113 protein-coding genes and 1 pseudogene (2 of these 114 only partly in view) are annotated in these 113035 nt (G+C 70.2%); 38 read left to right on the top strand and 76 right to left on the bottom strand.

The features are described from left to right. Positions 1-2998, top strand: partial view of an ATP-dependent helicase gene (locus tag SD37_RS12655; RefSeq protein WP_044854210.1) — the 3' portion only. Its footprint begins 1625 nt before the window's first position; 2998 of the gene's 4623 nt are visible here — the last part of the coding sequence; its start codon lies off the left edge, out of view; its stop codon occupies positions 2996-2998. 37 nt (positions 2999-3035) lie between these two features. Beyond that, positions 3036-3536 (top strand): peptide deformylase, encoded by a 501-nt coding sequence (def, locus tag SD37_RS12650; protein WP_044854209.1) that lies wholly within the window; start codon positions 3036-3038, stop codon positions 3534-3536. A gap of 62 nt (positions 3537-3598) precedes the next feature. Here the strand turns inward: def and SD37_RS12645 are convergent, their stop codons facing one another. From SD37_RS12645 to SD37_RS12630, 4 genes are all read right to left on the bottom strand, one after another. Further along, the gene (locus tag SD37_RS12645) at positions 3599-4684 is read right to left on the bottom strand and encodes a GNAT family N-acetyltransferase (protein WP_044854208.1); all 1086 of its coding nucleotides are present in this window, start codon (positions 4682-4684) and stop codon (positions 3599-3601) included. A 95-nt stretch (positions 4685-4779) separates the two neighbouring features. Next, positions 4780-5448 (bottom strand): VOC family protein, encoded by a 669-nt coding sequence (locus tag SD37_RS12640; RefSeq protein WP_044854207.1) that lies wholly within the window; start codon positions 5446-5448, stop codon positions 4780-4782. 61 nt (positions 5449-5509) lie between these two features. Continuing rightward, positions 5510-6274 carry a maleylpyruvate isomerase family mycothiol-dependent enzyme gene (locus tag SD37_RS12635; protein WP_044854206.1) on the bottom strand — a complete coding sequence of 255 codons (765 nt, stop codon included), beginning with the start codon at positions 6272-6274 and terminating at the stop codon, positions 5510-5512. A 24-nt stretch (positions 6275-6298) separates the two neighbouring features. Further along, positions 6299-6781 (bottom strand): SAV_6107 family HEPN domain-containing protein, encoded by a 483-nt coding sequence (locus SD37_RS12630; protein ID WP_044854205.1) that lies wholly within the window; start codon positions 6779-6781, stop codon positions 6299-6301. A gap of 236 nt (positions 6782-7017) precedes the next feature. Here SD37_RS12630 and SD37_RS12625 point away from each other — a divergent pair, with 236 nt between their 5' ends. Both SD37_RS12625 and SD37_RS12620 read left to right on the top strand, forming a co-directional pair. Beyond that, a complete protein-coding gene (locus SD37_RS12625; protein ID WP_044854204.1) occupies positions 7018-7548 on the top strand; it encodes a YbaK/EbsC family protein in 531 nt (176 codons plus the stop codon). Next, positions 7545-8108 carry a GNAT family N-acetyltransferase gene (locus SD37_RS12620; protein WP_037304242.1) on the top strand — a complete coding sequence of 188 codons (564 nt, stop codon included), beginning with the start codon at positions 7545-7547 and terminating at the stop codon, positions 8106-8108. The genes SD37_RS12625 and SD37_RS12620 overlap by 4 nt, the downstream gene beginning before the upstream one ends. Here the strand turns inward: SD37_RS12620 and SD37_RS12615 are convergent. The 3 genes from SD37_RS12615 to metF all read right to left on the bottom strand — a co-directional run bounded on the left by SD37_RS12615 (position 8105) and on the right by metF (position 11893). Beyond that, positions 8105-8986 carry a DMT family transporter gene (locus SD37_RS12615; RefSeq protein WP_044854203.1) on the bottom strand — a complete coding sequence of 294 codons (882 nt, stop codon included), beginning with the start codon at positions 8984-8986 and terminating at the stop codon, positions 8105-8107. The genes SD37_RS12620 and SD37_RS12615 overlap by 4 nt on opposite strands. A 294-nt stretch (positions 8987-9280) precedes the next feature. After that, entirely contained in the window at positions 9281-10966 is a 1686-nt protein-coding gene (locus tag SD37_RS12610) for a DUF885 domain-containing protein (RefSeq protein WP_044854202.1), read from the bottom strand. Between the two features lie 42 nt (positions 10967-11008). Continuing rightward, on the bottom strand, positions 11009-11893 hold the full coding sequence (metF, locus tag SD37_RS12605; protein ID WP_037304247.1) for a methylenetetrahydrofolate reductase [NAD(P)H]: 885 nt from the start codon (positions 11891-11893) through the stop codon (positions 11009-11011). A gap of 137 nt (positions 11894-12030) precedes the next feature. Here metF and merB point away from each other — a divergent pair, with 137 nt between their 5' ends. Further along, positions 12031-12708 (top strand): organomercurial lyase, encoded by a 678-nt coding sequence (merB, locus tag SD37_RS12600; RefSeq protein WP_044854201.1) that lies wholly within the window; start codon positions 12031-12033, stop codon positions 12706-12708. Here the strand turns inward: merB and SD37_RS12595 are convergent. Then, the gene (locus tag SD37_RS12595) at positions 12705-13010 is read right to left on the bottom strand and encodes an AzlD domain-containing protein (RefSeq protein ID WP_044854200.1); all 306 of its coding nucleotides are present in this window, start codon (positions 13008-13010) and stop codon (positions 12705-12707) included. The two genes, merB and SD37_RS12595, sit on opposite strands and share 4 nt — an antisense overlap. Continuing rightward, positions 13007-13675, bottom strand: a complete 669-nt coding sequence (locus SD37_RS12590; protein ID WP_044854199.1) for an AzlC family ABC transporter permease — start codon at positions 13673-13675, stop codon at positions 13007-13009. The genes SD37_RS12595 and SD37_RS12590 overlap by 4 nt, the downstream gene beginning before the upstream one ends. A 48-nt stretch (positions 13676-13723) precedes the next feature. Between SD37_RS12590 and SD37_RS12585 the strand changes: the two genes are divergently transcribed. From SD37_RS12585 to SD37_RS12565, 5 genes are all read left to right on the top strand, one after another. Then, positions 13724-14272: a CGNR zinc finger domain-containing protein gene (locus SD37_RS12585; protein ID WP_044854198.1), complete on the top strand. Its 549-nt coding sequence runs from the start codon at positions 13724-13726 to the stop codon at positions 14270-14272. Between the two features lie 135 nt (positions 14273-14407). Continuing rightward, the gene (locus SD37_RS12580; RefSeq protein WP_044854197.1) at positions 14408-15499 is read left to right on the top strand and encodes a polyprenyl synthetase family protein; all 1092 of its coding nucleotides are present in this window, start codon (positions 14408-14410) and stop codon (positions 15497-15499) included. Continuing rightward, entirely contained in the window at positions 15499-16974 is a 1476-nt protein-coding gene (gene crtI / locus SD37_RS12575; protein WP_044854196.1) for a phytoene desaturase family protein, read from the top strand. The genes SD37_RS12580 and crtI overlap by 1 nt, the downstream gene beginning before the upstream one ends. Then, entirely contained in the window at positions 16971-17900 is a 930-nt protein-coding gene (locus SD37_RS12570; RefSeq protein WP_065912815.1) for a phytoene/squalene synthase family protein, read from the top strand. Before crtI ends, SD37_RS12570 begins: the two co-directional genes overlap by 4 nt. Next, positions 17897-18682 carry an LLM class F420-dependent oxidoreductase gene (locus SD37_RS12565; RefSeq protein WP_044854194.1) on the top strand — a complete coding sequence of 262 codons (786 nt, stop codon included), beginning with the start codon at positions 17897-17899 and terminating at the stop codon, positions 18680-18682. The genes SD37_RS12570 and SD37_RS12565 overlap by 4 nt, the downstream gene beginning before the upstream one ends. Positions 18683-18750: 68 nt before the next feature. Here SD37_RS12565 and SD37_RS12560 read toward each other — a convergent pair whose 3' ends face one another. After that, positions 18751-19302: a CGNR zinc finger domain-containing protein gene (locus SD37_RS12560; RefSeq protein WP_044854193.1), complete on the bottom strand. Its 552-nt coding sequence runs from the start codon at positions 19300-19302 to the stop codon at positions 18751-18753. Positions 19303-19324: 22 nt separating this feature from the next. On the opposite strand from SD37_RS12560, the gene SD37_RS12555 reads away from it, so the two are divergent. Next, positions 19325-20503: an MFS transporter gene (locus SD37_RS12555; RefSeq protein WP_044854192.1), complete on the top strand. Its 1179-nt coding sequence runs from the start codon at positions 19325-19327 to the stop codon at positions 20501-20503. Here the strand turns inward: SD37_RS12555 and SD37_RS12550 are convergent. Next, on the bottom strand, positions 20472-20840 hold the full coding sequence (locus tag SD37_RS12550; RefSeq protein ID WP_044854191.1) for an Rv2175c family DNA-binding protein: 369 nt from the start codon (positions 20838-20840) through the stop codon (positions 20472-20474). The two genes, SD37_RS12555 and SD37_RS12550, sit on opposite strands and share 32 nt — an antisense overlap. 184 nt (positions 20841-21024) lie before the next feature. Between SD37_RS12550 and pknB the strand changes: the two genes are divergently transcribed. Both pknB and SD37_RS12540 read left to right on the top strand, forming a co-directional pair. Beyond that, positions 21025-23097 (top strand): Stk1 family PASTA domain-containing Ser/Thr kinase, encoded by a 2073-nt coding sequence (gene pknB / locus SD37_RS12545; protein ID WP_044854190.1) that lies wholly within the window; start codon positions 21025-21027, stop codon positions 23095-23097. Positions 23098-23215: 118 nt separating this feature from the next. After that, positions 23216-24001 carry a hypothetical protein gene (locus tag SD37_RS12540; RefSeq protein WP_044854189.1) on the top strand — a complete coding sequence of 262 codons (786 nt, stop codon included), beginning with the start codon at positions 23216-23218 and terminating at the stop codon, positions 23999-24001. A gap of 15 nt (positions 24002-24016) precedes the next feature. On the opposite strand, the gene SD37_RS12535 is transcribed toward SD37_RS12540, so the two are convergent. Further along, positions 24017-24850 carry an NAD(P)H-binding protein gene (locus SD37_RS12535; protein ID WP_044854188.1) on the bottom strand — a complete coding sequence of 278 codons (834 nt, stop codon included), beginning with the start codon at positions 24848-24850 and terminating at the stop codon, positions 24017-24019. Positions 24851-24946: 96 nt separating this feature from the next. Between SD37_RS12535 and SD37_RS12530 the strand changes: the two genes are divergently transcribed. Next, complete coding sequence (locus tag SD37_RS12530) at positions 24947-25702, top strand: TetR/AcrR family transcriptional regulator (RefSeq protein WP_044854428.1); 756 nt, start codon at positions 24947-24949, stop codon at positions 25700-25702. Between the two features lie 14 nt (positions 25703-25716). Here the strand turns inward: SD37_RS12530 and SD37_RS12525 are convergent, their stop codons facing one another. From SD37_RS12525 to SD37_RS12425, 21 genes are all read right to left on the bottom strand, one after another. Then, entirely contained in the window at positions 25717-26553 is an 837-nt protein-coding gene (locus SD37_RS12525; RefSeq protein ID WP_044854187.1) for a cell division protein FtsQ/DivIB, read from the bottom strand. 178 nt (positions 26554-26731) lie between these two features. Further along, the gene (gene murC, locus SD37_RS12520) at positions 26732-28141 is read right to left on the bottom strand and encodes a UDP-N-acetylmuramate--L-alanine ligase (RefSeq protein ID WP_044854186.1); all 1410 of its coding nucleotides are present in this window, start codon (positions 28139-28141) and stop codon (positions 26732-26734) included. After that, positions 28134-29258: an undecaprenyldiphospho-muramoylpentapeptide beta-N-acetylglucosaminyltransferase gene (gene murG / locus SD37_RS12515; protein WP_037304270.1), complete on the bottom strand. Its 1125-nt coding sequence runs from the start codon at positions 29256-29258 to the stop codon at positions 28134-28136. Before murG ends, murC begins: the two co-directional genes overlap by 8 nt. Beyond that, positions 29255-30739: a putative lipid II flippase FtsW gene (gene ftsW, locus SD37_RS12510; protein WP_044854185.1), complete on the bottom strand. Its 1485-nt coding sequence runs from the start codon at positions 30737-30739 to the stop codon at positions 29255-29257. Before ftsW ends, murG begins: the two co-directional genes overlap by 4 nt. Continuing rightward, on the bottom strand, positions 30726-32129 hold the full coding sequence (murD, locus tag SD37_RS12505) for a UDP-N-acetylmuramoyl-L-alanine--D-glutamate ligase (protein WP_044854184.1): 1404 nt from the start codon (positions 32127-32129) through the stop codon (positions 30726-30728). Before murD ends, ftsW begins: the two co-directional genes overlap by 14 nt. Before the next feature lie 3 nt (positions 32130-32132). Continuing rightward, complete coding sequence (gene mraY, locus SD37_RS12500) at positions 32133-33218, bottom strand: phospho-N-acetylmuramoyl-pentapeptide-transferase (RefSeq protein ID WP_037304276.1); 1086 nt, start codon at positions 33216-33218, stop codon at positions 32133-32135. Further along, a complete protein-coding gene (locus SD37_RS12495) occupies positions 33215-34747 on the bottom strand; it encodes a UDP-N-acetylmuramoyl-tripeptide--D-alanyl-D-alanine ligase (protein ID WP_044854183.1) in 1533 nt (510 codons plus the stop codon). Before SD37_RS12495 ends, mraY begins: the two co-directional genes overlap by 4 nt. Continuing rightward, positions 34744-36249: a UDP-N-acetylmuramoyl-L-alanyl-D-glutamate--2,6-diaminopimelate ligase gene (locus SD37_RS12490; RefSeq protein ID WP_044854182.1), complete on the bottom strand. Its 1506-nt coding sequence runs from the start codon at positions 36247-36249 to the stop codon at positions 34744-34746. Before SD37_RS12490 ends, SD37_RS12495 begins: the two co-directional genes overlap by 4 nt. 334 nt (positions 36250-36583) lie before the next feature. Then, entirely contained in the window at positions 36584-38512 is a 1929-nt protein-coding gene (locus SD37_RS12485; RefSeq protein WP_044854181.1) for a peptidoglycan D,D-transpeptidase FtsI family protein, read from the bottom strand. Further along, on the bottom strand, positions 38512-39228 hold the full coding sequence (gene ftsL, locus SD37_RS12480) for a cell division protein FtsL (RefSeq protein WP_044854180.1): 717 nt from the start codon (positions 39226-39228) through the stop codon (positions 38512-38514). Before ftsL ends, SD37_RS12485 begins: the two co-directional genes overlap by 1 nt. Continuing rightward, positions 39225-40184, bottom strand: a complete 960-nt coding sequence (gene rsmH, locus SD37_RS12475) for a 16S rRNA (cytosine(1402)-N(4))-methyltransferase RsmH (RefSeq protein WP_044854179.1) — start codon at positions 40182-40184, stop codon at positions 39225-39227. Before rsmH ends, ftsL begins: the two co-directional genes overlap by 4 nt. A gap of 204 nt (positions 40185-40388) precedes the next feature. Next, positions 40389-40820, bottom strand: a complete 432-nt coding sequence (mraZ, locus tag SD37_RS12470) for a division/cell wall cluster transcriptional repressor MraZ (RefSeq protein WP_005156436.1) — start codon at positions 40818-40820, stop codon at positions 40389-40391. A gap of 441 nt (positions 40821-41261) precedes the next feature. Next, a complete protein-coding gene (locus tag SD37_RS12465; protein WP_236725353.1) occupies positions 41262-41852 on the bottom strand; it encodes a hypothetical protein in 591 nt (196 codons plus the stop codon). Beyond that, complete coding sequence (locus tag SD37_RS12460) at positions 41852-42445, bottom strand: hypothetical protein (RefSeq protein ID WP_145926621.1); 594 nt, start codon at positions 42443-42445, stop codon at positions 41852-41854. Before SD37_RS12460 ends, SD37_RS12465 begins: the two co-directional genes overlap by 1 nt. After that, complete coding sequence (locus SD37_RS12455; protein WP_044854178.1) at positions 42438-43496, bottom strand: WXG100 family type VII secretion target; 1059 nt, start codon at positions 43494-43496, stop codon at positions 42438-42440. The genes SD37_RS12460 and SD37_RS12455 overlap by 8 nt, the downstream gene beginning before the upstream one ends. Further along, a complete protein-coding gene (locus SD37_RS12450; protein ID WP_044854177.1) occupies positions 43493-43816 on the bottom strand; it encodes a type VII secretion target in 324 nt (107 codons plus the stop codon). The genes SD37_RS12455 and SD37_RS12450 overlap by 4 nt, the downstream gene beginning before the upstream one ends. Further along, positions 43813-44352 carry a YbaB/EbfC family nucleoid-associated protein gene (locus SD37_RS12445; protein ID WP_044854176.1) on the bottom strand — a complete coding sequence of 180 codons (540 nt, stop codon included), beginning with the start codon at positions 44350-44352 and terminating at the stop codon, positions 43813-43815. Before SD37_RS12445 ends, SD37_RS12450 begins: the two co-directional genes overlap by 4 nt. 35 nt (positions 44353-44387) lie before the next feature. Beyond that, complete coding sequence (locus SD37_RS12440) at positions 44388-45140, bottom strand: ESX secretion-associated protein EspG (protein ID WP_044854175.1); 753 nt, start codon at positions 45138-45140, stop codon at positions 44388-44390. Beyond that, positions 45137-45715: a PPE domain-containing protein gene (locus SD37_RS12435; RefSeq protein ID WP_083254954.1), complete on the bottom strand. Its 579-nt coding sequence runs from the start codon at positions 45713-45715 to the stop codon at positions 45137-45139. Before SD37_RS12435 ends, SD37_RS12440 begins: the two co-directional genes overlap by 4 nt. 9 nt (positions 45716-45724) lie before the next feature. Beyond that, on the bottom strand, positions 45725-46267 hold the full coding sequence (locus tag SD37_RS12430) for a DUF3558 family protein (RefSeq protein WP_083255276.1): 543 nt from the start codon (positions 46265-46267) through the stop codon (positions 45725-45727). Positions 46268-46271: 4 nt separating this feature from the next. Continuing rightward, positions 46272-46625 carry a hypothetical protein gene (locus SD37_RS12425; RefSeq protein ID WP_037304290.1) on the bottom strand — a complete coding sequence of 118 codons (354 nt, stop codon included), beginning with the start codon at positions 46623-46625 and terminating at the stop codon, positions 46272-46274. A 283-nt stretch (positions 46626-46908) separates the two neighbouring features. Here SD37_RS12425 and SD37_RS12420 point away from each other — a divergent pair, with 283 nt between their 5' ends. The 3 genes from SD37_RS12420 to SD37_RS12410 are packed head-to-tail and all read left to right on the top strand — an operon-like array spanning position 46909 to position 51807. After that, on the top strand, positions 46909-47997 hold the full coding sequence (locus tag SD37_RS12420; protein ID WP_044854173.1) for an AAA family ATPase: 1089 nt from the start codon (positions 46909-46911) through the stop codon (positions 47995-47997). A gap of 19 nt (positions 47998-48016) precedes the next feature. Next, a complete protein-coding gene (locus SD37_RS12415) occupies positions 48017-49291 on the top strand; it encodes a DUF58 domain-containing protein (protein ID WP_044854172.1) in 1275 nt (424 codons plus the stop codon). After that, the gene (locus SD37_RS12410; protein ID WP_065912814.1) at positions 49288-51807 is read left to right on the top strand and encodes a transglutaminase TgpA family protein; all 2520 of its coding nucleotides are present in this window, start codon (positions 49288-49290) and stop codon (positions 51805-51807) included. The genes SD37_RS12415 and SD37_RS12410 overlap by 4 nt, the downstream gene beginning before the upstream one ends. Before the next feature lie 196 nt (positions 51808-52003). Here SD37_RS12410 and SD37_RS12405 read toward each other — a convergent pair whose 3' ends face one another. The 3 genes from SD37_RS12405 to SD37_RS12395 form a co-directional block, all read right to left on the bottom strand. Continuing rightward, positions 52004-52420: a DUF3040 domain-containing protein gene (locus tag SD37_RS12405; protein ID WP_044854170.1), complete on the bottom strand. Its 417-nt coding sequence runs from the start codon at positions 52418-52420 to the stop codon at positions 52004-52006. 197 nt (positions 52421-52617) lie between these two features. Next, positions 52618-53835 carry a DNA polymerase IV gene (gene dinB / locus SD37_RS12400; RefSeq protein ID WP_044854169.1) on the bottom strand — a complete coding sequence of 406 codons (1218 nt, stop codon included), beginning with the start codon at positions 53833-53835 and terminating at the stop codon, positions 52618-52620. 510 nt (positions 53836-54345) lie between these two features. Next, on the bottom strand, positions 54346-55077 hold the full coding sequence (locus SD37_RS12395; RefSeq protein ID WP_037304301.1) for a methyltransferase domain-containing protein: 732 nt from the start codon (positions 55075-55077) through the stop codon (positions 54346-54348). Between the two features lie 111 nt (positions 55078-55188). On the opposite strand from SD37_RS12395, the gene SD37_RS12390 reads away from it, so the two are divergent. From SD37_RS12390 to SD37_RS12370, 5 genes are all read left to right on the top strand, one after another. Further along, positions 55189-56052, top strand: a complete 864-nt coding sequence (locus SD37_RS12390) for a ParA family protein (RefSeq protein WP_044854168.1) — start codon at positions 55189-55191, stop codon at positions 56050-56052. Between the two features lie 5 nt (positions 56053-56057). Beyond that, positions 56058-56861 (top strand): DNA-formamidopyrimidine glycosylase family protein, encoded by an 804-nt coding sequence (locus SD37_RS12385; RefSeq protein ID WP_044854167.1) that lies wholly within the window; start codon positions 56058-56060, stop codon positions 56859-56861. Between the two features lie 128 nt (positions 56862-56989). Continuing rightward, positions 56990-58039, top strand: a complete 1050-nt coding sequence (gene add, locus SD37_RS12380) for an adenosine deaminase (protein WP_044854166.1) — start codon at positions 56990-56992, stop codon at positions 58037-58039. A gap of 380 nt (positions 58040-58419) precedes the next feature. After that, complete coding sequence (locus tag SD37_RS12375) at positions 58420-58980, top strand: GNAT family N-acetyltransferase (protein WP_044854165.1); 561 nt, start codon at positions 58420-58422, stop codon at positions 58978-58980. Positions 58981-59003: 23 nt separating this feature from the next. Further along, the gene (locus tag SD37_RS12370) at positions 59004-60053 is read left to right on the top strand and encodes a quinone-dependent dihydroorotate dehydrogenase (protein ID WP_044854164.1); all 1050 of its coding nucleotides are present in this window, start codon (positions 59004-59006) and stop codon (positions 60051-60053) included. On the opposite strand, the gene SD37_RS12365 is transcribed toward SD37_RS12370, so the two are convergent. The 4 genes from SD37_RS12365 to SD37_RS12350 all read right to left on the bottom strand — a co-directional run bounded on the left by SD37_RS12365 (position 60013) and on the right by SD37_RS12350 (position 65001). Next, positions 60013-61650 carry an amidase family protein gene (locus SD37_RS12365; RefSeq protein WP_044854163.1) on the bottom strand — a complete coding sequence of 546 codons (1638 nt, stop codon included), beginning with the start codon at positions 61648-61650 and terminating at the stop codon, positions 60013-60015. The two genes, SD37_RS12370 and SD37_RS12365, sit on opposite strands and share 41 nt — an antisense overlap. 341 nt (positions 61651-61991) lie before the next feature. Continuing rightward, positions 61992-62981: a phage shock envelope stress response protein PspM gene (pspM, locus tag SD37_RS12360; protein WP_044854162.1), complete on the bottom strand. Its 990-nt coding sequence runs from the start codon at positions 62979-62981 to the stop codon at positions 61992-61994. 73 nt (positions 62982-63054) lie between these two features. Further along, entirely contained in the window at positions 63055-63900 is an 846-nt protein-coding gene (locus SD37_RS12355) for a PspA/IM30 family protein (RefSeq protein WP_065912813.1), read from the bottom strand. A gap of 219 nt (positions 63901-64119) precedes the next feature. Further along, a complete protein-coding gene (locus tag SD37_RS12350; RefSeq protein ID WP_044854160.1) occupies positions 64120-65001 on the bottom strand; it encodes an RNA polymerase sigma-70 factor in 882 nt (293 codons plus the stop codon). Between the two features lie 170 nt (positions 65002-65171). On the opposite strand from SD37_RS12350, the gene SD37_RS12345 reads away from it, so the two are divergent. Beyond that, entirely contained in the window at positions 65172-65657 is a 486-nt protein-coding gene (locus SD37_RS12345; RefSeq protein ID WP_044854159.1) for a carboxymuconolactone decarboxylase family protein, read from the top strand. 66 nt (positions 65658-65723) lie between these two features. Here the strand turns inward: SD37_RS12345 and SD37_RS12340 are convergent, their stop codons facing one another. The 4 genes from SD37_RS12340 to rimO all read right to left on the bottom strand — a co-directional run bounded on the left by SD37_RS12340 (position 65724) and on the right by rimO (position 68825). After that, positions 65724-66170, bottom strand: coding sequence for a helix-turn-helix domain-containing protein (locus tag SD37_RS12340; RefSeq protein WP_037304313.1), 447 nt, complete (start codon positions 66168-66170; stop codon positions 65724-65726). 101 nt (positions 66171-66271) lie between these two features. Beyond that, positions 66272-66736 carry a CinA family protein gene (locus SD37_RS12335; RefSeq protein WP_044854158.1) on the bottom strand — a complete coding sequence of 155 codons (465 nt, stop codon included), beginning with the start codon at positions 66734-66736 and terminating at the stop codon, positions 66272-66274. Further along, on the bottom strand, positions 66733-67380 hold the full coding sequence (gene pgsA / locus SD37_RS12330) for a CDP-diacylglycerol--glycerol-3-phosphate 3-phosphatidyltransferase (RefSeq protein WP_044854157.1): 648 nt from the start codon (positions 67378-67380) through the stop codon (positions 66733-66735). Before pgsA ends, SD37_RS12335 begins: the two co-directional genes overlap by 4 nt. Next, a complete protein-coding gene (gene rimO, locus SD37_RS12325) occupies positions 67377-68825 on the bottom strand; it encodes a 30S ribosomal protein S12 methylthiotransferase RimO (RefSeq protein WP_044854156.1) in 1449 nt (482 codons plus the stop codon). Before rimO ends, pgsA begins: the two co-directional genes overlap by 4 nt. A gap of 88 nt (positions 68826-68913) precedes the next feature. Here rimO and SD37_RS12320 point away from each other — a divergent pair, with 88 nt between their 5' ends. Further along, positions 68914-69441 carry an amino-acid N-acetyltransferase gene (locus SD37_RS12320; RefSeq protein ID WP_034312131.1) on the top strand — a complete coding sequence of 176 codons (528 nt, stop codon included), beginning with the start codon at positions 68914-68916 and terminating at the stop codon, positions 69439-69441. A 73-nt stretch (positions 69442-69514) separates the two neighbouring features. Here SD37_RS12320 and SD37_RS12315 read toward each other — a convergent pair whose 3' ends face one another. Continuing rightward, positions 69515-70048: a CGNR zinc finger domain-containing protein gene (locus SD37_RS12315; RefSeq protein ID WP_044854155.1), complete on the bottom strand. Its 534-nt coding sequence runs from the start codon at positions 70046-70048 to the stop codon at positions 69515-69517. 58 nt (positions 70049-70106) lie between these two features. Between SD37_RS12315 and SD37_RS12310 the strand changes: the two genes are divergently transcribed. Together SD37_RS12310 and SD37_RS12305 are read left to right on the top strand one after the other, a co-directional pair. Continuing rightward, the gene (locus SD37_RS12310) at positions 70107-70955 is read left to right on the top strand and encodes an alpha/beta fold hydrolase (protein ID WP_044854154.1); all 849 of its coding nucleotides are present in this window, start codon (positions 70107-70109) and stop codon (positions 70953-70955) included. A 10-nt stretch (positions 70956-70965) separates the two neighbouring features. Beyond that, positions 70966-71610, top strand: coding sequence for a nitroreductase family protein (locus SD37_RS12305; RefSeq protein WP_044854153.1), 645 nt, complete (start codon positions 70966-70968; stop codon positions 71608-71610). A gap of 427 nt (positions 71611-72037) precedes the next feature. On the opposite strand, the gene SD37_RS12300 is transcribed toward SD37_RS12305, so the two are convergent. The 4 genes from SD37_RS12300 to SD37_RS12285 all read right to left on the bottom strand — a co-directional run bounded on the left by SD37_RS12300 (position 72038) and on the right by SD37_RS12285 (position 76718). After that, positions 72038-72505: a hypothetical protein gene (locus SD37_RS12300; protein ID WP_044854152.1), complete on the bottom strand. Its 468-nt coding sequence runs from the start codon at positions 72503-72505 to the stop codon at positions 72038-72040. 44 nt (positions 72506-72549) lie between these two features. Beyond that, complete coding sequence (locus SD37_RS12295) at positions 72550-73125, bottom strand: RloB family protein (protein WP_044854151.1); 576 nt, start codon at positions 73123-73125, stop codon at positions 72550-72552. Then, positions 73122-74300, bottom strand: a complete 1179-nt coding sequence (locus tag SD37_RS12290; protein WP_044854150.1) for an AAA family ATPase — start codon at positions 74298-74300, stop codon at positions 73122-73124. The genes SD37_RS12295 and SD37_RS12290 overlap by 4 nt, the downstream gene beginning before the upstream one ends. Before the next feature lie 84 nt (positions 74301-74384). Continuing rightward, positions 74385-76718, bottom strand: coding sequence for an FtsK/SpoIIIE family DNA translocase (locus tag SD37_RS12285; RefSeq protein WP_044854149.1), 2334 nt, complete (start codon positions 76716-76718; stop codon positions 74385-74387). 298 nt (positions 76719-77016) lie between these two features. Between SD37_RS12285 and SD37_RS12280 the strand changes: the two genes are divergently transcribed. The 6 genes from SD37_RS12280 to SD37_RS12255 all read left to right on the top strand — a co-directional run bounded on the left by SD37_RS12280 (position 77017) and on the right by SD37_RS12255 (position 82247). Continuing rightward, entirely contained in the window at positions 77017-77826 is an 810-nt protein-coding gene (locus SD37_RS12280; RefSeq protein WP_044854148.1) for a lysophospholipid acyltransferase family protein, read from the top strand. Positions 77827-77874: 48 nt separating this feature from the next. Further along, positions 77875-78501, top strand: coding sequence for an NAD(P)H:quinone oxidoreductase (wrbA, locus tag SD37_RS12275; RefSeq protein WP_044854147.1), 627 nt, complete (start codon positions 77875-77877; stop codon positions 78499-78501). 58 nt (positions 78502-78559) lie between these two features. Next, on the top strand, positions 78560-78850 hold the full coding sequence (locus tag SD37_RS12270; protein WP_044854146.1) for a hypothetical protein: 291 nt from the start codon (positions 78560-78562) through the stop codon (positions 78848-78850). Continuing rightward, complete coding sequence (locus tag SD37_RS12265; protein ID WP_044854145.1) at positions 78850-80379, top strand: alpha/beta hydrolase; 1530 nt, start codon at positions 78850-78852, stop codon at positions 80377-80379. The genes SD37_RS12270 and SD37_RS12265 overlap by 1 nt, the downstream gene beginning before the upstream one ends. Before the next feature lie 65 nt (positions 80380-80444). Then, complete coding sequence (locus tag SD37_RS12260) at positions 80445-80993, top strand: hypothetical protein (RefSeq protein WP_044854424.1); 549 nt, start codon at positions 80445-80447, stop codon at positions 80991-80993. Between the two features lie 282 nt (positions 80994-81275). After that, entirely contained in the window at positions 81276-82247 is a 972-nt protein-coding gene (locus SD37_RS12255) for an EamA family transporter (RefSeq protein WP_065912812.1), read from the top strand. On the opposite strand, the gene SD37_RS12250 is transcribed toward SD37_RS12255, so the two are convergent. Continuing rightward, the gene (locus SD37_RS12250; protein ID WP_044854143.1) at positions 82224-82811 is read right to left on the bottom strand and encodes a DUF305 domain-containing protein; all 588 of its coding nucleotides are present in this window, start codon (positions 82809-82811) and stop codon (positions 82224-82226) included. The genes SD37_RS12255 and SD37_RS12250 overlap by 24 nt on opposite strands. Positions 82812-82962: 151 nt before the next feature. Between SD37_RS12250 and SD37_RS12245 the strand changes: the two genes are divergently transcribed. Next, positions 82963-84360 (top strand): amino acid permease, encoded by a 1398-nt coding sequence (locus tag SD37_RS12245; RefSeq protein ID WP_044854142.1) that lies wholly within the window; start codon positions 82963-82965, stop codon positions 84358-84360. A 26-nt stretch (positions 84361-84386) separates the two neighbouring features. Here SD37_RS12245 and SD37_RS12240 read toward each other — a convergent pair whose 3' ends face one another. The 6 genes from SD37_RS12240 to thyX all read right to left on the bottom strand — a co-directional run bounded on the left by SD37_RS12240 (position 84387) and on the right by thyX (position 90808). Continuing rightward, positions 84387-85181, bottom strand: coding sequence for a pentapeptide repeat-containing protein (locus SD37_RS12240; RefSeq protein ID WP_083255275.1), 795 nt, complete (start codon positions 85179-85181; stop codon positions 84387-84389). An 85-nt stretch (positions 85182-85266) separates the two neighbouring features. Continuing rightward, positions 85267-86955 (bottom strand): ribonuclease J, encoded by a 1689-nt coding sequence (locus SD37_RS12235; protein ID WP_418189821.1) that lies wholly within the window; start codon positions 86953-86955, stop codon positions 85267-85269. Between the two features lie 5 nt (positions 86956-86960). After that, positions 86961-87974 (bottom strand): 4-hydroxy-tetrahydrodipicolinate synthase, encoded by a 1014-nt coding sequence (gene dapA, locus SD37_RS12230; RefSeq protein WP_044854140.1) that lies wholly within the window; start codon positions 87972-87974, stop codon positions 86961-86963. Positions 87975-88075: 101 nt separating this feature from the next. Continuing rightward, positions 88076-89581, bottom strand: coding sequence for a serine/threonine-protein kinase (locus tag SD37_RS12225; RefSeq protein ID WP_044854139.1), 1506 nt, complete (start codon positions 89579-89581; stop codon positions 88076-88078). Between the two features lie 82 nt (positions 89582-89663). Further along, a complete protein-coding gene (locus SD37_RS12220) occupies positions 89664-90056 on the bottom strand; it encodes an ACT domain-containing protein (protein ID WP_037304346.1) in 393 nt (130 codons plus the stop codon). After that, positions 90056-90808 (bottom strand): FAD-dependent thymidylate synthase, encoded by a 753-nt coding sequence (gene thyX, locus SD37_RS12215; RefSeq protein WP_044854422.1) that lies wholly within the window; start codon positions 90806-90808, stop codon positions 90056-90058. Before thyX ends, SD37_RS12220 begins: the two co-directional genes overlap by 1 nt. Before the next feature lie 133 nt (positions 90809-90941). Between thyX and SD37_RS12210 the strand changes: the two genes are divergently transcribed. Next, a complete protein-coding gene (locus SD37_RS12210; RefSeq protein WP_044854138.1) occupies positions 90942-91466 on the top strand; it encodes a toxin-antitoxin system HicB family antitoxin in 525 nt (174 codons plus the stop codon). A gap of 11 nt (positions 91467-91477) precedes the next feature. Continuing rightward, a complete protein-coding gene (locus SD37_RS12205) occupies positions 91478-92386 on the top strand; it encodes a DUF4097 family beta strand repeat-containing protein (RefSeq protein WP_044854137.1) in 909 nt (302 codons plus the stop codon). Positions 92387-92572: 186 nt separating this feature from the next. Here SD37_RS12205 and SD37_RS12200 read toward each other — a convergent pair whose 3' ends face one another. After that, the gene (locus SD37_RS12200; protein WP_065913089.1) at positions 92573-93793 is read right to left on the bottom strand and encodes a winged helix-turn-helix domain-containing protein; all 1221 of its coding nucleotides are present in this window, start codon (positions 93791-93793) and stop codon (positions 92573-92575) included. A 59-nt stretch (positions 93794-93852) separates the two neighbouring features. Here SD37_RS12200 and SD37_RS41940 point away from each other — a divergent pair, with 59 nt between their 5' ends. Continuing rightward, positions 93853-94413 carry a GNAT family N-acetyltransferase gene (locus SD37_RS41940; protein ID WP_083254953.1) on the top strand — a complete coding sequence of 187 codons (561 nt, stop codon included), beginning with the start codon at positions 93853-93855 and terminating at the stop codon, positions 94411-94413. A gap of 18 nt (positions 94414-94431) precedes the next feature. On the opposite strand, the pseudogene SD37_RS12195 reads toward SD37_RS41940, so the two are convergent. Next, positions 94432-94899: pseudogene (locus SD37_RS12195) on the bottom strand (GtrA family protein); the annotation flags it as partial. 138 nt (positions 94900-95037) lie between these two features. On the opposite strand from SD37_RS12195, the gene SD37_RS12190 reads away from it, so the two are divergent. After that, entirely contained in the window at positions 95038-95559 is a 522-nt protein-coding gene (locus tag SD37_RS12190) for a YqaA family protein (protein ID WP_044854136.1), read from the top strand. A 420-nt stretch (positions 95560-95979) separates the two neighbouring features. Here the strand turns inward: SD37_RS12190 and SD37_RS12185 are convergent, their stop codons facing one another. The 13 genes from SD37_RS12185 to SD37_RS12125 form a co-directional block, all read right to left on the bottom strand. After that, the gene (locus SD37_RS12185) at positions 95980-96429 is read right to left on the bottom strand and encodes a tetratricopeptide repeat protein (protein ID WP_037304352.1); all 450 of its coding nucleotides are present in this window, start codon (positions 96427-96429) and stop codon (positions 95980-95982) included. Continuing rightward, a complete protein-coding gene (dapB, locus tag SD37_RS12180; protein WP_044854135.1) occupies positions 96426-97172 on the bottom strand; it encodes a 4-hydroxy-tetrahydrodipicolinate reductase in 747 nt (248 codons plus the stop codon). The genes SD37_RS12185 and dapB overlap by 4 nt, the downstream gene beginning before the upstream one ends. Continuing rightward, positions 97169-98536, bottom strand: coding sequence for a M16 family metallopeptidase (locus SD37_RS12175; protein ID WP_044854134.1), 1368 nt, complete (start codon positions 98534-98536; stop codon positions 97169-97171). Before SD37_RS12175 ends, dapB begins: the two co-directional genes overlap by 4 nt. Before the next feature lie 94 nt (positions 98537-98630). Beyond that, entirely contained in the window at positions 98631-100886 is a 2256-nt protein-coding gene (locus SD37_RS12170; protein ID WP_044854133.1) for a polyribonucleotide nucleotidyltransferase, read from the bottom strand. Positions 100887-101138: 252 nt separating this feature from the next. Beyond that, positions 101139-101408: a 30S ribosomal protein S15 gene (rpsO, locus tag SD37_RS12165; protein WP_003084034.1), complete on the bottom strand. Its 270-nt coding sequence runs from the start codon at positions 101406-101408 to the stop codon at positions 101139-101141. Positions 101409-101536: 128 nt separating this feature from the next. Then, positions 101537-102046 (bottom strand): RNA 2',3'-cyclic phosphodiesterase, encoded by a 510-nt coding sequence (gene thpR / locus SD37_RS12160; protein WP_044854132.1) that lies wholly within the window; start codon positions 102044-102046, stop codon positions 101537-101539. Then, a complete protein-coding gene (locus tag SD37_RS12155) occupies positions 102046-102525 on the bottom strand; it encodes a helix-turn-helix domain-containing protein (RefSeq protein ID WP_044854131.1) in 480 nt (159 codons plus the stop codon). The genes thpR and SD37_RS12155 overlap by 1 nt, the downstream gene beginning before the upstream one ends. Before the next feature lie 117 nt (positions 102526-102642). Next, positions 102643-103605 carry a bifunctional riboflavin kinase/FAD synthetase gene (locus SD37_RS12150; RefSeq protein WP_083254952.1) on the bottom strand — a complete coding sequence of 321 codons (963 nt, stop codon included), beginning with the start codon at positions 103603-103605 and terminating at the stop codon, positions 102643-102645. 39 nt (positions 103606-103644) lie between these two features. Beyond that, positions 103645-104568, bottom strand: coding sequence for a tRNA pseudouridine(55) synthase TruB (truB, locus tag SD37_RS12145; protein ID WP_083254951.1), 924 nt, complete (start codon positions 104566-104568; stop codon positions 103645-103647). A 29-nt stretch (positions 104569-104597) separates the two neighbouring features. After that, a complete protein-coding gene (locus SD37_RS12140; RefSeq protein WP_044854128.1) occupies positions 104598-105908 on the bottom strand; it encodes an MFS transporter in 1311 nt (436 codons plus the stop codon). A gap of 146 nt (positions 105909-106054) precedes the next feature. Continuing rightward, positions 106055-107383, bottom strand: coding sequence for an MATE family efflux transporter (locus tag SD37_RS12135; RefSeq protein ID WP_044854127.1), 1329 nt, complete (start codon positions 107381-107383; stop codon positions 106055-106057). Positions 107384-107438: 55 nt separating this feature from the next. Then, the gene (locus SD37_RS12130) at positions 107439-108635 is read right to left on the bottom strand and encodes a preprotein translocase subunit SecY (RefSeq protein WP_044854126.1); all 1197 of its coding nucleotides are present in this window, start codon (positions 108633-108635) and stop codon (positions 107439-107441) included. Between the two features lie 56 nt (positions 108636-108691). Next, positions 108692-109705: a DHH family phosphoesterase gene (locus tag SD37_RS12125; protein ID WP_044854125.1), complete on the bottom strand. Its 1014-nt coding sequence runs from the start codon at positions 109703-109705 to the stop codon at positions 108692-108694. Positions 109706-109730: 25 nt separating this feature from the next. On the opposite strand from SD37_RS12125, the gene SD37_RS12120 reads away from it, so the two are divergent. After that, a complete protein-coding gene (locus SD37_RS12120) occupies positions 109731-110774 on the top strand; it encodes a TRM11 family SAM-dependent methyltransferase (protein ID WP_044854124.1) in 1044 nt (347 codons plus the stop codon). An 83-nt stretch (positions 110775-110857) separates the two neighbouring features. Here the strand turns inward: SD37_RS12120 and SD37_RS12115 are convergent, their stop codons facing one another. From SD37_RS12115 to infB, 5 genes are all read right to left on the bottom strand, one after another. Next, positions 110858-111007, bottom strand: coding sequence for a hypothetical protein (locus SD37_RS12115; protein WP_236725352.1), 150 nt, complete (start codon positions 111005-111007; stop codon positions 110858-110860). 82 nt (positions 111008-111089) lie between these two features. After that, entirely contained in the window at positions 111090-111956 is an 867-nt protein-coding gene (locus SD37_RS12110) for an alpha/beta hydrolase (RefSeq protein ID WP_044854123.1), read from the bottom strand. Further along, positions 111937-112413, bottom strand: a complete 477-nt coding sequence (gene rbfA, locus SD37_RS12105; RefSeq protein WP_044854122.1) for a 30S ribosome-binding factor RbfA — start codon at positions 112411-112413, stop codon at positions 111937-111939. Before rbfA ends, SD37_RS12110 begins: the two co-directional genes overlap by 20 nt. A gap of 30 nt (positions 112414-112443) precedes the next feature. Continuing rightward, positions 112444-112737 carry a DUF503 domain-containing protein gene (locus tag SD37_RS12100; protein ID WP_037304368.1) on the bottom strand — a complete coding sequence of 98 codons (294 nt, stop codon included), beginning with the start codon at positions 112735-112737 and terminating at the stop codon, positions 112444-112446. 73 nt (positions 112738-112810) lie between these two features. Beyond that, on the bottom strand, positions 112811-113035 hold the 3' portion of the coding sequence (infB, locus tag SD37_RS12095; protein ID WP_044854121.1) for a translation initiation factor IF-2. It continues 2790 nt past the right edge of the window; the window shows 225 of its 3015 coding nt (coding positions 2791-3015); the start codon falls outside the window, past its right edge; the stop codon is at positions 112811-112813.

The following is a 113035-nucleotide window of genomic DNA, read 5'->3' as shown; positions in this document are numbered from 1 at the left end:
GCGGCTCGCGGTGACCTCCGGCGGCACGATCCCCGATCGCGGCCTGTTCACCGTGATGACGCCGGGTGCCGACGACAAACCCGGGTCGCGCGTGGGTGAACTCGACGAGGAGATGGTCTACGAATCCCGCGTCGGGGACACGATCCTGCTCGGCACCTCCTCCTGGCGGGTCACCGACATCACCCACGACCGGGTGATCGTCGTGCCCGCGCCGGGTGAGCCCGCGCGGATGCCGTTCTGGAAGGGCGACGCCCCCGGCCGCCCGCTGGAACTGGGGCGGGCGCTGGGCGCGTTCGTCCGCGAACTGTCCACTTCGGAACCGTCGGTGGCCAGGGAGCGCGCCGCCGTCGCCGGGCTGGACGAGTACGCGTGCGACAACCTGCTGGCGTATCTGGAAGAACAGAAGTCGGCGACCCGGCATGTCCCGAACGACAAGACCGTCCTGCTGGAACGGTTCCGCGACGAACTCGGGGACTGGCGGGTCATCCTGCACTCCCCCTTCGGCGCTCAGGTCAACGCGCCGTGGGCGCTCGCGATCGCGGCCCGGCTGCGGGAGAACCGCGGGGTCGACGCGCAGGTGGCGCATTCCGACGACGGCATCGTGCTGCGGCTGCCGGAGGCCTTGGACTCCGAGGGCTCGGAAATCACCATCGGCGTCGAAGACGTGCTGCTCGATCCGGAAGAGGTCGAGCAGCTGATCGTGGCCGAGGTCGGCGGTTCGGCGGTGTTCGCCGCCCGGTTCCGGGAGTGCGCGGCACGGTCGCTGCTGCTCCCCCGCCGGGATCCGCGCCGCCGCACCCCGCTGTGGCAGCAACGGCAGCGCGCGTCGCAACTGCTTTCGGTGGCGGCCAAGTACGAGCGGTTCCCCGTCGTGCTGGAAGCGATGCGGGAAGTCCTGCAGGACGTGTACGACGTCGGCGGGCTACGCGAACTGATGGCCGATGTCCGGTCGAGGAAGGTCAAGCTGGTCGAAGTCGAGACGCCGTCGGCGTCGCCGTTCGCGCGCAGCCTGCTCTTCGGCTACGTCGGGATGTTCCTGTACGAGACCGACGCCCCGCTCGCGGAACGGCGCGCGGCGGCGCTGGCGCTGGATTCGACGCTGCTGGCCGAACTGCTCGGCACCGAGGCGATCCGGGAACTGCTCGACGCCGAGGTGGTCGCCGAGGTCGAGCGGTCGCTGCAGCGGCTCGAACCCGACAGGCACGCCCGCAACGCCGAAGAAGCCGCGGATCTGTTGCGGTTCCTCGGAGATCTCTCGATCGAGGAGGCCGCCGCACGCGGTATCCGGCGGGAGTGGCTGGAGGAGCTGGAGGCCGCGCGGCGGGTGATCCGGGTCCGCATCGGCGGTGGCGAACGTTTCATCGCCATCGAGGACGCGGGCCGGGTGCGGGACGCGCTGGGCACCGCGCTGCCCGTCGGCGTGCCGGAAGCGTTCACGGAACCGGTCGAGGACCCGGTCGGCGACCTGCTGTCGCGCTACTCGCGCAGTCGTGGCCCGTTCAGTGCCCGGCAGGCCGCCGAGCGGTTCGGGCTGGGCACGGCCGTGGTCACCGGCGTGCTGGACAGGCTGACCGCGCAGGGCAGGCTGGTGCGGGGCGAGCTGAGCCCGGTCGGGCATCCGGAGACCCACGGCGTCGGGATGGAGTTCTGCGACGCGTCGGTGCTGCGCAGGCTCCGGAGGGCGTCGCTGGCGCGGCTGCGGGCCGAGGTGGAGCCGGTCGAACCGGCCGCCCTGGGCCGGTTCCTGCCGTCCTGGCACGGCATCGGCGCGCGAATGCGTTCGGCACCGACGGCGGACGACGTGCTGTCCGTGGTCGAGCAGCTGGCGGGCGCGCCGCTGCCGGCGAGCGCGGTCGAGTCGCTGATCCTGCCGAGCAGGCTGCCCGGCTACACGCCGTCGCTGCTCGACGAACTGACCACGGCGGGCGAGGTCACCTGGTGCGGCTGCGGTTCCCTGTCCGGCGGGGACGGCTGGCTGGCGCTCGCGCCCACCGACGTCGCCGATCTGCTGCTTCCCGACCTCGACGACGATCTGCCGTCGGGTCCGCTCCACGAGGCCATTCTGTCCACTTTGGAGGGTGGGGCGCAGTTCTTCCGCCAGCTCGTCGACCGGGCGTCGCCGTTGGTCGAAACGCCGCCCAACGACGGTGAAGTCGTTGCCGCGCTGTGGGATCTGGTGTGGGCCGGGCTGGTCACCGGGGACACGCTGGGGCCACTGCGGGCGCAGGTCTCCGGTTCGGGTGCCGCGCACAAGCCCCGGCGGCAAGCTCCCCGGGGCCGGTACGCGCGGCTTCGGGCCGGAAGGCCGGCGATGCCGTCGCGGACCGGTCCGCCGACGGTCGCGGGCCGCTGGGCGCTCACCCCGGAGCGCGCACCGGACCCGACCAGACGTGCGCTCGCGCGGACGGAGGCGTTCCTGGAACGGCACGGCGTCCTCACCCGCGGCGCCCTCGACACCGAGCGGGTGACCGGCGGTTTTTCCGGGATCTACAAGGTTTTGCGCGGGATGGAGGACTCGGGCCAAGTGGTCCGTGGCTACGTCGTCGAGGGGCTCGGGGCCGCGCAGTTCGCGGCGAAAGGCGCCGTCGACAGGCTGCGCGCGCAGTCCGGGAACCAGCGCACCACCCGGGAGGGGGCGGTCGTGCTCGCCGCCGCCGACCCCGCCCAGCCCTACGGTGCCGCGTTGCCGTGGCCTGCCGCGACGGGTGACACGAAGCACCGTCCCGCAAGGAAAGCGGGAGCGCTGGCGGTGCTCGTGGACGGTGTCCCGGCGATGTACGTCGAACGCGGTGGCCGGTCGCTGCTGAGTTTCACCGAGGATCAGGAGACCTTGCGGTCGGCCGCGCGGGCACTGTCCACAGCGGTACGGGAAGGCTGGCTGGGGCAGCTCGCGGTACAGAAGGCCGACGGCGAGGTGGCGCTCACCTCCGAGCTGTCCTCGGTGCTCCAGGAGGCGGGATTCCGGGCGACTCCGAAGGGCCTGCGCCTGCGGGCCTAGAATTGCCGCTCAGGCCAGCGGAGAAGGACGTTCGAACATGGTGATGCGCGACCTGCGCTACTTCGGGGATCCCGTGCTCAAGACCGTATGCGACCCGGTCACGAAATTCGACAAGAAGATCGAGTCGCTGGTCACCGACCTGATGGACGGGGTGAAACCGGCCGGGCGCGCGGGTCTCGCGGCGCCGCAGATCGGGGTCGGCCTGCGCGTGTTCAGCTACGACGTCGGCGGGCTGACCGGGTACGTGATCAACCCGGAGCTCGTCGAACTCTCCGAGGAGACGCACGAGATCGGTGAAGGCTGCCTTTCCGTGCCGGAGCTGTGGTTCCCGGTCGTCCGCGCGAAGCGGGCCGTGGTGCGCGGTGTCGACCTGCGCAACGAACCGGTCGAGGTCGAAGGCGTCGACGTGCTCGCGCAGTGCCTGCAGCACGAGACCGACCACCTCGACGGCAAGCTGTACCTGGACCGGCTCACTCCCGAGCGCAAGAAGCGCGCACTGGGCGAGGCCCGCGGCAAAGACTGGTTCTGGAAGCGCTGACCTCCCTCGCGTTCAGTCCTCTGAATGCGGTCGTTGCCCGTGCAAGTACCGCATCGAGAGGACTAAACGCGTGAGTCGGGGAGGCGGAAGCGCAGGGTGCCGGAGTCGCCCGGGAGGCGTTCGGGGCGGAGCCCCACCCGGGCGGCGGTGCGGTACAGGGAGTCGTCGCCGGGCAGGCAGACGGCGGCGAGTTCGCGCTCCCCCTTGGCCGCGGCGACGACGGCGAGCCGGGACAGCAAGGCCGTGCCGATGCCCTGGCGCTGCCAGGAATCCTCGACCAGGAGTGAGATTTCGGCCGCGCTCCCGTCGGCCGACGGGATCAGCTGGCCGAGACCGATCACGTCGCGGCCGCAGACCGCGAGCAGGCTCACCCCGCGCGGCGGCATCAGGAGCCGGTGCAGCCAGCGACGCGGCACGGCGCGCAGCCCCGTGTGGTATCGGTGGAAGAGCGTGGTCATCGAGCATCTCTGGTGCAGTGCGGACACCGCCTCCGCGTCACCGGGGACGCCCTTCCTCAGGACGATCGCGGCGCCGTCGGGGCGGTCGAGCACGATCGGTCCGGTCACGTTGTCGCGGACGGCGGTCATCAGGCCGATCAGCGCGACGGCCCGGCTCAGTTCGAGTTCGACGAACGGCGACCATCGGCGGCGCGCGACGAACGTCGTGCCGTCCCCGGCCGCGAACACCGCCCGGTGCCCGCCCTCCGTACGCGCCGGATTCGCCTCGATCGACGGGACCCTCGTGACGACGTCGGCCGCGAGGACGCCGCGGAGCACCTCCACCAGCCCGCTGGGCTCCTCGACGGCCCGTTTGGCCGCGGTGAGCGTCGCGGTGGCCGGATCGACCAGTTCGGCCAGGTCGGCGTCGATGACGGCGGAGCATTCGCAGCCTTCGTCGCGGATCGCGTCGATGAGCAGTTGCCGCGGCAGGCCGTCGGCGGGGCGCAGGACGATCTCGTCGAGCACGCCGCCGGGGACCGGGAGCACCGACAGGCCGAGGATGTTGCACTCCAGATCGGCCAGGCGGATCGCGATCCTGGCCAGAGTGCCCGGCCGGTCGTCCACGCGGATCCGCACCCGCCAGGCCGACGCGGCCGCCGTCTCTTCACCGGGATGAACCTGGGTGGGCCGGACTCGATAGGTCTCCATGGCCTCCACGGTCCCGGCCGGTTGTTGCCTGCCCACGGCGCCGGTGTTTCGCTCAGGTCAGCGTTCGGCACCGCCGCGCAACCCCGGCGAAACACTCAGCGCGGGGAAAGCACGCTGAACTCGTTGCCCTCCGGGTCTGCCATGGCCTCGCCGTGTGCCCCTGTCGCGCCGAGTTCCCGCAGGCGCCGGACCTCGGCGGCCCGGCTTCCGCCTCGCCGCGGCGCGATCTCGAACCGCAGCCGGTTCCGGTGCCGCTTCTCCTCCTCGGTGGCGAGGAATTCGAGCCACGGGCCGCGACCGCCCGGCGGCCGCAGGCCCACGATCGTCGCCTCCCGGACGCCGATCTCCCAGCCGAGCGCGGCCGCCCAGAACCGCGCGAGCCGCCCCGGATCCCGGGCGTCGATGACGACCGAGGCGATCGCACCGGTGCCCGCGTACTGCTCGCGGGGTTCGAGGACACAGAACTCGTTGCCCTCGGGATCCGCCAGCACCACCCACGGCACCCGGTTCTCCTCCGGCGGGCCCTGGCCGACGTCGATGTGCCGTGCGCCGAGGGACAGCGCACGGTCCACCAGTTCGGCCTGGTGCTCCGGCGAACGGCTCGCCAGATCCAGGTGCAGCCGGTTCTTGCCCCGTTTGGGCCCCGCCTCCGAGCGGAAGGCCGGGTCGAACGGGGCGTCCCAGCTGAACAGCCCTTCCCAGAAACCCGCCAGATCTCTGGGAAGGGCCGAGTCGAAGACCAGGTTCACCAGGCGTGTCACCACACCGGTGAACCTAGACGGCACCACCGACACTTTTGACCGGTTTGGCTTCCCCACCGACCGGTCATCGGGTCGCGAGCCGCAGAAGGGCCCAGAGTTGTCCCGCCATGTCCTGGTCTCCGCTGACCGTCACCGCCGTCGGACCCGCCCGGCCCCAGAGCCAGCGGTAGATCTTGTCCGGATGGCCGGTGACCAGGTCGTCCGCGCGCTGGGCCTCGGCGTCCGAGCACCGCCAGGCGACCGTTTCCGTCGGCCCGGCCCTGGCGATCCAGCTGTGGCCCGCGGTGCGCACGCCGACCGATCCGGTCTTCGTCCCGGACAGTCCCAGCAACGGCAGCCGCTGGCCGAACCAGAGCGTCAGCGCCTCGTCGATCCCGTCCAGTGCCACGTCTTCGGGGATCTCCGACACGTCCCGTCCGGCCGCGCTCTCCGCGTCGATCCGGTGGATCGTCGCCTCGTGCGCCATCCGCCGCCGCCAGAACCCGTAACTGCGGTCCGCCGGCCACCAGGTCGGCGCCAGTTCGTCCGCGTCGTGCGCGGACAGTTCGGCGACGAGTTCGTCCCGGCCCTCGCGGAAGTACTCCTCCAGGGTCTGTCCCGGCCCCGGTTTGCGCTGCCAGTGCTCGGGACGGCGCCCGTCGGTGATCCACCGGCGGGCGACCCGGTACACGCTGCCCACGTGCCGGAGCACCTCGCCGAGTGTCCAGCCGGGGCAGGTCGGGACCGGCGCGTCGGCGGACGCGCTGTGCGCCACCTGAGCCATCAGCTCGGTTTCGGCGCCGATCACCTCCAGAAACCTGCCCTGGTCGATCATGGCCTGCCCGGCCATCGGCCTCCCCCTCTCCGTGGCGCGCTAGGCCACATGCGCCGAGTCACCCATCGGCAGCCCGTGCACCACCCGCCGCACCAGTTCCAGGAACACCGCGGAGGATTTCGCCAGCTCGTCCGCCAGTTCGACGGTGACCTTGCCGGTGATGCCCGCCTGTGCGGCGGCCCGAGTCGCGGAGTTGGCCGCGAAGAACGCCGCCCACTCCTTCAGCTCGGGCGCGACGGATTCGAGCAGCACCCAGCCGCTCGCCGGCCGGGCCCGGCCCCGGTGCGGACGGCCGCGGGCCTCCAGTACCGCCGCCGCACCCCGCAGCGCGGCGAGGTACGCCCCGATGAACCGTTCCGCGGGATCGCTCTCCCGCTCTGCCTCGCCAAGGCCACGCCTCGCCTGTGCGTACAAGGAGACCGCCGCGGGTGGTGCCGGCGGGCGCAACGACATCGGCAGGGCGGGCTGCGCGGAGCCCCCCGGCCTCTCGGCTTCGTCAGGGGACACGACCGAAACGGACATGACGACCCTCCTCCTGTACGTGAGCGCCGGCCGGTGCCCGGCGCCGAGGCGCTTCCCCCGCCCCCGCTCCGGGCACCTACCGGTGCGCGCTCACCGAATGTCGAACGTCTGTTCGAACAAGTCCAATGTAACCCCGAAGTGGCCCTTTCTTCAACCCCGGCTGCCTCACCCCCGTAACGGGGCGATCGCCGCATGTGGTGCGGGACACGGGATCGGTCACGTGATCTCATAGCTCCATGAGCACCATCGACCAGTCCGGCCACCCCTCGGTGGCCAAGGTCGCGGCCGCGCTCGCCGAGGCGGGTCAGCAGGCCGCCGCGGACGGGATCCGGATCCTCCCCGCCGAAGTCCGCACGGCCGCGCAAGCCGCCGAAGCACTCGGCGTCGAGGTCGGCGCGATCGCGAACAGCCTCGTGTTCCGCAGCCGCACCGGCGAAACGGAAACGGCCCTGCTCGCGCTGACCTCCGGCGCGCACCGCGCCGACACCGGGCTGCTGGCCACGCTGACCGGCGCCGACGAGATCGGCAAGGCGGACGCGGAGTTCGTCCGCGCGCACACCGGGCAGCCGATCGGCGGCGTCGCCCCGGTCGGTCACCCGAAGGCGCTGACCACCGTCGTCGACACCGCGTTGCGCGCCCACGACGTCGTCTGGGCCGCCGCCGGGCATCCGAAGTCGGTGTTCCCCACGACGTTCGAGGAGCTGGTCGCGCTGACCGGGGGTACTCCCGCGGCCGTCGCGGGCGGCGGGCAGGATGGACGCCCGTGACCGCGATGTCCTCGGAATGCACCCGCTACGTCCAGTTGTCCGCGGACGAGTTCCGCGCCCGGCTCCCCGAGGCGCTGACCATCTACGTCAACGCCATGCGCTACCCCGAAGGCACGGCGGAACAGCGCGCGCCGATGTGGCTCACGCACGCGCTGCGTGAGGGCTGGCGCTGCATGGCCGCGCTCGACGCGGACGGCGTCCTGCTCGGGCTCGCCTACGGCTACAAGGGCCGCGGCGGCCAGTGGTGGCATGAGCAGGTCCGCCACGGCCTGACCCGCCGCGAGGGCCAGGCCGCCGCCGAGCACTGGATGTCCGACTACTTCGAGCTCACCGAGATCCACGTCAGCCCCGAAAGCCAGGGGAAGCGGATCGGCGAGGACCTCCTGCGACGGCTGCTCGACGGCGTGCCCAACGCCCACGTCCTCCTTTCCACGCCGGAAGGCACCAGCCGGGCCTGGAACCTGTACCGGCGCGTCGGATTCGTCGATGTGCTGCGGGACTACCACTTCGCCGGGGATCCGCGGGCGTTCGCGATCCTCGGCCGGACGCTGCCCCTTTAAGGCTTCGTATAGGCGACGGCGAGCGCGGCGATGAGCACCGCCGCGCCGCACCAGCCCACGGCGCCGAGCCGTTCCCCGAGCACGGCCATGGACAGCAGCGCGGCGGTCAGCGGTTCGAGCAGGGCGGACAACGCGGCCAGTACGGGATGCCCGCTTTCCAGACCGCGGAAGTACGCGGCGTACGCCAGCGCCGTGGGCACGACACCGAAGTACAGGACGAGCGCGAGAACGTCAGCGTGCGGCGGCACCGCCATCCCGAACCACGCCGCGGCGGGGGCGAGCGCGGCGCCGCCGATCAGGCAGCCGAAAGCCGTGGTGGGCAAGGGATCCAGCCCCTCGACGCGGGTCGCGGTCACCAGGGTCAGCGCGGCGAACCCGGCCGCGGCGAGCAAGGCGAACAGCACTCCGGCGATGTCGACCTTCTCGCCGGGTGTCCATTGCAGCAGCGCGAGGCCGGTGAGGGAACCGGCCAGGGACACCAAGGTCCAGCGCGTGGGGAGTTCCTTGGTCCTGACGACCGTCACGACGGCGAGCAGCACGGGCGCGCTGCCGATGGTGGTCATCGTCGCGACGCTCACCGAACTCAGCGAGACAGCGGCGAAGTAGCTGGTCTGGAAGAGGGCGAACAAACCACCGACCACCAGGAGGCGACGGCGGACCTCTCGCGTGCGCGGAAGGCCGCGGAGACCGCCGGTGAGCCAGAGGTAGCCGGTGGCGATCACGCCGCCGATCAGCAGGCGGTAGGCCGCGACACTCAGCGGATGGAGTCCCGCGCGGGACGCCAGCAGGGATCCGGCGAGGCCGCCGGTCCCCCAGAGGACACCGGCGAGGACGAGCGCGGCCGACGAACGGGCGCGCGTGGGTACGGCAACGGACATGGAGAAACGCTCCTGCGTCTGTGTCTGTCGGAAAGGACGTCGACGACGCGGGGTGCTTCAGTGCAGCACGGATCGGCCGGGCGGCTGGAACGCCGCGCGGCCGGAGACACCCCGCTCAGGAGGCGGGGGGTGGGGTGACGAGGAAGATCCGGTGCACGGGCCGAACGTATCAAGGAGGCGGCGGCGGGTGCACGTGAATTGCGGCACGGCGGGTGGGGCGCGCAATGAAAGGTCCTTTCCTTGCGAAATTTGCAAGGAAAGGACCTTTCATGGCACTAGTGGACGCGAGAAAGCTCAGTCCAGCGTTGCCAGCATCTCCCGCAGCGTGTCCAGCCCCATCCCGCCGAGCGCCAGCGCCCGCGTGTGGAACTGCTTGATGTCGAACGCGTCGCCCTGCCGGGCACGGGCCTCGTCGCGCGCGGCGAGCCACAGGCGTTCGCCGAGTTTGTACGACGGCGCCTGCCCCGGCCAGCCCAGGTAGCGGTCGATCTCGTCGTGCACGTGGGCCGGATCGGTCACGGTCCGGGTGAGCATGAACTCCAGGCCGAGTTCGGGCGTCCACCGCTCGCCCTCGTGGAATCCGGTCCCGGCCGGGATCTCCAGCTCCAGGTGCATGCCGATGTCGACGATCACCCGCGCGGCGCGGAACAGCTGCTCGGACAGCATGCCGAACAGTTCGCCGTCGTCGGCGAGGAATCCGAGGTCCTGCATCAGCCGCTCGGAGTACAGCGCCCAGCCCTCGGCGTGCCCGGAGGTGAACGCCAGCAGCCGCTGGTACTTGTCGAGCGACTTCGACTGGTCGACCGCGGTCGCGATCTGCAGGTGGTGGCCCGGCGCGCCCTCGTGGTAGACGGTGCTGACCTCGCGCCAGGTGGTGAACTCGTCCCGGCCCTGCGGCAGCGACCACCACATGCGGCCGGGGCGGGAGAAGTCCTCGCTGGGGCCGGTGTAGTACGCGCCGACGGTGCCACCGGGCGGGGCGATCTTGCACTCCAGTTCCATCACCCGATCGGAGATGTCGAAGTGCTTGCCGCGCAACGACTTCAGCGCGTTGTCCGACAGGTTCTGCATCCAGGCCTGGAATTCCGACCGGCCGCGCACGACGTACTTCGGATCGGCGTCGAGGACGGTGGCCGCCTCGGCCAGTGTGGCGCCGGGCTTGATCCGGGCGGCGACCTCGAGCATTTCCGCTTCGATGCGGGTGAACTCGGCCCAGCCCCAGGCGTAGGCCTCGTCCAGGTCGAGCGTGGCGCCGGTGAACACCCGGGACCACAGTTTGTACACCTCGGCGCCGACGGCGTCCTTGACCGGCGCGAGCGGGGCGAGTTCGGCGCGGAGGAAGCCGGCGAACTCCGCGTACGCCTCTTGTGCGGCGTTCGCGGCCTGGTCGAGTTCGGCGCGAAGCTGGTCGCTCAGGCCCTTCGCGCCCGAAGCCATGGCGCTGAAGAACCCGGTCTCGTCCTTGAGGCCCGCCCAGGTTTCGGCCTGCTCGGCGACCTTGCCGACCTGCCGCAACGCCGCCACCCGGCCGGCGCCCGCGGCCGCGAGCAGCGAGGCGCGGATGCCGTCGAGCGCCTCGGGCACCTTCGCCATCCGGACGGCGATGGTCGCCCAGTCCTCCGCGGTGTCGGTGGGCATGAGGTCGAAGACCATGCGCAGGTCCTGCACGGGGCTCGCGATCACGTTCAGCGCCGCGAGGTCGAGACCCGCCTCGTGGATCTCCAGCTGCAACCCGGTCCGCTCCACGAAGACCGCCTTGGCCGCGCGTTCGCCGTCGTCGCCCGGTTCGGCCGCTTCGATGTCGGCCAGCGCGCGGGCGGCGATGGCGGCCCGCGCCGCGTGCCCCGCGGGCGAGTAGTCGGTCAATTGGTCGTCGTATCCGGAGATGCCGAACGTCGTCGCCGCGACCGGGTCGGCCGCGGCGTACTCGTCGACGTACCGGTCACAGATGTCATGCACACCGTGCGCAGTTGAAGCCATGCCAGGCACGCTACCGGGACGACGGGCTACTTCGGTACGGACTTACGCCCGGGCGGGGACCAGGCCGAGCCTGCTGACCACCTCACGGGTGGCCTTGGACCGGTTGAACGTGTAGAAGTGCAGGTCGGGGACGCCTTCGGCGATGAGCCGCTCGCAGAGTTCGGTCACCGTGTCGATCCCCGCGGCGCGGAAGGCCTTCGGGTCGTCGGCCAGCGGTTCGAGCCGGTCCAGTAGCCGCCGCGGCGCGGGCGCGCCGGACAGCTTGATCGTGGTGTGCAGGGTCCGCAGCGTGGTCAGCGGCATGATCCCGGGGATGACCAGCGCCTCGCAGCCGGTGGCCGCCACCCTGTCCCGCAGGCGGAGGAAGTCTTCGGGCTCGAAGAACAGCTGCGCGATCGCGAAATCCGCGCCCGCGCGGAGCTTGCGCACGAGGTACTCGGTGTCGGCTTCGAGGTTCGCCGACCTGGGGTGACCGTACGGGAAGGCCGAGACGCCGACGCAGAAGTCACCGAGGGAACGCACCAGTTCGACGAGTTCCTCGGCGTAGTTGAGCCCTTCCGGATGCGGGACCCAGTCGCCGTAGACGTCGCCCGGCGGGTCGCCCCGCAGCGCGAGGATGTTCCGCACGCCGACGGCGGCGTACCAGCCGATGACGTTGCGCAGCTCCGCGACCGAGTGGTTCACGGCGGTCAGATGGGCCATCGGCACCAGTGTGGTCTCGGTGGCAACGCGGGCGATGCTGCGGATCGTGCCGTCGCGGCTGGACCCGCCCGCCCCGTAGGTGATCGACATGTACGCCGGGTCCAGCGGCTCGAGTTCCCGGATCGACTTCCACAGCACGGCCTCGTCGGCCGCGTCGCGAGGAGGGAAGAACTCGATGGAGAACACGGGTCCATCACCCTGCAACCGCTCGACCACCGACGTCATACCGCCATGTTAAGGGGGAAAGTCCATTGCCTGGGAGCCCCCTCTCAGGCAATGGACGTGCGACTTCAGCCACGCGCGAGCGGTTGCCGAGCGGCGCGCGGCTGGGGAGACTCGGGGACGAGCAGCAGGGAGCCGCCATGAGCGCCGAAACCGACACCAGCTGGGACGAGGACGTCCGCGTCGCGGTCTACCGCGCGTTCGCCGAGCACGGGAGGCCGCCGACGGCCCCGGAACTGGCCGACGCGGCCCACGGATCGCTCGCGGTGGCGAAACAGGCATTGCACCGGCTCGCCGAGCAGCGGCATCTGGTGCTCGACGCCCGCGAGCACGTCGTGATGGCCCATCCGTTCGCGGCGATCCCGCTGGGGTTCGCCGTGATGGGCACCGGCACGCTGTGGTGGGGCGGCTGCGCGTGGGACGCCTTCGCGATCCCGCATCTGGTCAAGGCCGAACCCGAGGTGCTGGTGGCCACGCGCTGCCGCGGCTGCGGTGAGCCGAAGGCGCTGCTGGTGGGCGACAAGGCCCCGCCGGAGGGCGATCTGGTCGCGCACTTCCTGGTCCCGGTGGCCCGGATGTGGGACGACGTGGTGCACACGTGCGCCAACCAGCGGCTGTTCTGCGGTGAGTCCTGTGTGGACGGATGGCTCACGGAAACGGGACAGGACAAGGGCTACGTCATGGATCTCGCGACGCTGTGGCGGCTCGCGGCCGGCTGGTACGAGGGCAGGCTCGAGCACGGCTACACCCGCCGCGACCCTGCCTCCGCGGCCGAGTACTTCGCGAAGGCAGGGCTGAGCGGCCCGTTCTGGAGTTAGACCAGGAATCGCAGGGCGGCGGTGACGACGACGCCGCAGAGGATCGCGGCGAGCACCGGCACGCGCAGTACGTAGGTCACCGCGATCGCGGCCAGTCCGGCGCAGAGCGTCCAGTCGACCCCGGACCAGGCAGGACCGGTCACGTCGGTGAGCACGAGACCGGCCAGGAGCGCGGGTGCGAGCAGTGCGATGACCCCGGCCAGCCGCGGCGGCAGTTGCCGGTCGCCGAGCAGGACCGGGCCCGCCGCCTTGAACCCGATGCTGACCAGCGCGACGGCGACGATGGCGATCCAGAGTGTCATCGCCGGGCCCCCAATCCCACCAGCGCCGCCGCCGAAGCGCCGATCAGCGCGAGCCCGACCGGGACGAACAGCACCAGGACGCCGGCGAGGCAGGCGGCGAGCGCCGCCGTCCAGACCGCCTCACGCGACCGGCGGAGTTCGTCGATGAGCAGGACCAGGAAGAAGCCGGGGAACACGACGTCGAGGCCGAAGCGCGCGACGATGTCCGGTGACGGGGCGGCGAGGACGCCCAGCACGGTGCCCAGGACCCACGCGGGTAGCTGGACGAGCGTGCAGCCGATGAGCTTCTCGCGATCGAAGCGCCCTTCGCCGAGGTGGGCGGCGACCCACGAGCCGTCGACGACGGCCTGGCCCTCCCACGCGCGGCGCAGGCGCCCGCCGCGCAGGTCCGCGGCGACGGCGGCGCCCATCGGCAGGAACCGGGCGTTGATCAGGGCCGCGGCACCGACCGCCACGGCGATGTTGCCGCCGCCCGCGAGCGCGGTGGCCATCGCGAACTGGGCCGAGCCGGAGAACACGATGATCGACGCGACGATCGGGGCCGCGATCCCCCACGCCAGAGTCTGACTGTAGGCGCCGAAGGTGACACCGAGGACGAAGGTCGCGACACCCAGTCCGAGTCCGACTCGGGCGCCGGACAGATAGTGCTGCCGGAGCGTGGTCATACGACCGAGCCTAACAAGCTAAACTGAGTTTGACCATTAGGAGGACCTGTGGACGACCACTGGGACGGGTACGACAGCATCGGCGGAAGCGTGCCGTTGGACCTGGTCAACACCGTTTCGTGGCGACGCGCTCCCACCAGGCGGAACGACCGCCTTTCGGATCCGGAGCGGCTGTCCGAGTGGGTCGTCCTGGTCGGGGCGGGGCCGGACCGGCTGGAGATCTCCGAGGCCGTCCTGGAGTCGGTGAAGTCCCTCCGCGAGACGCTCTACCGGGTGCTCGTGTCCGATCCCCCGGACGCCGGGGCCCTGCGAAAGCCGCTGCTCGCCGCCTACCGGCACGCCGACCTCGCGCCGTCCCTGCCGCTGCGGTGGACGGTGCCGCTGGAGAACGGCGACGCGCTGCCGCACTTCCTCGCGCTGGCGACCGAGGACCTGCTGCGCTCCGAAGCCCTCGATCGGATCCGGGAGTGCGAAGGACCGGGGTGCGGCTGGGTCTTCACCGACCACACGCGCAACCGGTCGCGGCGGTGGTGCAGCTCGTCGGACTGCGGAAACCGGGCGCGGGCGAAGCGGCACTACGACAAGACCCGCGTTTAGTCCTCTGGATGCGGCCCTCGCGTGGGGCGACTACCGCATCCAGAGGACTAAACGCGGGGTGGGGGCGCGTCTCGTTCGCCACATTCCACGCCACCCGGCTGGGTCGGGGAGGCGTCCTTCCCGGAGGATGTGCGCATGGACACGTCCGCCTACGACGCCGAACTGCCCGCCCATGTCGAGCGGGCGCTGGCCGGGTTCCTCGAGCGCGCCGGTGCCGAAATCCGCCGCACCGAACCGACCGTCGGCGCCGGGATCGACGCGCTGGCCGGGTTCGTGCTGGGCGGCGGCAAACGCCTGCGCCCGACGTTCGCCTGGTGGGGCTGGCGCGGCGCGGGCGGCGATCCGGCCGGGCCGGACGTCGAAGGCGTCCTGCAGGCGGTCGCGAGCCTGGAGCTGATCCAGGCGTGCGCGCTGATCCACGACGACCTCATCGACTCCTCCGATTCACGCCGCGGCTCGCCGACGGTGCACATCGCGGGCGCGAAGCTCCACGCCGACAGCGGCTGGCTGGGTTCGCCGAGCACGTTCGGGCTCGCGACCGCCGTCCTGGTCGGTGACCTCGCGCTGGCCTGGGCCGACGACATGTTCGGCGAGGCCCCGCTCCCGCCCGCGGCCCTGGCCGCCGCGCGGCCGGCCTGGCGCGCGATGCGCACCGAGGTCCTCGCCGGGCAGTACCTCGACGTCCGCACCCAGGCCACCGGCGACGCCTCCCCCGAGGCGGCACTGCACATCTGCAAGCTCAAGACGGCCGCGTACACCGTCCAGCGCCCGCTCCACCTCGGTGCCGCGCTCGGCGGCGCCGACGACGCCCTGATCGCGACGCTGCGCGAGTTCGGCGACGAGGTCGGCGTGGCGTTCCAGCTGCGCGACGACCTGCTCGGCGTGTTCGGCGACCCCTCGGTCACCGGCAAGCCCGCGGGCGACGACCTGCGCGAGGGCAAGCGCACGCTGCTGGTCGCGCTCGGTCTCCAGCGGGCGGCCGAACAGGGCAAGGACGCCGCGGCGCGGGTCATCTCCGACGCCATCGGCGACGCGCACCTGTCGGAGGACGCCGTCGAAAGCGTGCGCGAGGCACTGCAGGACGTCGGTGCCGTCGACGCGGTGGAACGCCGCATCGACGAGCTCACCGACTCCGCGATGGCGGCCCTCGACCGCGCTCACCTCGCCGAGCCCGCCCCCGCCGCGTTGACCGGGCTGGTCGTCAAGGCGACCCAGCGGACCTACTGATGCGCACTGTCACCGGTCCGAGTGACCACGTGGTGGTGATCGGTGGCGGGCTCGCCGGGTTGTCGGCGACGCTGCACCTGCTCGGCGCCGGACGCCGGGTCACCCTGCTGGAGCAGGACAAGAGTCCCGGAGGCCGCGCCGGACAGGCGGATTTCGGCGGCAACACCGTCGACACCGGCGCCAGCGTGCTGACCATGCCGGAACTGCTCGACGAGGCCTTTTCGGCGGTCGGCGAATCGCTGGCGGGCAACCTGACGCTGACCCGGCTCGACCCGGCCTATCGCGCCCGGTTCGCCGACGGCAGCACGATCGCCGTGCACACCGAGGCGGCGGCGATGGAGGCCGAGATCCGCGCGGCCGCCGGTCCGGCCGAAGCGGACGGTTACCGCCGTCTGCGGCGCTGGCTGACCGAGCTGTACGCGGTGCAGAAGGACCATTTCATCGGCGCGAACTTCGACTCGCCGCTCGATCTCGTCCGCCCGGAACTGGCGAAACTGGCCGCGCTGGGCGGATTCGGCAGGCTCGGCCCGAAGATCGGCCGGTTCCTGCGCGACGACCGGGTGCGCCGTCTCTTTTCCTTCCAGGCGCTCTATGCGGGACTCGACCCGGCGCGCGCGATCGGCGCGTACGGCGTCATCTCCTTCATGGACACCGTCGGCGGCGTCTACTACCCGGCGGGCGGGATGGGCGAGGTCGCGCGGGCGCTGACGCGCGCCGCCGAACGCGCCGGCGCGGATGTCCGGTTCGGCACCGAAGCCGCCTGGCTGGAACGGGTTTCCTCACGGGTGCGCGCGGTGCGGACCCGCTCGGGTGAGCGGATCCCTTGCGACACCGTGGTTCTCGCGACCGAACTGGGTACCGCCTACCGGTTGCTCGGCGCCCGTCCCCGGCGCCCGCTGCCGCTGCGGTACTCGCCGTCGGCCGTCGTCCTGCACGGGCACGCGCCGAAAACGTGGCCGGATTTGGGCCACCACACCATCTTCTTCGGCCACGCCTGGGAAAAGACCTTCTCGGAGATCATCCGCGAGGGCAAGCTGATGAGCGACCCTTCGCTGCTGGTGACCCGGCCGACCGCGACCGAACCGGGGCTCGCCCCCGGCGGCGGCCAGGTGATCTCGGTACTGGCCCCGGCGCCGAACCTGCGCCGCGGCAAGATCGACTGGGCGAGGGTCGGGCCCGCCTATCGCGCGGAACTCCTGCGCACGCTGGAAAAGCGCGGCCTCACCGGCTTCGCGGACGACTTCGCCGTCGACGAGACGATCACCCCGGCGGGCTGGGCGGAGCGCGGTCTCACCGCGGGCACCCCGTTCTCGCTGGCGCACACCTTCGCCCAGACCGGCCCGTTCCGGCCGGGAAACCTGGTGCGGGCGGCGGAAAACGTCGTACTGGCCGGCTGCGGGACCACACCGGGCGTGGGTATCCCGCCGGTGGTGATCTCCGGCAGGCTCGCGGCGGAAAGGGTCACCGGCCGATGAGCGAACTCGACGCCGCGGGCATCACCGGGCCGGCGTTGCGGGCGGCGTACACCGAATGCCGCCGGATCAACGCGCACCACGGCCGCACCTTCTTCCTCGCGACCCGGCTGCTGCCGCCCCGGACGCGGCCGTTCGCGCACGCGCTGTACGGCTTCGCGCGGATGGCGGACGAACTGGTCGACAATCCCGCGCCCGGCACCGATCCCGCGTTCGCGCTGGACGAGGTCGCCGGGCTGGTCGCGCGGGTCTTCGACGGCGGCCCCCCCGCCGACCCGGTGCTGGCCGCGCTCGCCGACACGGTGCGCCGCCACGACCTGGACCGCGGCCTGTTCGACGCCTTCCTGCGGTCCATGGCGATGGACCTCAAGATCACCGAATACGCGACCTACGCCGATCTCAAGGAGTACATCCACGGTTCGGCCGAAGTGATCGGCCTGCAGATGCTGCCGGTCTTCGGCACCGTCGTCCCGGTCGCCGACGCCGAACCCGGTGCCGCCGCACTGGGCGAGGCGTTCCAGCTGACCAACTTCCTGCGCGACATCGGCGAGGACCTCGACCGGGGCAGGCTTTACCTGCCCACCGAGGAGCTGGCCGCGTTCGGCGTCGACCGTGAGCTGCTCACGTGGTCACGCGCCCGGGGGCTCCCGGACCGCCGGGTGCGGCGCGCCCTCGCCGTGGCGGTGGCGCGCAACCGCGCGGTGTACCGCCGCGCCGAAGAGGGGATCCCGTTGCTGCGCCGGGAATCCCGCGACTGTGTCCGGACCGCGCTCGTGCTCTACGAGGGCATTCTCGACGAGATCGTGGCGCTCGGCTACGACGTGCTGAACACCCGCGCGGTCGTACCGAGGCGACGGCGGCTGGCGACCGCGCTGCCGAGGCTGCTGACGAGCGCGTGGAGCAACTCCAGGCTTAGGGTGCGGTCATGACCACTGCTGCGAACAGGAAGATCCGGATCGGCGTCCAGCTGCAGCCGCAGCACGCCGAGTACAAGGCGATCCGCCGGGCGGCTTCGGAGGCCGAAGACCTCGGTGTGGACATCGTGTTCAACTGGGACCACTTCTACCCGCTGTACGGCGATCCCGACGGCCTGCACTACGAGTGCTGGACCATGCTGGGCGCCTGGGCGGAGTCCACCTCGCGGGTCGAGATCGGCGCGCTGGTGACATGCAACAGCTACCGCAATCCCGAACTGCTGGCCGACATGGCGCGCACCGTCGACCACATCTCCGAGGGGCGGCTCATCCTCGGCATCGGCTCCGGCTGGTTCGAGAAGGACTACGACGAGTACGGCTACGAGTTCGGCACCGCGGGCGGGCGGCTCGACAACCTCGCCGAGGCGCTGCCGCGGATCGAGACCAGGCTCGGCAAGCTGAACCCGGCGCCGACCCGCAAGATCCCGGTGCTGATCGGGGGCGGCGGCGAGAAGAAGACGCTGCGCCTGGTCGCGAAGCACGCCGACATCTGGCACGGCTTCGGCGACCCGGAGGTCGTCGAGCGCAAGGTCAAGATCCTCGACCAGCACTGCGCCGACGTCGGCCGGGACCCGAAGGAGATCGAGCGTTCGGTCGCCGTCGAGGGCGAGCCCGAGGAGCTGGGCCCGAAGCTGCTGGAGCACGGCGTCTCGCTGTTCACCGTGGCGACCGGCGGCCCGGACTACAATCTGGACCGGCTGCGGTCCTGGATCCAGTGGCGGGACAAGCAGTCCTGAGGTTCTTTCGCGTGTTATGAACGGGACTTTCATTGCAAATTTTGCAATGAAAGTCCCGTTCATAACATTCAGGACCGACCGCGCCGGTGGGCCGCCACCCGCTCCCGGGTCGCGCACCGCGTCGAGCAGTACCGGCGCGGACTCCCCCCGCCCAAGTGCGCGAAGGGCTTCCCGCAGCCCGAAGCTGCACACAGTCCGCCTGGCGGCGCCTGACGGTCCGCCAGCAGGACCGCGAGCGCCAGCGCGGACGACGTCACCAGCCACGCACCCCACGGCCCGTCATCGTCGGCGTCCACGTGCAGATGCCAGCCGAACCCGTCGGCGTGATCGGTCAGCCGAGGCGGATGCGCATAGCGGGCGAGCAGCTGGTTGAGCGTCCCGGCCGCCTCCGCGACATCCCGCGCCGCGAAGACCTCCCGCAGCTCCGCGGCCGCCTCGCGCAACGAAGCCAGATCCGAAGACTCCAACTCGACCGAGGTCTCGCCGTGCGCCGCCAGGACGGAACGGACAGAAGAAACCGAGGGTTCCGGCACGAGCAGGACCTCCAGCAGATCCACCGCCCGCTGCGCCGCCGCCCGCGCCGAACGCCCCGGCAGGAAATCCCGCTGCGCTGAAGTCATATCCCACTGTAACGTCTTTTTCATGAGAGGCCGTTACAGACTCGCCGTCTATCTCGCCGGGGCGACGATCGCCAGGACCGGCGACGAACTGTCCGGGCCGGCGCTGCTCCTGCTCGGCCTCGGCGTCGACGGCTCGGCCGCCACGGGGTCGGCGCTGCTCGCGGGCCTGACGATCTCCGCGGCGGCCGGCGGGCCGCTGCTCGGCGCGCTGCTCGACCGCAGTTCCCGCCCGGGGCGGCTACTGGCGTGGGCGCTGCTCGCCTACGCGGGCGGGCTCGGCGCGGTGCTCGCGCTCGTCGAAATCCCCGCGGCGATCGCGGTCGCCGTCGCGGCCGGGCTGCTCAACCCCGCCCTGGCCGGGGGCTGGACGGCCCAGCTTCCCGGCGTCCGCGGCACGACGCCGCTGCCGAGGGCGAGCGCACTGGACGCGATGACGTTCACCGCGGCGAGCCTCGCCGGACCGGGACTGGCCGGGCTCGTGACCGCTTACGCCGGTGCCCCGGCCGCGGTCGCCGTCGCGATCACCCTGGTCGTCGCGGCCTTCCCGGCCGCATGGTCACTTCCCGCCGCCGAAGCCCGGCCAGGGAAGCCGATCCGGCGGCAGCTCGCCGCCGGATTCGCCGTCCTGTTCCGCAATCGCGCGCTCCTGCGGGCGACCGCGACCTCCACGATGTCCTTCGTCGGCGTCGGGATGGCCGTGGTCTGCTACCCGCTGCTCGGCGCCCAACGGCTGGGGAACCCGGGGTTCGGCGCGCTCCTGCTCACGGTGCTGGCCGCCGCGTCCCTGGTCGCGAACGCCGTGCTGGCCCGCAGGCCGCCGCCACCGGACCGCACCGTGCTCGTCAGCACCGGCCTGCTGGGCGCGAGCTTCCTGCTCGCCGCCGCCGGGCACGACGTGGCGACCCTGCTGGCCGCCGCCGTCCTCGCCGGATTCGCCGAGGGACCGCAGCTTTCGGCGCTTTTCGCCATCCGGCACCGCGAAGCACCCGCCGAAGTGCGGGCTCAGGTTTTCACGACGGCGGCGAGCGTGAAGATCACCGGACTCGCGGCGGGGGCCGCGGCCGCGGGGCCCTTGAGCGCACTCTCCGTAACCGCCGGACTGAGCGCCGCGGCGGGCTGCCAGCTGCTCGCGGCTGCGACGTATGCCGTGGTCAGGACGTCCGGGCGGACTAGAACGCCATCGCCTGCGCGCGCCGCTTGACCTCAGTGCCGTGGCTGGTCCGCAGGGCGTTGACCGGGGTGGCCCCCGGCAGGGTCTCGTCCTCGGCGAAGAGCCAGCGCAGCATCTCCGTCCGCGTGAAGCCGGAGTCCGCGAGCACGGTGATAGTGCCCGCCAGGCCCTTGACCACGCCGTCCTTCACCAGGAAGGCGGCCGGGACGTACAGCTCGCCCTTGCGCCGCACGGCGATCAGGTGACCGTCACGCAGCATCTGGCGGACCTTGTTGGCCGAAACGTTCAGCGCGGTCGCGACCTCCGGAAGCGGGAGAACGGCCACATCTGCATCGAGAACGTCGTCGGCGACGGGAATACCACTCACAGGTGACACTGTGCCACATTCCGTCTCCCGCTCCGTTAGTGCGCACGGGTGACGGCTTCGTCATGACGGAACGTGCCCACTCGGTCACGCATACCGCCGATTCGACTAAATGCCGGAAATCGTGATCCTTGCCGGGCCAGGTCCCGTACACCAGAACATGGGCACTTCCGTACGATCCATAGCCGTGACACGCACGGACCCCACTCTGGTGGGCACTCTGCTCGAGGGCCGTTACCGGGTGGACAAGCTGCTCGCGCGCGGCGGGATGTCGTCGGTCTACCGCGGCGTCGATACCCGTCTGGACCGTCAGGTCGCCATCAAGATCATGGACCCGCGCTTCGCCGACGACAGGTCGTTCGTCGAGCGCTTCGAACGGGAGGCCCGCTCGGCGGCCCGGCTGCACCATCCGCACGTGGTCGCGGTGCACGACCAGGGCTTCGACACCCCCGGCGGGGAGGAGTCCGGCCGCGCGTTCCTGGTCATGGAACTCGTCGACGGCGGGACCCTGCGCGAGCTGCTCGCCGAACGCGGTCCGCTGGACGTCGCGCTCGCGCTGAGCATCACCGAACCGGTCCTGTCCGCCCTCGCCGCGGCGCACGCGGCCGGACTGGTGCACCGCGACGTCAAACCGGAGAACGTGCTCATCGGCCGCGGCGGCACGGCGCTTGCGGGCGGCGTGGTCAAGGTGGGCGACTTCGGCCTGGTCCGCGCGATCGCGAGCGCGGGGACGACCAGTTCGAGCGTCATCCTCGGCACCGTCGCCTACGTCTCGCCCGAACAGGTCGCCACGGGTGCGACCACGTCCAGCGGCGACGTCTACTCCACCGGGATCCTGCTGTACGAAATGCTCACCGGCCGCGCGCCCTACACCGGCGACACGGCGATCTCGGTGGCGTACCGGCACGTCAACGACGACGTCCCGCGTCCGAGCGAACTGCGGCCGGGGATCCCGCCCGCGCTGGACGAGCTGATCCTGCGCGCCACCCGCCGCGACCCCGAGCAGCGCCCGTCCGACGCCGCGGTGTTCCTCGCCGAGCTGAACCATCTGCGCACCGTCCTCGGCATCCCCGCGGTCCCGGTACCCGTGCCGCTGCCCGCCGACGCCGACCGGGAGACCGACGCGGAGCGCACCACCCCCGGAATCCCGGCCGTCCCGGCGGTGAACCCCGCCATGGCGACCACGGTGCTGGCCCCGGTCGCCGAGGCGACCTTGCCGGTCACCGGCCCGCGCGGCACGCAGGCACTGCACCGGGAGCCGCAGTTCCCGCCCGCCCAGCCACCCGCCACCCAGCCGCCGCGAACTCCTCCCCCTCGGCCCAAACCGCCCGCGGACGACGAAGACCGGCCGCGGTCCCGCAAACGCCTCTACGTGATGATCGCGGCCGCGGTCCTGGTCCTCGGTGGCCTGATCGGCGCGTTCGCCTTCATCCTCAACGACTCCGCGCCGACGACGTCGTCGGTGCCGAAGCTGGCCGGGATGAACCAGGCCGCCGCCGGTGACGCGCTCCGGTCGGCGAAGCTGACCCCGGCCTACACCGAGGAGTACAGCGACACCGCCGCGCAGCACACGGTGATCCGGTCCGATCCGGCGGCGGGCGCGTCGGTCGCGCCGGGCACCACGGTCAACGTCGTGCTGTCGAAGGGCCGCCCGATCGTGCCGGACATCCAGGCCGGGACCAGCCAGCAGGACGCGGAAACGGCGATCAAGGCCGCGCAGCTGACCCCGGTCCAGGGCGAGCAGGAGTTCAGCGACGTCGCCAAGAACAAGGTGATCCGCGTCGACCCGGCTCCCGGTTCGCAGCTGAACATCGGCGGGCAGGTCACGATCATCCTGTCGAAGGGCCCCGAACCGCTGCCGCCGGTCCCGGACGTCACGGGCCAGAGCAAGGACGCCGCGTTCGCGATCCTCCAGCAGGCCGGTTTCCAGCCGTTCCAGGCCGGCGAGGAGTTCTCCGACCAGTTCGCCGCCGGTCAGGTGGTCCGCACCGACCCGAAGGGTGGCGGCAAGGCGAGCAACCGCCGCATCGGGGTGTTCGTTTCGAACGCCGTCGAAGTACCGAACGTGACCTTCAAGCGGATGGAGGAGGCGATCCAGATCCTGCGCCAGGCCGGGCTGGAAGCCGACCGTGAGGGTCGGGGAAACGGCAACGGCCACGGCGGCGGAAACGGCGGTTTCGACTTCGTCCTGCAGCAGGATCCGCAACCGGGCACCAAGGTGCCGAAGGGCACGAAAGTGCGGCTCAGGGGCTTCGGGTGACACAAAAGGTGCGGTGAAACCGTTCAGTACCGGCATGGTCATCGGATACCGTGAATCCCATGGTGGTCTTTGTCGGCGTGAGGGGCGTTTCAGCCAGGTTCGCCCCACCCGGTCCGCGATGAGCTTCTTCACCGACGGTCCGCGAAGCCGCCCCCTGTTCCCGGTGCCGGAACAGGAGCTGTTCGGGTACAACGGCCGCCCCTGGGTGGATCCGCCGCACGAGTACATCGTCCCGGCGATCCTGCCCTGGTCGATGCCGCTGGGCCGCGCCGAGCGGACCATCGTGGCGCTGCGCGGTATCGAGGTGTGGCCGGAGTCGGTCACCTTCCAGCTGTCGGTGTACTCGCGGGATCTGCTGCTGGACGAACCCGGCGAAGGCCTGATCGACCACCGCCGGGTCCCGGACTACAACGCGCTGCTGGTCGGGGTGCTCTTCCCCGACGGCCGCCGGGCCAGCTCGGAGACCATCTCCGTGCCGTCGGCTTCGAAACCGGACCAGCCGGTACTGCGTGCCCAGGGGCTGGGCGGGACGTCGTTCCACGTCGACCACGAGATCTTCCTGTGGCCGCTGCCGCCCGCCGGGCCGCTGGAGTTCGTCGTCCAGTGGCTCGACCGCGACATCGAGGAGACGCGCACCGCGCTCGACGGCACCGCGATCCGCGACGCCGCCAAGGAGGCGGGCGAGATCTGGCCCGGCCTGCCCGCCCGCGAGGCGCACGGGCTGCCGGTCCGCCGGGTCGGGGCGCAGGCGATGATCACCCCCGCCTGGCCGCGCGAGTCGCAGGCGCCGCCTCCGCTGCCCCAGCCTCAGCGCCCGGCCCCGCCGCTGCCCGCCCAGGAGAAGGCGGACCGGCCGCGGCGTGGTGCGCCACTGCCGACCCGCCTGCCCCGCCGGGCCCGCTGAAACAGGAGGCGCCCCTCAGCGGAACGCTTCGGCGTTCGCCACGGCCCACTCCGCGTAGGTGACACCAGGCCGCCCGGTGAGTTCCTGGACCACGCCCGTCGGCGTGTCCGGGTGCTCGGTGAAGTACGCGAAGCCGTCGAGCAGCCACTTCGCGATCTCCGCCGGGATCCCCGCGTCGGTCCACTGCTTGTCCGCCTCCTCCCGGGTGAGTTCCTGGAAGGTGACCTCCTCGCCGAGCGCGGCGGAGATGGCGGCGACCTGTTCACGCTGGCTGATCGCCTCGGGCCCGCTCAGGGTGTACTTCTCGCCGATGTGGCCCTCGGTCAGGATGACGTGCGCCGCCACGGCGGCGATGTCCCCGAGGTCGATCGGCGTCATCCGCGCCTCGGGGTAGGCCTCGCGGACCACCCGTTCGGCCTTGATCCGCTCCGCCCAGCCGAACGTGTTGTTCATGAACGCGCCCGGCCGCAGGAACGTCCAGTCGAAACCGGCCTCCCGGACCGCCTTCTCGATGATCGCGTAGGCCACTCCGCTCGAGTTCTCCACCGGGTCGTCGGCGTTGCTGCCCGAGAGCGCCACCACCCGGCGCACTCCGGCCTCCTTCGCCAGCTTCACGAAGTCGTCCACCGTGTCGGCCAACGGCGCCAGGTACACGGTCTCGATGCCCTTCAGCGCCTCGGGCAGCGTTTCCGGCTTCCCCAGGTAGCCCTTGGCGACCTCCACCTGTTCCGGCAGTGCCGCCTTCGCCGGATTCACGGTCAACGCCCGCACCGGCGCTCCGGCTTCCACCAGTTCGTCGACCACCAGCCTGCCGACGTTTCCGGTCGCACCGGTCACCAGGATCGTCACGATTGCCCCACTCCTTTTCGTACGCCCTACGGGAATCATTCAACCGTACCGCATACGAGAATGTAGAATCCAGTTTCACGGCCGAGTGGAGTGCGGATGGACTTCGAGCGCAGTCTCGAACTGTTGTGGCGTGACCGCGGCGAGGCCCGGCAGCCGACCAGGGGGCGGAAGCCGAAACTGACCCTCGACCAGGTGGTCGCCACCGCCGTCGCCCTCGCCGACAGCGCGGGCGAGGCGACCGTGTCGATGAGCCAGATCGCCAAGGAACTCGGCGCCGGCACGATGACGCTCTACACCTACGTCCCCGGCAAGACGGAACTGCTCGACCTCATGGTGGACTCGGTCCTCGCCGAACGGGACCTCCCCGGCCCCGGCGACCCCCGGCCGGACAGCTGGCGCGAGCAGATCCGGCTCTACGCCGAACGCACCGTGGCCGTGTTCCGGAAGCATCCGTGGCTGCGTTCGGCGTCGTCGGTGCGGCCGGTGCTGGGGCCGGGGCTGATGGCGGGACAGGAGTACCTGATCGCGGCCGTCGCGGACATCGGGCTGCGGCCGCGCGAGGCGGCCGCGGCGGCGAACAGCGTCGAGATGTACGTCCAGGCGAACGCGGCGCTTTCGGCCGAGACGGCGCAGGTCGAACAGCGGACCGGGCAGTCGACGGACGCCTGGTGGGGGCAGCGGTCGGTGTTCTGGGAGAAGTACTTCGACGTCGAGCGCCATCCGGCGATGACGCGGATGTGGGAGAGCGGCGCCTACGACGCCGACAGCTGCGAAGCCGCCGACGAGACCTTCACGTTCGGCCTGGAGCGCATGCTGGACGGCATCGAAGCCCTCGTCACCCGCCGCGTTTAGCGGGCTAAACGCGGTCAGGAGACGGTGGGCAGGTCCGGGGCCGAGACGTCGAAGACCTTGCCCTCGCGGGTGAGGAGCGCGGCGAGCACCTTCGCCTTGCGTTCGGTGTCGGCCGAGGTCCCCCACCGGACCGTCTTCCCGTCGGCCAGGGTGAACTCGACGCTGCCGGGCGTCTTCGCCGTCGCCGTGGTGACCTGCTTCAGCAGCTGCTGCGGGATCACGCCGAGGACCCCGGTCACCGCACGGGTCACCGGGTCGTCCGCCGACACCGACATCAGCTTCAGCTCGGGCAGTCCCGCGGGCCGTTCCTTGAGCGTCTTGAACACCACTCCCCCGCCGTCGACGAGGTGCACCCCGTCGCCGCCGGGGCCGCTGTCGAAGAACGCGATGGCCGCCCGTTCGGTCACGGTGATCTCGAGGGTGCCCGGCCAGGACCGGGAGACGTCGACGGTGGCGATGCCGGGCATCTGCGCCACCCGGTCGCGGATCTCGTCGGTGTCCAGGCGCAGCATCGGTTTCTGGTCCGGCACCGCCGCCGTGGCGCGGATCTGGTCCGCGGGCACGGAGTTCGCGCCGACGACGTCGACCTGCCGCACGCCCAGCATCGAACTGAACCACAGCAGGTAGACGAGGGCGACGACGGTCAGCACCGAGAGCAGCGCGACCCACCGCCGCCGCATCTCCTTGCGCCGGACCGGCCGGGTGGTCCGGCGACGATCCTGGACGGACCGCCTGCCGCGCCGGGCCTCCGCCCCCTGAACCCGTTTGACCCGTTTGTCTCGTTTGTCTCGTTCGGTACGCGGACGCCGACCGGGTTCGGCCGGGCGGCGGCGTTCCCCGGTCTGCGTCATGGCTGAAGCGTGTCTCCCGAGCTGAGGTGGACAGGTTGGGTGAGGGTACGCGCGCGCGTTTCTTTTCGGCCGGAGGACTCGGATTCGCGGAGGCGGGCCGCCGACCTGGCCGGGCGAGTGGACAGGCGATGCCACGGCCCGGCTACGGGAATCCGAAAGCGCGCCTTGAAGGACATGGCTAGTCCGCCCGCCGGTCCAGTTCGGCCAGGATCTCCGGGCCGAGCTGCGTGACGTCGCCGGCGCCCATGGTCACCAGCAGGTCGCCGGGTTTGACCAGATCCGCCGCGAGCTTCGCCGCGACGTCGAACGCGGGCTGGTAGTGCACGGTGGGGCCGGAGATCTGGTCGGCGATGAGCGCGCCGCTCACGCCGGGTTCCGGCTCCTCGCGGGCACCGAACACGTCCAGCACGATGACCTCGTCGGCCAGCGACAGCGCGGTCGCGAACTCCTTGGAGAACGTCTTCGTGCGCGAGTACAGATGCGGCTGGAAGACCACGATGACCCGGCCGGAACCGGCCGCCGTCCGCACCGCGCGCAGCTGCGCGTCGACCTCGGTCGGGTGATGCGCGTAGTCGTCGTACACCCGGACGTCGCCGGAGCGGCCCTTGAACTCGAACCGGCGCCGGACGCCGCCGAACGCGGCGAGCCCTTCGGCGAGGCCCTCGACCGGTGCGCCGAGTTCGATCCCGGCCAGCAGCGCGGCGATCGCGTTCAGCGCCATATGCTCACCCGGCACCGCGACGCGGAGGTCGATTTCCTTGCCCTGCAAGGAGATACGAACGACGCCGCCTTCGGGGGCAGGCGTGTAGTCCAGCACCTTCGCGTCGTCCGCGCCGGTGACCGAACGGCCGTAGCGGCGGACGCGGATGCCGCGCTCCTCCGCCTGCGAGCCCAGTTTGTCCGCTCCCTCGTCGTCACCGCACACGACGAGCAGCCCGCCCGGTTCGATCCGGCCGAGGAAGTCGGTGAACACCGAGACGTACGCCTCGGCCGTGCCGTGGTGGTCCAGGTGGTCCGGCTCGACGTTGGTCACCACGGCGACCGTCGGCGAGTAGGCCAGGAACGACCCGTCGCTCTCGTCGGCTTCGGCGACGAAGACGCCACCCTCGCCGTGGTGGGCGTTCGCGCCCGACTCGTTGAGGTCGCCGCCGATGGCGAACGACGGGTCGAGGCGGCAGTGCTGCAGCGCGACGGTCAGCATCGACGTCGTCGACGTCTTGCCGTGCGTCCCGGCGATGCACGCGACGCGGTGGCCACCCATCAGCCCGGCCAGCGCCTGCGCGCGGTGCAGGACGGTGATCCCGCGTTCCCGCGCGGCCGCCAGTTCCGGATTGGTCTCCTTGATCGCGGTCGACACGATCACCGAGGACGGGCCCTCCGGGAACGCGTCGAGGTTCTCGGCGCGCTGGCCGATGGCGATCTCGGCACCCTGGGCACGCAGCGACAGGAACGCGCGCGACTCCTTCGCGTCGGACCCCGAGACCTGGGCCCCGCGGGCCAGCAGGATGCGGGCGATGCCGCTCATCCCGGCGCCGCCGATCCCGATCAGGTGGGCACGCGTGAGCGTGTCCGGGAGGTTGTCAGGCACCGGCTACCTCCAGCACGATCTTGGCAAGGGTCTCGTCGGCCTGGCGGTGGCCGAGACCGACCGCGGCCGCACTCATCTTCGCGACCCTGTCGGCGTCGGCGACCAGCGGGATCACCAGCTCGGCGATCTTGGCGGCGGTGAGGTCGGCGTCGGTCACCATCAGCGCGGCACCCGCGTCGACCGCGGGCTGGGCGTTGCTCGCCTGTTCGCCGTTGCCGTAGGGCAGCGGGACGAACACCGCGGGCAGCCCCACGGAGGTGACCTCGGCGACGGTCATCGCGCCGGAGCGGCACAGCACCGCGTCGGCGGCGGCGTAGGCGAGGTCCATCCGCTCCAGATACGGCACCGGGACGTACGCGGGCCTGCCGGGGAACTCCTGGACGACCAGCGTGTTCTTCGGGCCGTGGGCGTGCAGGACGCCGACACCGGCGTCCGCGAACTCCTTGGCCGCGGCCGAGACCGCGCCGTTGATCGACACCGCGCCCTGCGAACCACCGAAGACCAGCAGCGTCGGGACGTCCGGGTCGAGCCCGAAGAACTCACGGGCTTCGGCACGCAGCGCGGCCCGGTCGAGCGAGGTGATGGAGTGACGCAGCGGGATGCCGACGACCTCGGCCTTCGGCAGCGGCGTCCCCGGGACGGCGACGGCGACGCGGGCGGCGAACCGCGCGCCGACCCGGTTCGCCAGGCCGGCCGCCTTGTTGGCCTCGTGCACGACGATCGGGGTGCGGCCGCGCGCGGCGAGGTACGCCGGGAGCGCGACGTAGCCGCCGAAGCCGACGACGACGTCCGCGCCGACCCGGTCCAGGACGGCACGGGTGCGCTTGACCGCGTCGCGGACCTTCAGCGGCATCTTCAGCAGCTCAGGCGTCGGCTTGCGCGGCATCGGCACCGGCGGGATCAGCTCCAGCGGATAGCCGCGCGCGGGGACGAGTTTGGTCTCCAGACCGCGCTCGGTCCCCAGCGCGATCACCTTCGCGTCGGGACGCAGGCGCATCACGGCGTCGGCGAGCGCGAGTGCTGGTTCGATGTGTCCTGCGGTGCCGCCCCCGGCGACCACGACCACCGGCGCTTTGCCCGCGGCGGATCTCTCGGCTCCCTTAACGGGGTTACTCACCTATGACCTCTCCGGTTTGCGGTACCCCGTTTCGCGGTACCGCGGTTCACCGCCGTACGTGCGGCCGTCCTTCTGCCGGGCTCCCGCACCGAGCGGCGCCGCTCCTGGGCCGGCGAAGGCCTCGCCGTCCTCGGCGCGGGCCTCGCCGCCTTGGTGGCGCCTCCCCTGGCCGCGGCGCCCTTGCGCTTGGCGGGCGGGCGGTACGGGTCGGGCGCGGGAAGTCTCAGCAGGCGTCCGAATTTACCCGGCCCCTGTGACCGCAGTGCGGCCACCGCCTCCGGTTCGTGCCGGGCGGCGTTGGCCAGGACACCCATGATGAGCATGGTGATCACCAGCGATGTCCCGCCGTAGGAGATCAACGGCAGCGTGACCCCGGTGACCGGCAGCAGGCCCACCACGTAGCCGATGTTGATCCCCGCCTGCGCGACCAGGAAGACGGTCAGCGTGCCCGCCACGATGCGGATCCACGGGTCGAGGTTGCGGGCCGCGATCCGCAGCCCCACGATGGCGACCCCGGCGAACAGCGCCAGCACCACCACACAGCCGATGAAGCCGAGTTCCTCGCCGATCAGGGCGAAGATGAAGTCGTTCTGCACGTTCGGCAGATAGCCCCAGTTGGACTGGCCCTGGCCGAGTCCCTTGCCGAAGAGCCCGCCGTCGGCGAGCGCGAGTTTCGCCTGGTTGGCCTGGAAGCCGTCGGCGCTGGTGTCCGGGTCGCCGGAGACGAACGACATGACCCGCCGCAGCCGGTACGGGGCGATGATGGCGAGCACCAGCACCCCGACGAGCCCACCGGCGAGGATCACGCCGAACAGCCGTTTCGGCGCGCCCGCGAACCACAGCAGGGCCAGCAGCACCACCGCGAGCGTGATCGTGCCGCCGAGGTCCGGCTGCATCATGACCAGCGCGAACATCAGCAGCGCGATCGGCACCACCGGGACGAGCAGATGCCGCCACTGGTTGATGATGTTGTACTTGATCACCAGGATGTGCGCGCCCCAGAAGGCGAGCGCGAGCTTGGCCGCCTCGACCGGCTGGAAGGCGAACCCGCCGAACATGAACCAGCCCTGCGAGCCGTTGACGGTGGATCCCAATGGGGTCAGCACCAGCGTGAGCAGGCCGAGGCAGACGACGGTCATCGTCGCCGAAAGGCGCCGGACGCGTTCCAGCGGGAACCGCAGCCCGACCCAGAACACCACCGAGCCGATGGCGACGAACAGGATGTGCTTGCTGAACTGCGCGTAGACCCCGCTGCCGGTCTTCGGGTTGTACGAAGCGACCGACGACGCCGAAAGCACCATCACGATGCCGATCACGGTCAGCACGCCGGTGAGCGCCAGTACCAGGTGGAACGAGGCGAGCGGCCGCGAAAGCCAGGCCGTCAGCGCGGTGCGGAAGGCGACGAACGGGCTTTCCTTGCGTTCACGGGACTTGCGCTGCCGTGGCGCGGGCTCGCCCTTTTTCTCCTCAACCGCCGTCACTGGTCTCCCCCGCACCGTCGCGCAGGACACGGACCGCACGGGCGAACGCGTCGCCGCGCTCGCCGTAGGAGCGGTACATGTCCAACGACGCCGCGGCGGGGGCCAGCAGCACCACATCTCCAGGGCGCGCCAGGGCGCGGGCCGCCTTCACCGCCGCAGTCATGGTGTCATCGTCACCCGAAGGGAGGCTGTTGACCGGGACATCCGGCGCGTGTCGCGCAACAGCGGCGGCGATCACGGGTGAATCGACGCCGAACAGGACGACTCCGCGCAGCCTTCCCGCGATCGAGCCGACCAGTTCGTCCACCGAGGCGCCCTTGAGCTGGCCCCCGGCGATCCAGACGACGGAGAGATGCGCGCGCAGCGAACCACTCGCCGCGTGCGGGTTGGTCGCCTTGGAGTCGTTGATGTACCGGACGCCGTCGATCTCGCCGATCTCCTCGGCCCGGTGCGGGGCGGGGCGGTACTCGCGCAGGCCCTTGGCGACGTCCTCGCCGGTGACGCCGTACGCGCGGGCCAGTGCCGCCGCGGCGAGCGCGTTGGCGACGTTGTGCGGACCGGCGGGGCGCACGTCGGCCAGGGTGCCGAGTTCGTCGGCGGTGGTCGCCGGGTCGGCGACGAAGGCGCGATCGACCAGCAGATCCTCGACGATCCCGAGTTCACCGGGGCGCGGGGTGTCCATGCCGAAGGCGACGCGGCGGGCGCCGTCGGGCGCGTACTCGTCGGCGAGCCGGACGGACCACTCCTCGCCGACGTTGTGCACCACATTCGCCGAATGGGCGTGGATGCGGCCCTTCGCGGCCGCGTACTCCGCCATCGAGCCGTGCCAGTCGAGGTGGTCCTCGGCCAGGTTCAGCACCACCGAGGCGAGCGGGGCCAGCGTCGACGACCAGTGCAGCTGGAAACTCGACAGCTCGACGGCGAGCACCTCGTGCCCGGCCCGCACCGCGTCCAGCACCGCGAAGCCGACGTTCCCGCAGGCCACGGCGTCGACCCCGGCGGTGCGCAGGATCGACTCCAGCATCCCGACCGTGGTGGTCTTGCCATTGGTCCCGGTGATCGCGAGCCAGACCGGCGGCTTGTCGCGCAGCTGCCCGACCCGCCACGCCAGCTCGACGTCGCCGATCACCTCGATCCCCGCCCCGGCCGCCGCCACCAGCAACGGGGACGTCGGTTTCCAGCCGGGACTGGTCACGACCAGCTCGACACCTTCGGGCGGCTCCGTCAGGCCCGGCACCAGCTCGGCGCCGAGCCCTTCGAGTTCCGCCAGCCGTCCGGCGTTGCCGTCGGTGACGGTGACCCGCGCCCCCTGCTCCCGCAGGACGGGGACGATGGATTTGCCGGTGACCCCGGCTCCGGCGACGAGGACGTGACGCCCGGCGAGCTCCACCGCTTAACCCCCGAGACCGAGTTGCTCGCTGTAGAACAGGCCGAGACCGAACATGCAGCAGATGGCCGAGAGCAGCCAGAACCGGATGATGACCGTGGTCTCGGCCCAGCCCGCGAGTTCGAAGTGGTGATGGAACGGGGCCATCCGGAACAGCCGTCGCCGGGTCGTCCGGAACACCGCGATCTGCGCGACCACCGAGATCATCTCGACCATGAACAGACCGCCGATGACGATGGCGAGCAGTTCGGTACGGGTGGTCATCGACAGCCCGGCGACGAGGCCACCGAGCGCGAGCGAACCGGTGTCGCCCATGAAGATCTTCGCCGGGGCGGCGTTCCACCAGAGGAAGCCGACGCAGGCGCCGGTCGCCGCGGCGGCCACCACGGCCAGGTCCAGCGGGTCACGGACGTCGTAGCAGGCGGCCTGCGGGGTGACCGCGCACGAGAGGCGGGTCTGCCAGAAGGCGATGACGACGTAGGTCGCCAGCACCATCGCCGCGGTGCCGCCCGCGAGACCGTCGAGGCCGTCGGTGAAGTTCACCGCGTTCGACCAGCCCGAGATGACGACGTAGCAGAAGATCACGAAGAACACCGACGGGAAGGTGATCAGCGCGAGGTCCCGCACGTAGGACAGGCTCTCCGACGCCGGGGTGAGCCCGCGTTCGTCGGCGAACTGCAGCGCCAGGATCGCGAAGCCGATCGTGACCACCAGCTGGCCGACCAGCTTCGCGGTCTTGTTCAGCCCGAGGTTGCGCTGCTTGCGGATCTTGATGAAGTCGTCGAGGAACCCGACGATCCCGAGGCCCACGGCCAGCCCCAGCACCAGCAGGCCCGAAGCGGACGGGCCGCCGGTGCCGTTGCCGCCGCTGAGCGAGCTGATCAGATGGGCCACGAAATACCCGACGACCATCGCGACGATGATCGCGACACCGCCCATCGTCGGGGTACCGCGCTTGGATTTGTGTCCCTGCGGTCCTTCCTCCCGGATCTCCTGGCCGAAGCCCTGCCGGGAGAAGACCCGGATCAGATAGGGAGTGAGGAGGATGGAGACCAGCAGGCCCGCCGCGGCCGCGATCAGGATGCTGATCACGCGTCACCACCGTTCGAGCGTTCTTGAGAGGGGGAAGGGGGTACTACAGGGGATTCGGCGTTCGTTTCGGGGGAGGCGAGCAGGGCATCGGCCACCCGCCACAGCGCGGCGGACTTGGACGCCTTCACCAGCACGATGTCGCCCGCGCGGAGCTGATCATGCAGCAGGGCGATGGCGGCCTCGACGTCGGGTACCAGTACCGACTCCTCGCCCCAGGAACCCTCCTGGTGCGCGCCCTGGTGCATGGCCGCGGCGGCCTCTCCGACGACCACGAGCTTGTCGATGTTGAGCCGGACGACGAGCCTGCCGATGCCGTCGTGCGCCTCGACCGCGTCGTCGCCGAGGTCGGCCATCACGCCGAGCACGGCCCAGGAACGGCGCTCCGTGCTCATCGACGCGAGCGCCTTGAGCGCGGCGCGCACCGACTCGGGGTTGGCGTTGAACGAGTCGTTGAGCACCGTGACGCCGTCGGGCCGGGTGGTGACCTCCATCCGGCGTCCCGAGCGCTGCTCGAGGCTCGACAGGCGGGCCGCGATCTCCTCGGTCGTCGACCCCAGTTCCAGCGCCACCGCGGCGGCGCTGAGCACGTTGCCGACGTGGTGCTCGCCGTACAGCGGGAGCTTCACCGGGGCCTCGCCGGACGGGGTCACCAGGCGGAACGACGCCCGCGCCTCCTCGTCGAGGGTGACGTCCACGGCGCGGACGTGCGCGGACGCGCTCTCGCCGACGTACACCACGCGCGCCTTCGTGCGGCTCGCCATGGCGGCGACCAGCGGGTCGTCGATGTTCAGGATCGCGACGCCGCCGTCTTCGGCGCTCGGCAGCGCCTCGACGAGTTCGCCCTTGGCCTTGGCGATGCCCTCACGGGAGCCGAACTCGCCGACGTGTGCGGTGCCGACGTTGAGCACGGCCCCGATCCGCGGCGGCGCGATGGCGGCCAGCTCGGCGATGTGACCGTGCCCGCGGGTGGACAGCTCCAGCACGAGGTGCCGGGTGGAGGCGTCGGCCCGCAGCGCCGTCCAGGGGTGGCCCAGCTCGTTGTTGAACGACCCCGGCGGCGCGACCGTCGGGCCGAGCGGCTCCAGCAGCTGGGCGATGACGTCCTTGGTGGAGGTCTTGCCCGACGAGCCGGTGACGCCGACGACGGACAGGTGGTCCCCGGACAGCTTCTCGACCACGTGCCGGGCGAGCTTGGCCAGCGCGGCCAGCACCGCGGCGCCGGCCCCGTCCTTGTCGGCGACCAGCGCGAACGCGCGATCATGCGCGGTACCGGCGGGCAGCGGCGGCACGATCACGGCCGGGGCGTCGACCTCACGGCCGGCGAGCACCGCGACGGCGCCGGCCTCGACGGCCTTCGCGGCGAGGTCATGGCCGTCGACCCTGGCGCCGGGCAGCGCGACGAACAGGCCACCGGGGGTCAGCTCGCGGGTGTCGAATTCGACGCTCCCGGTGACCTCGGCGGTGCCGTCGGTCCGGTGCAGCCTGCCGCCGACGATGTCGGCGATCTCGGCCAGGCTGAGCACGATCACGGTGTCTCCAGACGTCTGCGGATGGCGGAGGCGAGTTCGTCCCGGTCGGAGAACGGGTGCACGACACCCTGGACCTCCTGGCCGGTCTCATGGCCCTTGCCCGCGATGAGCACGATGTCGCCGGGCTTGGCGAGCCCGACGGCGTGGATGATGGCCTCGCGACGGTCGGCGATCTCGAGGATCTCGCCACCCAGCGCCGGTCCGGCGTTGCGGGCCCCGGCCAGCATGGCCGCCCGGATCGCGGCCGGATCCTCCGAACGCGGGTTGTCGTCGGTCACGATCAGCACCTCGCTGCGCCGGACCGCCGCCTCGCCCATCATCGGGCGCTTCGCGGTGTCGCGGTCGCCGCCGCAGCCGAGGACGGTGATGATCCGGCCCTCGGTGCGGGCGCGCAGCGCGTCGAGCCCCTGCGCGACCGCGGCCGGCTTGTGCGCGTAGTCGACCACCGCGGTGAACGGCTGGCCGAGGTAGACCCGCTCCATCCGGCCCGGCACCTCGACCGCGGCGAGCCCGGCGACGATGGCGTCGAGCGGGACACCGGCGGTGGTGAGGATCGCGGCCGCGAGCACCGCGTTCGCCACGTTGAACTCGCCCGGCAGCGGGATCTTCGCCGAAGCGGTGAGGCCGTCGGGTCCATGGAGGGTGAAGGTCTGCTCCCCCGCCGGGGTGGGCGTGAGGTCGGTGGCGCGCCAGTGCGCGTCCGAGCCCGGCTCGGTGGAGACGGTCACCGTGTGCGGGGTCAGGAGGGCGTGGCCCCAGGCGCTGTCGACGACGACCACCTCGGCGGTGGAGCGGCCGTCGAACAGCAGCGACTTGGCGGCGAAGTACTCCTCCATGTCCTTGTGGAAGTCCAGGTGGTCCTGGGAGAGGTTGGTGAAGGCGCCGACCGCGAAGCGTGTGCCGTTGACCCGGCCCAGCGCCAGCGCGTGGCTGGAGACCTCCATCGGGACATGCGTGACGCCGCGCTCCACCATGACGGCGAGGAGCGCCTGCAGATCCGGCGCCTCGGGGGTGGTGAAGCCGCTGGCCAGCCGCTCGCCCGCGATCCGGGTCTCGACCGTGCCGATCAGCCCGGTGGTGAGCCCGGCCGCCTTGAGCCCGGCGTCGACCAGGTACGAGGTCGTGGTCTTGCCGGACGTCCCGGTGATCCCGAGGACCGACAGCTCCAGCGACGGCTCGCCGTAGATCCAGGCCGCGATCTCGCCGAGGGCGGCGCGCGGGTCGGGGTGCACGAGGATCGGCACGCCCGCGTCACGGAGCACCGGGCGCTCGGCACCGGCCTCGTCGGTGAGCACGGCGGCCGCTCCGGCGGCGATGGCCTGGTCGCTGAAATCCGCGCCGTGGGCGCGGGCACCGGGAAGCGCGGCGAAGAGGTCACCGGGGAGGACGTGCTGCGCGCGCAGCGTGCTGCCCGTGACCGTCAGCTCGGCCGCGGCCGGGTAGTCGTCGCCGTCCACCACGAGCCGCGCGCCCGCCCTGGCGAGCAGCGTGCCCAGCGGCATCGGCTCGATCCTGGCCGGACGAGGGGGTGCGGAGACGGCCTTGACCGGGCTGTCCGGGACCTGGGCAGCCGTCGCGCCGGACCCGCTTTCGACGGCGGGACCGCTGCGGGGATCTGAAGTAGGCACCGACACAGCCAAGGAGGTTACCGGCGTGGCATTCGGGTGACGGAAGCGGTGCGGGGTGTGAGCGTGGTGATCATGCCCGTGGTAATGGGTTTCGCGGGCTCTCCTTGGCACGCAAGGGCTTCCGACTGTCGCTTGAGGACGATCATGGTCTCGTGAGTGGTAATGACGGTTAGAACCGTCATTACCACTCACGAGGCTCCTGGCCCGCTCAGGAAAGGATCAGCGGCACTTGCGGCGTCGGGCCGTCCGAGAGCGGGATCTGGAACCGCTGCGCCAGGTAGGCGGCCACCGAGTGGAACAGCGGCGCGGCCGAGCCCCCGCCCGGCAGCGAGGTGTCCGGCGCGTCGAGCCGGATGCCGACCACGAACCGCGGCTTGTCGGCGGGCAGGATCCCGGCGAAGGTGATGTTGTACAGGTGGTTGCTGTAGGTCTTCGTCTGCGGGTCGACCTGCTGGCCGGTGCCCGTCTTGCCCGAGACCTGGTAGCCCTCCAGCGCCGCCTTCGGCCCGGTGCCGCTCTGCAGCCCGCGGCCGCTCTGCACCACCGCGCGCATCATGTCGCGGACGGTCTTCGCCGCCTGCGGGCTGATGACCTGCACGGTCTTCGGCGCCGGTTCGGGGACGACGGTCCCGTCCGGATTGACCTTCGCCTTGACCACCCGCGGTTCCACGCGCAGCCCGTCGTTCGCGATGGCCTGGTACATCCCGGCCATCTGCACGACGGTCATCGAAAGACCCTGCCCGATCGGCAGGTTGCCGAACGTCGTGGCGTACCACTGGTTGAGCGGCGGAACGAAACCCGGGCTCTCACCCGGCAGGCCGAGACCGGTGCGCTGGCCGAGACCGAACTTCTTGAGCAGCTCGGCGTAGCGGTCTTTGCCGAGCTTCTGTGCCAGCAACAAGGTTCCGACGTTCGACGACTTCGCGAAGATGCCGGTGGTGGTGAACTGCTGCGTGCCGTGGATCCAGGCGTCCTTGACGATCTTGTCCGCGACCTGCAGCGAACCCGGCACCGGCATCGACGCCTCCGGGGTGGTGATGCCGTCGTCGATCGCGCCGGCGGCGGTGACGATCTTGTTCACCGAACCGGGTTCGAACGGCGTGGTCACCGCGCGGTTGTTCAGGTTCTCGGTCTCGCTGCGCGAAGCCGGGTCGTTGAGGTTGACCGTCTTGTCGTTGGCCAGCGCGTAGACCTCGCCGGTCTTCGAGTCCATGATGACCGCCTGGCCGCCCTTGGCCCGCGACTTGGCGACGTACTCGCTCAGCTGCCGTTGCAGTTCGTACTGCAGGTCGGTGTCGATCGTCAGCTGCAGATCCGAACCGGGGACGGCGTTCTGGATGTCCCGTTCGGTACCGGGGATGACAAGGTTGTCGTTGCCGTTCCGGGTGTTGACGATCTTGCGGCCCGGCGTTCCGGCGAGGTCGTTGTCCCGCGAGGCTTCGAGACCGTAGCCACCGTGCAGGTTGTGCTTGGAGACGTCCTTGTCGTCGGTACGCCAGTTCGCGTAGCCGATGATGTTCGCCCCCACCGAGTCGCCGGGGTATTCCCGCTTCGAACGCTTCTCGACGGTGATCCACGGATAAGCCTTGACGATCGACTCGGCGACCGACGGTTCGATGTCATGGACCAGGTAGGTGAACCCGTCCGGCTTGTGGAACTTGTCCAGCAGCTCCTGCTCGGTGATCACCCCCGGCAGCTTGGCCGCGATCAGCTTCGCCGCGCCCGCGACCTCGGTCTCGAAGTTCTTGCCCTTGGCCGGGTTCTTCGCGGCGAACTCGTCCATCGTCTTGTGCAGCCAGTTCAGGCTCACCGCGAGCGTCCGCACCTCGATGCTGAACGCGATCTTCGTCCCGTTGCGGTCCATGATGGACCCACGCTGCGCCGGGCTTTCGATCACCGACGCCCGCTGCCGTTCCGCGGCCTCGGACAGCGCGCCCGCCTCGAACCACTGCACCTGCACCAGTTTGAGGCCGGCGAGCACCATCACGATGATCAGCAGGATGCGCACGCCGGTGAACCGGCTCGGATGTCCCCCGTTGCCCCGCCGGGCGGTGGCACGGCGGGTCCCGGCGGCGTAGGTCCGCCGCGCGCTTCCCGCCGACCGCGCCCGGGCCTGTGCCGGACGGCCGGGTGACATCACTGACCTCCCTGCGCCGGGGGTTCCGCGTTCGGGTGCGGAACCGCGGGCTGGTCGCCCTCGATCACGCCGTTCTGGGTGCCCTCGGCGGGCGGCACCGCTCCGGCCGGGGGCGCGGGGACGGCTTCCCCTTCCGCCTTCTTCGGTTCACCGACCACAGTGGACTGTCCATCCGGGCCGACCACGATATGCGCGGGGTCGCCACCGGGCACCATGCCCAGTTCCCTGGCCTTGGGCGCCAGCGAAGCGGGCGACTCGGCCTTCGCGACCTCGCGCTGCAGCCGTTCCTTCGCCTCGGCGAGCCCGGCGTTGGCCGTGCGCAGCTGTTCGAGCCGGTACGAGTCGGCGATGGCCTGCGTGGTCAGCCACAGCGTGCACGCCACACCGACGGCCAGCATGCCCATCATCATCAGCACGAACGACGCGCGCGAGCGCGGCCAGCGCAGCTTGAACTTCTTGGGCGGCTCTTCCTTACCCGTACCGCCTTCGGCGTCGGGACGGTTGCGCCGCTGGCCGCGCTGCAGCAGATCGGCGCGCTGGGCGCGACGGGCGTAGGCGCGTTCGGCCGCCGACGTCCGGCCACGGGAGGCGCGGCCGGGCGTCCCGGTTTCGGGTGCGGCGGTGTCCGGTGCCTCGTCGACCGTGCTGGTCGCGCGGGCACGCCGTCCGGGCGCCGGTGCGCCCCGGCGGCCGCGGGACTTCGCGGGAGCGGTCATCGTGCTCGGTCTCCGATCCGTTCGGCGGCTCGCAGCCGCACGGAGGCGGCCCGTGGGTTCTGTTCGGTCTCCGCCTCGCCGGCCTTCTCGGCCCCTCTGGTGAGCAGTTTCAGTTCCGGGCCGTGGCCCGGTAGTTCCACCGGAAGCCCTTCGGGCGTCCGGGATTTCGCCAGTTCCGCGAAGGCCTGCTTGACCAGCCGGTCCTCAAGGGACTGATAGGACTCCACGACGATGCGGCCGCCGACGGCGAGCGAGGCCAGCGCCCGCGGCATCGCCCGCCGCAGCACCTCCAGTTCGCCGTTGACCTCGATCCGCAACGCCTGGAAAGTGCGTTTCGCCGGATGCCCGCCGGTGCGCCTGCTGGCCGCGGGAACCGCGTCGTACAACAGTTCCACCAGCCGCCCGCTGCGCGTGAAGGGTTCCTTCTCCCGTGCCGCCATGACGGCTTTGACGATCCGCTGGGCGAACCGTTCCTCGCCGTAGTCGCGCAGGATCCGGATCAGCTCGCCCGGCGCGTAGGTGTTGAGCACGTCGGCGGCGGTGATCCCGGTGGTCGGGTCCATCCGCATGTCGAGCGGGGAGTCCTTGGAGTAGGCGAAACCGCGTTCGGCCCGGTCCAGCTGCATCGAAGAGACGCCGAGGTCGAACAGGATCCCGTCCACTCTGGACAGTCCGAGGCCTTCCAGCGCGGACGGCATCTCGTCGTAGACGGCGTGCACGAAGTCGACGCGATCCCCGTGCGGCGCTAGCCGTCGCGCGGAAAGTTCCAGCGCGTTGGGGTCACGGTCGAGTGCGACCAGCCGCAGGGAGGGAAAGGCGGTGAGCAGCGCGTCGGAATGACCGCCGAGTCCGACGGTCGCGTCGACCAGCACGGCCTCGCGGTCGGAGAAGACCGGTGTGAACAGTTCGACGATGCGGTCCAGCAGCACCGGAACGTGCTCGTGTTCGCCTGCCATGTCTTCCCCCCTTTCCTGTCATGCCGGGGAAGATGCCGGATGCCGTCAGGTCCCTGTCCGCCCGCCTGCTGACCTGGTACCGGGGAAGGTGTACCAGGGCCACTGAGCGGACAGAGGCCTCACGGCATCCGTGTGGGCGGTTTCCGGCGTTCCCGATGCGTGAACCCGCGCCCCCCGACGGCGTGGGTGCTTCCTCGGTCACGTCTAGAAGACGCCCGGCAGAACTTCCTCTCGAGCCTTCGCGTAGCTGTCCTCGTGTTCGTCCAGGTAGCCCTGCCACGCTTGGGCATCCCAGATCTCCAACCTGGTGATCGCCCCGATCACCACGCACTCCTTGTTCAACCCGGCGTAGCGCCGGAGCTCGGACGCGATCGCGATACGTCCTTGCCCGTCCGGGCGTTGTTCGTCCGTCCCGGCGAAGAGATAACGCTGATAGGCCCGGACCGCCTCGTTCGTGAACGGGGCGTCGGCGACCTTCCTCGCCATCTGCTCGAACTCGGCCCGGGGAAAGACGAAGAGACAGTGATCCTGTCCCTTGGTGACCATCAGCCCACCGGCGAGCGCGTCGCGGAACTTCGCGGGCAGCGTGAGCCGCCCCTTGTCATCCAGTTTCGGGGTGTGGGTGCCGAGGAACACCGGCTCCACCTCCCTACCGATCCCGGCTGCGGACAACCAGGGTCGGCCACGGGGCTCCCTTCTGCCCCACTGCGCACCACCGTACCCCACTTTTCACCACAGTCAACGCGACAAAAGCCGCCACCACTCCGTCGTGTCAGACGTTTTCGCTGGTCAGCCAGGTGGGGCCAGGTGGGGGCATGGTGGGGGACGGTGGCCAAGATCCCCCTGGGCGGGTATCGAAGCAACCTCATCTATGCCTGATGCGTCCGGATATCGGCAGCCGGAACCCTGCCGTGGGGCGAAGTGGGGGTGAAAGTGGGGAATCCGGTGTGGAGTGGTGGGGAACGCCGAGGACACAGTGGAGGGTGACGTCGGTTCATCCGACGACATGTCGACAAAGGACAGCTTCGCTCCGAGCGTGGAAGATCCGGGACGTTCAGTGTCCCGGATCTTCCACGCTCACCGTCGGCGTCCGCGCTTGCGGCGGCGTCCGTTCATCCCTGGGGTGGTGCGACGGCTGACGCCACGCCAGTCCTTGGGTTTCTCCGTGGGTTCGGGAAGCAACCGATCGAGACGGCCCCCCACCCAGAATCCCGCCAACCAGCCTGGGATCACGCTCACGAAAACGAGAAGGATCCACCAGCCGTCGGCGACCGGCCACACCGGCCGATCCACCGGGACCACGGAAGATCCACCTCGTGAGCTGTTCTTCTTCCGGTACTTGTACTCCTCCACCGGGACGCTGCCCGAAAGCGCGGAAACCGAGGTGACCGCGGCGGTCGAGACCTGTTCTCCTCCTGGGGAAACGTTGTCCCACCGGATTTCCGCCTTGCACGAATACGTCATCCAGGTGTGGATCGCGTTCCTCTGGCACTGCTCGACCTGGGCGGTACCGGTCCTGCTCAGGGTGCCCCACGGCTCGAAACCGACCACCCACTGCAAAGAGAGCATCAGCCACAGCGTGAGCAGGACGCCCATCGCGCCCATCACACCCGAAGGCCACCAGCGGGCGCGACCGGTACGCGTCGGCTGCTCGATCTGTTCGCCCATCAGCGGCGTCCGCGCTTCCGGCGGCGTCCGTTCATCCCTGGCGTGGTGCGACGCCTGACGCCGCGCCAGTCTTTGGGGTTCTCCGTTGGTTCGGGCAAGAGCCGATCGATGCCCTTGCCCGCGAACCAGCCGAGGATGTAGCTGGGGATCGTGCCCACGATCACGAAGAAGAACCACCACCCAGTGGAGAACAACGACCGGGGGCGGTCCACAGGGACGATGTTGTAGTGAAGAAGCCCGTAGCGGCCTACCGACTTATAGGACACGACGTTCACCTCACCCGACAGATCCGCGACAGAACCGATCGTCGAAGACGTGACCTGTGGTCTGCCCGGCGTCTTCCGGTCCCACGTCACTTCGGCCTCGCAAACGTGGATCATCCAGAGTCGCACCGGGCTGCGATGGCACTCCCGGATCTGCGCGACGCCGAACCGGTCCACTGTCCCCGCGGCACCGATCCCCAGCGAGGCACCGAACGAGAACATCACCCATGCGCCCAGCACCACGAAGACGACGCCGGAAAGCACCCGCAGGCTGTATCGCCCTCGACGCTTCCGAACCTCTCGCTCCTCCGATCCGATCCGGTCAGTCATCGTCGTCGAGCGAACCGCTGATCCGACCGCTGTTCGATGGCATCGTCCTGCCGCGTTCGGCCGAGCCGCCGTCGTACTGGTTGTAGTCCGCGGCGGCCGCCTTCCCGGCTTCCTTCCCGATCTTCAAGCCGGTGTTGTCGGCGATCTTGCCGGCGACGGTGTTCTCCATCCGGTCTTTCGCACCACGGAGGTACTTGAGGTTGTCGCCCTTCAGACCGTCCAGCGTCTTGTCGCCGGCCTTGATCGCCTTGTTCGCCTCGCGCCCCAGTTCGGACGACTTTCGCCCCAGCGCCCGCGCAGCCTCTCGGGCTCGCTCGCTCGAACCTTCGAACCGCTTCACGAACTTCTGGATGGCGCTCAGTAGCTTGCCGAGCTTCTTCTGGATCTTCGCCATGACCTTGACCGCGTCGGCGAAGATGCTCGCGGTGAACGCCGCGACCGAGCCGCCCAAGGTGAACCAGGAAGAGGCGAGAGCGAGAAGCGCCCGCGTGATCACGTCGCTGATGAAGGTCGCAATGATGTCGAAGATGAGTGCTCGCGCCGTCGCCACCACCATTCCCCCGGTGGTGATCCACTGCGCTGAGTCCTTCGCCTCGGCGGCGACGTCACGCAGAGACTGTGTGTACTGCAGCGCGACTCGGCGGTAAGCAATAGCCGCGTCGCCATCCCATCCGGAGGTCGTGGACAGGGCGCCCTCGTAATCACCTGCCACGGCTTCGAGTTCCGTCGCGATGTTGTTCCAGGTCTGTGCCGCTTGCTGGACCAGATCGGGATCACCGGTGAGAATTTCCAGCGGTTCGCGGATGAAGTCGAGGTTCTCCATCAGCCAGCCGACACCGGCCTTCACCAGCTCTCCGAGTGGATTCAGGATCATCGACAGAACGTCCAGCCCGAAAGAGACGCCGTCCATCGCTACCGCGAACGCGTCGAGATCTTCGCCCTTCACTCCTTTGTAGATATCGCCGACGACGCTCGAGCCGCTGTCGAAAACGCCTCCGCCCTTGAACGGCTCGGACTTGTCTTCCTTCTTGGCGATCAGGTCCTCGCTCACAGCTTCTTCCCCAGGTCCCGGCCGAGCTGCGCCGCGTCGTCGTCGATCTTGGTGTAGTCCGTGGCCGCCTTCCTCAGCGCTCCGGACAACGCGTCACCGAGGTTCGCCGCGCTGGTCATCAGCTCGTCCGCGTCGCCTTGGGCCAGCTGCAGGACGCCGCCGACGGGCACCGCGCAGAGCAGGCCGTAGCCACCGAATCCGCCCATGCCGACCTGGGTCGCCGCCGAGGCCGCGCCCCGGATGCGGTCGGCGAGATCGGAGACCTGGTCCGCGTGCGCCTTGAGGCGTTCCGGCGAGACGCCGTATCCCGGCCCGCTCACGAGCGCCCGGTCCAGTCGACGTGCTGGAAGTCTTCGCCGTCGTCCTCGTCCGACGCGGGACGGGAAGGCCGGGGCTTCGCGGGCGGCCCAGAGGGCGGCCCAGAGGGTGGTTCGGCTGGGAGGCCGAACCGTGCGGAGTCGTCCGGTTCCGCGGTGGGCCGCGGTTCCTCCCTCGGCGGCAGGGTGCTCTTGATGAAGTCGACCGCGTCGGAATCCTCGCCGGTCAGTCCGGCCATGATCTCCAGGGTCCGGTCCGCGGCCCTCGTGGTCGCCTTGCGGTAGGTGCTCATGATCAGCGACGCGAGCTGGGCGGGCGTCCGTTCCTGCGCCTGCGGGGACAGCGCGAGCGACATCAGGCCGCCGCCGGGGTTGACCGTCACCGTGACCAGCCGGTCCGGGCTGCTCAGGGTGACGACGTTGTTCTCCAGATCGGTTTTCGCCTGCTCCGCCTTGGCCAGCAGGGCGGCGCTGCGTTGTTCCTGTTCGCGCATCCACTCCTGCGGATCGCGCACCTGGCCACCGAATGGCACGGTCATTCCGAAACCCCCCTCGGGTTGTCGACTCCCACAACCTAGCGGTCCGGATCCACCAGCGAAGCCAGTCGCGTGGCCAGCCGCGGACCGTCCACAGGGGACACGTTCACCCAGGCCTGCCCGCCGCGGCCCTCGGTCCGCGCCGCGCAGTACGCGCCGACGTCGGTGTCGAACCAGGTCAGCCCGCCCGCCCGGTGTGTCCGGCCGTCACGGCCCCGGGTCCGCACGGTGAACTGGCCCGCGCTGTAGACCGGCCGGGCCTGGATGGCGAGCACCTCGCGCAGTTGACTGTCCGAAGCCGACGATCGTCCACCGTCGCCGAACACCGGATCCTCCAGGTCACCGCCGAAGCGGGCCGCGGGCAGGCTGATCCCGTAGCCGGGGCCGGGCCGCAGCTCCGGTAGGACGTCGACGATCGCGGCGAACACCGCGCCGTCGCCGATCCCGGAAAGGGCGATGGTCTGTTCGGGCTGGGTGGCCAGTACGCCGTGCCGTCCCCGCGCCGCCGCGACCGCGCGGAACGGGGCTTCGGCGGTCATGTCGGCCAGTGCCTCGCATTCGACATAGACCTCGGCGCGCGCGAGCAGGTCCAGTCGCGCTTCCAGGGCGGCGTCGAGCCGGTCCCCGTCGTAGAGGCCGCGTTCGGCGAGGTTTTCGTAGACCGCGCCGCGGATCTCGACGCGTTCCGCTTCCGTGCCGCCGACACTGCGGACGGACAGCGGCCACGGCGGGGCCGCGTGGCCGAGATCGGACCAGAGGACGTCGAACGCCGACGCGGAAACGCGGATCAAGACCGCCCCAGCTCGGGCGGCTTCCCGAACGAGACCCGCGGGGTCAGTGAACGCAACGAGGCGTCGCGGGTGTTCATCACGTCGACGGCCTTGCGCCGGGCCTCCTCGGCCTCCGCGCGGCGGGCCTCCATCTCGTCGGCGAGCGCCGCGAGCGCCAGCAGGTTCCCGCCCGCGGCGGCGCCGCGGATCATCGCGCCCGGATCGAACTCCACCGGCGGCGGCATGTCCGCGCGGGCCCGCGCCGCGACCTCGGCCTGCCCGGAGATCGCCTGTCCGAGGGCGGAGGAGAGATCGGCGGACCAGGTCAGCCAGCCGGAGGCCGTGGCCAGCACGCCGCGGAGCGCGTCGCCCGCTTCCCCGCGCCAGTTCTCCTCGCTGCTGCCGATCAGCCCGGCCAGCTCGGACGTCGCGTCGTGCATACGCCGCGCGAGCGCGTCCCAGGCGGCGCCGATGCCGCCGGCGGCCTCGGGGTCGTTGCCGTCCTCGACCTCCGCCGCCAGCGCTTCGTGGCTGTAGGCCTCGTACCGCGTGGCCGCCACCGGGACCTCGCGCCCCGGCATCTCTCCTTCAGACACGCTTGTCTCCTAGGGCAGTTTGGGTTCGGCCAATCCCGCCACCGTCACCGCGCGCTCGCAGGCGAGCGGGGTGTCGGTGAAGTTCGTGTTGCTCACGTCGATCTGGACGCTCGCCTTCTCCCCCATGCCGAGCAGGACCGCGCAGGTTCCATCGGCGGCCTTCTTGTCGGAGACCTTGAGCGCGTCACGGTCGCCGACCTTGGTCTTCGTGGCGGTCTTGCGCTCGATCTCGAGGTCGCGCAGCCCGTGCCGCTCGTCCACGGTGATGGTGACGCCGAAGGTCGCGGGCACCGTCCAGTCGCAGGCACGGGCGCCGTTGATCTCCTTGGGGACGCCGAGGACGTTCAGCCCGGCACTCGACCGGTCCCCCGGCCCGAGCAGCGCGCACGGATCCAGCGCGGCGGGCGGAGCGGTGACCGCCGTCGAACCGCCGGTGACCACCTTCTCGGTGGCCGGAATCCGCGCCTGGCCTGCGGCCCCTTGCCCACAGGCGGACACTGTGAGGAGGACGAGCGCAGCGAGGACGCCGAAACCGGGGAGGCGGGGGCTCATGGGTTCAGCCGCCGACACAGTCCACATCCGCCGCCGCTTGTTCATCCTGACGGGTGTAGCGGGCCAGCGCCTTCTCGATCCGGTTCTTGAGCGCTTCGAGTTCCTTGCCGAAAGCCGTGAGCGCCTCGACCGCGGAGCCGTCGGCGCCGATCCCGTACTGCGCCATGAACCGGCCGACCTCGTCGGCGTATCCCCCGCCGAGGGGAACCGTGCGGCCGAGCACCTTGGCCTCGCGGACCATCTGCCCGACCACGTCCTGCAGGGCGGAGATCTTCACATGGGCGTCGGCCGCCAGCTCCGGGGCGACCGCGAACCCGCTCAGATCGAACCGGGGTTTGGCGGTACTCACCTCGCTCATATGCGATTACGCCTCTCCGTAGTCGAGCGACCTCGCATCGGAGCATACGACAAAACCCCGCGTCAGCGGGAGCACCCGAAAACGCCCTTGACTCACTCGATCGAGGTAAGGTTCCTGGTCGCACAGAGTCATCAGCCGGGGTTCGCGGGGTTCCCCCCACGAGTTCGCCCGAGTTTGACACACTTCGTGGGAGGCTGACCGCTGCTCGGGGGACCACTCGAGTGATGAAAGCTGGCCTTCAGCAGACCCAGCGGACACCAGCCACGTGGCATCAGGAGGTCGAGTGACGTCGAGAATCCAGTCTGCGACGCCCGGCGAACAGCAGGGCGAGCAGGCAACCGGGCAGGCGCCGTACCCCACGGCGACGGGCTCGGTCAGCGGCCGGCAGAACGGCCGTGACGGCAGAGCGTCGCTCGACGAACTGCACGAGACGGCGCGGCGGATCGCCGCCAACGTCGAGCGGGTACTGGTCGGCAAACCCGAAGTCATCCGCATCGCGCTCGTGACCCTGCTCGCCGAAGGCCATCTTCTCGTCGAGGACGTGCCCGGGGTCGGCAAGACCTCGCTGGCGAAGGCGCTGGCCCGCTCGATCGACTGCACCGTGAGCCGGATCCAGTTCACCCCCGACCTGTTGCCCAGCGACGTCACCGGGGTGTCCATCTACAACCGGCAGAGCGGCGGTTTCGAGTTCCGGCCCGGACCGGTGTTCGCGAACATCGTGGTCGGCGACGAGATCAACCGCGCCTCGCCGAAGACGCAGTCGGCGCTGCTCGAATGCATGGAAGAGCACCAGGTCACCGTCGACACCTCGACGTACCACCTGGAAGAGCCGTTCATGGTGATCGCCACCCAGAACCCGATCGAGATGGAGGGCACCTACGCGCTGCCCGAGGCTCAGCGGGACCGGTTCACCGCGCGGGTGTCCATCGGCTACCCCGACCAGCAGGCCGAACTGGCCATGGTCGACGAGCACGCCGGGCACAACCCGCTGGCCGATCTCGAGCCGGTCTCCGACCGCGATTCAGTGCGGCGGCTGATCGAGACGGTGCGTTCGGTGCACATGTCGCCGGAGGTCCGCCGGTACGCCGTCGACCTGGTGTCCGCGACCCGGCAGGTGCCGGAGATCCGCCTCGGCGCCTCGCCGCGGGCGACCCTGCAGCTGGTCCGCGCCGCCCGTGCGCAGGCCGCGCTTTCGGGCCGTGAGTTCGTCGTCCCGGACGATCTGCACACGGTCGCGGTCCCGGTGCTGGCGCACCGGCTGGTGCTCACCACCGAGGCACACGCCGCCCGCCGCTCGGCCACCGACGTGGTCCGCGCGATCCTGCACCGTGTCCCCGTTCCGCAGGGCTCCTCGGGCACGAATCACCGCTGAGTAGAAGGAAAACGGGGCCATGCTGCGTGCTCTGTCCGGCCTGACCACACGCGGCCGCTGCCTCCTCGCCGCCGGCGTCGCCGCGGCGGTGTGCTCGTTCGTGCTCAACGAACGGGACCTGCTGCGGGTGGCGGTGTTCGTCGTCGCCCTGCCGCTGCTGGTCGCCTTCTTCATCTCGGCGACCCGGCTGCGGCTGGGCGCGGCCCGCGCGCTGCGCCCGGACCGGGTTTCCGTCGGCTCGCCCGGCGAAGTCCAGCTCGAACTCTGGCGTGACGGCAGGCTCCCCGCCGGCGAGGTGCTCCTCGAAGACGGCGTGCCCTACGCGCTGGGTTCACGGCCGCGGTTCGTCGTCGAACGGCTGCCCCACGACAGGCGCGTCGCGCTGCGGTACCCGCTGCAGCCGGTGCTGCGCGGGATCCAGCAGGTCGGCCCGCTGCGGGCGACGATCACCGACCCGTTCGGGCTGTGCGAGTTCGAACGCGAGCTGATCGGGCATTCACGGCTGGTCGTCGTGCCGAAGGTGGTGGGCCTGTGGGGCCTGCCCAGCGGGGCGGGCATCGGCGCCGGTGACGACGGCAGCATCCGCCTGCACGCCGGGCAGGGCGAGGCCGACGTGATCGTGCGGCAGTACCGCCAGGGCGACGACCTGCGGAAGGTCCACTGGCGGTCCACCGCCCGCCGTGACGAGATCATGGTCCGCGTCGAAGAGCGGCCGTGGCGCGGCGGCACGACCGTGCTGCTGGACCACCGCGCGGCCGCGCATCACGGCACCGGGCCCGCCGCGAGCCTCGAATGGGCCGTGTCGTTCGCCGCCTCCGTGTCGCTGCACCTGCGCCGCTCCGGGCACCGCGTCCGGCTGATCACCGAACACGGCCAGACCCTGGCCGACACCCCCGGTGAGGGTGGCGAGCACTACGACAACGTCGTGCTCGACGTCCTCGCCGCGCTCCAGCCCGCGCACCAGCGCGACATCACCCTCGGCCACGACCCGGCCGAAGGACAGGAACTCATCGCCGTGCTCGGCACCGTCAGCAACGAATCCGTGCACGAGCTGTCCCGGTACCGCCCGCGCGGGATCCGGAGCCTCGCCGTGCTGCTGGACACCCCGGGCTGGTCCTCGGGCGTCAACCGGCCCGAGACCCGGGCCGCCGCCACCGAGGAATCGGTGGCGCTGCTGCGCGCCGCGGGCTGGGGCGTCGTCGTCGCCGGTCCCGGCTCGCCCATGCAGCAGGTCTGGGCCGAACTGTGCCAGACGGCCACCCGCCGGGGCACCCTGATCGGAGGTGGCCTGTGACCACGACCGCGCCACCCGTCGCGCATACCCCGAACCCCCGGCCCGAGGCGCCACCGCCGGTCTGGACGAGCAGCGTGCTCGCCCCGGTCGCCGCCGGGCTCGCCACCCTGTTCGCCTCGACCTCGCTCACCGGCGTCGTCACCGGCTGGGCGTGGTTCGGCTACCTGCTGGTGGCGGTCGTCCTGATCGCCTCGACCGGGCTCGCCCTGCGCTCGCTGCGCGCGCCGACCATCGTCGTCGGCCTCGCGCAGCTGCTGGTGCTGCTGTTCCTGGTCACCGGCGCGTTCACCACCAGCGGGATCCTGAAGATCATCCCCGGCCCGGACGCGCTCGAAGAACTGCGCGGCGTGCTCGCCGCGTCGGCCGAGCAGATCCGCGTCGGCCTGCCGCCGGTCGAGGGCACGCCGCCGATCCTCTGCCTGGTCACCATCGCGATCGGCCTGGTCGCGGTGCTGGTCGACACCCTCGCGGTGGCCGCCGCCGCGCCCGCCGCGACCGGGCTGGTGCTGCTGTGCGTCTACGCCGTCCCGGCCGCGCTGGCCGAGGAAATGCTGCCGTGGTGGACGTTCCTGCTCGGCGCGGCGGCCTTCGCCGCGCTGCTCGCCGTCGACGGCAACCACCGGCATCGCCGCTGGCGTAACCGGGACGCGCCGGGGCTGGGCAACTCGGCGAGCACGCTGTCCGCTCCCGTCGGCGTGGTGAGTGCCGCGATCGCGATGGGCCTGGTCATCGGCGCGGCCGTCACCGGCGTCGGCACGGTCGGCAGCCTCCCCGGCGGAACCGGATCGGGCCGGGGCGGCGCGGGCGGATTCGGCGTCGAGCCGTTCACGCAGCTGCGCGGCCTGCTCGACCAGGGCGAGAACGTGGAGCTGTTCAAGGTCTACGGGATGGGCGCGGACAAGCGCCTGCTGCGCGCGTTCACCCTCGACACGTTCACCCCGAACAAGGGCTGGGGGCTGGCCCAGAACGGCCGGGCCCAGCAGGGTGTGCAGGCCAACCAGGGGCTCCCGCCCGCCCCGGGCGACGACGGCGCCGGACCGGCGCGTGAGGTCCGGATCGAGCCGACGAACTGGGTCGACAACTGGCTGCCGATCTACGGCGCGCCGCGGTCGATCACCGGACTCGCCGACAACTGGCTGTACGACCCGGTCGGCGGCGCCGTGTTCACCACGACCAAGCAGAACGCGCCCGCCTACACCGAGACCGCGTCGATCAAGGAACCGTCGAAGGACGAACTCCGGCTCGACGACCCGAACCTGGCCGAGGTCCCGCAGCAGTTCGTCCAGATCGACCGCGTCGACCCGCGGGTGGCGGCGAAAGCCAGGCAGCTGACCGAGAACGAGTCCAACAACTTCGACAAGGCCCAGGCGATCTGGTCGTTCTTCACCGCGCAGAACGGCTTCGTCTACGACACCAAGACCGCCGACGCCACCGACTCCGACGCGCTCGCCGACTTCGTCCTCAACGGCAAACGCGGGTTCTGCGAGCAGTTCGCGTCCGCGATGGCCGTGATGCTGCGGTCGGTCGGCATCCCGTCGCGGGTCGCCATCGGCTTCACCTCCGGCACGCCGAAGGGCGATCACCTCTCGATCAGCTCCGAAGACGCGCACGCTTGGGTCGAGGTCTACTTCCAGACGAAGGGCTGGGTCAGCTTCGACCCGACCCCGCTGGTCGACGGCCGCGCGGTCGTCCCGCCGTACCTGCAGACCGACACCAGCAGCTCCCCGACCAACGACACCCAGGAAGTGCCGAGCGCGCCCGCGTCGAGCGCCCCCGCCACCGGCACGCCGCGGGACCAGGACCCGAATCTCGGTGCGGGCGACGCCGGCGGCCAGCAGGAGGAGGAGCCGCTGTGGCCCGCGATCCTCGCCGGCCTCCTCGGTGGGCTGGCGGCCGCGGTCACCGTGGTCGTGATCGTGCGCAGCCGCTTGAGATACCGGGCGCTCATGCGCCCGGGGCCGTCCGCGGATTCACCGGCTCCGGCCGCCGAGGACAGCGGTGGGTTCCTGGACAACCCGAACGTCACGAACTGGCTGCCGCTGATCGCGATCGGGCTGTGGGTGGCGGCGTTCGCGTTCCTGGCGGCGTGGGTCTCGTGGTGGTTCGCGCTGATCTTGATAGTCGTCCTCGGCGGGCTGGGCACGCCGACGGCGATCCGGGAGATCAAGCGACGGCTGCGGCTGCAGAAGATCGCGTCCCGCTCCCCCGCCGCGGCCGACGCGGCCTGGCGCGAGCTGATGGACGAATGCGCGGACCGGGGCCTGCCGCTCTCCGACGGGGACACGGTGCGGGTGGCGGGCCGGAAGGTCGCCGAGAAGCACCGCCTCGACGAGGAGGGCCGCTCCGGCCTGCGGACGGTCATCAGCGTGGTGGAGACGTCCTGGTACTCGGACAAGCCGGCGAGCGACGACGAGCTGGGCCCGGCCTTCGACGAGGTCCGCCGGAGCCTGAAACGGAACGCGCCCATGTCGTGGAAGGGCCGCCTGTTCCCGCGGTCGCTGAGGCGAGGCAAGTAGCCGCCGAGACCGCGGTGGCGCCTCGGCCCGGGAGCTGAAGGGCCCCTTCCCCGCATCTCACGCGCTGAAGGGCGCTTTCCCCGCGTCGCATGCGGGGAAAGCGCCCTTCAGCTCTTTCGAGCGGAGCGCGGAGTGCACGAGAACGCGAACATGCCGACGAGGCGGTACCTCGTCGGCATGTTCGCGTGTGTGGGAGCTACTGCTCCTCGAAGCGCTGGCGGAAGCGTTCTTCCATGCGCTGGGTGAACGAGCTCCGGCGCGGGGACGACTTACCGCCGCCACCTCCGCCGGCTCCCGGGCCACCGCTGTCGTGGGCGTCCTCCGCTTCGGCTCCGTGCCGAATCGATGTGACGGCCATCATGACTCCGAAGAACATCACGAGGAACCCGAGCACGCTGATCACTGGGATCTGGGCCACCCGGATGTTGACCACCACGCCGAGCACCAACAGTGCGACGCCCACTACGAACAGGGCAACGCCCTGGATACGCCGTCGGCGGGCGGGGCGGCGCAACCGGGTGCCTCGCACCGTGGATGCGAACTTGGGGTCCTCGGCATAGAGCTCGCGCTCGATCTGATCGAGCAGCCGCTGCTCATGCTCGGAGAGTGGCATCTTTCCTCCTCCGGCACAGCTGTCGCGGGCGCCGGGCCGCGCAACGTCATGGACCCAACAGACAACCCCAGGCGGGGTGTCTCTGTCCAGGATACGAGCCCCGCGCTCGTCCGACTACCCGATCCCGTATCCGGAAGGGATCGAATTGGCCGAAACCACCCGACTCGGCTCTCTCGAAGACGGTTGAGCGGCCGATGTCACTGGTCACGGGGGGTCAGCAGTGACGCGGGCCGCACCGCCGCGGCGCCGAACTTCGACCTCGCGACGTCGGCGGCCACTTCCGCGTCCCGCCAACGGGGTTCGGGTGAGTCGAAAAGTAGCTGTTCTCCATTACTCTCCGTGTCCAATCCCTCGACCCTTACGCCGATCAGGCGGACCGCGCCCGTCGGCGCGTGCTCGGTGAGGAGTTCGACGGCGGTCCGGTGGATGTCACGGGCCACGTCCACCGGTACGGCGGTCGTCCTGGCGCGGGTGATGGTCTTGAAATCCGCGAACCGGACCTTGATCGACACCGTCCGCCCGCGCAGTCCCCGGCGGCGCAGCGTGGCGGCGACGCGTTCGGACAGCCGGAGCAGTTCCAGCCCGAGTGCCGAGCGGTCGTGGAGGTCGACGTCGAAGGTCACCTCGGCGCCGATCGACTTGTCCGGCGTCTCCGGGACGACCCGGCGTTCGTCGTGCCCGTTCGCGAGCGCGTACAGATGCTCGCCCAGCGCCCGCCCGAGCGAGCGCCGCAGCCGGGGCAGCGGCGCGGCGGCGACGTCGGCGATCGTGTCGAGACCCTGCTGCCGCAGGTGTTCCTCGGTGCGCTTCCCGACGCCCCACAGCGCCGACACCGGCAGCGGACGCAGGAACGCGAGCGTCTCGGCCGCCGGGACGACGACCATGCCGTCCGGTTTCGCCATCCCGGACGCCAGCTTCGCGACGAACTTGACCTTCGCGACGCCGACCGAGCAGCTGATGCCGAAATCGGCGGCCACCCGTTCCCGGATCCAGGCGCCGAGCCGGGCGGGCGTGGAGTCCAGCCGCTTGAGTGCCCCGCTGACGTCCAGGAAGGCCTCGTCGAGGCTCAGCGGCTCCACCAGTGGCGTCAGCTCGCGGAAGACCCCCATGACGCCCTTGGAGACCTCGCCGTAGAGACCGGGTGTCGGGGTGATGCAGATCAGCTGCGGACAGAGCCGCTTCGCCGTCGAGAACGGCATGGCCGACCGGACCCCGAACTCGCGCGCCGCGTAACTCGCGGCCGCCACGACCGACCTCGGCCCGCCGCCCGAGACGACCACCGGCTTGCCCGCCAGTTCGGGCCGGGTGCGGAGCTCACAGGAGACGAAGAAGGCGTCCATGTCGACGTGCAGCAGCCCGCAACCGGTGTCGTCGGGCCAGGTGGTGGCCCCGGTCGTCACGCGGTAGCGGGCCATCCCGCCAGGCAGCTCGGCATTTCGTCCCACGGGCAGAACCTAGCCCGGACCACCGACAGTCTCGTGAGTGGTAATGACGGTTCTAACCGTCATTACCACTCACGAGACTGGACCGGCCCTGTCGGCAGGGTCGTCGGTCCCGGCAAAGTCGCAGAGCTGCTGGTCAGCGCTGTTCCTAGTGGTTCGGATGGGGCATCGCCGGCGCCTGCGGGGCTCGAGTGTGGAGGATTTGGGACGTTGAACGTCCCAAATCCTCCACACTCGGGGGTGTGCCGGATTCCGGGGCATGTCCCTGATCCTTTGTTGAGCAAGATTCGCAACCGGTGCGAGCCCGGCGTTCATGAAGGAATTGGGACACTCAATGTCCCAATTCCTTCATAGGCGGCCTGCGCCATGACAAGAGGTCCCTGACCTGCACGATGCCGACTTTGCCGGGCCCCTGGCGCCAGGCGAGGGAAGGGGGCCTTCACGGACCGGGCTTGGGCCTGACCGGCATACCGACCGCGAGGCTCAGGGGCGGCGGGCCAGGACGTGCAGCCGGCTGGAGATGTCCCGCAGCGGCGACACCGACGCGGCCGCCAGCTCGAACTCCGCCAGATCCTCTTCCCGCACCCCTCCGGGCACGAAATCCGCCACGACGCCGTCGCCCTGCAGTGAGATCACTTCGAGCCCCACCGCGACCAGCTGCGCCCGCAGCGCCTCGGCGTCGAAGCGCCGCAGCACGGTCTCCCGGCCGCCGCCCAGCACACCGCTCTCGGCCGCGAGCAGCTCACGGGCCTCGCCCAGCCGTCCGGCCAGGGCGCGCTGCAGGATCGCGGCGTGGCGGTTGGCCACCAGCACCGACACCGCCCCGCCGGGTTTGACCGCGGCGGCCAGCGCGGCGAGCACAAGCTCAGGGTCGTCGACGACCTCGAGCAGGCCGTGCGCGAGCACCAGGTCGGCCGAGCCGTCCGCGACGTGGGCGCCGAGCGCGTCGGAGTCGTCGGCGATCACCGTGATGCTGGCGGAGACGCCCTCTTCCTCGGCGCGGCGGCGCAGCGTCGCCAGGGCGTTGGGGTTCGGCTCGACGACGGTCACCAGGCAGCCCGCCGAAGCCAGCGGCACCGCCCAGCCGCCGCTCCCGCCACCGACGTCGACGACGTGCGGCTGTTGTGCGCCTCGCGCCCGGGCGGCCCGGAGTTCTGCTTCGAGAACCCGGCGGACCGCCCCCGATCCCCGCGTGGCCACGGTGTCCGTCTTCATAAGCGCACAGGGTAATGCCCGGCTTCCGGCGGGCATTACCTGTGTAGTCCGATGCGGTGTTCGACACCTTGCCGGGGAGCCGGCTCGCGGAAGGCCCGTAGGCTGTGTCGAGTGCACACGGTCGCTGTTCTCAGCCTGAAGGGTGGCGTCGGTAAAACGACGGTCGCTCTCGGTGTCGCGTCCGCAGCCCTGCGCAGGGGCGCCCGGACCCTCGTGGCCGATCTCGACCCGCAGGGCAACGCCACCACCTCGCTGGACCCGCCCCTTACCGATCGCACGCTGGCCGACGTCCTGGAGACGCCGGTGCGCTCGGTGCTCGAACGCGCGATCGCGCCCAGTGTCTGGAGCGACCGGATCGACGTCCTCGTCGGCGCCGAAGAGCTGGAGATGCTCAACGAGCCCGACGCCGACAGCCGCCGTCTGGAGAACCTCTCCCGCGCGCTCGACGAACTGCACACCAACCCGCTGCGCGAGGAACCCTACGAACTGGTGATCCTCGACTGCCCGCCATCGCTGGGCAGGCTGACCCGCTCCGCGCTGGTGGCCGCCGACAGCGCCCTGATCGTCACCGAGCCGACGATGTACGCCGTCTCCGGTGCCCGCCGCGCGCTCGAAGCGATCGAGAAGATCCGCGAGGAGCAGAACCCGGGGCTGCGGCCGATCGGCGTCGTGGTCAACAAGCTCCGCGTGCGCTCCTACGAGCACCAGTTCCGCGTGGCGGAACTGCGGGAGAACTTCGGCTCGCTGGTGATGCCGACGGCCATCCCGGACAGGCTCGCCGTGCAGCAGGCCCAGGGCGCGTGCAGCCCCATCCACGAATGGCACTCCCCCGGTGCGCAGGAGATCGCGCTCACCTTCAACATGGTGCTGGCCAAGGTGCTCCGCTCGAACCGCGCCGGACGGCATCGCGTCCGGGGCGAGGAGCCGGAGCCCGCCGAAGAGCCCACCAAGTTGAGCGACACCGGCACGGGTTAGCGCCGATGCCCGAAGGCGACACCGTCTTCCTCGCCGGCAAGGTCCTCGACAAGGCACTGGCCGGGAAGACCCTCGTCCGGGGCGAGTTCCGGGTTCCCCGGCTCGCCACGGCGGATCTCGCCGGGCGGGAGGTGCTCGGCGTCGGCACGGTCGGCAAACACCTCCTGACCCGGTTCTCCGGTGACCTCACCCTGCACAGCCATCTGCGGATGGACGGCAAGTGGGCGGTCTATCCGGCGGGGGCGCGCTGGCGCCATCCGGCGCATCACGCGCGCGTCGTCCTGGCGGCCGAAGACGTGCAGGCGGTCGGCTTCCGCGTGCACGATCTGGAACTGGTGCCCACGGACGAAGAAGACCGCCTGGTCGGGCATCTCGGCCCCGATCTGCTCGATCCACAGTGGACGGACGAACTGGCGGAGCGGGCGGCGGGCGCGCTGGCCGCGGACCCGGATCGCGAACTGGGCGACGCCCTGCTGGATCAGCGGATCATGGCCGGGATCGGGAACATGTACAAGGTCGAGATGTGCTTCCTGCTCGGCGTCACGCCGTGGACGCCGGTGTCCGAAGTGGACCCGGCGAAGGCGGTCGCGCTCGGCCGCAAGCTGTTGAAGGCCAACGCCTGGCGCACCTCGCAGACCACCACCGGTGACCTGCGCCGCGGCCGGGAGCACTGGGTCTACGAACGGACCAAGCAGGGCTGTTTCCGCTGCGGCGGGCGGCTCCAGGTGGCTTCCCAGGGCGCCGGTCACCAGGCGCGGCCCACGTGGTTCTGCCCGAAATGCCAGTCCGGGCCCGCTCCCGGCCGCTAGGCTGACCCCTGTGACGTTGTTCAAGCTCCCGCTCTACGGGGCCGACACCGAACGCGGCGACCTCGCTCCCTGAGCCGCCCGGTCCACCCCGCACGTCACCCTTCACCCCAGTTCAGGGAGCTTTCGTCATGCCCGGATTCCTGACGGGCGAGGCGCTGCGCGCGTTCGTGCACGCCCTGCCCAAGGTCGAACTCCACGTCCACCTCGTCGGTTCGGCGAGTCTGCCCACGGTGCTGGAACTGGCCCGGCGCCGTCCGTCCGCGGGGGTGCCGACCGACCCCGCGGCCCTCGCCGAGTTCTTCACCTTCCGCGACTTCCCGCATTTCCTGCGCAACTACCTGGCGGTGACGTCGCTGGTACGCGACGCCCGCGACATCCACACGCTCGTCACCGGGCTGGCGGCCGATCTGGCCGCGCAGAACGCCCGGTACGCCGAGGTCACCGTGACCCCGTACAACCACCTTCTGGACGGCATGACCGGTGACGATCTTCTCACCGGCCTCGCCACCGGACGGGCGGCCGCACGGGCGGACCACGGGGTGGAACTGGCCTGGTGCTTCGACATTCCCGGCGAGAAGGGGGTCGTCGCCGGACGCGAGACGGTCGTGTTCGCGCTCCGCGAACGCCCCGACGGCCTCGTGTCCTTCGGTCTCGGCGGACCCGAGGTCGGCGTCGGCCGCGCGCAGTTCGCCCCGTTCTTCACCACCGCCCGCGAGGCCGGGCTGCACAGCGTCCCGCACGCGGGTGAGACCACCGGGTCCGCCACCGTCTGGTCGGCGGTGCACGATCTGGGCGCCGAGCGGATCGGGCACGGCGTCGGCGCGCACACCGATCCGGCGTTGCTGGAATACCTTGCGGTGCAACGGATCCCGCTGGAGGTGTGCCCCACGTCGAATATCCGGACGGGCCAGTTCCCCTCGGTCGCGGCGCATCCCGTGCGGCGGCTGCTCGACCACGGCGTGGTGGTCACGCTCAACACCGACGATCCGCCGATGTTCGGCGCCACCCTCGACGGCGAGTACGTCGCGGTCGCCGAAACGCTGGGCCTGAACGCGACCGAGATCGCCCTGTTCGCGAAGAACGCCGTGGAAGCGTCTTTTCTGCCTTCGGCGGACAAAGCCGCGCTGGTGACGGAGATCGAAGAAATCTTGTTGCAGGACCCCGAACTCCTCGCATAGCGTGGCGGTACACGAGAGAGGAGGTGGTCCAAAGTTGTATTCCAACAGGACTCGTGAGGTGACTGTCCGCTAGCGGACCGCACGCGTAGGACTTATGAGCAGCGATACAACGCAAGTTGGAGCCACCTTCGGCTCGTCGTCTCTGCTTCGCGTGGTGCCTGATAGCGAATACCAGGCAGTCACCGGGCCCCCGAGGTTCCCGAGCACCGGTCCGGCTCGGGCCCGGCCGCCGATTCCGGCGTCCGGGAGCCACCTCGGGGGTACCCTTATTTCCGGGATATGGCCCTTTTGCGAGCACGAAGGGGACCACCCGTCGCACTGGAGGACCGTCCGCCGCTGTTCCGCTTCCGGAACCCCGCAGACTGGATAGCCTGACGCCCATGTTGAGGCCCGATTTCCCGATCACCACGCCGCGACTGACACTCCGCGCCTTCACCCCGGCGGATCTCGACGAACTCAACTCCTTCCAGTCCCGCGCCGACGTCGCCCGCTACCTCTACTGGGGTCCGCGCAGCCGGGCCGAATCCGCCGCCGCGCTCGCGAAACGGGTGCACAGCGCCACCCTCTCGAAGGAGGGGCAGTTCCTCGCGGTGGCCGCGGAACTGACCGAGACCGGACAGCTCATCGGCGACCTGAACCTCGAATACCTCAGCAGCGAGCACCGCCAGGGCGAGATCGGGTTCGTCTTCCATCCCGACCACCACGGGAAGGGGCTCGCCGCGGAGGCCGCCGTCGAGGTGCTGCGGCTCGGCTTCGAAGAGCTGGGCCTGCACCGGATCATCGGCCGCTGTGACGGGCGCAACACCGCGTCCGCCGCGCTGATGGAACGCCTCGGCATGAAGAAGGAAGCGCATCTGCGGGAGAACGAGATCGTGAAGGGCGAGTGGTGTGACGAACTCGTCTTCGCGATGCTCGAGGACGAGTGGAAGGCGAGCCGTTAGCGGCCACCAGGCATGATGGGGCCGTGCTCTTCGACAAGATCGTCCGCCCCGCTCTCTACCGGGTCTCCGGCAACGACCCCGAGACCGTGCACGAACGCACCATCGGCACGCTCGCCAGGCTGAGCCGGGTCTCCCCCGCGCTCGGCGCGCTCGGCCGCGTCTACCGGACGGACGATCCGGTCACCTTCCTCGGGCTCCGCTTCCCGAACCGCGTCGGCCTCGCCGCCGGGATGGACAAGAACGGCCGCGCGCTGCACGCCTGGCCCGCGCTCGGCTTCGGCTTCGTCGAGGTCGGCACGGTGACCCGGCATCCGCAGCCGGGCAACGACAAGCCGCGGCTGTTCACCCTCGCCGGGACCGACGCGGTGATCAACCGGATGGGCTTCAACAACGAAGGCGCGGAAGCGCTCGCCGCCCGCCTCGCCGCGGGCGGGAAGCCACCGGTGCCGCTCGGGGTCAGCATCGGCAAGTCGAAGGTGACCCCGCTCGACGAGGCCGTCGAGGACTACCGGTTCTCGTTGCGGGCCCTGTATCCCTACGCCGACTACTTCGCGATCAACGTCAGCTCGCCCAACACCCCCGGCTTGCGGGCGTTGCAGGACAAGGCGGCGCTGGCCGAACTGCTCGCCGAACTCCGCACGACCTCCGCCGAACTCGCGGGTGACGCCGCGCCGACGCCGGTGCTGGTGAAGGTCGCACCCGACCTCACCGACGAAGCGCTCGCGGAGCTACTGGAGGTCTGCCTCGAACACGGTGTCTCCGGGCTGATCGCGACCAACACGACGCTGTCCCGCGAGGGGATCGCACCGGCCGAAGCGGCCATCGGCGAGGAGGCGGGCGGACTTTCCGGCCGCCCCCTCACCGCGCGCTCCGCCGAGGTGGTGCGGTTCGTGCACGACGAGACCGGCGGCAAGCTGCCGATCATCGGCGTCGGCGGGATCTTCGACGCCGGCGCCGCCGCGCGCATGCTCGACGCCGGCGCCGGCCTCGTCCAGCTCTACACCGGTTTCGCCCTGCACGGTCCCGGTCTGGTCAAGCGGGTCGCCCGAGGTCTCGCGGCCCGGCCGTACTGACGAACCGCAGGTACGCCCGCCAGCACTGGTACCGCGTCAGCTCGGTCGCCGTCGCCGTGGCCGCCTGATCGCACAGCACGGCCAGCGGTGTCTCCCCGTTCTCCAGCCGGATCCGGCCGAGGACGAACGGTTCGGGCAGCGCGGCGGCGAAGGCGCCGAGCGCGGCGGGCGAGAGCCGCCAGCGTTCACCCGAGAGCATCGTGTGCTCGCCCGAGCCGCTCACCGGCACCACGCCCGGCTGCGGCGGTTCGGTCGACAGCAACAGCATCCGATAGCCCTCGCCGGTCTGGACCGGCCCGGTGAACCGCGCCCCCGCGGCGACCAGCTGCTCGTTCAGCGGCTGCCCGCGCAGATGCGCGCCGAACACCACGAGATCCGCACCCGGTGCGGGATAAGGGAAATCGGCCTGTTCGTCGGTGAGCACGGCGGCGAGGTCGATGGCGACCTGGTCGTCGAACGGCCGCACCACCACCGACACCCCGTACGGGCCGAGATCCGACGGCGACGCCGGCACCGTGACCGCGGCGAGGCCGAGCAGGTTGACGAACGCGGTGAACCGCTCCAGCCGTCCGGCGACCCCAGCCGGATCGGACAGCGCCTCGGCGACCTCCGGATGGTCGGCGACGGTCGGCAGCACCAGGGCGTCGTACTCGGACAGCATCCGGAGCGCGAGCATCCCGGCCTCGGCGACCCGCTGCCGGTCGGCGAGGAAGCCGTCGTCGTGGATCAGCTCACCCACCGACAGCAGGGCGGCCACCTCCACCGTCTCCACGACGGCACCGGACGCGCGCAGCGCCGAAACCGCGCCGAGGAAGGCGGATCGGGACTGGAGCGACAGGCAGGTGAGCGTTTTGGAGCCCGGGATGGCGACCCGGGGCCGGTCTCCCGCGCCGAGCCGGACGTCGGCGGGCCAGTCGTGCGCGAGTGGGTCGACCCCGTCGGGGCCGGTCATCAGCCCCAGCGCGCGCTGCCCCAGCGTCAGGCTGCGCGCGAACAACGCCACGCTGTCCCGTGAAGCGACGACGCCGGTCTTGGGCACCAAACCCGGTGTCGGCCTCATCCCGACGATCCCGTTGAGCGACGCGGGCACCCGGCCCGCTCCCGCGTCGTCCACGCAGACCGCCAGATCGACCAGGCCGAGCGCGACGGCCACGGCCGCGCCACTGCCGGCGCTCCCGGAAACGCGGGCGGTGTTCAGCGCGGCGCTCACGGCGCCGTACGGGCTGTGCGTGTCTTCGAGATCGCTGCCGAACGGGTCGCAGTTGGTCTTGCCGACGACCACCGCTCCGGCGGCGGTCAGCCGGGACACCGAGGTGGCGCCGACACAGCAGACGTCCTCCCCCGCGGTGGGAAGACCGGCGACGTCGATGACGTCGGCGACCGCCACCAGTGTTCCGGCGAGGGGGAGATCGGCGCCCGCGCGCAGGCGTTCATCGACCGCCTTCGCGTCCACGAGGGCGTCTTCCAGAGGACGGAGAGTGATCCAGACGTCCGGCCGGTCGACCTCGGTGATCCGGTCGTAGGCGGCTTTGACGCGCTGGTAGGAGCTGGGAGGCGGGGTCGGGATCGGCTCTGGTTCCGGGGGGAGCGTCGTCACTGGGCGTCCTTTCCTCGGTGGGGACGAGAAAGACCACTGCGCGAGATCCACTGTGTCCGGTCCGCCACCCTGGGACGCCCGCTCACGCGGGCTGGGTTCAGGCCCGAGCTGGGAAAAGCACTGCGTGCATGAGAGAAACGTTAGGCAACGCGGGTTTCCGCCACCAGCGGATTCGGGTTACGCGAGCGTTTCGGTACCGCACAGTGAGCGAGTCGTTACGCAATGGAGTATTAGCGACGACGAATGAGACGATTGTCCAGGAAAGCGCCTGCTCGGGGAAGCCCGCAGAGCTTCGGCACCGGTGAGGCGTGGGCTGGGCTGGTCGGCGTACGTGCCGAACGTCAGGAAAGCTCGCGCATCGCCATCGCGAGACCGGCGAGCTTGTCGGTCGCGTCCGAGAGCGACTCCTTGGACGACGTCATCCCGTCCGAACTCGCGGCGACGGTGTGCCCGGCGGCCGCGACGAGCCCGCCGTAACCGTCGAGGCCGTCGTCGAGCTGCTCGCGCAGTTGCTTGATGGCGGCGTCGAGGGCGCCGCGTTCCCGCTCGGGCGCGGCGTCCCGTCCGCGTTCGATGGCCTGGATCCGGCCCGCCAGCCCGCGCAGGGCCTGTGCGGCCTCCGCGGCGGTGGTCCGGGCATCCGCCACGGCGATCTCCGACACCGGCATGGTGCCGAGCGACGTCGGCTGCGAAAGCTGGCGAAGCAGCTCCGCGAGCGAAGCCTCGCTCTCGACGAGACGTTCCATCGGCTCCCGCGCGACGGACCGTGCCGGCGGCAGTGGCGGCGGAGCCGCGGGCGCGGCGGGCAGCACGGTGCGGTTCAGCGTGCGCAACCGCAACCCCGACCGGACGCCGAAGGTGCCGAAGACGATCGTGAACGCGCCGCCGGCGATGGCCTGGAGGACGTCGGTCTGGCCCGCCTTCAAGAGGCCGGTGCCCGCGACGACGGCGAACAGTCCACAAAGGATGGTGAGGAGGATCCAGAAGGTCAGCGCGCGTGAAGTCCGGCGCTTGCGCCGTTCCAGTTTGGCGGCGGGTTCGTTCCAGCGCGCCCATTTGGCCTTCGCGTCGGCGACGACCGGGATCTGGCCCGCCGCCATCGACGTCAGCTGCTGCGAGATCTTCGGCATGGCGGGCATCGGCGGCATCTGCGGCCGGGGCCGCGACGGCTTCGGCGGTGCCGGGGTGACGGGCCGGGAGCCCTGCTCGGAGGGCGGGATGTAGCGCTGCAGCTTCTCCTGCGCGCGTTGGGCGTAGTCGGGCAGCTTCTCGATGTGCTTCTCAAGCTTGGCGGTGAACTCCCCGAAGTCCTTGCGCCTGCCCTGCCCCATTTGCCCTCGCCCCTGTCTTCGGTGAGACCGGTTCCGTACCCCGCGGGGTACGGAACCGGCTCTAGGTGGTGTGTCAGGCGGGGGTCTTGCCCTGTTCGGCCTGAACCCGTGCCTGGATCTCACGCTGGATGTCCGCACCGCTCGACGCCTTCGGCGCGGCGGCCGCGGTCTTGCCGTCGGTCACCTGCGCGACGGAGTCGCCCTTCATGGAAGCGCGGATCTGCTCCAGCCGCGAGTGCCCCGCGAGCTGCGTCGTGGAAGCCTGGACCTCCATCATCCGGCCCTGGACGGAGTTCTGGGCGAGTTCGGCCGAGCCGAGCGCGGTGGTGTAGCGCTTCTCGATCTTGTCGCGAACGTCTTCCAGTGACGGGGTGTTGCCCGGCGCGGCCAGCTGGCTCATCTGGTTCAGCGAAGCGGAGACCTGCTCCTGCATCTTCGCCTGCTCCAGCTGAGAGAGCAGCTTGGTGCGCTCGGCCAGCTTCTGCTGCAGCATGGTCGCGTTGCGCTCGACGGCCTTCTTCGCCTGCTCCGCAGCCTGAAGCGACTGGTCGTGCAGGGTCTTCAGGTCCTCGATGCTCTGCTCGGCGGTGACGAGCTGCGCGGCGAAGCTCTCCGCCGCGTTTTCGAACTCGGTCGCCTTCTGCTCGTCGCCCTTGGCGCGCGCCTCGTCGGCGAGCACCAGCGCCTGGCGGGTCGAAGCCTGCAGCTTCTCCACGTCGCCGAGCTGGCGGTTCAGCTTCATCTCCAGCTGACGCTGGTTACCGATCACCGAGGCGGCCTGCTGGGTCAGCGCCTGGTGGTTGCGCTGCGCCTCCTCGATGGCCTGCTGGATCTGTACCTTCGGGTCGGCGTGCTCGTCGATCTTCGACGAGAACGCCGCCATCATGTACTTCCAGAACTTCACGAACGGGTTGGCCATCTCCTCCGCCTGCCTTCTCGCATCCCACGGGCTGTTACCTCGAGGTGGGGCGTCCCCTCTGTGATGTTGCAACGTCCCGACCCCGGCGTTGAGTTCCATCGTGTCAGGTCGGCGTCCCGCGTTCCAGGCGACCCCGACGGAATTCAGGGATCCCCCTGACTGTGATGTCCACGACTTTCGGGTTCACCGGGCGGTGACCGTGGGTGAAGAAGGCCGGTGTCAGCGACGCAAAGCGGTCTCCTGTTCCATGCGTGACAACTTCTCGGGGTTGCGCACCGCGTAGAGCCCGGTGATGCGGCCCTCGTCGACGCGCACCGCGACGACGGTGTCGACCTCGCCGCCGAGCCGGAGGATCAGCGCGGGATGGCCGTTGACCTGCGCCGGGCGCAGCGTCGCCGCGTCGGCCTTGACCAGGGCGCTCGCGGCCAGCAGCGAGGCGACCCGTTCGGCACCCACGACAGGGGTCAGCACGGCCTGTGCCACTCCACCCCCGTCGCCGAGGAAGACGACGTCGGGAGCGAGGACGTCGAGCAGTCCCTGCAGGTCGCCCGTCCGGACGGCGCGCTGGAAAGCCTCGAACGCGTCACGGGTCTCGGCCGGGGAAGGGGCGGCGCGCGGCCGTCGCGCGGCGACGTGCGCCCTGGCCCGGTGGGCGATCTGGTGCACCGCGGCCGGGGTCTTGCCGACGGCTTCGGCGATCTCGTCGTAGGCCACGTCGAACACTTCGCGCAGCACGAACACCGCGCGCTCGGTCGGGGTGAGAGTCTCCAGTACCAGCAGCATCGCCATCGAGACGCTGTCGGCCAGTTCGACGTCGTCGGCCACGTCGGGGGTGGTGAGCAGCGGTTCGGGCAGCCATGGACCGACGTAGGACTCCTTGCGGCGGCCGAGCGTGCGCAACCTGCCGAGCGCCTGCCGGGTGACGATGCGGACCAGATACGCCCGCGGGTTCTCCACGCCGCCGAGATCGACGCCCGACCAGCGCAGCCAGGTCTCCTGGAGGACGTCCTCCGCGTCGGCGGCCGAGCCGAGCATCTCGTAGGCCACGGTGAACAGCAGGTTCCGATGGGCGACGAACGCTTCGGTGGCGGTGTCGGACATGGACTGCTCCTGTTCTCGGTGACGGTGTCCCCACCAGACGCCGCGTCTCCCCGGTTTCTGACACGCCAGGGCCGTGGCGCACGTCACCTTCGCGTGCTGTCAGCGCGGCCGGGGCGCCGGCATCTGGTGGTCGTCCGGTTCAGCAGACCACCACCGAAGAGGACGAGATCATGGATTCCCGTTTCGATCTGAATAGCAACGAACTCGGCGCCAAGATCGGCAAGCGCTTCGCCAACGTGAGCCTGGCGATCAAAGGTTCCACCCTGCCGAAGATCACCCAGGAACTGGTGTCGCTGCGGGCCAGCCAGCTCAACGGCTGTGGTTTCTGCGTCGACGCGCACGCCAAGGATCTGGCGGCCGCCGGCGAACCCGCGGTCCGCGTCAACCTGGTCGCCGCGTGGCGCGAGGCAAGCGTGTTCACCGAGGCCGAGCAGGCGGCGCTGGCCCTCGCGGAGGAGGGCAGCAGGCTCGCCGACGCACATCAGGGCGTCTCGGACGAGACCTGGTCACAGGTGCGGAAGCACTACGACGACGACCAGATCGCCGCGCTGATCTACCTGGTCGCCATGATCAACGCCGCCAACCGGCTGCTCGTGATCACGCACACCAAGGGTGGCTCCTACCGGGCGGGGACGTTCGACACCGCGGCGAACTGACAGGAGAGGCCCCAGGCGGACTGCCTGGGGCCTCTTCCGTTCACGACCTTGCTCAGGTCACTACAGCTAGGCGGCGACCATCTTCGGTGCGGCGATCGTCGTCCGCAGGGCGGGGCTCATCCGCGGCGGTGGCGAGATCCGCAGATCGGCCAGGTCGTTGCCGATCAGCTCGGACACCAGGCGGCCGCCTTCGAGACCCGCTTCGGCGCTTTCGCGCTCCGGAGCACGCCGCTTGCCCGCCTCGACCTTCTCGTCCACCGGGGCGACCTCGACGTTGTCCATCGCCGAGACGTCCGCCGCGACCTTGTGCAGGAGTTCGCCCAGCGGAAGGTCCAAGGCCTCGCAAATGGACGCCAGCAGCTCGCTGGACGCCTCCTTCTGCCCGCGCTCGACCTCGGAAAGGTAGCCGAGGCTCACCCTGGCGGCGCGGGAGATGTCCCGCAGGGTTCGACGCTGGTTCGTGCGGGCGTGTCGGAGCCGGTCGCCGATAGCCTCGCGCAACAGCACGGTCATCACGCGCCTCCCTTCCAGGACTGACTGTCCCCTACGTTACCCAGTGCGGTGCCCCGGGCGCAGGTGTTGACACGGCAATACGCCAAGGGCGAACGCGGCGATCATGCGAGATGTTCCCCCAGCAGGGCGAACGCGCCACGCACGGCACCGTCCCTGACCGAGGCTCGATCACCGCTCAAGTCCAGCGTACGGACGGTGAGCACGCCCGGACCGGCGAGGCCGACGTGGACGGTGCCGGGTGCGACGCCGTCCTGCCCTGCCGGGCCCGCGACACCGGTCAGGCCGAGGCCCCAGGTGGCGCCGCAGCGGTCCTTCGCCCCGGTGGCCAACTGCGCCGCGACCTCGGGATGGACGGCGCCGTGGGTGGCGAGGAGGTCTTCGTCGACACCGGCGAGCGACGCCTTGAGATCGGTGGCGTAGACGATCAGCCCGCCCCGGACCACGGCACTCGATCCGGGGATCCCGGTCAGCGTCGCGCAGACCAGCCCGGCGGTGAGCGACTCGGCCGTGGCCACCGTCTCCCCTCGCTCGATCAGGTGAGTGACCAAGGTCTCACCGGTGGTCACGACGCGGTGCCCGCCGCACGCCGTCCGGCGGAGCGCAGCCGGACCGCGCGCACGACGTAGTCGAGTCCGGTCACGACGGTCAGGATCAGCGCGAGGCCCATCAGCGCCCACCGGATCGGTTCGGCGGCGGGCGGCAGGGGCAGCAGATACGCGGTGATGGCCGCGACCTGGGTGAGCGTCTTGGCCTTGCCACCCCGGCTGGCCGGGATGACGCCGTGCCGGATCACCCAGAACCGCAGCAGCGTCACGCCGATCTCGCGGATCGCGATGACGATGGTGACCCACCAGCCCAGTTCGCCGAGCACGCTCAGCCCGACCAGCGCGGCGCCGATCAGCGCCTTGTCCGCGATCGGGTCGGCGATCTTGCCGAAGTCGGTGATCAGCCCGTACTTCCGCGCGACCCAGCCGTCGACCTGGTCGGTGAACGACGCGATCGCGAACAGCGCGGTGGCCGTCGCGCGCCAGAAGGTGTCGGCCCCGTCGCCGGTGAACAGCGCCATCACGAACAACGGCACCAGCACGAGCCGGGACATGGTGAGCAGGTTCGCCAGGTTCAGCGTCGGGACCGGGGTGGCCTCGGGGACCCGGGCGTGCTCACCTCCCGTTCCTTCACCGGCACCGGCGTCGCTCGGGGCGGCATTCACCGGTCTGCCTCGGGCGGCGCGGGCCGCACGATCAAGTCGACGCCCTCGGAGTCGACGACCTCGCAGCGCACGAAGTCACCGACCGCCAGCGAAGGCAGGTCGTCCGTCTCGATCAGGACGCATTCGCCGTCGACCTCGGGGGCCTGGTGCGCGGCGCGGCCGATCGGGTCCTCGCCGTCCTCGGCCTGCTCGATCAGGACGTCGACGAAGTCACCGATGCGGTCCTCGGCCCGCTGCGAGGTCAGTTCCTCGACCAGCGCGGAGATCCGGGAAACCCGCTCGGCCACCACGGTCTCGTCGAGCTTGCCCTCGAAGGTCTCGGCCTCGGTGCCGTCCTCGTCGGAGTAGCCGAAGACGCCCACCGCGTCCAGCCGCGCGCCGGTCAGGAAGCGCTCCAGCTCGGCGACGTCCTCCTCGGTCTCGCCGGGGAACCCGACGATGACGTTGGTGCGGATGCCGGCGTTGGGCGAGTACTCCCGGATCTGGTCGCACAGCGCGAGGAACGAGTCCGTGGAGCCGAAGCGGCGCATGCGGCGCAGCACGGTCTCGCTGGAGTGCTGGAAGGACAGGTCGAAGTAGTCGGCGACACCCGGCGTGGTCGCGATGGCCTTGACCAGGCCGGGACGCGTCTCGGCGGGCTGCAGGTAGGAGACGCGGACACGCTCGATCCCGGGCACCGCGGCCAGGCGCGGGAGCAGCAGCTCCAGCGCGCGGGCGCCGTCACGGCCGAAGTCCTTGCCGTAGGAGGTGGAGTTCTCCGAAACGAGGAAGAGCTCCTTGACGCCGTTCTCCGCGAGCCACATCGCCTCGGCGACGATCTCGTCCGGCTGACGGGACACGAAGGAACCCCGGAACGACGGGATCGCGCAGAACGAGCAGCGGCGATCGCAGCCGGAGGCGATCTTCAGCGCGGCCACCGGGGAGGTGTCGAGCCGGGTCCGCAGCACGCGCGGGCCCCAGCCGTGCTGCGCGTGCCCGGGCACCTCGACCGTTTCGGCGGCCGTCGGCCGCTGGACCGGGCTGATCGGCAGCAGCTTGCGGCGGTCGGAGGGGGTGTGGGACTCGATCTTGCGGCCCGCCACGATGTCGTCGAGACGGTCGGAGAGGTCGGCGTAGTGGTCGAAGCCCAGGACGGCGTCGGCCTCGGGCAGGTTCTCGGCCAGCTCGTTGCCGTACCGCTCCGCCATGCAGCCGACGGCGACGACCTTCTTGCCGGTGTCGGACGCGGCGAGCAGGGTGTCGACCGAATCCTTCTTGGCGGACTCGACGAAGCCGCAGGTGTTGACGACCACGACGTCGGAGTCCTCGGGCTCGGCGGCGAGCTCCCAGCCGCCCGCCGCCAGCCGTCCGGCGAGTTCCTCGGAATCGACCTCGTTGCGGGCGCAACCGAGGGTCAGCAAGGACACGCGGCGGGTGGCGACAGGATCAGTGGTGGGAGAAGGCACGTGCCTTAGGGTAGCTGGCCTGCTCTCGGGGTCGGCGATCGCTCGCTCGGGCGAGCCTTCGACCATCGCCCGCGCCCGGGATGGCTTAATGGTGGACGTGCCCTCAGACCCCCTACTCCACCGCCGCCCCACCGTTCGCCGCGCGCGTATCGCGGACGTCCGCAAGATCAAGGCGCTGGTCGACTCCGACGCCGGGACGGTGCTGCTGGAGAAGGAACTCGTCACCCTCTACGAGAGCGTCCAGGAGTTCTGGGTGGTCGAGGACGGTGACGACGTACTCGGCTGCGGCGCGCTCCACGTGCTGTGGGAGGACATCGCCGAGCTGCGCACCATCGCGGTCGACAAGGACTCCCGCGGCCGCGGCATCGGGCACGCGCTGGTGGGGCAGCTGATCGACTTCGCCCGCGAGATCGGGCTGAAACGGCTGTTCGTGCTGACCTTCGAGACCCATTTCTTCGCCGGGCACGGCTTCGTCGAGATCGACGGCACCCCGGTGACCCAGGAGGTCTACGAGGAGATGCGGCGCTCGGCCGACCCGGGCGTCGCGGAATTCCTCGACCTGCCGTACGTGAAACCCAACACCTTGGGCAACAGCCGGATGCTGCTGGAGCTGTAGCCGAAGGGGACTTTCGCCGCATGGGACGCGGTGAAGGGCGCTTTCCCCGCGTCGCCTGCGGCGATGGGCCCCTTCAGCCCTTCTTGGCGTGGCGGGCGACCCGGACCCGGTTGCCGCACAGCGACGGCGTGCACCAGACCCGGCGGCTGTTGGCCGCCACGAACAGCATCGAGCAGTCGTGCGCACCGCAGCGCCGCAGCCGCGCCGCGCGGGGCCCGGCCACGAGGTCGATCGCCGCGACCGCGACGGCGGCGAGGGCGATCTCGCCCTCGTCCTCGCCGTGCCAGCGCGTCTCCGCGCCCTCGGCGGTCAGCCGCGGGCTGGTCGGGACGGCGGCCGCGGCCGCGTTGACCCGCTCCACCGCCCATGCCTCGGGCTCCCGTCCGCCCACGACGGCTTCCAGCAGCTCACGCACCGCCGAACGCAGCCGCCTCGTCTGCTCGGGCGATGGCGGCCGGGCGCCTTCTGGCAACAGCGAAGCCTGCGCCGACCAGAACCTGGAGTGCCCGTCGTCGAGCAGGTCGATCGACGGCGAGACGGCCAGCATGACCGTGTCGGCGAGGTTCACCGCGAGATCGTCACCGGGGAGCGAGTCGAGATCGAGCATGACTTGACACTAGCAGGTACTAATGGTTAAAAACAGTTCTAACCATTAGGGAGCGTTCATGACGACCATCCGGCACCGTTCCGTCAGACTCGGCGACGTCGACGTCTTCTATCGCGAAGCCGGCGACCCCGAGGCTCCCGTCCTGCTCCTGCTGCACGGCTTCCCGACGTCTTCGCAGCAGTTCGTGCGGCTGATGCGCCGTCTCGCCGGCCGGTGGCGGCTCATCGCGCCGGACCTGCCCGGGTTCGGGCAGACCGTCACACCCGAGGGCTTCACGTTCACCTTCGACAGGCTCGCGGACGTGGTCGGCGAGTTCGTGGACGCGCTGGAACTGCGCCGCTACGCGCTCTACGTCTTCGATTTCGGCGCTCCGACAGGGCTGCGGCTGGCCGTCTCGCGGCCGTCCGAGGTCACGGCGCTGATCACGCAGAACGGCAACGCCTACGTCGAAGGGCTCGGGCCCGCGATGCCGGACTTCGCCTCCATGACGGACGAAATCGAGGCGCGGCGCGGGTTCACGGAGATCCTCGCACCGGAGCAGATCAAGGGCCAGTACACCGAAGGCGCCCGCGACCCGGAGACCATCGACCCCACGAACTACCTGCTGGACCAGTACTTCCTCGGCCTTCCCGGCCGCACGGAAGCGATGCTGGACCTGCTCTGGGACTACCGGAACAACCCGCCCGTCTATCCGAAGTTCCAGGCGTGGCTGCGGGAAACGCGGCCGCCGGTGCTCGCCGTCTGGGGCCGCAACGACCCGTTCTTCATCCCTGCGGGGGCCGAGGCGTTCCGGAATGATGTTCCCTCGGCGGAGGTTCACTTCTTCGACACCGGACACTTCGCGCTGGAGGAGGACGTCGAACCGATCAGCGAGCTGATCGACCGCTTCCTGGCGGCGCATCACTGAAAGGCGGGACATGGACACCTCGGTCACCGACCATCTGCTCAGCACGACCCGGGCGGTGCGCCGCAAACTCGACCTGGACCGGCCGGTGGAACCCGAGGTGCTCGACGAGTGCCTTCGGCTCGCGCTCCAGGCGCCCACGCCGGGCAACCAGCAGGCGTGGCGGTGGCTGGTCGTGCGGGATCAGGAGGTGAAGGACCGGCTGTCCGAACTGTTCCGGCGGGTCGGGAAGGCATACCTGGAGGCGAACGCCGCTGCGCTGGGCGAGGCGATCACCGAGCCCTCCGTGGCGCGCGCGTTCGCTTCGGGACAGCACCTGATCGACGTGATCGACCGGGTGCCCGTCTTCGTCATCCCGTGCCTGACCGGCAGGCCGAGCGGCGACAACGCGACCGACGCCGCGTTCTACGGCGGGATCTTCCCGGCGGTGTGGAACTTCCAGCTGGCGCTGCGGTCACGCGGCCTCGGCTCGACGCTCACGACCTACCACCTGACCCACGAGGCGGAGGCGGCCGAAATCCTCGGCATCCCCTCCGACGTCACACAGGTCGGGCTGCTGCCGGTCGCCTACACGACGGTGCCGGACTTCAAACCCGCGGCGCGTGTGCCGCTGTCCGAAGTCGCGTACCTCGATGGCTGGGGAAACGCACTCTCGTAAGCCCTGGACACCCGCGGGCACTAGCGGTGGGTCCGTGAAGGCCTCCTTGAGGGACTCTGAGTCCCTCAAGGAGGCCTTCACGGACCCACCAACCCTCGTCGGCGAACCAGCGCCGCCCGAACGTCTGGTACCCGCTGGAGCCGACCCACCTGACCAGGGAAAACACGCCACAACAGCACCACGCCATCGACCTTAATCTGCTGGCATTGACCCTGAAGGTAGGGAAGGAGGCGTTCACGGACTACGCGATCGCTATCCGCAGCCTCAGAAACACCACCTGCCCCAGCAGCCGCGGTGGCCGCGCGTGAAGGACCCCTTCCCTCGAGGCAGCCGAGGAAACTCGACCTTCACCTTGCCGAGTACCTGGTGGGGCGCGTCTCGTTAGTGGTAATGACGTTTAGAACCGTCACTACCACTCACGAGCACTCTAGGCCTTGGACACCCGCAGGGTGACCTGGTCGCCCCCCGAACTCACGGCGACCAGGTCCACCCGGCAGGCGGCGAACTCCACGGACTGCCTGCCACCACGTCCGGTGGAGGCCAGTTCCGCACTCGTCCGCTCGCCGCGTCCCGGTTCGGCCAGGGTCAGCGCGACCACGGCCTCGCCTTCCCAGACACAGACCATGCCCTGGGCGCAGCGGGAATCGGACACCAGCTCGGTGAACCGGATACTGACGTCCTTCGACGCGACCTCGGTGGTTTCACCGGCCTTGAGGGTGATGGTGTCCCCCAGCTCCACGGTGCTTTTGGCGGGCTGGGGCTGCTCGCGTGCCGGCGCGGGCTGGACCAGCGTGGGCAGGGTCGCCGGTGGTTGTTCGCGCGCGGCGGAGCTACCGGCTCCGCAGGCGAGACCGGCCAGGGCGCAGAGGACGACGAGCAGCTTCTTGGGGTCCACGCGTACTGGACGTAGCGGAGCCTCCGGTCCGTTGCATCGCTTCCTCAGTCCATCTTTTCGACCAAGGCCCAGACCCCGGTGGAGGGGTTACGGCCGTGCTCGGAGCCCAGCTCGACGTTGTGCTTCTTCGCGCGCCGGACCGCGGACTCGACCCCGCTCTCGTAGTCCGCGAACCGCAACGCCGACTTGCTGAACGTCGGCACGTGTTTGACCAGGCGTTTCGCGACGTCCCCGTAGCAGGTCAGCGGCGCCGAGCAGGCCTCGAAATGCAACAGCAGCCAGAACTCGAAGCACGGATTCGAGATCGCCAGGTCGATACCGAGCCTTCGTGCGGTCGCCGTGGCCTTGTCGAGGTCGAATTCGTCGACATCGACGACGCACCACACCTCGTCGTGCGTTCCCTCGGCGCGGTCGCGCATCCCCGCCGCGTACTTGACCACCGCGTCCGGGTCTCCGCGCTTCGCCTTGATCTTGATCGTGACGGCCGGATTCCGGCGAGCCCGTTTGAGACCTTCGAAATACGCGGGCTCAGTGGCCTCCGCCCCGCAAACGACGAGGACCGACTTTCTCTGCTCACGAAAAGCCGGTCTTCTGCGGCCGCTGTTCTCCCGGCGGGTCATCTGCGCAGCGCCGCTTCGGCGAAGTCGCCCAGCACCGGAACAGCCCCATAGCCACCGGCGAGATAGCGGCGCTCGGTGTTCTGGTCCTTCCGCGGTTTGAAGTCCGTCAGCGGGTACAGCTCGCTAACGCCGTCCGCGTTCTTGCCGACGAACCAGATCTGGTCGCGGTCCAGCACGTTGTCACCGAGCATGGTGCCCAAAAGGCTCGTGTCGTGCGTGGTGAAGATGAGCTGGGCGCCGCGTCGATTGATGTCCTGCTCACGGAACAAGCCGATCAGCTCGGCCACGAGTTTGGGATGGAGACTGGTGTCGATCTCGTCCACGACGAAGGTCCACCCGTTGTCCAGCACGGCCAACACGGTCGGCAAGAGCCCGAGCCAATTGTTCGTCCCGGCAGATTCGTCGAACAGGCTGAAGAGTTCGGCGCCCTCACCGTGCTGTAGCCGCACCGAGCGATAGTTGCTGCCTTCCTCCTGCCGGAGGACCATGCCGGTGATCCCGGTGTCCGCGGCCCGCAGCAAAGCGATCAGTCGCTCGTGGTTCTCCGCGTCCATGTCGACGAACTCGGTGACCCGGCGCTGCACTTCGAGCGGCTCCCACTGCTGATTCCTGAGCCAGACCCGCAGTTCCTGGGTGAACCAGCGATAGACCGGGTCCAGCGGGCCCAGCTGCAGCCGATCGCAAACGCTGAGCAACAGGGCGTTCGGCTGGATCAATTCCTCCAGCACGGCGAATTTGCCCTTGAGTTCCGTCGTCGTACTCCCGAACCGCACGCCGCCCGCCTGCCGTTCGAAAACGACCCGCCGCCGCTTCTCCGGATAGGTGTAGAGCCATTCCTCCAGCACCCGGCCGTCCGCCCCCGCACTCTCGATCCGGAATCCGTAGGTGTAGCGGACGTCGTCGAGCAGCAGCTCCACGACATAGGTCGACGGGCGTCGGCCATCCTCGGAGCCGAGCCGGAAGTGACTCTTGTGGAAATGGCTCCAGTAGCCCTCCACCAGGGATTTCATGCTGTAGAGCCCGTCGAGCAGGTTCGACTTGCCGGAGGCGTTCGCCCCGTAGATCGCGGCCACCGGCACCGCCGGGCGCTCGTCGCCCGGCATGGCGGGCATGAGGAGCAGTTCCTGCTCGTCACGGAACGAGCGGTGGTTGCCCAACCGGAAGCTGCGAAGCATCCCGACCACCTTCCTGACGAAGTTTCGGGCCGTTCTGTACCAGTAAACCGCACAGAACGGCCCGGAGCATCATCCAGGGCCTGGTCAGTCGTCCGAGACGTCGCCGCCGTTCGCGTCCCCGCCACCGCGGATCATGAACAGCACCGACTCCAGCTCCTCCGGCTTGATCAGCACATCCCGCGCCTTCGAGCCCTCCGAAGGCCCGACGACGCCGCGGCTCTCCAGCAGGTCCATCAGGCGCCCGGCCTTGGCGAAGCCGACCCGCAGCTTCCGCTGCAGCATCGACGTCGAGCCGAACTGCGAGGTGACGATCAGCTCGGCGGCCTGCAGCAGGACGTCGAGGTCGTCGCCGATGTCGGAGTCGATCTCCTTCTTCTCGCCCGCCTTCGCCGCGGTGACGCCGTCGGTGTAGTCCGGCTGCGCCTGCTCCTTGGCGAAGTTCACCACCGCGGAGATCTCTTCGTCGCCGACGAAGGCGCCCTGGATACGGACCGGTTTCCCGGCGCCCATCGGCAGGTACAGGGCGTCACCCATACCGATGAGCTTCTCCGCGCCCGGCTGGTCGAGGATGACCCGCGAGTCGGTGAGCGACGAGGTCGCGAACGCCAGCCGCGAGGGCACGTTGGTCTTGATCAGACCGGTCACGACGTCGACCGACGGGCGCTGGGTCGCCAGCACCAGGTGGATCCCGGCGGCACGCGCCTTCTGGGTGATCCGGACGATCGCGTCCTCGACGTCGCGCGGCGCGGTCATCATCAGGTCGGCGAGCTCGTCGACGATCGCCATGATGTACGGGTACGGCTGGTAGACGCGCTCGCTGCCCGGCGGCGCGGTGATCTCCCCCGAGCGCACCTTCTTGTTGTAGTCGTCGATGTGCCGGACCTTGTTGACCTGCATGTCCTGATACCGCTGCTCCATCTCCTCCACCAGCCAGGCCAGCGCCGCGGCGGCCTTCTTCGGCTGGGTGATGATGGGCGTGATCAGGTGCGGGATGCCCTCGTACGGGGTCAGTTCGACCATCTTCGGGTCGATCAGGATCATCCGGCACTCGTCCGGCGTCGCCCGCGCGAGCAGGGACACCAGCATCGAGTTCACGAAGCTCGACTTACCGGAACCGGTGGACCCCGCCACCAGCAGGTGCGGCATCTTCGTCAGGTTCGCGGTGACGAAATGGCCTTCGATGTCCTTGCCGAGGCCGATGACCATCGGGTGGTTGTCCTTGACCGTCGACGGCGCGCGCAGCACGTCGCCCAGGCGCACCATCTCGCGGTCGGAGTTGGGCACCTCGATGCCGACCGCGGACTTGCCCGGGATCGGGGCGAGCAGCCGGACGTTGTCGGTCGCCACCGCGTAGGCGATGTTCTTGGTCAGCGCGGTGATCTTCTCGACCTTCACGCCCGGGCCGAGTTCGACCTCGTACCGGGTGACCGTCGGGCCCCGGGTGAACCCGGTGACCTGCGCGTCGACGTTGAACTGCTCCAGGACGCCGGTGATCGCCTCGATCATGGCGTCGTTGGCCTTGCTGCGGGACTTCGGCGCGTCGCCGAGCTTCAGCAGGTCCGGCGGCGGGAGCTTGTAGTCGCCTTCGACGGTCCTGGTGACCGCCAGCGGCTGTTCGGCCTTCTTGGGCTTCTTCTCCGGGACTTCGACCGGTTTGACGGCGGGCTTCGGCGGCCGCAGCGGCGTCGGCGGTTCGGCCAGCGCGGCTTCGATGTCGAGCTGCTCCCCCGAGTGGTCACCGGCGCCCTGGCGGCGCCGCGACGGCTTCCGCAGGCGCACGGACTTCGGGTCGGCTTCGGTGACGGCGTCGCGTTCTTCGTGGATGGCCCGGCGTTCGGCTTCGGCCTCTTCGATCTCCTCGGGGTCGAGACCCCAGGTGCGCAGCCGGTGCGGGATCTCGCGGACCGGGGTCCCGGTGAACACGAGCGTGCCGAACAGCAGCGCCAGCACCAGCAGCGGCACGGCGACCCAGGTGGTGACGCCCATGGTCAGCAGGCCGCCGGAGAACGCGCCGATCACCCCGCCGGCGTACATCCGCCCGTCGTTGGTCTCGGGCAGCGCGGTGAAGATGTGCAGCAGGCCGAGGACCGACAGGATGACCAGGAGGGTGCCGATGACCATCCGCGGCCGGGCCTCCGGCACCGGTTCGGAGCGCATCAGCGCGACGGCGACCACGATCAGGACCAGGGGCAGCGTCACCGCGCCCGCGCCGAGCACCGACCTGGTGGCGACCTCCACCCAGCCACCGATCGGGCCCGCTGCCCGCCACCAGACGCCGAAGGCGATCACCAGCGCCAGCGCGATCAGGCCGAGCGCGAGACCGTCGCGGCGGTGTTCGGGTTCGAGTTCACGGCCGCGGCCGACCGTCCTGGCCAGGGTGCCGAGGCCCTTGGCGAGCAGGTTCCAGGTGCCGCGCACGCCCTTCGCGAAGGTTCCGGAAGACTTCTTCCTGGGCGCCGGACGCCGTGGAGCGGGCTTCCTCGCCGCCGTTGACCTGGGCTTCGCCGGGGTACGCGGCTTTCGCGCCGGCCCCTTGCTGCCGCCGCTTCGCGCCGTACTCCGTTTCCTGGTCGTCGACCCGCTAGCCATACCTCCACGGTAACCGCCCCGGCCCTCCAGCCCCGGGTGCCACTCGGGGCACATCCGGAACATTCGTCTCAGGTCACAGCTTGAGCGGCCATCCGGGTGAAAAGCGGCTCATGACATGCTCTGCCCCATGTTCGCGCTGCATCAGGATGAGAATTCGGCTCGCCGCGCCCCGGCCGTCTGGCGCACGATGCTGAACATCGACCGGGGGCTGGTCAACTTCGTCGGCAAACTCACCGTGACCGGCGGTGTCCCGGCGGAACTGCGCCGGAAACCCTTGCTCATGACGGCCAACCACATCGGCGTCTTCGACGCGTTCGTGCTGATGGCCGCCTGTAAACGGATCGGCATCAACCCGCGGTTCATGCTGGCGGGCGGCATCCTCGACGCCCCCGTCATCGGCCCGGCGCTGCGGGCCAGCGGCCATCTGCGGGTCGACCGCAAGCAGGCCTCGACGGCCATCGGCCAGTTCACCGAAGCGGCCGAGGCGCTGCGCACCACGCGTGACCCGCTCATCGTCTACCCCGAGGGCCGGATCAGCCACGATCCCGGGCTGTGGCCCGAACGCGGCAAGACCGGCGCCGCGCGGCTCGCCCTCGCGGCCGGGGTGCCGGTGATCCCGATCAGCCAGTGGGGCGCGCACGAAGCCGTCTATTGGGGGACAGAGACCGTCAACGGCCCCGCCGATCTGGTGCCGCTCGCCAAGTCCGGGCTGAGCGCGCCCATGCGGCGCCCGCGGTTCAAGGTGCATTTCGGTGATCCGGTGGACCTGTCGGAGGTCGAGCCGGAGCGGCCGGGCGCCGGGGTCCGCGCGCACGCCAAGATCATGCAGGCGATCACCGACGGCCTGGTGCCGCTGCGCCGCGACGAGCTGGAGAAGCCGCGTTTCCACGACCCGACGCGGCCGACCGACACCGTCAGCCCGTGGAAGAAGTACTGAGTTCCGGATCCTGAGACGGGTGCTCACGTTCGCCTAGGGTCGGCGGACGTGAGCACCCGCATCCTCGTCGTCTACTACAGCGCGACCGGCAACACCGCGAAACTGGCGTCGGCGCTGGCCGACGGCGCTCGCGAGGCCGAAGCCGACGTCCGCGTCCGCACGGTCCCCGAGACCGCCCCGCCCGGCGCGGTGGCGAGCAATCCCCGCTGGCAGGCGTGGGTCGAAGCGGGGCCGCACCACCAGATCGCGACGCTGGAGGACCTGGAGTGGGCCGACGGTTTCGCGGCCGGGAGCCCGACCCGCTTCGGCGGCCCCGCCGCCCAGCTTAAGTCCTTTTTGGACAGTACCGGCGGACTGTGGGCCAAGGGAAAGCTGGTGAACAAGGTCGCGACCTCGTTCACCACCGCCTCGACCGCGCACGGCGGGCTCGAAGCGACACTGCTGGCGACGAACAACATCTTCTACCACTGGGGCGCCATCGTCCTGCCGCTCGGCTACACCGACCCGCGGCTGCTCGAATCGGGCAATCCGTACGGTGGCTCGTTCGTCTCGCGCAAGTCCGCCGAACCCGACGACCTCGCCCTCGACGCCCTCCGCCTGCAGGGGCGCCGCCTCGCCACTGTCTCGCGCTACATCGCCGACGGACTTTTCAAGGACGGCCGAGGGGAACCGTAGGTCCGTCTCCCGCGTCGTAGCGTCGTCACACAGCGTCACGCTACGGGGAGGAAGCGGGATGACCGGCGGATACGAGGTGACCCTGGAAGCGATCGTCGCCGCGTCAGGCGCGGCGAAGCGGGCTTCGAACGACGTCCGGCAGGTGGATCTGGCGGCCGCGCTCACCGGTGTCGCGGCGGGTCTGCCGGGCGGTGTGTCCGGTGAAGCGGCCCGGCAGCTCGCGGACGCCTGGGGCCGGGCGGTGCCGGGCTGGGCCGAGAACGCCGCGGGGTACTCCGGGCAACTCGACGAAGCCGCCGTCCGCTACCGCTCGAACGAGCTGGTGGCGTCCCGGGAACTCCGCGGCTGATGCTCACCTGGGGCGACGTACGCCGCTGGGACCCGGCCGCGATCGGCACGGTCGCCGACGCGCTCAACGACGGCTGTGCCCGGATCATCGCCGCGAACGACGACATCGAGGCCATGGCCCGCTTCACCGGGTGGACCGGCGACGCCGCCACGGCCGCGGCGGTGCGGGGCGGATCGCTGACCTCCACCTTGGAACGACTCGTGGCCGGGGCGTCCGCCGTCCGGCGGGGCGCGCACGAGGTACAGCTCGCGCTGGACCGGATCGTCGCGTTCGTGCGGGAGACCGACGAACTCGCTTCCCGGAACGGCCTGAGCATCGGCTCCGGCGGGGAGATCATCTCCTCCGGTGGGCCCGCGGAGCCGCGGGTCATGGCGGAACTCGCCGACCGGATCGAGCAGCTCCTGCGCCGCGCCACCGATGTCGACGCGGACTTCGCGGCCATCATGCGGCGGGCCCTGCGAGGAGAGATCACCGAACAAGGCGCCGGAACCCTCGCCCAAGCCGCCGACGCCGGAGTCGAGCAAAGCGGCCTGTCGATCATCGGCCCGCCGGAGAACGGCACGCCCGGTGACACCAAGGCGTGGTGGGACAGTCTCTCGGATACCGCGAAAGTTGCTTTGTTGCAAAGGAATCCGGAGCTCGTCGGGAACCTCGACGGTATCCCGGCCACCGATCGCGACGCCGCCAACCGCGCCGTCCTCGCCAGGGAAAGCGAACGGCTCCAAGGCGATCCCCGGGCGAAAGGGCTGGAAGCCATCGCGCGGCGGCTGGCGCAGCCGGAGCCACGGGCCTTCTTGCTGGGGCTGGACACGAGCGGCGACGGGAAGGCGATCGTTTCGGCGGGGAATCCCGATACGGCGGTGAATGTGGCGACGTACGTGCCGGGGACCGGGTCGGAGCTGGCGAAGATCGGCGGCGATCTCAACCGTTCCGACAAGATGTGGGCCTCGGCGACGACCGCGGGTTCCCCGTCGACGGCCGTGATCACCTGGCTGGGTTACGACGCTCCGGACGGGATCACCGACGCCGCGAACGAGAAGTACGCCGATGGCGGGAAAGCCGCACTGGCCGGATTCCAGGACGGGCTCCGGGAGACGCATCAAGGGCCGCCGTCGCACAACACGGTGCTGGGGCACAGCTACGGCACCACCGTCGTCGGCCACGCGGCCCGCGACGGCGGACTGGCCGCGGACGAACTCGCCTTCGTGGCGAGTCCGGGCGTCGGCGCGCACGACGTGAGCCAGTTGCACCTCGATGGGGTGGACCCGGGCGAGATCGGCGGGCATGTGCACGCGACGGTGGCCGAACACGACATGATCAACCTGGCCAATCTGGAGATCGCCGGGTACGACCTGGTACTCGGACAGGATCCGACCGACGCGGGGTTCGGCGGGCGGGTGTTCACGTCGGCGCCGGGCACGGACGGGTTCGGCGGGTACAGCCAGGAAGCGCACAGTGAGTACTGGGAGGACAACAACCCGGCGCTCCGGAACCTCGGCCTGATCATCGCGGGGAAACCCGCCTCGTGAAACTGTCGTTCCTGCCCGCTCTTCTCCTGTTCCTGACGGCCTGCTCCCCCGGAGGTGGAGACGCCATGAAACCGACCATCACCGAACAACAGGCCCGGGAGAAGGTCGAGGCGTACATCCAAGCCGTGTTCGCCGTGCTGCCCGGCTCGGCGCAGCGGAAACCGTTCACCCGGAACCGTTCCGAATGCGCCGACCCGACCGACGACGGTCCCCAAGGCCGCTTCGAGATCTCGGCGACCTACGAGGTGACCGGTCTCGAACCGGCGAAGTTCGCGGAGTACTTCGACGCCGTGGTCGGATGGTGGACGGCTCATGACTTCAAGGTCCTGACGGATTCGCGGCCCCGCGATCAGTATGTGTTCGCCCGCAACAACGCGGACGCATTCGACATGTCGGTGCAGGCGAACGATCTCGGCAAGTTCTACCTCGGCGCTACCTCGCCGTGTGTCTGGCCGAACGGCACGCCCGAACCCCAGGCCCTCGAAGCCCCCGAGCCCGAGCGGCCGGTCGCCGCTCCCCCGGTACCGGAACCGGTCCGCAAACCGCGCCGCGCTCCCGTCGACGACGAGGACTTCGACCGGACGAACTGGACCGACGGCGGCACCTCCTACTGAGCCTCGTGAGTGGTGATGACGGTTCTGGTGGACCCGCATTTGGTGATCCACTGCGCCGGGCTCGCGTTCCCAGGGCCGCGCAGCACGTCGCAGGCACCTCGGCGATGAAGGAATTGGGACACTCAACGTCCCAATTCCTTCATCGCCGCGGCGTGGGCGTCGTCCGGCCTCGTGAGTGGTAATGACGGTTCTAACCCTCATCACCACTCACGAGGCCCTGACCCCGCCCAGCCGCTGGGAAAACGGGTCGCCCCGCCGCCATCCGGGCTCTACCCTCCGGCCGTGACCGCCGAACTCGCCACCGCCCCCGCCCGGCACGTCGCGCACCGCGGCCGGGGCATCACGCTGATCCTGCTCGCCGCCGTCTTCTTCGGGACGTCGGGTGTGCTGGGCAAACCGGCGATGCAGGCCGGGCTTTCGCCGGAACAGGTCGCGGCCATCCGCATCGGGTTGTCGGCGATCGTGCTGCTCGCGCTGGTCGCGGTCTTCCGCCCGAAACTGCTCAAGGTGACGAAGCGCGAATGGCCGCTGCTGCTCGCGTACGGCTCGCTCGGCGTGGCGGGCGTCCAGCTCATGTACTTCCTCGCGGCCGGCCGGATCCCGGTCGGGATCGCGATCCTGCTCGAATTCACCTCGCCGGTGCTGATCGCGCTGTGGGTGCGGTTCGTGCGGCGGGGGCGGCTGCCGGGGGCGATGTGGGCGGGGATCGCGCTGGCGATGACCGGGCTCGTCCTGGTCGCGCAGGTCTGGGAAGGCCTCAGCCTTGACGCCGTCGGATTGCTCGCCGGGCTGGGCGCTGCCGTCTGTTCGGCCGGTTATTTCCTGCTCGGCGAACGCGGCGTCGCGGACCGCGATCCGCTCGGCATGGTCACCTGGGGGATGACGATCGGCGCGGTCCTGGTCTGCGCGGTCGCTCCGCCGTGGACGATCCCGTGGGGTGTGCTCGGAGCCCCGGTGCCGTTCGGGGTGTGGCATCCGCCGGTGTGGTCGCTGCTGATCGCGCTGGTCCTGATCGCGACCGTCCTCGCCTACGCGACGGGGATGGCGGCGCTGCGTCATCTTCCCGCGTCGGTGGCGAGTGTGGTGGGACTGGTGGAGCCGCTGATCGCCGCCGCCGCGGCGTGGCTGCTGCTGGGCGAAGCGCTCAGCTGGGTGCAGGCGGCGGGCGCGGTGGTGCTGCTGACCGGTGCCTACATCGTCCAGCTGAACACGAACGTCGTCCAGACGGACTCAACCCTGCTTGAGGCCTCGTAGCTCGCTGATCTCCTGCTGCTGCGAACGCGACGTCGTCGCGGCGAGGTCGCGGGCGTCGGGATTGCGGCCGTGCTGGGTTTCGGCGTCGGCGATGCGGACGCCCGCCTCGCGCTGGCGGATCAGCCGTGCGACGAACTGGCGGTCGAAGTCCTTTCCGGACAGTCCGGCCAGCTGAGCCAGGTCACCCGGGCTGAGGTAGCCGTCGCGCTGGACGTGTTCGAGGTTCGGATCGTCCGGCGCGGGCTGGGCCCAGGACTCGATGAGCGCCGACAGCCGCGCGATCTCCGGTTCGTGGGTGTCGATGACCCGCTTCGCGAGCGCCTTCAGTTCCGCGTTCTCCGTCCGCGTTTCGGCCAGGGAAGCCAGATCCATCCCCTGCTGGTGATGCGCGAGGGCCTGCCGCGCGAACGCCACATCGGCGTCGTTGAACGGAACGGCGGCCTGCTGCGCCAGCGGTGACGACCCGGGAGGCGCCGTCTGCGACTGGGGTGCCTCGTCCGAACAGCCCGCGAGCACGGCGGCCAGGGCGACGGCAGGCAGGAACCGGAGGACGGCGTGCGGCATCGAAGTGCTCCTCGGGACGCGGTGGAGGAGCCTAGGTTCGCAGAGTCCACTTCGGCCTGTTCACCGGGGGTTGCGCAAATGCTTTTCCCCCGGCGCTCATGGTGCGACAATCCCGCGATCCGCCGCCACTCCGACAGGAGGCAACCCGCGAATGGACGCCGAAACCACTCCGGACCGGACTGCCGAACGCGACGGTCTACGCCCGGACCTGCGACAACGCCACGTCCGGATGATCGCGCTCGGCGGCATCATCGGCGCGAGCCTGTTCATCGGCAGCGGCGCGGTCATCCACACCGTCGGACCGGCGGCCGTGCTCTCCTACGCCATCGGCGGGCTGATCGTCGTGCTGGTGATGCGGATGCTCGGCGAGATGGCGACGGCCGCACCGTCCCAAGGCTCCTTCATGGAATACGCGCGGACTTCGCTCGGCGGCTGGGCGGGCTTCACCGTCGGCTGGCTGTACTGGTACTTCTGGGTCGGCGTGGTCGCCTTCGAGGCCGTCGCCGGGGCGAAGATCCTCCAGGCCTGGATTCCCGTTGTGCCGCAATGGATCTTCTCGCTGATCCTGATGCTGCTGCTGACCGCGACCAACCTCGCCTCGGCCCGTTCGTTCGGGGAGACGGAGTTCTGGCTCGCGTCGGTCAAGATCGCCACGATCGTGGTGTTCCTCGTGGTGGGTGTCCTGTTCGTGCTCGGGCTCTGGCCGGGCGGATCGTTCTCGGTCGGCAACATCGCGCAGGACGGCTTCCTCGCCAACGGCCCGTTCTCGGTGGTGCACGGCGTGGTGATCGTGATCTTCTCCTATTTCGGCGCGGAGATCGTCACCATCGCCGCCGCCGAATCCCGCGAACCCGAAGCGGCCGTGCGCAAGGCGACGTCGTCGATCGTGTGGCGCGTGATCATCTTCTACGTCGGTTCGGTGACGCTGCTGGTGATGATCACCGGCTGGCGTGACATCCCGACCACGACGAGCCCGTTCGCCGCCGCGTTCGGCCGGTTCGGCATCCCCGCCGCCGAGACCGTGGTCAGCGCGGTGGTGCTGACCGCCGTGCTGTCGGTGCTCAATTCCGGGCTGTACACCGCTTCCCGGATGCTGTTCGCGTTGCGCCGCAACGGCTGGGCGCCGAAATGGATCGCCGACACGAACCGGCGCGGGGTGCCTTGGAAGGCGATCCTGGTGTCCACTTCGGTCGGTTACATCGCCGTGGTGATGAACTTCGTGTCCCCCGACAAGATCTTCTACTTCATCATCAACTCCGCCGGCGCGGTCGCGTTGTTCGTCTACGCGATCATCGCCGGGTCGCAGCTGCGGATGCGGCGCCGTCTGGAAGCCGAGGCGCCGGAACGGCTGAAGCTGCGCATGTGGGGCTATCCGTGGCTCAGCAGGCTCACCCTCGCCGGGACGCTGGCCGTGGTGGCGTCGATGCTGTTCGTGGACGCGGACACCCGGGCGCAGCTGTACCTGAGCCTGATCAGCCTGGCGGTGATCCTCGCCGTCTACTTCATCCAGCGACGGCGATCCGGCCGGGAATCCCGGTCTGAGGCCTGAACGGCTCGTGAGTGGTGATGACGGTTCTAACCGTCATCACCACTCACGAGCCGCGCCTGAGAGACCGGCGAGGTCGCCCAAGCACGCCAGGGCGACGGCCACGAGTGCGCGGCGCCGGGCTGTTCCACCCGCGCGCCGGTGAAGTCGGCGTCTTGGTCGAACTCGGCGTCGGCGAACGTGGTCGGCCCGCTGAACATCGCGTCGACAAAGCTCGTATGCGTGGGGAACGACGCGGCACGGAAGTCGGTGTCGCCGGTGAAGCACGCCCTCTCGAAGCTGACGAAGGGCGAGAACCGGGCCCGGCGGAAGTCCCCGCGGACGATCAGGCTGTCCCGGAGATCGGCGCCCACGAGGAAGGTGTCCGCGAAATCGGGGTCGACGAGCACCGCGTCCCCCAGCTCCAGTCCTTCGACCTCCCAGAACTCGAAGGGCCGGGCCTCCCCCGCGGGCCACCTGAAGTGCCGCGTGAGAAGGCCCTGTGCGGCGCGCCGGACTTCGAGTTCTTCGTCGTCCTCGGACGGATACGGGAAGGGCTTACGCAAATAGGCGCAAGTCATCTCGACGAGTCCTTCCCTGACGTCGGGATCTTCGCGTCCGTAGCGCTCCAGGACCGCGAAGCTTTCGAGACGCTCCGCGGCGTCCTCGCTCTCCATCATGGCTTCGAGGCGTTCCCAGTCCTCCCGCCGAAGCCCCGGGACCACCTCCTCGGGCTGGATCCGCCGGTCACGGCGAGCGCCCTCGATGGCCATCCGGACGAGGTAGACCGCGCCGATCCCGAGCGCCACCCCCGCCAGCGCGCCTATGACGTGTAACCCCACCATGACCATCACCATGCGCAGATTATGCGTGTGAAGGCCCCCTTCCCTCGGCTGAACCGAGGAAAGGGGGCCTTCACACGCGTCGAAACTAGACGGGGATGACCGTCGGCACGATCATCGGACGGCGCCGGTAGGTGTCGGCGACCCAGCGGCCGACGACGCGGCGCACGGCCTGCGCGATGCGGTGCGTGTCGGTGATGCCCTCGGCTTCGGTCCTCGCGAGTTCCATCTCGACCATCGGGAGCACCGCGTCGAGTGCCTTCGGGTCGTCGGAGAACCCGCGCCCGGACACCGTCGGACGGGTCACCGCGCGACCGGTGCTGGTGTCCACGGCGACCGTGATCGCGATGAACCCGCCCTCGCCGAGCACGAGCCTGTCGGACAGGGTCGACTCGCCGACGTCGCCGACCGAGAGGCCGTCGACGTACACGTGCCCGACCTCGACCCGGCCGGTCCGCGAGGCCTTGCCGTCGACGAGGTCGACCACCACGCCGTCCTCGGCGATGACCACGTTCTCCGGGGCGACACCGGTGCGCACGGCCAGTTCACCGTTGGCGCGCAGGTGCTTCCACTCGCCGTGCACCGGCATGACGTTGCTGGGGCGTACCGCGTTGTACAGGTACAGCAGCTCACCGGCCGACGCGTGGCCGGACACGTGCACCTTGGCGTTGCCCTGGTGGACGACGTTCGCGCCGAGCCGGGTGAGCCCGTTGACGACACCGAAGACGGCGGTCTCGTTGCCGGGGATCATCGAGCTGGCCAGTACGACGGTGTCACCCGCGCGGATCGAGATCTGCCGGTGCTCGCCGCGCGCCATCCGCGACAGCGCCGACAGCGGCTCGCCCTGCGAACCGGTCGACACGAACAGCACCTTGCTCTCGGGCAGGTCGCTGGCCTGGTCCAGGTTGACCAGGAGGCCGTCCGGCACGTTCAGCAGGCCGAGGTCGGCGGCGATGCCCATGTTCCGGACCATCGACCGGCCGACGAACGCGACCCGGCGCCCGTGCCGCACGGCGGCGTCGAGCACCTGCTGGACGCGGTGCACGTGGCTCGCGAAACAGGCCACGATGACACGCTGGCCGACCTTGCGGACGACGTCGTCGAGCACCGGGCCGATGTCGCGCTCGGGCATGACGAACCCGGGCACCTCGGCGTTGGTCGAGTCGACGCAGAACAGGTCCACGCCCTCGTCGCCGAGCCGGGAGAACCCGGCGAGGTCGGTCAGCCTGCCGTCGAGCGGCAGCTGGTCGAGCTTGATGTCGCCGGTGTGCAGCACGACACCGGCCGGCGTGCGGATGGCCACCGCGAGCGCGTCCGGGATCGAGTGGTTGACCGCGAAGAACTCGAGATCGAACGCGCCCACCGTGCGGCGCTCGCCCTCGCGGACCTCGATCAGGTTCGGCCGCTGGCGGTGCTCCTTGGCCTTGGCCGCGAGCAGCGCGTTCGTGAACCGCGAACCGTAGATCTTGAGGTCCGGGACGAGCCGCAGCAGGAACGGGACGGCGCCGATGTGGTCCTCGTGCCCGTGGGTGAGGACGAGGCCGTCGATGTCGTCCAGGCGGTCTTCGATGGCGCGGAAGTCGGGCAGGATCAGGTCGACGCCGGGCTGGTCGTCTTCGGGGAAGAGGACCCCGCAGTCGACGATCAGCAGACGGCCGCCGAATTCGAAGACGGTCATGTTACGGCCGACTTCGCCGATCCCGCCGAGCGCGACCACGCGCAAGGCGCCTTCGGGCAGCGCGGGCGGCGGCGTGGTCGGTCCGGGTCCGGTTGACAATGAACTCACCGAGGCATGGTCCCAACGCTGGTATGTGAGGTCGGCGCCGTATAGGCCGCCGCTGAATCTGCTTGTGCCACCCGAGCACCATGCCAGTCACTGGCGGCGCTTTCCCCGAGCGGCACGCCACCCTGGGCGAGATCCGCGGAAATCGCCTGGAGCTGCTCGTCGTTCGCGGCCACGATGGGCAGCCGCGGGTCGCCGATGTCGAAGCCGCGCAACCGCAGGGCCGCCTTCGAGAACGCGACCCCGCCGACACGGGACATCGCCCGCAGTACCGGCAGCATGCCGCGGTGGTTGGTGCGCGCTGTCGAGGTGTCGCCGGACTCGTAGGCGTCCATCATGCCGCGGATCCGGCCCGCCACGACGTGCCCGATCACGCTGACCACGCCCGCGCCGCCGACGGAGACCCACGGCAGGTTGAGGCCGTCGTCGCCGGAGTAGTAGGCGAGCTGGGTGTTCGCGATGACCTCGGAGCCGGCGATCAGATCGCCCTTGGCGTCCTTGACCGCGAGGATGCGCGGATGCTCGGCGAGCCGCAGCAGCGTGTCGACCTCGATGGGGACGATCGAGCGCGGCGGGATGTCGTAGAGCATCACCGGCAGCTCGGTGGCGTCGGCGACCGTGGTGAAGTGCGCGTAGAGCCCGGCCTGGCTGGGCCGCGAGTAGTACGGCGTGACGACGAGGATGCCGTGGGCACCCGCCGCTTCGGCCTGCTTCGCCTGTTCGATGCTGTGCGCGGTGTTGTTCGTGCCCGCCCCGGCGACGATCGTCGCGCGATCACCGACGGCCTCGACGACGGCGCGGACCAGTTCGGTCTTCTCGGCGTCGGTCGTGGTGGGGCTCTCCCCGGTCGTGCCGTTCACGACGAGACCGTCGTTGCCCAGATCCACGAGGTGTTCGGCCAGCTCCTGCGCCCGCTTCAGGTCCAGCGCGCCGTCGGCGTCGAAGGGGGTGGCCATCGCGGTGAGCACGCGCCCGAACGGTCTTCCCGGCGCTGCGGTAGGTGGAGTGGACATGGTGTGAAGGTACCTCCTGCGGCCGTCCGACCCCTTGCCGACGTGGTCGTTCCCGCCGATGCGGGAGATTTTCCGGGGCGAGGCCGGACTCGGCGCAAACTCTATTTGACCTTGGTGGTGATCTGTGAGGTGAGCTGCCCGCCGTCGGTCTTGGCGAGCACGCACAGGTACTCGCGCGAGTAGTCGTTGTTCTCCTCGCTCAGCGGCCGGTTCCACTCCGCCTCGGTCGGGACGACGGCCCGCCACTGGAGCCCGCTCCGCTGCTGCTGGGGCACCACGCCCGAGTTGAACGTCGCCGAACAGATCGCCTCGGCGATGCGGTTCACCACTTCGGCTCCGGGGTAGGCGGCGACCGCGGCCTCCTTGTCGCTCGCCGACTCGACGCCGAGCAGCTCGCCCTTCGCGTAGATCTCGACCAGGTGATTCTTGGCGCAGTTCCCGCTGGTCTCGCTGTTCATCGTGACGTTGTCCGCGAGCGGGACGTTGTAGCAGTCCCCGGAGAGGTCGATCTTGAGCTGGCCGTTGATGCCGTAGGTCAACGTGGGCTGCGCCTGGCTGTTCCCCTCCGGCGCGGCCATCCAGCGGCCGAGGAAGATCCCGCCGACCAGGGCGCCGATCACGGCGACCGCGGCCAGGCTGAGCCAGAGAGGACGGAGGTTGCGCTTCGCCGGTGCGGGCGCGAGACGGGTCATCGGCTGCCCGGGGTGCATCATCGCCGTGCCGCCCGAGGGCGGGGTCGGCTGGGCCTGCCCGCCCTGGGCGGCCGAAAGCAGGCTGCGTACCTGGTCGTACGACATCCGCGCTTCGGGTTTGGTGACCAGCAGGCCGAGGATCGCGGCCGCCAGCGGGCCCTGGACGCGGGTCAGGTACGGCGCCTCGGTCATGATCGCGTGCAGGGTGGCGGCGGTGGTCGACCGTTCGAAGGCGACGATGCCTTCGGCGGCGAAGAACAACGTCGTGCCCAGCGACCAGAGGTCGGATTCGGGCATCGCGTCGCGGCCTTCGACCCGCTCCGGCGCCATGAACGCGGGCGAGCCGACGATCATGCCGCTGGTGGTCAGGCGCGGGTCGTCGGCGGCGTGCGCGATGCCGAAGTCGGTCAGCTTCACCCGGCCGTCCGGCGCGACCATGATGTTCGCCGGTTTGACGTCGCGGTGCACGATCCCGGCGGCGTGCGCGGCCCGCAGCGCGGACAGCACCCGCTCCCCCACCAGCGCGACCTGCTGCGCGGGCAAGGGCCCGCGCTCGCGCACGAGATCGGCCAGCGTCGGCGCCTCGACCAGCTCCATCACGATGTAGGTGGCGGCGTTCTCGGTGACGACGTCGTACACGGTGACGACGGCCGGGTCGTTGAGGCGCCCGGCGGAGCGGACCTCGCGCAGCATCCGCTCCGTCAGCACCGAGGCGTCCTCGGGAGCGTTCGGGAACTTCAGCTCCTTGATCGCCACCTGACGGCCGATCACCTGGTCCTGTGCCCGCCAGACGATCCCCATGCCGCCGCGGCCGAGCTCACCCAGCAGGGCGTACCGGCCGGCGACGATCCGCGCGCCGGCGGCCTGATACGTCTGCTGGGGCGGCCCGTACGGACGGGTCTGTTCGTCGGTCAAGGTTCGGTGCTCCTTCGATTCGCGCAGGATGCTAACTCGGACCCGTTCGCGCCCCGAAAGGTTCCTTACCCCGGCGTCTGGATCAGACCGTGACCTCGTGCCCGGATTCCCGGAGCGCCTTCACCGCGCGCTCCAGCTCGGGAGCCCGGACGAGCACGTGGTCGGTGTCGAAAGTGGACATCGAGAACAGCGCCACCCCGGCGGCGGCCAGTTCGCTCGACAACGCCGCGATGATGCCGGTCAGCGTGAAGGCCAGCGGCCCGCGGACCGACAGCAGCCGCCAGCCGTCCTCGACGGTGGCCCCGGCGGGCGCGAGCCCGGCCGGGCAGATCACCGACAGCTCCTCCGGCGTCCGCGTGATGGAGATCAGCACGGGCTCGCCGGGGTCGAGCAGATTCGCCGGAACCGGCGCGTCCGGGGCGAGGCGGGCGACGGCGTATTCGCCGGGCCGGACGTCGATCGCGAGGCGGCGCATCAGCCTTCGAGGACCTTCGGGCTCGACGCGATCTCGGTGCCGTCAGGCAGCGCGGAGATGGTGAAGTCCGCGAACACGTTGCCCGAGGCCTTCTGCAGCTCGCGCAGGCACTCGATGGCCAGGGCGCGGATCTCGACGTCGGCGTGCTCGGTGGCGCGCATCGCGATGAAGTGCCGCCAGGCGCGGTAGTTGCCGGTGACCACGATGCGGGTCTCGGTCGCGTTCGGCAGCACGGCGCGGGCGGCCTGGCGGGCCTGCTTGCGGCGCAGGGTCGCGCTCGGCACGTCGGCGAACTTCTCCTCCAGCCCGGCGAGCAGCTCGGTGTAGGCGTCCACGGCGGCCTGCGAGGCGGCGAGGAACTTCGCGTGCAGCTCCGGGTCCTGCGCGATGACGTCGGGCTCGACGAACGCGGCGTCCCGCTCGGGGACGTAGCGCTGCGAGAGCTGCGAGTAGGAGAAGTGCCGGTGACGGATCAGCTCGTGCGTCAGCGACCGGGAGATCCCGGTGATGTAGAAGCTGACGGAGCCGTGCTCCAGCACCGAAAGGTGGCCCACGTCGATGATGTGCTCGAGGTAGCCGGCGTTGGTGGCCGTCTTCGGGTTCGGCTTCTTCCAGGACTGGTAGCAGGCCCGGCCCGCGAATTCGGCCAGCGCCTCACCACCGTCGGCATCGGTCGACCACGGTACGTCCGACGGCGGGAAGAACTCCGTCTTCGCGATCAGCTGAACCTTGGGTGACACGGTCTCGGCCACGTTCGCACTCCCTTTCGACCCCTGCTCCACGACTCCGGGCAGCGTAACCGCAGTCCGCTTTGACGGCGGGGCGACATCACGGTGACGTCAGAGTCGCCTTGACTGACACCACAAGTGACGTCATAGTGGTGTCATGGATCTGACGCCGTACATCACAAGCCTTCGCGAGGACCTCGCGAACACGGCTTCGGCCGGCGACGAGCAGACGCGGCGCGCTGCCGCGCTGCTGTCGTCGGCGCTGGAGCCCGCCGCCCGGCTGACCATCATGAACGCCCTCGCGGACCTCGCCGCCGAAGTGACCTCGGCGCTGCCGGGGCACGTCGTCGACGTCCGGCTCGACGGCCGCGACGTGCGCGTCGTCGTCACCGGTTCCGGTGAGGGCGCCGAGCAGACCGCGCCCCGTCAGGAAGCGCCGCGGGAGACCCCGCGCGCGCCCAAGGTGGACACGGGCGACATCACCCGAATCACGCTACGCCTGTTCGAGCAGGTCAAAGGCCAGGCCGAAGCGGCGGCCGCCTCTCAGGGCGTGTCGCTGAACACGTTCGTCTCGCAGGCCGTCCAGGGGGCGCTGGGCAAGGGCGGGAGCGAGCACTGGCACCACAAGCAGAAGCCCGGCGGCGGTGCCGGTTCACACCTGCACGGCTGGGTCCAGGGCTGAGGGGGACGGAAATGACCGAGGAAAACACTCCCGCCGGTGAAGAGACCGTGCGCGTCGAGGACTTCGAGGCCGAGGGCCCGATCGAGATCGACGTGAGCGTGGCCATCGGCCGGGTGACCATCGAACTGACCGGGGACAGCGGCGTCCACGCCGAGGTCCGCCGCGACGGCGGCGAACAGCAGCCGTGGGTGGACGGGATGACGAGCCTGCTCAGCTGGGTCGGCGAACGCTTCGGCGACCAGCTCGGCGGTTCGCCGGGCGCGTCGGCCAGCGACGCCGTGACGCAGACGCGGATCGAGAAGGTCGGCAACCGGCTGGTCGTCCAGGCGCCGAAGGCCTGGCAGCTGAAGAACATCCCGCTCGCCGTGACCGTCCGGGCACCCGCCGGTTCACATCTGGAGGTGCGGGCCGGAGCCGCCGACGTCGCGGTGACCGGTGCCGCGGGCCGGGCCGACATCATGACCGGCGCGGGCACGGTCGGCCTGGAGCGCGCCGACGGTTCGGCGATCGTCCGCACCGGCACCGGCGACATCAAGCTCGGGCCGACGGTCTCCGGCCTCCAGCTGCGCACCGGCAGCGGCAGCGTCGAAGCGGCCGCGGTGAGCGGTTCGGCCACGGTCGCGACCGGCACCGGCGACGTCTGGCTCGGCGAGGTCGCGGGCGAGGTACTGGCGCGCACCGGCAGCGGCGACCTCTCGGTGGCGGACGCCACCTCCGGATCGCTGGAGCTGACCACCGGATCGGGTGACGTCCGGGTCGGGATCCGCGGCGGCGTTCAGGCGGAGATCGACCTTTCGTCGACGACGGGCTCGGTGTCGAGCGAGCTGGAGGTCGCGGAGAGCGCCCCTTCGGAGGTCTCGCTGAAGGTGCGGGCGCGTACCGGCACGGGGGACGCGGTGGTGACGAGCGCGGCCAGCTGAGTCGCGTACCACAGGGGGATCGAGGGACCTTTGCTCTCACTTTTCCACGGGGGTGGGAGCGAAGGTCCCTCGCTCATTTCTGGGCTCGGGGAGCGCGGGAGGGGCGGGGCTCCGGGTGTGTCATGAGGGGTCCCCATAGGACGAAATTCGTCCTATGGGGACCCCTCATGACACTTGGCACTCGGCTCAGCGCACCAGGCGCGAAAGCACCGGGGCGAGGTCGCCCCGCTCCCCCACCACGACCCCGTCCAGCCCCTGCCATTCCGCCATCAGCCGCAGCTCTCCCGCCAGCTCGCTCGCGACCCGCGCGACGTCCACGCCGGGCTCGGCGAAGGCACCCTGGACGCGAAGCAGCCCGGCGGCACGATCGGCCTTGAGGTCGACCCGGCCGACGAGTTCGCCGTCGAGCAGGAACGGGAACACGTAGTAGCCGTAGATCCGCTTCGGCTCGGGAACGTAGATCTCGATGCGGTAGAAGAAGTCGAAGATGCGCTCGGTGCGGGCGCGTTCCCAGATCAGCGGGTCGAACGGCGACAGCAGCGCCCGCCCGGTGACCGACCGCGGTGTCTTCGCCGCGAAGTGCCGGTATGCCGGGGCGGGCCAGCCGTCCACGGTCACCGGTTCCAGCCCCCCCGCCTCGACCAGTTCGGCCACCGCCCGCTTGCTGACGTCCGGGCCGAGCCGGTAGTAGTCCCGCAGGTCCGGTTCGGTCCCGATGCCGAGCGCGACGGCCGAGCGGGTGATCAGTTCGCGGGCGCCCTCTTCGGGGGTCACCTGCCGCGACAGGATCTCCGGCGGCACCACGCGTTCGGTCAGGTCGTACAGCCGCTCGAACGACCGGCGCGTGCCCGTCGTCAGCTGCCCCACGCCGAACAGCCACTCGCAGGCCTTCTTGACCTCCGAGCGCTCCCACCACGAGCCGGGTTTACGGCGGGTGCCATCGCTCTCCAGCGCGCGCTCGATGCCGCCCGCGCCGATCGGTCCCTGTTCCTTGACCACGGCGAGGATGTCGTCCACCAAACCGGGCGTCTGCTCCAGTACCCGCGCGTAGTTCGTCCACCAGCCCATGCGCTTCGCCCCGGACCGCAGCAGCGGCCAGTCCGCCACCGGCAGCAGACTCGCCTCATGCGCCCAGGATTCGACCAGCATCCGGGGCTTGCGCGCGGAATGGGACCAGGCCGCGTCGTCCACCAGCGTGGACTCGTACGCGCCGAGCCGGGAGAACAACGGCATGTAGTGCGCGCGGACCGCGACGTTCACCGAATCCAGTTGCAGCAACTGGATCTTCGACAGCACGCGCTGCAGATGCCGTCTGGTCACCGCCCCGCCGGGACGCGCGTCGCCGAATCCTTGTGCGGCCAGGGCGATCCGGCGCGCGACCGGCCCGCTGATGGTCGTAGTGCTCATCATCAGCATGCTGCCATCCGCCACCGACAGTTTTCGACGGGAGCAGTAACCTCCCGGGCATGGCCGCCGCCGAAGTCCGCCCCGCCGTCGTGTCCGACGCCGCCGAGATCGCCCGTATCCAACGCGACACCTGGCGAAGCGCCTACACGGAACTGCTCGGCGAAGCGGCCGTCGCCGAACTCGACGTCGTGGAACTCGAGAAGACCTGGGCCGAAACGATCGAGTACCCGGGGACGCGCGTCTTCCTCGCCACCGAAGGCGAGTTCACCGTCGGCTTCTGCGTCGCCGGACGGGCGCCGGAGAGCGAGGTGGCCGCCGCCGACGGATCGCTGCCCGACGACGCCCCGACGACGGCGCTCATCGCGTCTCTGCTGGTCGAGCCGCGCTGGGGACGGCGAGGGCACGCGGGACGGCTGCTGGCGAACGCGTCCGCCTGGCTGCGCGGGGACGGCGCCACCCGCGGGATCAGCTGGGTCGCCCAGACCGATCACGCGTCACTGGGCTTCTTCCGCCGCGCGGGCTGGTCGCCCGACGGGACCGTCCGCATCCTCGACACCGGAAGCACGAACGTGCGCGAGGTCCGGCTCACCGGCGCCCTCGACCTCGAACTCACTTCCTGACTTCGCGAACACCACCCAGCGCATCACCGAGTACATGAAGACGCCTTCGCACGCCCCGGCGATGAGCCGGGACAGGCGATAGTCGACGCCCAGCGCGGCCAGTCCCGCGCCGACGCCGAGCAGGAACGCCACGTAGTTGACGACGATCGCGATGACGTACAGCACCGCCTGCCTGCCCACGGGCGCGTGCGAGCGGAAGTTCATGCTGCGGTTCAGCACGAAGCTCAGCCCGAACGCGGTCGCGTACGCGAGCGTGATCGCCAGCCACACCGGCAGGCCGAGCCAGCCGCGCAGCAGGGTCAGCAGGATCAGGTCGACCGCGAAGGTGAACCCGTTGATGAGCGCGAAACCGAGGAAACTCGGCGCCACCAGCCGGGAAAGCCCGAAGGGGAGGCGCCGGACCACGGCCGCGCAGAAGTCGGCGAAGCGATCCGCGAAACCCTTGCCGCGGACCGCGTCGTGCACGTCGGCCACGAAGCCCAGCATGGCAGCGGCAGGTGGCCGCGAGCCGACGAACAGGTGATCTTCTGGTACGCCCTGGAAGCCGGGAACGGGGGTTATCCCCAGTGCGTCCTGTTTTTCAGCTGATAGCTTGGAGAGAACGAAGATAACGGGGAGGCAACGATGGTGGGCTGGTTGCTCCTGTCGTTCGGTGTGGCCTTCGGCTCCGCGATCCTTCCCGTCGTCAGCGTCGAAATGTTCCTCATCGGCCTCTGCGCGAGCGAACCGACCTTGCCGTGGCTGCTGCTCGGCGCCGTCGTCGCCGCGGGCCAGGTGGGTGGGAAGACGCTCTACTACCTCGCTGCGAAGGGCACCATCAAACTGCCGAAGCCGCTGCACGACCGGCTGCACCGGGAACGCCCGCCCACCCCGCGTCGCGAACGATGGCGGGCGCGGACCAAGAAGATGCGCGCCCGGCTCGACGCCCTCCGCGAACGCTGTCACCGGCATCCGCACTGGATGGCGGGCACCTACGGGGTGAGTTCGGTCCTCGGGCTGCCGCCGTACATGGCCACGAGCGTGCTCGCGGGGCTGGTGAACATGCCGCTGGCGAGCTTCCTGGCGACCGGGTTCCTGGGCCGCTGGCTGCGGTTCAGCCTGCTGGCCGCCTCACCCGCCCTCTTCGCCGGCTGGTTCCACTACTGAGCGAGCCACGCATTTAGAAAGGGGTAAGGCAAACGTGGCGCGATCGGCTCGCTGCCGCGAAGGCCCCCTTGTCTGCCCTCACGGTAGTGAAGAAGGCCTTCACCACCGCGTGCCCGGTGAAGGGTTCCCCGAGGAGGCGGGACACGCCTCGCGACTGTCCATAAGGGACGGTTTCCGGGGACTCGGCGTCCGATTGATGTCGATCTGTGCGGTCCCGTGCGGGGTCGTGAGTGGCAATGAGGGTTAGAACGCTGTTTGCCACTCACGACCACCTCGCGAGACCGGGCAAACTGCTCAAAGCGGACATCGAACGCCGGGAAAGTGTCCCTTGTGGACACCCGTGGTCACGGCCCGACTTCCGTCCGTCACTCCGGACCCGCACCGGGACGCGCCACATTTGGCTTACCCCTCATTGGAGGACTAAGTGCGGGAGGCGGCTTCGAGTTCGACGGCGCGCCGCATGGTCGCGCGGGCTCGCTTCCGGTCCCCCGCGATCTCGTACGCGTACGCCAGCCGGTACCAGACGCGCCAGTTCTCCTGATCCGCCTCGACCTCGGCCCGGCGCTCGTCGAACCACGCGTCCGCGGCGTCGCGATCCACCCGGCCCGACGGCCGCCGGGGCAGGTCGGAGACGTCGGGCAGGCCGCCTTCTTCGTCCAGCCGCCGCGAAAGGCGCTGGATCTGGACGCCGGAGCGCCAGGTGGTCACGATGATCCAGATCCCGAGCAGCGGCAGCAGGAGCACACCGACGCCGAAGAGCACCGGCACCGTCTCGCCGGTGCGCAGCAACGCGATCGCCCGGCCGGCCAGCAGGACGACGTAGACGGCGAGCGCCGCCGTCATCACCAGCGCGAAGTTGCGGGCCCTCACAGGTCGAGGATGTTCTCGAGACCGACCGTCAGGCCGGGCCGCGTGAGCACCGAACGCACCCCGAGCAGCACCCCCGGCATGAACGACGTGCGGTGCAGCGAGTCGTGCCGGATGGTCAGGGTCTCCCCTTCGCCGCCGAACAGGATCTCCTCGTGCGCCACCAGTCCGGGCAGCCGGACCGAGTGCACGCGGACGCCTTCGACGAGCGCGCCGCGGGCACCGTCCACTTCGGACGTCGTCGCGTCGTCACCGGGAGCGAGACCGGCTTCCGCGCGGGCCTCGCCGATCAGCCGCGCGGTATGCGCGGCGGTGCCGGAGGGCGCGTCGGCCTTGCGGTTGTGGTGCAGCTCGATGACCTCGGCCGAGTTGTAGAACCGTGCCGCCTGCTGGGCGAAGCGCATCGCCAATACCGCGCCGAGGGCGAAGTTCGGCGCGATGAGCACGCCGAGCGACGGGTCGGCGGCGAGCCACGAGCGCAGCTTCCCCAGCCGCTCCTCGCTGAAGCCGGTGGTGCCGACGACGGCGTGGATCCCGTTACCCGTCAGGAATTCCAGGTTGCCCATCACCGCGTCGGGATGGGTGAAGTCGACGACGACCTGCGCCTGCTTGAGCGCCGCGAAGTCGTCACCGGCGTCGAGCGCGGCGACGAGTTCCATGTCCTCGGCGCCGTTGACGGCGCCGACCACTTCCTGGCCCATCCGGCCGCGTGCGCCCAGCACGCCGACGCGAATCCCAGCGGTCATGATGCGATCACCTCGTGCAGATCGTCCGGAAGGTCGTCGGCGTGAGCGTACGGCCCGACCACCGCCGCCGCCGACACGCCACCAGGGCGGTGGAGCAGAGTGCGAGCGAGCGCACAGACCTCTTCGGTGGTGACGGCGTCGATCCGCGCCACCGTGTCGTCGACGCCGAGATACCGCCCGTAGTTCAGTTCGTTCTTGCCGATCCGCGACATCCGCGACGACGTGTCCTCCAGGCCGAGCACCAGCCCGCCCCGCAGCTGCCCCTTCGCGCGCGCGACCTCGGCTTCGCTCAGCCCGTCCTTGCCGACGAGTTCGAGCACCTCGCGGATCACGCCGGCGACCTCGCCGAGCTTTTCGGGCTGGCAGCCCGCGTACACGGCCATGTGCCCGGCGTCGGCGTAGCTCGCGACGGACGAGTACACCTGGTACGCCAGCCCGCGCTTTTCGCGGACTTCCTGGAACAGCCGCGAACTCATCCCGCCGCCGAGTGCGGCGTTGAGCACCGACTGCGCGAACCGCCGGTCGTCGTGCCGTGACAGCGAACGCAGACCGAGCATGACGTGCGCCTGCTCGGTGTCGTCGGTGTGCAGGGCGAGCTTCGGCACCATCGCGATCCGCGCACGGCCCGACCGCGGCGGCACCGGGGTGGCCGTCCCGGTGAGGCGGTTCCGCAGGGCCTTGCGGACCAGGCGGAGCACCTGGCCGTGCTCGATGTTCCCGGCGACGGCGAGCACCATCCGCGGCAGCGTGTAGCGGCGCCGGTAGAACCCGCGCAGCGCCGAGGCGGACATCTCCACAATGGACTTCTCGCTGCCGAGCACGGGACGGCCCAGCGGGTGCTCGCCGAGGATCGCGCCGACGAAGGTCTCGTGCAGCAGGTCCTCGGGGTCGTCGTCCCGCATCGAGATCTCTTCGAGCACGACACTGCGCTCGGTCTCGACGTCCTTGTCCGTGCACAGCGCCTCGAACACGACATCGGTCACGAGGTCCATCGCGAGCGGCAGGTCCTCGTCGAGCACCTGCGCGTAGTAGCAGGTGTGCTCCTTCGCGGTGAACGCGTTGAACTCGCCGCCGACCGCGTCGATCTCCTCGGCGATCTGGGTGGCGTCGCGGTTCGTGGTGCCCTTGAACAGCAGATGTTCGAGGTAGTGCGCGGCGCCTTCGACCGAGGACGGCTCATCACGCGATCCGACACCGACCCACAGCCCGACCGTCACCGACCGGGACGCGGGCACGTGCTCGGTGATCACCCGGAGGCCACCGGCCAGCACGCTGCGCTTGACCACCGCACCGTCCGAAGTGGACTCGAGCGTACGGGTGCTGCCGACGGGCTGCTCGTGCCCGGCTGTGCTTGATCGCGCCAACGGATCCCTTACTCACATGTCATGAAAGGGTCGTTCAGGACGACTCGCGTCCCGAACGACCCTTTCATGGCGTTTCACATCGATCTGGCCGGACCTACTGGGCGTCGGCCTTCGGAGCGTCGGCCTTCTCGCCTTCGGCGGCCTTGGCGTCCGCCGTGTCCTCTTCCTGGACCACGATCAGGCTGATCTTGCCGCGGTTGTCGATGTCGGCGATCTCGACGCGGAGCTTGTCGCCCACGTTGACCACGTCCTCGACCTTGGCGATCCGCTTGCCGTTGCCCAGCTTCGAGATGTGCACCAGGCCGTCCTTGCCCGGCAGCAGCGAGACGAACGCGCCGAACGCGGCCGTCTTCACCACGGTGCCGAGGAAGCGCTCACCGACCTTGGGCAGCTGCGGGTTGGCGATGGCGTTGATCTTGTCGATCGCCGCCTCCGCCGACGGGCCGTCGGCCGCGCCCACGTAGATCGTGCCGTCGTCCTCGATGGAGATGTCGGCGCCGGTCTCCTCGGTGATCGAGTTGATCATCTTGCCCTTCGGGCCGATGACCTCGCCGATCTTGTCCACCGGGATCTTCACGCTGGTGACGCGCGGGGCGAACGGGCTCATCTCGTCCGGCGCGTCGATCGCCTCGGCGATGACCTCCAGGATGGTGAGGCGAGCGTCCTTCGCCTGCTTCAGCGCGGCCGCGAGGACCTCCGACGGAATGCCGTCGAGCTTCGTGTCGAGCTGCAGCGCGGTGATGATGTCCTTGGTGCCGGCGACCTTGAAGTCCATGTCGCCCATGGCGTCCTCGGCACCGAGGATGTCGGTCAGCGCGACGTAGCGGGTCTCACCGTCGACCTCGTCGGAGATGAGGCCCATGGCGATGCCGGCGACCGGCGCCTTCAGCGGGACACCCGCGTTCAGCAGTGCCATCGTCGAGGCGCAGACCGAGCCCATCGAGGTGGAGCCGTTGGAGCCCAGCGCCTCGGAGACCTGGCGGATCGCGTACGGGAACTCGTCCCGCTTCGGCAGGACCGGGACCAGGGCGCGCTCGGCGAGCATGCCGTGGCCGATCTCGCGCCGCTTCGGCGAACCGACGCGGCCGGTCTCGCCGGTGGAGAACGGCGGGAAGTTGTAGTGGTGCAGATACCGCTTCGTGGTCTCCGGGGAGAGCGAGTCGATCTGCTGCTCCATGCGGAGCATGTTCAGCGTGGTGACGCCCAGGATCTGGGTCTCACCGCGCTCGAACAGCGCGGAACCGTGCGCCCGCGGGATCACGGCGACCTCGGCGGCGAGCGACCGGATGTCGGTCAGGCCGCGACCGTCCATGCGGATCTTGTCCGTGAGGACGCGCTTGCGCATGATCTTCTTCGACAGGGCCTTGAACGCCGCGCCGATCTCCTTCTCACGGCCCTGGAAGGCTTCGCCCTCGCCCAGGCCGATCTTCTCCAGCACCGCGGCCTTGACCTGGTCGGTCGCGTTGTCGCGGTCCTGCTTGCCCGCGATGGTCAGGGCGTTCGCGAGGTCGTCGGTCGCGATGGCGGCGACGGCGTCGAAGGCGTCCTGCTCGTAGGCGAGGAAGACCGGGAACTCGCCGGTCGGCTTGGCGGCCAGCTCGGCCAGCTGCTGCTGGGCCTCGCACAGCACCTTGATGAACGGCTTCGAGGCTTCGAGCCCCTCGGCGACGGCGATCTCGTCCGGCGCCTTGCCACCGTCGGCGATCAGGTCGAGCGTGCGCTCGGTGCCCTCGGCCTCGACCATCATGATCGCGACGTCGTCACCGACGATGCGGCCGGCGACCACCATGTTGAAGGTGGCGTCCTCGAGCTGCTTCCAGGTCGGGAACGCGACCCACTGGCCCTCGATCAGCGCGACGCGGACGCCGCCGACCGGACCGGAGAACGGCAGGCCGGCGATCTGGGTCGAGGCCGAAGCCGCGTTGATCGCGAGCACGTCGTACGGGTCGTCCGGGTTGAGGCTCTGGACGGTGATGACGACCTGGATCTCGTTGCGGAGACCGTCGGCGAACGACGGGCGCAGCGGCCGGTCGATCAGGCGGCAGGTGAGGATCGCGTCGGTCGACGGGCGGCCCTCACGGCGGAAGAACGCGCCGGGGATGCGCCCGGCGGCGTACATCCGCTCCTCGACGTCCACGGTCAGCGGGAAGAAGTCGAAGTGGTCCTTCGGGTGCTTCGACGCGGTGGTCGCCGAGAGCAGCATGGTCTCTTCGTCGAGGTACGCGACGACGGCGCCGGCGGCCTGACGGGCCAGGCGGCCGGTCTCGAAGCGAACGGTGCGAGTGCCGAAACGGCCGTTGTCGATGACGGCTTCGGTTTCGTGCACGGTGACTCCGGTGGAGTCGGTCATAGGGTGTATCTCCTCTTTTGTTCCTCTGTAATGACGCGAGTCTCCCACCCTGGGACCTGTTTCGCCTGCGGACGCGCGAGGAGTGATGCCGGTCTTCGATCGAAGCCCCCGGGCCGTTACCCGGGAACCACTACCGAGGACCGGCGGACGGATCCTCGTGCGCGCTCGCGCCATGCCCCTCACGTGGAGAGGGCGTTCTGTTCTTAAGCCGAGGGGGAGCGACCGCTGTGGCCACTCCCCCTCGGGTTCAAGCTATCGGCGGAGGCCGAGACGCTGGATCAGCGCACGGTATCGCTCGATGTCCACCTTCATCACGTAGTTCAGCAGCCGGCGGCGGCGGCCGACCAGCAGCAGAAGCCCGCGACGGGAGTGGTGGTCGTGCTTGTGAGCCTTGAGGTGCTCGGTGAGGCCGACGATGCGCTTGGTCAGCAGCGCGACCTGGGCCTCGGGGGATCCGGTGTCCGAGTCGTGCACGCCGTACTCGGCAAGGATCGACTTCTTTTCTTCGGTGGACAACGCCACTGTGGTGCTCCTAGATACTCTGTGCCGTGCGGCCCGGACGCTGCTTCACGCCGGGTGAGACGGTCGCGGCCGCCACGGACTGCAGCCGGACCCAATCATCGAGGTTACCAGCCTCGTGATCAGCGGCTTCAGGCGCGGGCGCGCTTCAGCTCGTACGACCGGGTCACCCGGTAGCTCGACGCGCCCTGCTCACGGTCACTGCGGATCAGAACGGCTTCGGTGGCCGTCCAGGTTCTGCTGGTGAACCGGGCCAGCCGCTCCTCCCACGCGCTCGCGGCCATCGGCCGGTCGCGGGGGAAGCGGGCCAGTGTCAGGTGGGCCGTGTACGGCCTGCCCTCGTCCTCCGCGCCCGCCTTGACGGCCAGCTCGTGGAGCCCGGTTCCGGTGACACTCAACCACAGCACCCCGGGGAATGTCGCGGCCTTTTCCAGCCGGACGTCGATCGCGGTCGCCTCCGCCAGCCGTCCGGCGAGCCACTCGCCCCGTTCCCCGGGGTCGTCCTCACCGTAGAAACCGAGGGTGACATGCCAATGTTCCCGCCGTGACCAGCGGAAATCGCCGTCTTCGGGTGCGCCCAGCGCCGTCGCGACCTCGTCGAGGACGTCGTCAGGCGGGATCAGGGCGCTGAAGAGGTTCATCAGGAACTCTTGGCCGCCCGGCGCAGCAGGTCCGCCAGTGCGGGGAAATCGTCGTCGAGCAGCTTCGCGGCTTCGGTGAGGTCTTCGTCCTCACCGATGTCCCGCAGCGCCACGAGCACGCCCTGGTCGTCGGCGACGGCGCCGACCGGGATGCTGTCGCGGCCCACCGTCGGCCGCGAGTCGCGGACGTCTTCGAGCGCCTCCTGCATGGCCTTGCGGTCCCCCGCGGCGACCGCCGGGACCAGCACCTTGCGCTCCAGCATGATCATCTTCGCGAGCACGACCGGGTTGCCGATCTTCGCGCGGCGCCCGCTCATCACCTGGCTGAGCATGGGCGCGCTGATGCCGAGGACCTCGGCGAGGAAGGCCTGGGAGATGTCGAAGGCGACGACCAGTCTCCGCACGCGATCGCCGAGCGGCTCCCCGTACCACTCCCTCTGCAGCGCGATGTTCCGCTGGACGATCTTGTGGTCCTCCACCTGGCCCGCTCCCCTTAACCCCATCGAACGCCACGCGCGGTCTGTGACATCTTGCCACCCGGACGCACCGTGACGGGCGTGTTCGTACATTCTCACCCGGCCCCGGCCGGGTCCAGTTCAGTCCTGCTCGCCCAGCAGTTCCCTGGTCCGGCGGACGTCGTCGTCGATCTGCTTCACCAGACCCTCCGACGTCGGGAACCGGACCTGATCCCGCAGCTTGGCGACGAAATCGAGTGCGACGTGCTGCCCGTAGAAGTCCTCGTCGATGTCGAGGACGAAGGCCTCGACCGTGCGTTCCCGCCCGGAGAAGGTCGGATTGGTCCCGACCGACACGGCGGCGCGCAACCTGCGGCCAGGATCCGACGAACGGGTGAACCAGGCGCCGTAGACCCCGTCGGCGGGCACCGCGGCGAACCGCGGCGTCGACAGGTTCGCCGTCGGGTAGCCGAGATCGTGTCCCCGGCCGTCGCCCCGGACGACGATGCCCTCCAGCCGGTGCGGCCTGCCGAGCGCCTCGGCCGCCGCGACGACGTCACCGGCGTCGATGCACGAGCGGACGTAGGTCGAGGAGAAGGTGATCTCGTTCTCCGTCTGCTGCCGCGCGAGCAGTCCCTGCAGTTCCGCGCCGTGCGCGACGAAGCCGAACCGCTTCCCCAGTGTGCGCAGGAGGTTGACGTCACCGGCGGCCTTGGCGCCGAAGGTGAAGTTCTCCCCCACGATCACCGCGGCCGCGTGCAGCTTGTCCACCAGGACCTCGTGCACGAACTCGTGCGCCGTCAGCCGCGACAGTTCCAGCGTGAACGGCAGCACGCAGAAGACGTCCACGCCCAGGCCCTCGACCAGTTCCGCCTTGCGGCGCAACGTGGACAGCTGCGCGGGATGGCTGCCCGGCCGGATCACCTCCGACGGATGCGGGTCGAAGGTCAGCACCACACTCGGCACGCCGCGTTCGGCGGCGGCGCGGACCGTCCTCGAGATCAGCTCCTGATGTCCGCGGTGCACGCCGTCGAAGACGCCGATCGTCACCACGCACCGTCCCCAGCTCCCGGGGAGGTCACCCAAACCACGCCAACGCTGCACTTGTGCCCCGTCTCCTCCAGGCCTGCTCCGTGCACCACCCTAAGCGGGCAGCAACACGACCACCGAGCGGGCCAGTTCGCCTTCGTCCGCGGCGAGTGCGAGCACCCGGCCGTCCGGTCCGAACATGCCGTAGGTGCCCTCGATCCCGGCCGCGGGCACCCTCTGTCCATATCGGACCGCCTGGGCCGCGCGAGCGTCCAGGTCGCGGCGCGGGAACGCGGCGGCGACGGCGGCGTCGAGGTCCAGCGACAGTTCCGGTTCGGCCTCGAGCTGGTCGAGGGTGCGTGCCTTGGCGAGGGTGAACGGCCCGACCGTGGTGCGCCGCAGCGCGAGCAGATGCCCGCCGGCGCCCAATCCGGCGCCGAGATCGCGGGCCAGCGCCCGCACGTAGGTCCCGGACGAGCACTCGACGATGGCGTCGAGTTCGATCCGGCCCGCCTCCCGGCGGGTGGCGAGCAGATCGAACCGGTGCACGGTGACCGGACGCGGCGGGATGACGACCTCTTCGCCCGCGCGGACCCGGGCGTACGCGCGCTTACCGTCGATCTTGACCGCGCTGACCGCGCTCGGCACCTGCTGGATGTCGCCGGTCAGGGCGGCGATCCCGGCGGCGATCGCGTCGTCGGTGATCTTCTCGACGGTTTCGGGGGCGGCTTCGGCGATCGGCTCGCCCTCGGCGTCGTCGGTCGTGGTGGACAGTCCCAGCGAGAGGGTCGCGAGATAGGTCTTGCGGTCCAGGGCCAGATGGCCGAGGAGTTTGGTCGCGCGTTCGATGCCGAGCACCAGGACGCCGGTGGCCATCGGATCCAGAGTGCCGGCGTGCCCGACTTTGCGGGTGCCCATGAAGCGACGCGCCCTGGAGACGACGTCGTGGGAGGTCATCCCGGAAGGCTTGTCGACGATGACGAGACCGGGCGGCGGAGCGGGACGTTTCTTGGCTTGAGCCTGATTGGGGCGCGACACGGGGCGAACCCTATCTTTCGGGCCTCCGCCTAGGACGAGACGGGCAGCGGCGCCTCGGCGTCCCAGCGGCGGCGCCGGATCTGCACCGGGATCTCCTCGCCGCGGGCCTCGGCTTCGAACAGCACGGCGCGGGTGCGGCGCCACCACACGAGCATCCGGAAAGTGCCGAACGCGAGCACCGCCATGACCGACAGCAGCGCCCAGCGGAACGCGCCGCCCGTCCACTCCAGCAGCACCCCGACGGCGAGCGCCGAGATCGTCGTCGCCACGAAACCGCCGACGTTCACGACACCGGTGGCGGTGCCGACCCGGGCGAGCGGGTTGTAGTCCCGCGCGAGCGCGAAACCGATCATCGACACGGGGCCGCCGAGGGAAAGGAACGCGAACGCGGGCACCAGGACCGCGACCGGGATCGTCCCGCTCCAGCCGAGCAGGACCGCCCACAGCACCGCGGCGGCGCCGATGTACCCGCCGACGAGCGGCATCCGCAGCGACGGGCGCCGTCCGATCAGGGCGCCGACCACGGGACCACCGATCATCGAACCGAACACGAAGACGATCAGCAGCGAACTCGCGGTGGCCTTCGGATAACCCTGTCCCTGCACCAGGAACGGGACGCCCCACAGCATGGTCAGCACGTTGGGCGCGAACATCGTGCTGAAGTGGACCCAGAAGCCGAGCCGGGTCCCCGGCGTGCGCCAGGCGTCGGCGACCTGGCGGCCCAGCGCCTTCGGCCGCACCTTTTCGCGCACGGGCTCCGGGGCGCCGCGCGGGATGTCCTCGACGCGGAGGGCGACGACGGCGGTGTACAGCGCGGTCACCAGGCCGACGGCGAGGAAGGTCGGGGTCCAGCCGGGGCCGTCGAGCAGCAGGCCGAGCGGGAGGGTCGCGCCGAGGTTGCCGACGTAGCCGATGGCCCCGGTCAGCGCGGCGATCAAGGCGTACTGGCGGCCGGGGAAGTGCGCGGCGATCAACCGCAGGATGCTCACGAAGGTCAGCGCGTCACCGAAGCCGACGACGGCGCGGGCGAGCAGCCCCAGCGGGTAGGAATCGGCGACCGCGAGCAGGATCTGGCCGAGCCCCAGGAAGAACACGGCACCGGTGAGCACGCGGCGCGGGCCGTAGCGGTCGACGAGGACGCCGGTGGGGATCTGCATGGAGGCGTAGACGCCGACCTGCAGGACGGTGAAGGTGCCGAGCGCGGCCGCGCCGACGCCGAAGCGGTCGGCGGCCTGCAGCCCGGCGACGCCGAACGACGTGCGGTGGAAGACGGCGAGCAGGTAGACGGTGACGGCGGCGAGCCAGATGAACCAGGACCGGCGGGTGGCTCGGCCTGTCACGGTGTTCCTCCTCGGGACGGTTTTCGGGCGAGAACAGGCGCCCGCACTGCCGCCCCAGTAGTTGTATCGCCTAAGCAACGGCGAAACATACCCGTTACCCGGGTGGTTTTCGCCACAGCCTCGATGATCTCGGTGGTGGCGGCGTGTCAGGCAGTGCGGACGGCGCCCTCGACGGCCCAGCGGCCCGAGCGCCACCGCACCAGCAAGGTCGCCAGCCGCAGCAGCATGAACAGCGACAGCCCGGTCCAGATCCCGGCCAGCCCCCAGCCGAACGCGAGCGAAAGCCAGATCAGCGGGAGGAACCCGGCCGCCGCGCTCAGCAGGGTCGCGTTGCGCAGGAACGCCGCGTCGCCCGCGCCGAGCAGGACGCCGTCCAGCGCGAACACCACCCCGGCTATCGGTTGCAACGCGACGAAGAACCACCACGCGTGCGGGATCTCACCGAGCACGCCCGCGTCCGAAGTGAACACCTGCGGCAGCACCCCCGCCAGCGACGCGAACACGACCCCGAGGAAGCAGCCGAAAACCAGGCCGTAGGCGGTGATCTGGCTCGACACCCCCCGCGCCCGTTTGCTCGCACCGGCGCCCAATGCCGCTCCCACCAGCGATTGCGCCGCGATCGCCAGCGAGTCCAGCACGAGCGCGAGGAACGTCCACAGCTGCAGGACGACCTGATGCGCGCCCACGGCCTCGGTGGACGTCCTCGCGGCGACGGCGGCGGCGGAGACGAAGCACGCCTGGAAGGCGAGGCTGCGCAGGACCAGATCCCGGCCGAGGCCGAGCTGGGCACGCATCACCTTCGGCTCCGGCCGCAGCGGGACCCGCTCCCGCACCAGTGCCACGACGAACAGCGACGCCGAGATCACCTGCGCGACGACGTTCGCGATCGCCGAACCTTCCAGCCCCCAGTCCGCGCCGTACACCAGCACCGGGCACAGCACGGCGGAGATCCCGTTGCCCGCCAGGACATAGCGCAACGGTTTCGCGGAATCCTGCACGCCGCGCATCCAGCCGTTGCCCGCCATCGTGATCAGGATGAACGGCGTCCCGAACAGCGCGATCCGCAACCAGGAGACGGCGGCGTCGGTGATCGCCGCGTCCCCGGAGAGCACCCGCGCGATGGGCGCGGCCAGCAGCTGCCCGGCGACGATCACGACCAGCCCGACGATCACCGCCAGCCACGTCGCCTGGACACCTTCGCGGACGGCGTCGCCACGACGTCCGGCGCCGTGCAGCCGCGCCGTGCGTGACGTGGTGCCGTAGGAGAGGAACGTCAGCTGGCTGGAAACCTGCGACAGCACGACACCGCCGACGGCGAGCCCGGCCAGCGGCAACGCGCCGAGATGGCCGACGACGGCCGTGTCCACCAGGACGTACAGCGGTTCGGCGGCGAGGACGCCCAGCGCGGGCACGGCGAGACCGAGCACGCGTTTCGGTGGGACGCGCTCGTCGACTTCGGAAGCTTCAGGCACCACCGCAGACTAATGGTCTGGTACGACAGTCCCAGTCGCCGGGAACCCGGCCGTTCGCTCAGCGGAGGAACGGCTCGTAACGTCGTTGCAGGCGCCGGGCTTGGATCTGCCGCGTGGTGTCGAGCGAGACACTGACGAGGAAGACGAGGACCAGCTGCAGAGTCACGGCGGCGACGGGCACCCTCGGGCTGACGTCCAGCAAGGCCAGACCGGTGACCGGGATCAGCGCGACCACTCCCGAGCAGAACGCCCCGAAGGCGATGATCCGGCGGTTCACGTAGTCGAGGTATTCCGCGGTCGGGGTGCCCGGCCGGATCCCGGGGACGAAGCCGCCCACCCGCGCCAGTTCGGCCGCCACCTTGTCCATGTCCTGTGTCACGGCCGCTCTGCTGAAGGCGAAGAGGCAGACGAGGACGAAGTAGACCGCGATCCGCCCGGGATTCCCCTCGTCGCGCAGCCACTCCAGCCAGGACGCTCCGGGCAGGAGAACCGGCACGGACAGCAGCACCGCGGCCAGAACGGCCGGGCTGTTCGACTGGGGGAACCGAAGCGGGATGTAGGTCGAGGTTCCGCCGTAGGCGCGCGTGCCGATCATCCGCTTGGCGTACTGCACCGGGACGCGACGCTGTCCCTGCGCGAGGACGATCGTGATCACCGTGACCGAAAGCGTCACCACGGCCATGACCGCGATGGCGGCCCAGCCCGTCTTTTCGTACAGGCGAAGGAACTCCGGCGGCAGCACCGCCAGGATCTGCGCGAGCAGCAGGATCCGGACGCCGTCGCCGAAGCCGCGGTCGGTGATCACCTCGGTCAGCCGCGTGACCACCGCCGCGCCCGCCGTCAGGCACGCCACGGCGACGGCCGATCGGCCGTCGAGGACTCCTTGGCCGCGGAATCCGAGTACGGCGACGGCACCCAGCAGTCCGAGCAGGACGGTGAGCCGCCGCCGGTACCGCGTCAGCACCCGGGCACCGGCCTCCCCTTCGGCGCGCAACGCCGCCAGCCTGGGGATCAGGGCGATCAGCGCCCGCAGGACGGGCGGGGCGGCCAAGCAGGGAAGGACGCCGAAGGCGAACACCGGGAGCGTGGACAGGCCACCGCCGGTGAGGAGGTCGAGGATCCAGCGCAGCGGATGATCGCCTTCCGGTGCGCGGACGGTCACGTGGGGAGTGGGCAGGCTCTGGCCCAGCCGGTACACCACGACCACGCCCAGCGTGACCAGGATCCGGCGGTGAAGGGAGGCGTGGTCGTTCATCGTGAGGTTCACGCTAGGGACGGCGCATGAAATTCCGATGACGCGGACACGCGCCCTTACAACAGCGGCGCCCTCGACAGTGCCGCCCTCAACCGATCGAGTACCTCGCCCGCCGTCCCCTCCGCGGTGCACCCGGCCGCTTGGCGATGTCCACCGCCGCCGAGTTCCCCGGCCGCCGCCGAGACGTCGACCCCGCCCGTGGACCGGAGCGAGATTTGCCACCGCTGTCGCGGCCCGGTCGGTTCGGCTTCCTTGAGCACCACGGCGACCCCGGCCTCCCGGGTGGACCGGACGACGTCGATGACCGCCTCGACCTCTTCGCCGCGCACGGTCCGTGCGGCGTCGAGTGTCACGACCGCGTAGGCGAGCCCGAAGCCGCGTGCCTCCTCCGGTTCGAGCCGGGCCCCCGCGAGGACGTCCGAAAGCATCGGCAGCCAGGCGAACGGGTGATCGTCGACGATCTCGCGGACCACCTTGTCCGGGTCGACGCCCGCTTCGAGCAGCTTCGCCGCCATCAGGTGGGTGGACGGCCGGGCCCGGCGGAACCCGCTCGTGTCGGTGACCAGCCCCGCGTAGAGGCAGCGTGCGATCGGCTCGTCGATCTCGGTGCCGAGTTCGGCCAGCAGCGCGAAAACGAGGACGGCGGTGGCTTCGGCGGTGTCGTCGACGACGTGTTTCGTGCCGTAGAAGACGTTGGACGCGTGGTGGTCGATCACCAGGACGTCACCACCGGCCGCGCGGACGGCGTCCACCCGCGGCGCGAGTTTCCCGAGCCTGCCCGGCGTGGGCGTGTCGAGCGCGACCAGCAGCTGTTCACTCTCCGGAAGTTCGCTCGCGGGGACGTACAGCCCGCCGACGTCGAGGCTTCGCAGGGTCTCGGGCATTTCCTCGGGCTCGCCGACGGAGACGCGGACCTTGACCCCTCCTCTCAGCTGGAGGGCCCGTCCGAGCGCGAGCGCGCTACCGAGCGCGTCGGCGTCCGGACGTACGTGGCCGAGCAGTGTCACGTCGTTCGCGCGCGCCAGCAGGGCGGCGGCGTCCTTGAGGTCCTGCGCCAAAGTCGTCGTCACAATGAGTCAAGCTACGCTCTACCGGATGTCCGAGTACGCGATCCTGGTCTACCCGTCCGCCAACCGGGTCTACACCGACTCCGCTCCCGCCCTGCTGCGCGCGGAGCTGGCGGTGTTCGGTCTGTCCGCTTTGGAGACCGAGGTCTCCGACATCGGCGAGACGGAACTCGGCGGCGTCGGCTACATCACCTTCACCACACCCGCCCCGCTGAGCGAACGCGATCTCGCGCTCCTTTCGAACCTTTCCGCGCTGTACGCGCTGTTCGAACTCGGCGACGGTGTCCTGCGGCCGGTCACGATCAGCCCGCTGGCGAAGTTCGACTCGGATCTGCTGACCATCCAGAAGTACCCGGGCAAGACGAACGAGCTGTTCACCAAGCTGCTCGTCAACGTCACCCTGCTGTCGACGGCGGATCCGGCCGCGATGCTGGAGAAGCCGCTGCATCTGCTGGATCCGTTGTGCGGCCGCGGCACCACGCTGAACCAGGCGATGATGTACGGCTTCGACGCGACCGGTCTCGACGTCGACGGCAAGGATTTCGACTCCTACGAGCTGTTCATCAAGACCTGGCTGAAGCAGAAGCGCGTCAAGCATCTCGCTGAATCCGGTCAGGTGCGCCGCAACAAGGTCCGGCTCGGCAGGCGGCTCGACATCGGGTTCGGGATCACGAAGGAGCAGTACAAGGCGGGCGAGGTCCGCAAGCTGAGCTACCTCAACTGCGACACGCTCACCACGGACGAACTGCTGCGGCCGAACTCGGTGGACCTCATCGTCACCGACGCCCCATACGGCGTGCAGCACGGCAGCCACCGCACCCAGGACGCGTCGCTCGCGCGCAGCCCGCGGGATCTGCTCGCGGCCGCGGTCCCGGTGTGGACGCGGGTACTGCGGCCCGGCGGCGCGCTCGGCATCTCGTGGAACACCAACGTCGCGCCGCGCGAGGAACTCGCCGCGATCCTGGACAAGGCGGGGCTGGAGGTCCGCGACGACGGCCCGTTCGCGGAGTTCTCGCACCGGGTGGACCAGGCGATCGTGCGGGACCTGATCGTCGCCGCCAAACCCGCCTGACCGCCCGCCCAACCCCACTCCCCGCGTTTAGTCCTCTGGATGCGGTGGGAGAGCGCGTTTAGAGGACTAAACGCGGGTGGGGGTCAGCCGGCGAGGTGGTGCTGGACCACCTCGCGCAGCTGGATCTTGACGTTCTCCAGTGCCGCCGTCAGGTCGTCGATCAGCCCGACGGCGTTCTGGATGGCGCCCTGGAGGGTGTCCGCGGTGGCGGTGTGCCCCAGCAGCGCCACCACCTGGTTCTGGATGGCTTCGAGTTCGGCTTTGGTCGCCAGCGCGACGCCGGTGGGGACCTGGTCGGCGAGCGCGTTGACCCCATCAGGCGATGCGTTCCCCCACGAACTTCATCGCTTCGGGCAGGATGCCGCGCCAGTAGGCCTCGTTGTGCTCGCCGGGGGAAATCTTCGCGACGGCGGGATCGAGCGCCTTGATGAGTTTGCGGTCGGCGCCCGCGAAGGGATCCGAAGTGCCGCACCACACCCCCGTCGACGACGCCGAGAGTTCACCGGCGTGCAGCAGGGGCTCGTTCGCCTCCCACTGGGCGCGGTCGGCGAACACCTTGCGGGACTTGGCATCGGGCCAGCTCACGAACAGCGCGGCACTGGCGACGGCGACGGCTTTGAGATCCTTGTGGTCCCGGGCGTAGCGCAGCGCGCCGAAACCGCCCATGGAGATCCCGAACATCGCCGACGGCGGCCGCAGCTCACGCTGGGCGAGCCAGCCGGGGAGTTCGTCGGTGAGCATCCGCTGCGGGTCGTCGCCCTTGCCGACGTCCACCCAGTAGTTGTCACCGTCGACGGCGGCCACCGCGAAACCGGGCAACCCGGCCGCGACGACCTGGTTCAGCGCGTTCTGCACGCCGAGGTCCAGGAACGTCCGGGCGTCCGCGCCGCGTCCGTGCAGCGCGACGCAGACCGGCAGCCCGACCCGCGACGCGCCGTCCGGCGCGATGATGACGAGGTTGACGTCCCGGTTCCGGGCCGCCGAACGCATCTTCTGCACTGTGACCGCTTCGGTCAGCGGGGTCGGGCTGGCCGGTGGGGACACCGGCGGTGGTCCCACCAGAGGTTTCTTCTCGGTGCCACAAGCGGGAATCAGCACCGAACCCCCGAGAGCCGCGGCTCCGAGCAGCAGGGCACGCCGGTTCACGGCGTGGCCCGCTTTCTCAGCTCCGGCTCTCCTCATCGGCGAACTCATCGTCATCTGCCTCTTCCCGTGGCGCCTTGTACGGGTCGGCTTCACCGGCGTGCTGCGCGCCGGTCGCCCGGCGGGCGACCTCCGCGTCGGCTTCGCGGGCCTTCGCGAGGAGATCCTCGATGCGCTTCGCGTCCTCGGGGATGCTGTCGGCCACAAAAGCCAAAGTGGGCGTGTAGCGGACACCCGTGCCCTGCCCGACCTTCGTGCGCAGCACACCGCGGGCGGATTCCAGCGCCGCGGCGGCACCCGCGTGATCGGGGGTGGACTCCAGGTTCTCGCCCAGAACCGTGTAGTAGACCGTGGCGTCGTGCAGGTCCGCCGTGATCTTGGTGTCGGTGATCGTCACGTAGTTGAGCCGCGGATCCTTGATGTCGTGCTCGATCGCGTGGGCGACGATCTGTGAGATCCGCTTGGCGAGCTTACGAGCCCGAGCGGGGTCGGCCATGGGGATTCGTCTCCTCGAAAATCTTTACTGTCAGTCATCCGGGCCGAGTAGCCGTCGATGGGCCGAGAGCAGTTCGAACTCCGGTCTGCCTGCCATCAACCGCTCACACGAGTCGAGTACGTCCCGGACGTGCTCGCCGGTCGCGGCGACCACGGCCACTCCGACCAGGGCACGCCGGTGCAGGTCCTGGTGACCCGCTTCGGCGACGGAGACGTCGAAACGCCTGCGCACCTCGGCCAGCACCGGCTTGATCACGGATCGCTTCTGCTTGAGCGAGTGGACGTCGCCCAGCAGGATGTCGAGCTCCAGGGCTCCTACGAACATGTGCGGTTCTGGATTGTGTAGAAGGTGAAGCGGCGCTCCCCCGCCCAGCTGCGAGGGAGCGCCGCCGTGTCACTTACGCACGCGGCTTTTCGCGCTGCTCGTACGTCTCGATGATGTCGCCGACCTTGAGGTCGCTGTACGACCCCAGCGTCAGACCACACTCGTACCCGTCGCGAACCTCGACCACGTCGTCCTTGAACCGCCGCAGCGAGCTGATCGGCAGGTTCTCGGCGATGACGGTCGCGTCGCGGAGCAGACGGGCCCGCGCGTTGCGGCGGATCTCGCCCGAGATGACGAG

Source organism: Amycolatopsis orientalis (genome assembly GCF_000943515.2).
GTDB lineage: Bacteria > Actinomycetota > Actinomycetes > Mycobacteriales > Pseudonocardiaceae > Amycolatopsis > Amycolatopsis orientalis.
Note: the sequence above shows the minus strand (reverse complement) of the source record. Positions and strands in the feature narration are given on the sequence as shown.

Coding starts and splice junctions, on each gene's coding strand:
- def (WP_044854209.1), top strand. CDS start 3,036: ATGGTGATGCGCGACCTGCGCTACTTCGGGGATCCCGTGCTCAAGACC.
- SD37_RS12645 (WP_044854208.1), bottom strand. CDS start 4,684: ATGGAGACCTATCGAGTCCGGCCCACCCAGGTTCATCCCGGTGAAGAG.
- SD37_RS12635 (WP_044854206.1), bottom strand. CDS start 6,274: ATGGCCGGGCAGGCCATGATCGACCAGGGCAGGTTTCTGGAGGTGATC.
- SD37_RS12630 (WP_044854205.1), bottom strand. CDS start 6,781: ATGTCCGTTTCGGTCGTGTCCCCTGACGAAGCCGAGAGGCCGGGGGGC.
- SD37_RS12625 (WP_044854204.1), top strand. CDS start 7,018: ATGAGCACCATCGACCAGTCCGGCCACCCCTCGGTGGCCAAGGTCGCG.
- SD37_RS12615 (WP_044854203.1), bottom strand. CDS start 8,986: ATGTCCGTTGCCGTACCCACGCGCGCCCGTTCGTCGGCCGCGCTCGTC.
- SD37_RS12610 (WP_044854202.1), bottom strand. CDS start 10,966: ATGGCTTCAACTGCGCACGGTGTGCATGACATCTGTGACCGGTACGTC.
- metF (WP_037304247.1), bottom strand. CDS start 11,893: ATGACGTCGGTGGTCGAGCGGTTGCAGGGTGATGGACCCGTGTTCTCC.
- merB (WP_044854201.1), top strand. CDS start 12,031: ATGAGCGCCGAAACCGACACCAGCTGGGACGAGGACGTCCGCGTCGCG.
- SD37_RS12595 (WP_044854200.1), bottom strand. CDS start 13,010: ATGACACTCTGGATCGCCATCGTCGCCGTCGCGCTGGTCAGCATCGGG.
- SD37_RS12590 (WP_044854199.1), bottom strand. CDS start 13,675: ATGACCACGCTCCGGCAGCACTATCTGTCCGGCGCCCGAGTCGGACTC.
- SD37_RS12580 (WP_044854197.1), top strand. CDS start 14,408: ATGGACACGTCCGCCTACGACGCCGAACTGCCCGCCCATGTCGAGCGG.
- crtI (WP_044854196.1), top strand. CDS start 15,499: ATGCGCACTGTCACCGGTCCGAGTGACCACGTGGTGGTGATCGGTGGC.
- SD37_RS12570 (WP_065912815.1), top strand. CDS start 16,971: ATGAGCGAACTCGACGCCGCGGGCATCACCGGGCCGGCGTTGCGGGCG.
- SD37_RS12565 (WP_044854194.1), top strand. CDS start 17,897: ATGACCACTGCTGCGAACAGGAAGATCCGGATCGGCGTCCAGCTGCAG.
- SD37_RS12560 (WP_044854193.1), bottom strand. CDS start 19,302: ATGACTTCAGCGCAGCGGGATTTCCTGCCGGGGCGTTCGGCGCGGGCG.
- SD37_RS12555 (WP_044854192.1), top strand. CDS start 19,325: ATGAGAGGCCGTTACAGACTCGCCGTCTATCTCGCCGGGGCGACGATC.
- SD37_RS12540 (WP_044854189.1), top strand. CDS start 23,216: ATGAGCTTCTTCACCGACGGTCCGCGAAGCCGCCCCCTGTTCCCGGTG.
- SD37_RS12530 (WP_044854428.1), top strand. CDS start 24,947: ATGGACTTCGAGCGCAGTCTCGAACTGTTGTGGCGTGACCGCGGCGAG.
- SD37_RS12525 (WP_044854187.1), bottom strand. CDS start 26,553: ATGACGCAGACCGGGGAACGCCGCCGCCCGGCCGAACCCGGTCGGCGT.
- SD37_RS12490 (WP_044854182.1), bottom strand. CDS start 36,249: ATGCCGCTGGGCACGCTGCTCGCCAGGGCGGGCGCGCGGCTCGTGGTG.
- SD37_RS12485 (WP_044854181.1), bottom strand. CDS start 38,512: ATGTCACCCGGCCGTCCGGCACAGGCCCGGGCGCGGTCGGCGGGAAGC.
- ftsL (WP_044854180.1), bottom strand. CDS start 39,228: ATGACCGCTCCCGCGAAGTCCCGCGGCCGCCGGGGCGCACCGGCGCCC.
- rsmH (WP_044854179.1), bottom strand. CDS start 40,184: ATGGCAGGCGAACACGAGCACGTTCCGGTGCTGCTGGACCGCATCGTC.
- SD37_RS12465 (WP_236725353.1), bottom strand. CDS start 41,852: ATGGGCGAACAGATCGAGCAGCCGACGCGTACCGGTCGCGCCCGCTGG.
- SD37_RS12460 (WP_145926621.1), bottom strand. CDS start 42,445: ATGACTGACCGGATCGGATCGGAGGAGCGAGAGGTTCGGAAGCGTCGA.
- SD37_RS12445 (WP_044854176.1), bottom strand. CDS start 44,352: ATGACCGTGCCATTCGGTGGCCAGGTGCGCGATCCGCAGGAGTGGATG.
- SD37_RS12430 (WP_083255276.1), bottom strand. CDS start 46,267: ATGAGCCCCCGCCTCCCCGGTTTCGGCGTCCTCGCTGCGCTCGTCCTC.
- SD37_RS12425 (WP_037304290.1), bottom strand. CDS start 46,625: ATGAGCGAGGTGAGTACCGCCAAACCCCGGTTCGATCTGAGCGGGTTC.
- SD37_RS12415 (WP_044854172.1), top strand. CDS start 48,017: ATGCTGCGTGCTCTGTCCGGCCTGACCACACGCGGCCGCTGCCTCCTC.
- SD37_RS12405 (WP_044854170.1), bottom strand. CDS start 52,420: ATGCCACTCTCCGAGCATGAGCAGCGGCTGCTCGATCAGATCGAGCGC.
- dinB (WP_044854169.1), bottom strand. CDS start 53,835: ATGGCCCGCTACCGCGTGACGACCGGGGCCACCACCTGGCCCGACGAC.
- SD37_RS12395 (WP_037304301.1), bottom strand. CDS start 55,077: ATGAAGACGGACACCGTGGCCACGCGGGGATCGGGGGCGGTCCGCCGG.
- SD37_RS12385 (WP_044854167.1), top strand. CDS start 56,058: ATGCCCGAAGGCGACACCGTCTTCCTCGCCGGCAAGGTCCTCGACAAG.
- add (WP_044854166.1), top strand. CDS start 56,990: ATGCCCGGATTCCTGACGGGCGAGGCGCTGCGCGCGTTCGTGCACGCC.
- SD37_RS12375 (WP_044854165.1), top strand. CDS start 58,420: ATGTTGAGGCCCGATTTCCCGATCACCACGCCGCGACTGACACTCCGC.
- pspM (WP_044854162.1), bottom strand. CDS start 62,981: ATGGGGCAGGGCAGGCGCAAGGACTTCGGGGAGTTCACCGCCAAGCTT.
- SD37_RS12355 (WP_065912813.1), bottom strand. CDS start 63,900: ATGGCCAACCCGTTCGTGAAGTTCTGGAAGTACATGATGGCGGCGTTC.
- SD37_RS12350 (WP_044854160.1), bottom strand. CDS start 65,001: ATGTCCGACACCGCCACCGAAGCGTTCGTCGCCCATCGGAACCTGCTG.
- SD37_RS12345 (WP_044854159.1), top strand. CDS start 65,172: ATGGATTCCCGTTTCGATCTGAATAGCAACGAACTCGGCGCCAAGATC.
- SD37_RS12340 (WP_037304313.1), bottom strand. CDS start 66,170: ATGACCGTGCTGTTGCGCGAGGCTATCGGCGACCGGCTCCGACACGCC.
- SD37_RS12320 (WP_034312131.1), top strand. CDS start 68,914: ATGGTGGACGTGCCCTCAGACCCCCTACTCCACCGCCGCCCCACCGTT.
- SD37_RS12315 (WP_044854155.1), bottom strand. CDS start 70,048: ATGCTCGATCTCGACTCGCTCCCCGGTGACGATCTCGCGGTGAACCTC.
- SD37_RS12310 (WP_044854154.1), top strand. CDS start 70,107: ATGACGACCATCCGGCACCGTTCCGTCAGACTCGGCGACGTCGACGTC.
- SD37_RS12305 (WP_044854153.1), top strand. CDS start 70,966: ATGGACACCTCGGTCACCGACCATCTGCTCAGCACGACCCGGGCGGTG.
- SD37_RS12295 (WP_044854151.1), bottom strand. CDS start 73,125: ATGACCCGCCGGGAGAACAGCGGCCGCAGAAGACCGGCTTTTCGTGAG.
- SD37_RS12290 (WP_044854150.1), bottom strand. CDS start 74,300: ATGCTTCGCAGCTTCCGGTTGGGCAACCACCGCTCGTTCCGTGACGAG.
- SD37_RS12280 (WP_044854148.1), top strand. CDS start 77,017: ATGTTCGCGCTGCATCAGGATGAGAATTCGGCTCGCCGCGCCCCGGCC.
- SD37_RS12270 (WP_044854146.1), top strand. CDS start 78,560: ATGACCGGCGGATACGAGGTGACCCTGGAAGCGATCGTCGCCGCGTCA.
- SD37_RS12265 (WP_044854145.1), top strand. CDS start 78,850: ATGCTCACCTGGGGCGACGTACGCCGCTGGGACCCGGCCGCGATCGGC.
- SD37_RS12260 (WP_044854424.1), top strand. CDS start 80,445: ATGAAACCGACCATCACCGAACAACAGGCCCGGGAGAAGGTCGAGGCG.
- SD37_RS12250 (WP_044854143.1), bottom strand. CDS start 82,811: ATGCCGCACGCCGTCCTCCGGTTCCTGCCTGCCGTCGCCCTGGCCGCC.
- SD37_RS12245 (WP_044854142.1), top strand. CDS start 82,963: ATGGACGCCGAAACCACTCCGGACCGGACTGCCGAACGCGACGGTCTA.
- SD37_RS12240 (WP_083255275.1), bottom strand. CDS start 85,181: ATGGTGGGGTTACACGTCATAGGCGCGCTGGCGGGGGTGGCGCTCGGG.
- dapA (WP_044854140.1), bottom strand. CDS start 87,974: ATGTCCACTCCACCTACCGCAGCGCCGGGAAGACCGTTCGGGCGCGTG.
- SD37_RS12220 (WP_037304346.1), bottom strand. CDS start 90,056: ATGCGCCGCCTCGCGATCGACGTCCGGCCCGGCGAATACGCCGTCGCC.
- SD37_RS12210 (WP_044854138.1), top strand. CDS start 90,942: ATGGATCTGACGCCGTACATCACAAGCCTTCGCGAGGACCTCGCGAAC.
- SD37_RS12205 (WP_044854137.1), top strand. CDS start 91,478: ATGACCGAGGAAAACACTCCCGCCGGTGAAGAGACCGTGCGCGTCGAG.
- SD37_RS12200 (WP_065913089.1), bottom strand. CDS start 93,793: ATGAGCACTACGACCATCAGCGGGCCGGTCGCGCGCCGGATCGCCCTG.
- SD37_RS41940 (WP_083254953.1), top strand. CDS start 93,853: ATGGCCGCCGCCGAAGTCCGCCCCGCCGTCGTGTCCGACGCCGCCGAG.
- SD37_RS12190 (WP_044854136.1), top strand. CDS start 95,038: ATGGTGGGCTGGTTGCTCCTGTCGTTCGGTGTGGCCTTCGGCTCCGCG.
- dapB (WP_044854135.1), bottom strand. CDS start 97,172: ATGACCGCTGGGATTCGCGTCGGCGTGCTGGGCGCACGCGGCCGGATG.
- SD37_RS12170 (WP_044854133.1), bottom strand. CDS start 100,886: ATGACCGACTCCACCGGAGTCACCGTGCACGAAACCGAAGCCGTCATC.
- thpR (WP_044854132.1), bottom strand. CDS start 102,046: ATGAACCTCTTCAGCGCCCTGATCCCGCCTGACGACGTCCTCGACGAG.
- SD37_RS12130 (WP_044854126.1), bottom strand. CDS start 108,635: ATGAACGACCACGCCTCCCTTCACCGCCGGATCCTGGTCACGCTGGGC.
- SD37_RS12120 (WP_044854124.1), top strand. CDS start 109,731: ATGTCCGAGTACGCGATCCTGGTCTACCCGTCCGCCAACCGGGTCTAC.
- SD37_RS12110 (WP_044854123.1), bottom strand. CDS start 111,956: ATGAGGAGAGCCGGAGCTGAGAAAGCGGGCCACGCCGTGAACCGGCGT.
- rbfA (WP_044854122.1), bottom strand. CDS start 112,413: ATGGCCGACCCCGCTCGGGCTCGTAAGCTCGCCAAGCGGATCTCACAG.
- SD37_RS12100 (WP_037304368.1), bottom strand. CDS start 112,737: ATGTTCGTAGGAGCCCTGGAGCTCGACATCCTGCTGGGCGACGTCCAC.